Raw genomic sequence first — 115,343 nt, 5'->3', positions numbered from 1 at the left:
TTGGAGTGTTAATAGATGATTTAATTACGAAAGGGACAAAAGAGCCTTATAGAATGTTTACTTCAAGAGCCGAGTATAGAATGTTATTACGGCAAGATAATGCAGATATTAGACTCACTCCCATGGGATATAATATTGGATTAATTTCAGAAGAAAACATGAATATATTAAATAACAAAAAATTGAAAGTAAAAAAATGTATTTCTTTATTTAAGAACGAAAGTTTAAAACCAGAAGTTATAAATCCTGTTTTAGAAAAAAATAAATCTCCTATAATATATTCTAATAAAAAAATAAAATCTATTCTATCCCGATCTGAAATTGATATAAAAGATATTATATCGATACCATTTTTAGAAAAAGAAATTAAAAAAAATAATTTTAATCAAGAAATATTGGAACAAGTTTCTATTAATATAAAGTATAAAGGATATATAGATAAAGAAAAAGAAAATGCAAAAAAATTATTAAAATTAGAAAACTTAAAAATTCCAAATAATTTTGATTATAAAAAAATAAAATCTCTTTCTTTAGAAGCAAGAGAGAAATTGGATTATTATCGTCCAATATCGTTAGCACAAGCATCAAGAATTAGTGGAATATCTCCTTCTGATTTAAGTATTATACTCATTTATATGAGACGTTAAGATTAAGATGACGATATAACAAATAAATCTTCATCTTCTTTTTTCATATAAAATTTTTCTCTTGCTAATCTTTCTAGATATTTAGAATTTTTTTTCAATTTTTGAATTTTCTTTTTTTCTAAAATAATTTGCTTTTTTAAATAATCTCTATCTGATTTCATTTTTTGAATGTTTTTAATAAATTTATAATGTAATAAAAAAGAGTTAGAATCAAAAAAGGACATCCAGATAAAGAAAAAAAAAACGATCCAAAAATATTTTTTTCTGAAAATTTTATATTTTCTTTTCTCCACTTTTTAGCTTAGTTTTAAAAGTAACAAAAATATTAACAAATATGCTTAAAATAAGCCAATAAATACTGAAAAAAGATAGAAAAATAACACACCAAAAACCAGATATTATTGCTAATAAAAAAAGTAAAAATCCTATAAATTTGATTATCATTAATTTCTATTATATCTATGTTACTTATATACATACATTAAGTAAAAATATAAAATTTATTTTTAATTTCGCAAAAAATGTAATAATGATTTATAGAATTGAAAAAGATACACTTGGAGAAGTAAAAGTTCCAATAGATAAATATTGGGGAGCTCAAACGGAAAGATCTAGGAAAAATTTTAAAATAGGTTTAGAATCTTCTATGCCTATAGAGATTATTCATTCTTTTGCTATTTTAAAAAAAGCTGCGGCTCATGCAAATTTTGAATTTGGACTTTTATCTAAAAAAAAAAGAGATATCATTTCTTTAGTTTGTGATGAGATTATAACAGGAAAACTAAACAAACAGTTTCCTCTTGTTATATGGCAAACGGGGTCTGGAACTCATACTAATATGAATGTCAATGAAGTAATTTCCAATAGAGGACATGTTTTAATGGGGGGGGTTTTAGGAGAAAGGAAAAAAAATTTTTTCATACATCCAAACGATGATGTCAATATGTCTCAATCATCTAATGACACTTTTCCTACAGCGATGCATATAGCTTCCTATAAAAAATTGATAGAATATACTATTCCTTCTATTAAAAAATTAAGAGGAGTTTTAGAAGAAAAATCTCGTTCATTTAAAAATGTAATTAAAATAGGTAGAACACATTTAATGGATGCTATTCCTATTACTTTAGGACAAGAATTTTCTGGTTATGTTTCTCAAATAGATCATGGATTAAAATCCATTGAAAAGACTTTATATAATCTTTCTGAATTAGCTATAGGAGGAACTGCAGTTGGAACAGGATTAAATGCACCCAAAGGATATGATAAAAAAGTAACCAAATATATATGCGAATATACAGGTTATCCTTTTAAAATTGCAAAAAATAAATTTGAATCCCTAGCATCACATGATGCTATAGTTGAGGCTCATGGAGCGTTAAAACAAATATCCGTTTCTTTAATTAAAATATCAAATGACATTCGTTTTTTATCTTCTGGTCCCCGTTCAGGAATTGGAGAAATTCATATTCCTGAAAATGAACCAGGATCTTCTATTATGCCTGGAAAAGTAAATCCAACTCAATGTGAAGCCCTTCTTATGGTTTGTACACAGATCATAGGAAATGATGTAACCATTTCTATAGCGGGTTCTTCTGGAAATTATGAGCTAAATGTTTCTAAACCATTAATAATTTATAATTTTTTACAATCTTCACAACTTCTTGCAGATGCATGCACATCTTTTTCTTATTTTTGTGTGAAAGGGATTAAACCAAATTATAAAAGGATCCAAGAATTTTTAGACAAATCTCTAATGCTTGTAACAGCACTTAATACTCATATCGGATATGAAAAATCCGCAGAAATAGCAAAATTTGCTTATCAAAATGACAGTACTTTAAAAGAAGAAGCTATTCGATTAGGATATTTAACTGGAGATCAGTTTGAAAGACTAGTTAATCCATCAAAAATGGTATAAATTAATTTAGTTCCGACGAAAAAATAGATTTTCTACATTCATGTGAATAATATCTGCTATTTTTTCTTCTGAAAAAGAATAAATTTGAGATAATTTTTTTAAAATTATTCTTAAATTCTTTGGTTCATTTCTTTTTCCTCTAAAAGGATGTGGAGAAAGATAAGGAGAGTCTGTTTCTAACACTAAATGTTTTAAACATATCTTATGTAAAAATTGACTAACATGATTTTTTTTAAAAGTAATCATTCCACCAATTCCTAATTTGATTTCCAAATCAATAATTTTTTTTGCTTGCTCTAAAGTTCCTGAAAAACAATGGAATACTCCATTAAGAGAAGAATCTTTTTCATTTGATAAGATTTTAAAAATATAATTAAAAGCATTTCTACAGTGTATGACTATAGGAAGTCTTTTTTTTTTTGCCCATTTTATTTGAGTTTTGAAAACATATTCTTGTTCTGAAATAAGTTCATTTTTTAAGTAGAGATCCATTCCAATTTCTCCTACAGAAATAGGAGAATATTTCCAAAGATATTTTTTAATAATATTTAATTTTTTTTCTAAATTATTTATAGAAATTTTATTAGGATGTAATCCTATCATAGGATAGCATATATTAGGATATTTTTTCTCTAACTTTAAAATGTTAGGAATATCAGAAGTATCTGTGGAAGGTAGTAAAAATCTGTTTACTTTTTGATTTAAAGCATTTTCTATTACAATATCAACATCCTTATTAAATTCTTTCATATATAAATGGGCATGTGTGTCAGTAATTTTCATGTAATTATTAATTTTAAAAAGTTTTTACTTATGAAAGCTTATTTATTTCCTGGACAAGGATCACAATTTTTAGGAATGGGAAAAAATCTATATAAAAATTCTCATTTTGCGAAACAATTATTTCAATTAGCTGATGATGTTTTAAAATTTAGAATCACATCTATTATGTTTGATGGAACTATGAATATTTTAAAAAAAACAAAATATACACAACTTTCTATTTATATTTATTCAGTTATAAAAGCAAAAATATTAAATAATTTTGAACCTGATATGGTGGCTGGAAACTCTCTTGGAGAATTTTCTGCTTTAGCTGCAATAAATGTTTTTTCTTTTGAAGATGGATTAATATTAGTTAATCAAAGAGCTTCAGTTATGCAAGAAATTTGTGAATCTACCAATGGAGGAATGGCTGCAGTATTAGGTTTAGAGGATTCTATTATAGAAGATATTTGTAATAAAGATAGAGGAATTATTGTTCCTTCTAATTATAATGGACCTAAACAATTAGTTATTTCAGGAGAAAAGGAAGCCTTGAAAAGAGTTTGTTTTTCTTTAGAAAAAAAGGGGGCTAAAAAAATATTTATTCTTCCTGTTCATGGAGCATTTCATTCTCCAATTATGGATCCAGCAGTAAAAAAATTCGAAAATTTTATAAATAAAATTCCTTTTAAAGATTCTAAATGTCCAATTTATCAAAATGTAACTGCTAAACCAGTAATGAAATCTAATGATATAAAAAAAAATCTTGTAAAACAATTGACTTCACCTGTAAGGTGGAAACAATCTATAGAAAATATGATTTATAATGGAGCTACTTCATTTATAGAAATAGGTCCCAGAAATATTTTAAAAGGTTTAGTAAAAAAAATTATAGAAAATTTTTCAAAAAAAATATAAAAATATGCAATCATGTATCAACATGATAATTTCTTTTATAGTCATGGAAAACTGTTATTAACGGGAGAATATTTTATTTTAAATGGAGCTTGTGGATTAGCTTTACCGACAATAAAAGGACAGTCATTAACTATATTAAAAAAAAATAACAACAATTTATCATCTTCTTCTTTTTTACATTGGAAAAGTTATGATGAATTAAATACTCCATGGTTTGAAGCGAGTTTTAAACTTCCATCTTTAGAAATTTTTTATGAAACAGAAAAAAAAATAGCTCAAAAATTGAGATATTTATTATTAAAGTCTAGAAAAATCCAAAAGAATTTTCTTTCTAAAGAATTAGGAATTTTTGTAAAAACAAAATTAGATTTTCCTATTAACTGGGGATTGGGGAGTAGTTCCACATTAATTCATAACATATCAAAATGGGCTAAAATCAATCCTTATATGTTATTAGGAGATAATTTTCCAGGAAGTGGTTATGACATTGCTTGTGTTTTAAATATGAAGCCTATAATTTATAAATTGAATGATAAAAAAAATCCATCTGTTATTCCTATTAATTTTAATCCTCCATTTAAGAATAAACTTTTTTTTCTTCATCTCAATAAGAAAAAAAATACTTGTGATGGAATAAAATTTTTTCTTTCTAAAAAAAAAGTATCTAATCATAGTATTGAATCTATATCTTCTATTACTAATAAAATTCCTTATTCTAAAACATTAAAAGAGTTTGAAGAATTGCTATTTAAACATGAATTAATTGTGTCTAAAGAATTAAATATACCTACAATTAAAGAACTGTATTTTCCAGATTATTTAGGATTAATTAAAAGTTTAGGAGCTTGGGGTGGGGATTTTGTCTTGATAAGTTATAGAAAAGGAATGAGGAATTATTTTTATAATAAAGGATTTCATACATTAATTTCATTTGATAAAATGATTTATTAAATTGATTTTAATAATATTTTTTATATAAAACAGTTTAACAAATAATAAAAAAAAATGAATACTATAAGTACGGGCGAAGGGATTCGAACCCTTATACCTAATCGGCATCAGATCCTAAGTCTGACGTGTCTACCGTTTCCACCACGCCCGCCATACTAGTTACTATAGTAAATTAGTAATAATTTATCTTTATATTATTATATAAATGAAATAAAAATATTAAAAATAGAAAATTTATTTATTGAAAATAAGAGGATAGAATTTTATGGTTATTATTAATAATTTGATATTCTGTATATCCAAATGAATCTTTCGGAATTATTTTAATCCACTTTCTATATTTTAGAAACCATTTTTGTTGAATGGAAGGAAATCCTTTTTTTAAGTAAGCGGAGACAAAAGAATTTATATATAATTGTATTCCATGATTTTTTTTATTTTTTATAATAGATTCTATGATAAATTCTAATCTATGAACATAATTTATAGGAGTATATTTATACTTTACATGATTATTATCATTCATGATATTTAGTTCAGGTCTTACTCGATGACGCGTAAATTGAACCAATCCAAATTTATTTGGGGGTAAAATTTCATGTTTTGCTCTATCGTTTTTCATTTTTTCTTTTAAATGTTCATATAACTGTTTTTTCTGAATAGGATCAGACATGTCTATAAAATCTACTACAATAATCCCCCCCATATCTCTTAATCTAAGTTGTCTTACTATTTCTGTAGCTGCTAGTAAATTAATTTTCAGAACATTATTAACTCTATCCGATTCTGTACAATTTTTTTTCATATGGTTGTTAACTCCACTATTAACATCTATAACATGCAAAGCTTCAGTATGTTCTATAATCAAATAAGCTCCATTTTCGAGAGGTACATTTTTTCCTAAAAAAATTTTTATTTGTTTTTCTATTCCATATTTTTCAAATATTGGAATATCATCCTTATAATATTTAATAATATTGATTTTTTCTGGAGCGATTAAAGATAAATATGAACGAATTTCTTGAAAAAGAAGATTATTATTGCAATATATTGATTTTAAATCATCATTGAAAGTATCTCTTAATAAAGAAAAAGTTTTTCTAATTTCACTTAGAACCCTAACTGGAGGTAATTTTATTAAATTTTTTAATATTTTTTTCCATTTTTTAATTAAAAAAATTAGTTCTTCATTTAAAACATTTTCTATCCTATTATAGGAAGCTGTACGAATAATTACACCAAAATTATTTGGTTTTATCTTTTTCATATAAGAAATTAATCTAAATTTTTCTAATGGATTTAAATTCTTTATTTTTTTAGAAATAAAAATTTCTTCTGAAAAAGGAATAAGTACTAAATATCTTCCTGGTATACAAATTTTGGAAGTTAATTTTAAACCTTTATTAGATATTGGTTCTTTTGAAATTTGAACTAAAATTTTTTGTCCAGGGCTTAATATATCACTTATAGAATTACTGTTCTCTTTTTTTTCAATTTTTTTAAATAAAAAATTCTGATCCATTATAGAAATGAATTCTAACATTTTACTTCCTTGAATTCCAAGATCATTGTAATGTAAAAAACCTCCTTTTGAGTGTCCTATATCAACAATAGCAGCATTTAATGCATACAAAATTTTTTTCACTACTCCTAGATAAATATCTCCCACAGAGAATTTTTTATTAGAAATGTCTCGATGAAATTCTAGCAATTTTCCTTCTTCTAAAAGAGCTATTTTTATTTCTTGTTCTTCTGCACTTATAATTAATTTTTTATTCATAACATACACAAAAACAAGTAAAAACGTTTAAATTTTGTAAAAATTAATAAGCCAATTTTATTTTTTCTTATGCCTATTTTTTCTGCTTCTTTTCTTTCTTTTGTGAGTTGCTATTTTACGTCTTTTTCTTTTCTTTCCGTTAGGCATAACTTTCAATTGTTATTAACTTATTATTATTCATAAATATATAATTGATTTATTTTTGTTATATTACCAAATAAATAATTCTATAATATAGATCCTTAAATTTATTGAATATAAATGTTTATTATATTATATATTATTTTTTTATAGGAACATTTTTTTTTATTAAATTGGTAAAAGATTTTGCAGGTTTAAATGCTGGAATATTATGTTCGGGAATTACAATAGATTCATCTTTAGATATATGTCTTCCAAGTTTCCTTGCTCTGTATTTAACAATAAATGAACCAAATCCTCTTAAATAAACATTTTCTCCAGACGTGAGACTTTGTTTTATTTTTTTCATAAATGTTTCTATAACCCTTTGTGTATCAGTTCTTTCAGATCCAGTTTCTGATATGATTTCTGTTATTATATCTGCTTTTGTCATGTTAAATCCATTAATATCGAATAACAAAATTCGGTTTCCTAAATATACCTATTTTTTATAAAATTGCTATAAAATTAAATGTATATGAATTTTTCCAGAAAAATAATAAATTGGTACAGAAAAAACCATAGGAAACTTCCTTGGAGAAGGACTAAAAATCCGTATCATATATTAGTTTCAGAATTTATGTTACAACAAACAAAAGTTTCAAATACAATAAAATACTATTTAAACTTTATACAAAAATTTCCAACTTTGGAAAAGTTATCTCAAGCAGAGGAAAAAAATGTATTAAAAGAATGGGAAGGACTAGGTTACTATTCTAGAGCAAGGTATTTACATTCTTTTTCTAAAAAATTAGAAGGTAATGATAATTTATTTCCAAAAACATATAAAGAATTAATAAAACATAAAGGGATAGGTCCATATACGGGGGCTGCTATTGCATCTATATGTTTTAATGAAGTTATTCCTGCTATTGATGGAAATGCTTATAGAGTATTTTCTAGATATTTGGGAATTAAATATGATATAACTTCTTTTATAACAAAAAATTTATTTAAGACTATTGTTTTAAAAATGATAGATTGGAAAACTCCTGGTATTTTTAATCAAGCAATTATGGATATCGGGGCAATTTTTTGCACTCCAAAAAATGCAAAATGTTTATTATGTCCAATTAAAAATTCTTGTTTTTCTATTAAAAATAATTCTGTATATAAATTTCCTGTAAAAAGAATAGAAAAATATACAATAAAGCATAGATTTTTTTATTATGTTTTTATTCATGATCAAAATAATAATTTTTGTATTGTAAAAAGATCTAAAGATATATGGAAAGGACTTTATGAGTTTCCTTTAATTGAGTCAAGAAAAAATCTTACTATTGATGAAATTAACAATAAACTTCGAAAGTTATTTAGATTAGTTGTTTCTAATATTGTATTAACTTATAAAATGAAACATAAAATTACTCGTCAGATTTTGTATATCAAGTTTTTGAATTGTAAATGTTTACAATTCAAAAACTTGATATCACCTAGTGACATTTTTTTCATTTCACATAATGAAATAAAAAAATATCCTTTTCCTAAACCTATTATTTTATTTCTAAAACATGAAAAAATAATTTAGTAATAAACCACAAAAAATTATATATGTAAATAAAAATATTATAATATTATGGATTATCTAATTCTTTATTAAAATTATTATCAAAATTTAACCTCTTGGAAAAAGAATCTTCGACGAATTTTTTTTTAGAAAACACTTTATACTTTATTTTTTATTTATTATTAATAATAATATTATTATTATTTTCTGCATTGATATCTGGATCCGAAACCGCTTTCTTTTGTCTTGAAAAAAAAACTCTTGATAAAGAAAGAAAAAAAAATCTTCGACAAGGAAATATTATATTAGAAATTCTTAGAGAGAAAAAAAAACTTTTAGCAACAATATTAATATCCAATAATTTTTCCAATATTGGAATAGTAATACTGAGCTCTTACTTAATAAGTAAATTTTTAGAAAATAAATGTTTAGTATTTTACAATAAATTTTATATACCTATCAATTTTCTTTTAGAAGTTTGTTTTCTCACTTTTATTTTATTATTATTCGGGGAAATAATTCCAAAAATATATGCTAGCAAAAATAATTTTCGTTTTGCTTTTTTTATGTCAACAACATTGATTTTTCTTAGTAAAATTTTGAATCCTATTAGTAGAATAATAATTATTATTTCAAAATTCATAGAAAAAAAATTAATAAAAAAAAAGAATTCAATTTCTGTAGATCAACTATCAAAAGCGTTAAAAATTGCATCTCCAAATCAAAAAAATGTTAAAGAGTGTCAATTCCTACAAAGAATTATTGATTTTGGAAATACAGAAACGCATCAAATTATGACTCCTAGAATAGATATGTTTTCTTTAAATAAAAATATTATTTTTTCTGATGTATTAGAATTAGTTCGTTATCAAGGGTATTCTCGAATACCTATTTATAAAGATAGTATCGATGATATAGAAGGTGTTCTTTTTGCTAAAGATCTTCTTCCATTTATTTCTAGTAAAAATTTTGAATGGACTAATCTTATTCATCCTCCTTTTTTTGTTCCAGAAAAAAAAAAGATAGACGATCTTTTAAACGATTTTAAAAAAAGGAAAATTCATTTAGCTATTGTAGTGGATGAGTATGGAGGAACTTGTGGATTAGTTACTCTTGAAGACGTAATTGAAGAAATAGTTGGAGATATTATTGATGAATTCGATGAAGAAGATATGTCTTATTCAAAATTAAATCAAAATAATTACTTATTTGATGGAAAAACTTCTTTAATTAATTTTTATCGTATTATGGAAATAAAAGAAGAATTTATTTTTGAAAAAAAAAAAGGAAATGCAGACACTTTAGGTGGATTTATTATGGAAATAAATAAAGAGTTTCCTAAAAAAAAACAGAGAATAAATTTTTCAAATTATTCTTTTATTATAAGAAGTATTGATAATAAAAGAATAAAAGCTGTAGAAGTAATAAGAAAAAAAAATTACAATTAATTAAATTTATTAATTAATCTTTATAATTTAATTATATATTTTGTTATATTATGAGAAAGTTTTTTATAAAAAAAAATATCATTTTCTTTTCTTTCATTTTATTATTCACAATATCAATTTCTATATATTTTTTTTTAAAAAAATCCTTTTCTTCTAAGGAGGAAAAAAAAGCTATGAAAGAATTGGATTATGCTCAACAATATCTTTATAACGGTCATATAGATAAAGCTTTAAATTTAAAAAAAAATAAAATTGATTATTTAGGATTCTCGGGAATATCCTATAAATATCCTTTTACAAAAGCAGGAAATATTTCAAAATTTTATGCAGGAATTTGTTATTATAAATTAGGTTATTACAAAAAATCAATTGAAATAATGAAAGAATTTTCCGCAAAAGATGAAATTTTACCTTCTATAAAATTTGGAATAATAGGAGATGCTTACACTCAAATAAAAAATAAAAACGAAGCATTAAAAAATTATATTATTGCAGCAAGTATTAGAGATAATGAAATAACAACCCCTCTTTATTATTATAAAGCTGCATTATTAAATTTTTCTATGAAAAAATATAAAAATTCGAAATTTTTTTTCGAAAAAATTGAAAAAAAATATCCATTTTTTATGTATAGAAAAAATGTGGAAAAATATCTAACGTTTATTAACAATAAATTATAAAATCATTTTTTATGAAAACGGATCCTGTTTATTCATTGGATAAAAAAAAAATAAGAAATGCAAATTTAAAATTTGCAATTATTGTTTCTTTATGGAATGAAGAAATTACTAATAGATTATACCAAGGTGCTTATAATACTTTAATTCAATCAGAAATTTTTAGAGAAAACATTCAAACCTGGAAAGTTCCTGGAAGTTATGAATTAATTTATTCTGCTAAGAAAATAGCACATTACTATAATTTTGATTCAATTATTACAATTGGATCTATAATAGAAGGAGAAACTTCTCATTATAAATATATAAGTCAATCTATTTCACAAGGAATTAAAGATATCAATATAAAATATGATGTTCCTGTTATATTTTGTGTTCTTACTGATAAAAATAAACAACAATCTATTGATAGATCAGGTGGAAAAAAGGGTAATAAAGGAGTAGAATGTGCTAAAACAGCCATATATATGTCTTTGTTTAGAAGGTCCATAAAATGAAAAAAGATGTTATTAATTTCTTACCTATTAAGGTGATTAATCAAATAGCCGCAGGAGAAGTCATACAACGTCCTTCTTCTATTTTAAAAGAACTTTTAGAAAATTCAATAGATGCAAATGCAAGAGTTATTGACGTTTTTATAAAAGATTCAGGAAAGACATTAATTCAATTAATAGATGATGGAGATGGAATGAGTAAAAATGATGCAAGAATGAGTATTGAAAGATATACTACTTCAAAAATTAAAAAACATGATGATATTTTCAAAATTAGTACAAAAGGATTCAGAGGAGAAGCTTTAGCTTCTATAGCTCTCATTTCTCAATTAGAAATACAGACTAAAAATGAAAAAGATTCAGTAGGAATTCATCTTTTCATAGAGGAAGGAAAAATAAAAAATGAAATTCCTATAAATATGCTTAAGGGAACAAGAATCTCTGTAAAAAATATTTTTTATAAACTTCCTGTTAGGAGAAGGTTTTTAAAATCTTCACGGATAGAATTTCAAAATATAGTTTATGAATTTTATAAAATAATTTTAGCACATAGAAATATTTTATATCGTTTTTATCATAATAATAAAATTATTTTTTCTTTTCAAGAAGTTTCTTTAATAGAAAGAATTAAAGAAATTTTTAATAATAAAAAAAAGGTATTAAAACCTATTTTAATAAATAAAAATGAAATTTTTATTGAAGGATTTGTTAGTGTTCCTGATTCTTCCATCAAAAAAGGAAATCATTTAATACTAGTTAATCAACGTTGTGTTAAATATTTATTTTTACATAGAAAAATTATTCATTCTTATAATGGGTTTTTGAAAAATTTTGAAACAATTTCTTACTTCATTTTTATTTATGTTCCTCCAAGTCTTGTGAATTGTAATATTCACCCTTCAAAAAAAGAGGTTAAATTAAAAGGTGAAGAGATAGTTGGTTCGATAATTCAACAAGAAATTAAAAATGTTTTATTTCGTCAATATAATGTAAAAAAAAAAGAATTAAAAAATTATAATATTTTTTTAGATCCTAATTTAGAAAATTCATTTTTGAATAATTCTTGTTTTAAAAATCCTTCTTATAAAAAAGAAAAACAGTCAATAAATTGGTTTGAATTAAATGATTATTCTTTAAATGAAGGTTTAAATAAAAATTCTGATTTGATAATAAAATTATCAAATTATGTTTCCAACAAGGAAAAAATAAAAGTTTTTCAAATAAATAAAAAATATATAATATTTAAATTTGATAATGAATCTACTATTCTAGTAGATCAATATAGAGCTCATAAGAATATATTAGTTGAATTTTTTTCAGGAAGAAAAAAATTAATGAGTCAACTATTTTTTTTCCCTATAAAAATAAAACTTTTTGGAAAAGAATTTCTTTCTTTAAAGAATATAAAAAATGATTTAATAGATTTGGGGTTCCATTTGTATTTTTTCAATGAATCAGTTTATTTATATTCCATTCCTGAAATGATACATCAAAATACATTAATTGAAATTTTTAAAAATATTTTAAAATATAATTTTATTAAAGGAGAAAAAAATAATAAAATAATACTTATTAAATTAATATCGGAATCTGCATCTATAAAATATGGAACGAGATTACTTTCTAATGAAATGGTGTGTCTAATTAAAAATTTATTTTCTTGTAATAATCCAAGTTATACGGATTCGGGTGATCCTATAATTTTTTTCTTAAAAACAAATTTTTCAAAAAGTGAATTTTCATACAAATCTTAACTCGGATGCTGTAAAACATTTAATCAGTATTAATATACTTGTGTATACGGCTATTTTCGTTTTTTCACAATATAAAATAGAAAATATGTTTTCTTTATATCATCCTATAGATGACCGTTTTGAATTGTATCAAATTTTAACACATATGTTTATTCATTCTAAAAGTTTTTTCTTACATATAATTTTTAATATGTTAGCATTGTTAATGTTTGGAGGACAAATAGAGACTTTATTGGGAATTAAAAGATTTTTAATAATATATTTTTTATCAGGTTTTTTTGCTGCATTATTTCAAATCATTTTCAATACTAGTATTATATATTATTATTTACAAACCTTGAATTTTTCGGAAATTAGAAAAACATTGGATTATTTAATAATGGATGAAGAACAAAAAATGAATCTTTATAATTACATATATTCTCCTATGATAGGTTCTTCTGGAGCTATAAGTGGAATAGTAGGAGCTTTTGCTAAATTTTTTCCAGAACATAGAATTTTTATTCTCCCTTTTCCTTTTCCAATTGCTGTTAGAAAAGCTATTATAATTTTTATTTTTGGAAGTTTAATATCATCTATTTTCGATTTAGCACCCGGGGTAGCTCATTTTGCCCATATTGGAGGAATTATTTCTGGTTATCTTATAGGAAGTGTTATAAAAAAAACTTTTTAGAATTTCATTCTATTGTTTTCATAATTCGATTCCAACGAAATTTCCAACTAAATAAATTCCAAGGATGCTTTCTATCCCAATCGATACTTGTCCATATAAATATTGGTTTTCCTACTATATGGTCTTCTGGAACTAACCCCCAATAACGAGAGTCATATGAATTATGTCTATTATCTCCCATCATGAAGTAGTAATTTTTTTTTATTCTATATCCCTTTGAGGATAATAAAACTTTTTCTCCTTTTTCGTAAAAAATAATTTCTTTATAAAGATGAATATTTTTTTTGTTAGGTTTGAGAAATTCTCCTTTTTTTGGTACATATAATGGTCCAAAAAAGTCTCTATTCCAAGAATAACTGTTAGGGAATATAAATTTTTCTTTAAAATTCGATGGAAAGATATCCTTTTTTATAAAAACTATATTACCAAAAATATTTTTTATTTGAATCGCTTCTTTTTCGGTTAACATTATTTTGTAATAATATCCGTTATTAATTTCTCCAATAAACTCAAGATCTTTAATATCCATTTTATTTTTAATATATTCTATATTTAAAGGGATATTTTCAGTTTTAATAAAGTAAGCTTGTTGTTTTTTTGAAAAAAATTTTTCTTTTTTATTATTAACAAATAAAATTCCATTTTTAATAAATATTAAATCACCTGGAAGTCCTACACAACGTTTAACATAATGATCTTTTTTATCTATAATTTCATGATTAGGATCTTTAGGAAAATTGAAAACAACTATATCATTTCTTTTTATAGATTGAAAAGGAGGAAAACGAAAATAAGGCCATTTAAAAATAGGAATATAAAATTTTATTTTTCCGATAGTCTTATTGTGTATAAAAGGAATTGAAATAGGTGACATAGGCATTCTCAAACCATAATGAATTTTACTAACCAGTATAAAATCTCCTACTAATAATGTTTTCTCCATAGAAGAAGTAGGAATCACAAAAGGTTGTATTATATAAGTATGTATAATAAAAGCTAAAATAGTTGCTAATAAAATTCCTCTATTATCTTCTTTTTCTTTTTTTGTTTTAAATTTTGAAAAATAAACTTTTTCAAAAAAACTAATGTAATAAATATATGTTCCTAAAGATAGGAAAAGAAATAAAATATCTTTTTTCTTGTTCTTTCCAAAAGAATGAATTAAATCCATCCAAAAAATAAAAAGTAAAATAATACTTGTTAATGGATTTACTAAAAAAAGTATATACCATTTAGATAGATTATTTTTTTTTAAAAGAATATAAAAATTATATATAGGGATAATGATTTCCCACAATTTCATTCCAGCTTTTTGATAAAGCCTCCATGTTCCTAGAACATGAAAAATATACTCAAAAAGTAAAAAAATACCACTTAAAACAAAGTATTTATGCACGAAATTAATTATTATAGTACTCCTTTACTTATAAGAAAATCTTTCATAGAAAAAATTCCTTTTTTATTTTTAATCCATTCTGCAGCAATTACGGCTCCAACAGAAAATCCTTCTCTATTATGAGCTTTGTGCTTTATTTCTATATTTTCTATTTTAGATTCATATTTAACAATATGTGTTCCTGATACATCTCCAAATCTTTTAGAAACAATTAAAATTTGATCTTTTGTTTTTTTATTGTTATCTAGAATCCATGTTTTTTTTATTTTATTTTTTATGATATCCTCTGCCAATGAAATAGAGGTTCCACTAGGTTTATCTATTTTTTTTATATGGTGAATTTCCTCAATTCTTATTTCATAATCCTTAGAATAAGGAAATAAAAGTCCTGACAATTTTTTATTGATTTCAAAGAAAATATTCATTCCAATACTAAAATTGGAAGAATATAAAAAAGATCCATTTTTTTTTCTACAAATTTTTTTAATTAGTTCTATTTTTTCTAACCAACCAGTAGTTCCGCATACTGTTGGTATATTATTTTCTATACAAATTTTTACATTATTGAATGCTGAATCAGGTTGACTAAACTCAATTGCTACATCTGAATCTTTTAATAAAGATGGAGAAGGAGTTTCATCATAACATAATGAAATTTTATGATTTCTTTTTTTTGCTATTTTTTCTATGGATTTCCCCATTTTTCCATATCCTATTATTGCTATATTCATATGAATTTTTTTGAAAATCTTTTCAAAGATAGATTATATTTTTTTTAAAAATTATAAATAAATTATCTATATTAGAACATATAACTCAATATTTATAAATTGAGATAAAAAAATTTTGATTTATAAATAATTTTGAATAATCATACTATTTTTTCATTATTATTTATTCCATAAATTTTTATTTTACCCACGTGGTGAAAATGGTAGACACGCCACTTTGAGGGAGTGGTATCCAAATTAAGGATGTGCTGGTTCAAATCCAGTCGTGGGTACAATTATTTAATAATCAATGTTATTCCTATATTAGGAAACGGAATAAATCAGGATTTTGATTTAAATATTGAAAATGTACCTTGTGCTTTTTCATTTTTCCTAATAATGAAGAAAATTCATTTTTATCTGCCAATTCTATACCTATAACAGCAGGACCTTCTTCTTTAGAAGTTTTTTTGGAATATTCAAAGTAAGCAATATCATCTTTTGGCCCTAAAATATTATTAACAAATTCTTTTAAAGCTCCGGCCCTTTGTGGAAATTTAACAATAAAATAATGTTTTTTATTTTCGTATAAAAGAGATCTTTCTCGTATTTCTTCTGTTCTAGTAATATCATTATTTCCTCCACTTAAAATACAAACAATATTTTTTCTTTCTATTTGTTCAGAATAAAAATCTAAAGCAGCTATTGAAAGAGCTCCAGCAGGTTCTGCAACTATAGCTTCTAAATTATATAAATCTAAAATGGTTGTACAAACTTTTCCTTCTGGAACCGTTTTTACATCGTACAATACTTTATTACAAATTTCAAAATTTAACTTTCCTACTTTTTTTACTGAAGCTCCATCAATAAATCTATCTATCTTTTTTAATTCTACAATTTTTCCTTCTTTCAAAGAATAACTCATAGATGGAGCTCCTTTAGGTTCTACTCCTATAATTTTAGTTTTTGGACTAAATTCTTTAAAATGACTTCCAACTCCAGAAGCCAATCCACCTCCTCCAATGGGAATAAAAACATAATCTATTTTCGAAATAGATTGTTGCAAGATTTCTAATCCAACAGTAGCTTGTCCTTCAATAATTTTATTATCATCAAAAGGATGGATAAAAATTTTTGAATTTTTTTTACAATCCTTCATAGCTTCAAAGCTAACTGAATCAAACGTATCTCCATTTAAAATAATTTCAACATATTTTTTACCAAACATTTTTACTCTTTCTACTTTTTGTTTTGGAGTAGTAGTGGGCATATAAATTTTTCCTGGAATTTTTAATATATGACAAGAGTGAGCAACACCTTGTGCATGATTACCAGCACTAGCACATACAATCCCTTTTTTTAATTCTGTTTTAGATAAACTTTTTATTTTATTGTAAGCTCCTCTAATTTTATATGAACGTATGATTTGTAAATCTTCTCTTTTTAAGAAAACATTCGCTTTATATTTTTCCGAAAGGAGAAAATTTTTTTGTAGTGGAGTTTCATAAATAATATTTTTTAGGATTTTTTTTGCTTTTACTACTTCTTTATAAGAAGGAAAATAACCTTTAAATTGATTTTTCAATATTTTAGAAATACTTTAATTAAGTGTGAAAAAAACTTTACACAAATGATGATTAACTAATTATAATAATTTTTATTTTTTATTAAAACTTAAGAATTATTTTTATTTCGTTTTTTTTCTGGTCTAAGATTTCTAATAATAGATCCAACTTTCCATAATTCACTTTTTCCAAGATTTTTCAATTCATTTTTTAATTTTACTCTATAATTAATATCGCTATTAGATTTTATAACTCTTTTTGCTTCGTTTCCAGAAGAAACCTCATTGTACAATTCTCTAAATATTGGTAATGTAGCATCTCTAAATTTACTCCACCAGTCTAAAGCACCTCTTTGTGCTGTTGTGGAACAATTTTCATACATCCAATCCATTCCATTTTCTGCTACTAACGGCATCAGACTTTGAGTTAGTTCTTCTACAGTTTCATTAAAAGATTCTGAAGGGGAATGTCCTTTTTCTCTTAATATTTGATATTGAGCAGAAAAAATTCCTTGTATAGCTCCCATTAAAGTTCCTCTTTCTCCTACTAAATCCGAATAAACTTCATTTTTAAAATTAGTTTTAAATAAATATCCAGATCCAATTCCTATTCCAATAGACAAAGCTTTTTCTAAACTTTTTCCACTATAATCTTGATAAATTGCATAACTTGAATTAATTCCTTTTCCTTGTAAAAATAATCTTCTTAAACTAGTTCCCGATCCTTTAGGAGCTACCAGAAAAATATCTATATTTTTAGAAGGACATATTTTTGTTTGATCTAAAAAAGTTAATCCAAATCCATGAGAGAAATATAAAGATTTTCCTTTAGTGAGATATTTAGAAAGAGTAGGCCAAAAATCAATTTGTCCAGCATCTGATAATAGATACATAATAATGGTCCCCTTTTTGGAAGCATCTTCTAATGAAAAAAGATTTTTTCCTTCAATCCAACCATCTTCCTTTGCTTTATTCCATGAATGAGAATCCTTTCTTTGTCCGATAATAACTTTAAATCCATTATCTCTTAAATTGAGAGATTGACCAGGACCCTGAACTCCGTATCCTAATACGGAAATAGTTTCTTTCTTTAATATTTCCTTAGCTTTTGATAATGGAAATTCTTCTCTTGTTACAATAGTTTCTTCTACAGATCCAAATTTAATTTTCATGATTTTTTAATTAATTTAATTTTAAGATGTTGCTAGTGGTAAATCTACTTTTTTCCATGAATTTTTCCTGGAATTTTTGTCTTCTATTTTAGAATAGTAAACATGAATAATTCCAATTAATTTTTCAATTAATTTTTTTATTTTTATTAACTGTTCTTCTCGACATTCTAAATCTAGAATATATTGAAATTGAATATTTTCAATATTTTTACTTTCATTTCTAGAAACATTTATATGATTAATTTTTAAATTTATTCTATTTAATATAATAAGTATTCTGCTTAATAACCTTGTTTCTTTTTCTCCTAGAATTATTATTCTGAATTGATATTGATGCCTCATATAATAAATATTTTTAATTATTTTAAACGAATTTCATCTACAGATGACCCTGATGGAATCATAGGAAAAACATTATCCTCTCTCTCTATCAAAACTTCCAATAAAAAAGCTTTTTCACTATCTAGTGCTATTTTTACTGAATTCTCTAATTCTTCTCTTTTTATTACTTTTTTTGCTTTTATATTATAAGCATTTGCTATCCTTATAAAATCTGGATTAATTAATTCTGTACATGAGTAACGTTTATCAAAAAAAAGTTGTTGCCATTGACGTACCATTCCTAAAAAATTATTATTCAGTAATATGATTTTTATAGGAATATTATTTTGTAAAATTGTTCCCATTTCTTGTATTGTCATTTGAATTCCTCCATCTCCAACAACACAGATAACTTGTCTATTTTTTGATCCTAATTTAGCTCCTATTGAAGCTGGTAAAGCGAACCCCATAGTTCCTAATCCCCCAGAAGTTATTTGGCTTTTTTTATAAGTGAAATTAAAATATCTAGAAGCAATCATTTGATGTTGTCCTACATCAGTTACAAGAACTGCATTTTTTTGTTTATATTTATTGATCCACTTAATTACTTCTCCCATAGTCATTCCTTTTTTTTTCGGATTTAGATCACGTTGTATAATTATCGTTTTTTCTTTTTCTTTAAGATGAAAGAACTTTTTTTCCCATTCTTTGTGAGTAGATTTATTAACATAGTTCTTTAATTTTATTAAAGAAGATTTACAATCTCCTAATATTGGAACATGGCATAATATATTTTTGCTTATTTCCGAAGAATCAATCTCTAAATGAATTATTTTTGCTTGTTTTGCATATTTTTTTACGTCTCCTGTTACACGATCGTCAAAACGCATTCCTATTGCAATGAGAATATCGCATTGATTAGTTAAAATATTTGGAGCATAATTTCCATGCATTCCTAACATTCCTACATACAAATAGTGATCTGTATCTAAAACACCTAAGCCTAATAAAGTACTAGCCACAGGAATTCCTGTTTTTTCAACAAACTCTTTAAATTCTTCTTCTGCTTCTGCTAAAATGACTCCTTGTCCTACAACAATTAAAGGTTTTTTGGCTGAATTTATTAAATTTGCTGCTTCTATTATTTTATCCTCTTTTATACGAGGATATGGATGGAAATTTTTTATATATTTACATCGTTCATAACGAAATTCAGTTTTTTGAACTTGTGCATCTTTAGTAATATCTATTAGAACTGGACCAGGTCTTCCTTTTTTAGCTATGAAAAATCCTTTTTGAATAGATTTACAAATATCTTCAGCCTTTAATACTTGAGTATTCCATTTAGTTACAGGAATAGAAATATCTATAATATTTGTTTCTTGAAATGCATCGGTCCCCAATAAATGAGAAGATACTTGTCCAGTAATACAAACAATAGGTGTACTGTCTATTAAAGCATCAGCTAATCCAGTAATTAAATTAGTAGCCCCTGGACCTGAAGTTGTAAAACAAACACCTATTTTTCCACTAACTCTAGCGTATCCTTGTGCTGCATGTATAGATCCTTGTTCATGACGCATTAAAATATGAGAAATAAAATTTACATAATCATGTAAAGAATCATAAATAGGCATAATAGCTCCACCTGGATAACCAAATATGTATTTTACCCCTTCATGTAAGAGCGCTTTTATTACTATTTCCGATCCTGGAAATAATTTGTTTTTTCCCATATAGTTAAAACTGATCTGTAATGCAACCTTCAGAAGCTGAAGAAACTATTTTAGTATATTTATATAAATATCCTTTATTGACTTTCAATGAAGGAGGATTCCATAATTTTTTTCTTCTTTGAATTTCTTCATCATTTACTTCAAGAGTAATGGTATTTTTTTCTGTATCTATTTTTATGAAATCTTTATTTTTTATTAAAGCTATTAATCCTCCAGATTGAGCTTCTGGAGTAATATGACCTACAACAAATCCATGCGATCCTCCTGAAAATCTTCCATCTGTAATAAGAGCTACTTTTTTACCTAATCCAGATCCCATAATATATGATGTTGGTTTTAACATTTCTGGCATTCCTGGGCCTCCTATTGGACCTACATATCTAATCACAATTACAACTCCAGGTAATATTTGGTTGTTTAAAATTGCTTGGTTTGCTTCTTCTTCTGAATTGAAAACATTAGCTTCTCCTCTGAAAATTGTTCCTTCTTTTCCTGTAATTTTAGCTACACATCCATCAGGAGAAATATTTCCATATAATATTTTGATATGTCCATTTTTTTTAATTGGTTTATCTAAAGGATAAATAATTTTTTGGTTAAAAATTATGTTAGGAACATTTTTCATATTTTCAAATAATGTTTTTCCAGTTACGGTTAAACAATCTCCTGACAATACTCCTTCATTTAATAAATATTTTATAATAATAGGCATTCCTCCTATATGCATATGAATATCTTCCATTAAAAAGGAACCACTTGGTTTTAAATTTCCAATAACAGGAGTTTGATTGCTAATTCTTTGAATATCTTTTAGTGAAAAATTAATATTTGCAGATTTAGCAATTGCTAAAAAATGTAAAACTAGATTTGTTGAACCTCCTAAAGAAATAGCTAATTTTATTCCATTTTCTATAGAAGATTTAGTGACTATATCTTTAGGTTTTATTCCTATTTCTAATAATTTTTTAATATATATGGAAACTTTTTTGCATTCTATTTGTTTATGTTTACTTGTTGAAGGAGATGACGAAGAATAGGGAAGCATCATTCCCATAGCTTCTAAAGCAGAAGCCATGGTATTTGCGGTATACATTCCTCCACAAGCTCCTGGTCCTGGACAAGAATTCTTAATAATATTTTTATATTCTTCTTCTGTTATTTTAGAAGTATTTTTTTTCCCCAAAGCTTCAAAAGATGAGACAATATCTAGTTTATTACCATTATAATAACCTGAAGAAATACTTCCTCCATATACTATAATAGATGGACGGTTTAATCTTAGTAAAGCAATCATAACTCCTGGCATATTTTTATCACATCCTGGAATAGCAATTACACCATCATAATGATGAGAATCAATTACTGATTCTATACTATCAGCTATTAATTCTCGTGAAGGTAAAGAATATCTCATTCCTGAAGTTCCCATAGTAATTCCATCACTGATCCCAATTGTAGTAAATTGAAATCCCATTAAATCTTTAGTTATAATAGATAATTTTATTTTTTTAGCTAATTTATCTAAATGCATATTGCAAGGATTCCCTTCATACCAATTACTTACTATTCCTATTTGGGCTTTGCAAAAATCATATTCTTTCATTCCTGTAGCATACAACATAGCATGTGCAGCTGGTAAATCTGATCTTTTTGTTATTCCTCTACTAAAATTATTAATTTTTTTTTTCATGAAACATTTTATAAATCAAAAAGCCCTACCGGTTAGTAGGGGTAAAAACAAACCAATTATTGGATAAATTCTCTATAATAATCTAATTCAGATTAGATGAATTATATAATATGCAAAAATATAAAAAAAATAAATTATATAAAAGCAATTATTATTGATTTATTTTAAAATAATATTGTTTTTTTGATTTATTTATGAATATATTATAAAATATAAATAAGTTATATCTTAATTATACTAGTTTAGTAAACTAATAAATTATTCCTGATCCTATTAATTCTAATCCGAGATACCAAGCCGCAAATTGTCCTTCCGTTATAGCAAATTGCATTTTTTCAAATTCAACAAACATTCCTTTTTTAACCTTGTATAATTTTGATTTTTGTAATGGTTGTCTGTAACGAATTCTACAAAATACATCTAAATCTTCTCCATTTTTTAGGCTTATGTCATCTCTTATCCAATGTATATTTTCTTCTTGAATGAATAAATATTTTCTATATAATCCTGGATGATTTCTGCCTATTCCGGTATAAATAATGTTTTTTTTTACATCAGTATCAATTACAAATAAAGGTTCTTGATATCCTCCCAAAGATATTCCTTTACGTTGTCCTTTAGTAAAACAATAAGCTCCTTGATGATAGCCAATTATTTTTCCATCTGATTTTTTATACTTTTTTTTTTAGATAAAAAAAATAATTCTTCTTCTTTAGAAGAAAAAGATTTATTATTAAATTTGTATTTTAAAGAATTAGAATCAATACAAATTATTTTTCCTTTTTTTGGAAGAATTTTTTTTTTCAAAAATTGAGGTAATCTAATTTTTCCTACAAAGCAAAGACCTTGTGATTCTTTTTTATAAGCATTGTGTAGTCCATTTTTTTCTGCTATTTTTCTAACTTGGTTTTTAGTTAATGATCCTAATGGAAAAAGAGATTTTTTTAACTGATATTGATTTAGTTGACATAAAAAATACGATTGATCTTTATTAGTATCTTTCCCTATTAAAAGACGGTAAATTATTTTTTTATTTTTTAAGATTGTTGTTTTTTTAACATAATGTCCTGTAGCAATAAAATCTGCTCCTAAACCAATGGCTTTTTTTAAAAAAAAATTGAATTTAATTTTTTTATTACATAAAATATCTGGATTAGGTGTTTTTCCTAGTTTATATTCATTGAACATATAATTAATAACATATTTTTTATATTCTTTTTTCATTTCAATTCCTTGGAAAGGAATATTTAATTTTTGAGCTACTAACATAGCGTCCGTTTTATCCATTTTCCAGGCATTACATGAATCTTCATTTTCATCTTCCCAATTATTCATAAATAAACCAATAACTTGATATCCTTTTTTTTTAAGAATTAATGCAGATACACTGGAATCCACCCCTCCTGAAAGTCCAACTACTACTATTTTTTTCATATTAATTTAATATTGTTAATCATTGTTGATTTTCTAGTTTTAGTTACTGACTCAATCTCAAGAATATTTAAAAGTAAAAAATTGAAGAATTAAAAAATTAAATACCTTTTAAGAAAACATTTCTCTTACACGATCAAAAAAAGATTTTTCTGAATTATCCGGATGGGGGAGAAAATTTTCATTTTTTCTCATTTTTTCGAAAAATTTTTTTTGTTCATCATTAACTTTTCTTGGAGTCCAAACATTAACATGAATTAAAAGACTTCCATGTCCATATCCTTCTAAATTAGGTAATCCTTTATTTTTCAATCTAAGAGTTTTTCCTGATTGTGTTCCAGGATCTATTTTTATTCTTGCTTTCCCATTAACGGTTGGAACTTCTTTAGAAGCTCCTAATATTGCATCTGGAAAAGATATGTATAAATCATAATGGAGATTATTTCCCTCTCTTTTTAATTGAGGATGAGGAATCTCTTCAATTAAGACAATTAAATCTCCAGGGATACCTCCAAAAGGAGCTTCATTTCCTTTTTCAGAAACTTTTAACTGAATTCCTTCTGTAAGTCCTGCAGGTATTTTTATATTAACCATTTCTTCCTCTTTAATTAGTCCATATTTGTTAGCTCCATAAGGAATATTTTCAACATTTTTTCCTGTTCCTGAGCAAACATAACATTGAGAAGTTGTTTGCATTTTTCCCAAAATTGTATTTGTAATACGTACAGTTTGTCCGGTTCCATTACAAGATGAACAATTTTTAAATTTTATACCCTTAGCTATTTTTTGTCTTTTTACTTTGACCTTTTTTTCTATTCCACTAGCTATTTCTTCTAATGAGAGTTTAACTCTTATTCTTAAATCACTTCCTTTAATAGTTTTATTTCTTCTGTTAGACCTTCCAAATCCAAAACTGGAAAATCCTTCTCCAAATGCATCAGCAAAAATATCTCCGAAATTTGTAAAAATATCTTCCATATTCATTCCAGATTCAGATCCATTTCCTTTAACTCCAGAATGTCCAAATTTATCGTAACGTTGTCTTTTTTCTGAATTACTCAAAACTTCATAAGCCTCAGCTGCTTCTTTAAACTTTTCTTCTGCTTTTTTTTTATTATCCAAATTTTTATCTGGATGATATTTTATTGCTAATTTTCGATAAGCTTTTTTAATTTCTTCTGAAGAAGCATTTCTAGAAACTCCTAATACGTCGTAATAATCTTTTTTCATTATGAAGATAAAATTTACTTTCCGGTTATAACTTTAGCATGTCGTATGACCTTTTCATTGAGAGAATATCCAGATTCTATTATTTCTATAATTTTTCCTTTTAAATCTTCTGTAACAGCTGGAATTTGTGAAATAGCATCATGAAAATCTGTGTTAAAATCATCTCCCTTTTTTATTTTAATTTTGTTTAGTCCTTTTTCTTTTAAAATATTAATTAATTTTTCTTGTATTAAAAAAATTCCTTTTACAAGATGTTCATTTTTATATTTTTTTAATTCTTTGAGTCCTCGTTCAAAATCATCTAAAATTGGAATTAAATCTATAAAAATACGCTCATGAATTGTTCTAAAAATATCGAATCTTTCTTTCTGAATACGTTTTTTAGAATTTTCAAATTCAGCAAAAATACGTAAAAACTTGTCTTTCTCTTTTTCTAACTCTTCTTTTAGAAATTTTATTTCCTCTTTTAATACGTCATCTTGTCCTTTTTTTTGAGAAGAAGAAGATTTAATATTTGAAATTTTTTCAGATGAAGAAGATTCTTTTTCAATATTTTTCGGATTAGTATTCATAAATCATAAAAATAACTAGAATTCTTTAACTCTATAAAGAGCAAAATATTTGCCATAATTTAATTGTGTCATTATGACATTAACTTTTTACAAGTTTATTGGATTGAAATTTAAGCATTTTCTAATTTCATTTAACCTATTTATAGCTATACTTTTTATTTTTTTAGAACCGGAATAGAGAATACCGTCCAAAAAAGATTTTTTTTTCATGAGAGAAAAAAATCTTTTTCTTTCTGTTGAAAATTTACGAATTATAAGATTATATAATTCTATTTTCGCATCATAATATCCATATCCTCCTTTTATGTATTTCTCTTTCATTTCATTTACTTTTTCTGAAGAAGCTATCAATTTATATAAATACATTATGTAATCCTTTTCAGGATTTTTTCTCTCCTCTAGGGATTTACTATCTGTACGAATACTCATAATTTGTTTTTTTAAAATATCGTCTGAAGAAAAAATATTAATCCAATTATTTTTAGATTTGCTCATTTTTTCTCCATCTGTTCCTGATATAGACATAGTTTCTTTTTGTAAGAATGCATTAGGTAATTTAAATAATTGTTTTCCTATTTTTTTATTAAAAAAAGAAGCTATCCGCCTGGCTATTTCTATATGTTGTAATTGATCTTTCCCTACAGGGATAATTTCTGCATTATAAAGCAATATGTCAGCGGCCATTAGAATGGGATAAGAAAATAATCCTAAGCTAATTTCTTTTTTACTTTTTTTTTTCTCGTTTTGTTTTTTTTTAAATGAATGAGCTAATGTAAGTCTTTTATAAGGGAAAAAACAACTTAAATACCAAGCTAATTCAGTAACTTCTGAAACATCAGATTGTCTATAAAAAAAACAGTTTTCTGTATTTAAACCAAAAGCTAACCATGCTGCCGCAATTTGATAGGTATTATTTTTTATTGATTTCATATTGCTTAATTTAACCATAGAATGTAAATCCGCTATAAATATAAATGAAGAGTTTTTTTTATTCATGTTAGAAATTTTAATAGACGGAATCATAACACCTAAAATGTTTCCTAAATGCGGAACTCCTGTACTTCTAATTCCTGTTAATATTTTTCCCATAAAAATTAATAAAAAAACATATTTATGAATATTTAAATTTTTTTAACTTAAAGATTCTAATCCACTGATAATTTCAAGTATTTCTTTAGTTATTATATTTTGTCTTTCTTTATTGTAATTTAGTATTAAATCATTTTTAATATCATTCGCATTTTCCGTAGACTTATGCATGGCAATCATACGTGATGTATGTTCTGATACAGAAGATATTAAAAATGTTTTCAATAGTTTTGAATGTAAAAATTTCGGAACTAAATAATCAAATATTTCTTTTTTAGAAGGTTCTGCAATATAGTTAATTTTTTTTTTTTCTTTTTTTAAATTTGGAGTAATGCTTAATGGAAGTAATTTTTCTACAATCACTTTTTGGAAAAAAGATTTTTTTAAGTTATTATATATTAAATAAACATAAGAAATTTTTTTATCAGAAAAATTTAAAATTAATTTTTTTATAAAAATTTTTATATTTTCACTAATCTTTTCAAGATTATTGTCATTCTCTTTATTTGTCCAATTATTATTTTTTTCATACATATTATATTTTTTTTCTAAAAAATCGGTTCCTTTTTTTCCAATTGAAAAAAATATACATTCATTATATAAATAGTCTCTTTTTAAGAATAGAGAATGAACTTTTTCAAAAATTAAAGAGTTAAAAGCTCCACATAAACCACGATTGGAAGTGAATATAATAAACAATTTTTTATTTCCTGTTTCTATAAAAAAATTATGTTTTCCAAATATTTTTTTTTTATCAAAAGATAAAAAATCTGATATAATACATTCCATATAATCTGAATATATATTCACATTTTTTAGAAAATTTTTAATTTTTCGTAATTTTACAATAGAAATCATTTTCATAGCTTCTGTTGTTTTGCTAACTGATTCTATGGATAATATTCTTCTTTTTATCTCTTTTGGATTAGACATGGAAAAAAATTTATAGGTACTTTTTGCTTAATTCTAATGCTACTTTTTCTAAAGTATCAGATATTTTATCATCAAATATTCCATTTTTCAACGATTTTAGTAAGGTTTTATGTTTTTCTTTCAAATAAAAAAGATATTCTTTTTCAAAATTTGAAATCTTGTCTAGAGGAACATTTTTTAAAATGTTCTTTGTTCCAATATAAATAATGGCTATTTGTTCTTCTATTTCATATGGATTATGAGGTGTTTGTTTTAATATTTCTATGTTTATTTTTCCTTTTTTAATAATTTCTATGGTAGAAGGATCTAATTCGGAGCCAAATTTTGAAAAAGATTCCAATTCCCGAAATTGAGCTTGATCTAATTTTAGAGTTCCAGATATTTTTCTCATAGATTTAATTTGAGCAGACCCTCCTACACGAGAAACAGATATACTTTCATTAATTGCAGGACGAACTCCAGAATTAAACAAATCTTTTTCCAAAAAAATTTGTCCATCAGTTATAGATATTACATTAGTAGGAATGTAAGAAGATATATCCCCAGATTGGGTTTCTATAATTGGTAAAGCAGTTAATGATCCTCCTCCCTTAATTTCTTTTCTAATAGATTCTGGAATGTCATTCATTTTTTCTGCTATTTTCTGATCTTTAATAATTTTAGAAGCTCTTTCTAAAAGACGAGAATGTAAATAAAAAACATCTCCTGGATAAGCCTCTCTACCAGGAGGACGTCGTAATAATAAAGAAATTTCTCTGTAAGAAACAGCTTGTTTTGATAGATCATCATATACAACTAAAGAAGAACGTCCAGTATCTCGAAAATATTCTCCAATAGAAGTTCCTGAAAAAGGAGCAAATACTTGTATAGAAGCTGGTTCAGAGGATTTAGCTGAAATAATTACAGTATAAGACATTGCACCTTTTTCTTGTAAAAGATTTGCAATTCTTGCTATTGTAGAGCCTTTTTGACTAATAGCTACATAAATACAATAGACAGGATTATTTTGTTCATAAAATTTTTTTTGATTAATAATAGTGTCAATAGCTATTGTAGTTTTTCCTGTTTGTCTATCTCCAATAATCAATTCTCTTTGTCCTCTTCCTATTGGAATCATTGAATCTATAAATTTAATTCCAGTTTGAAGAGGTTCTTTAACAGGTTCTCTATAAATAATTCCTGGAGCTTTTCTTTCTAGAGGCATGTCGAATAATTTTCCTCTTATAGGTCCTTTTCCATCAATAGGGTCTCCTAATACATTTATAACTCTTCCCAACATTCCTTCTCCTACTTTTATAGAAAAAGGTTTTCCTGTTCTTTTGACTATGTCTCCTTCTTTTATATCTTTTAATGAATTAAGCAAAACAATACCAACATGATTTTCTTCTAAATTTAGAACAATACCTTTAACTTCTGTATTATTAAATTCTACCAACTCTCCATAAAAAGCGGAATTTAATCCAAATGATCTAGCTACACCATCTCCTACTTGAATAACAATTCCATATTCAGATAATTTTGATTCAAATTGAAAATCTGATAATTGTTCTTTTAGAATTGATGATATTTCAGAATATTTTAAATCTGACATGAAAATAAAATATTTATTTTTTTAATAATTTTTAAAATTCTTTTTAAGATAAATTAATTTACTTTTAATACTAAAATCCCATTCTGTATATCCTATACGAAGCAAAAATCCTCCAATAATAGATTTATCTATTTTATTTATGATGTAGAATTTATTTTTTCGATATTTAAAATTTATTTTCTTGATTTTATGAAAAATTATTTTTTGTAATTCCATACTTAATGGGAAGGCAGAAATAATAATACATTTTATAAATCCTTTTTTTTCTTCCTCATATATTTTCTGATATTCTAAAATAATTTTCTCTAAAAAATGTTCTCTTTTTCTCGTGATTAAAAGTTTTATGAATTGAAAAATGAAAACATCATAAGAATAAATAATTTTTCTGAAAATTTCTATTTTTTTTGTTGAACTTAATAATGATGTATGAATGATTTTTTTTAAATAAAAATTTTTGTGTAGTAAAGAAGAGAATTTTTTGACTTTATGATAAAAAAAATCGTTGCAATTATTATTATTCGCAATAGAATATTCAAAAAAAATTCCGGCATAATGTTGGACTATTTTTTTATTCAAGAACATTTATATTCATTATAATTTATCTATCAAATTTCTGATGAACTTATCTTGCTTTTGTATTTTATCCAATTCTCTAGTTAATATTTTTTCAGCTATTTTCACAGAAAAATCGCTTATTTTATTTTTTAATTCATGAATAGCTACTTCTTTTTCTGTTTGAATAACTTTTTTTGTTTCTTCAATAATTCTTTTTTTTTCTATTAAACTTTCCTCTTTTGCTTTTGATTTTATTTCTTTTTTAATCTGAATAGCTTCTTCTAAAATTAGATCTCTTTTTCTACAGGCTTCTTTTAATATTTTATTCTTATGGTTGTCTATTTTTTTCAACTCTTCTTTTAATTTATCTGCTTCTTCAAGAGATTTACTAATTTTTTTTTCTCTTTGATCAATAAAATTCATTATAGGTTTCCAAGCAAACTTAGAAAGAAATAATATCAAAGTTACAAATATAATTGTATGCCAAAAAATTAACCCAATAGAAGGGGTAACTAAATCCATTCTTGTCTTATTTAAATACAGCTAGTAATGTGGTCACTATACCAAAAAGTGCAGCTCCCTCAATCAATGCTGAAGCAATAATCATTGCATTTTGTATCTTTTCTGAAGCTTCAGGCTGCCTAGCAATAGCATCCATTGCAGAACTTCCGATTTTGCCAATTCCTAATCCAGCTCCTGCTACGGCAATCCCCGCTCCTAGAGCTGCTAATCCAGAGTAAGTTAAATCTATATCCATATAATTTATAATTAATTTTTTTAATTTATTTTTATTTATTAATGTGTTTCATTTGTTTTTACAGAAATTCCTATAAGTAAGGAAGATAAACTTGTAAAGATAAAAGCTTGTAAAAAAGATACCATAATTTCCAAAACAGAAATAAAAAAACCAAAAATTACAGAAAATCCAGCTATGAATAAATTTTTAAAAATAAAAATAAGACAAATAAAACTTAATATAATTATGTGACCAGCAGTAATATTCGCAAATAAACGAATACATAAAGTTAAAGGACGGATAAAAATTCCTATAAATTCTATAGGGGCTAATAAAAATCTAATTCCCACTGGAACACCAGGCATCCAAAAAATATGTTTCCAATAATTTTTATTTGCATTTATATTAGTTATTACAAATGTAATAAAAGCTAAAACAAATGTAACATTTATATTTCCTGTTATATTTGGAAATCCTGGAATAATGCCCATTAAATTGTTAATTAATATAAAAAAGAATGAAGTTAGTAAGAAAGGAAAGTACATTCTGTATTTATTATTTCCGATATTTGGAATTGCTATTTTATCACGTATAAACAAAATTAAAAACTCCAAAAAAATTCCTAGACTCCATTTAATTTGATTGTTTTTGTAACTATATCTCATTCGAATAAAAAAATAACATAACAGAAAAAAAGAAGTTAAAACAGAAAATACATTTTTTGTAATAGAAAAATCCCAAGGTTTATCATTAATTGGTACTCCTTTTTTGTTCATATCAAATTTTCCTATAGAATTAGTGTTATATATTTTTCCATGAAAAATTTTGTAATATCCATATTTCCCTTTAACAATTTTTTGACATGAAAATTTAGATGAAGAAAAAATTTCTAAACCATGATTCCATAAAATAATTGGTAAATACAATGTGATACCATGATTATGAGATCCTAAAAAATTCCATTCATAAGAATCATTGATATGATCAAAAATTGTATCAGATATATTTATTTTTGCATTTTCTTTCTTTTTGAGAACATAATTTCCATCTTTTTTCATTTTTACATTAGCAATATGATTGCTATTAACATCATAGATATTGGTATCAGAATCAGAGCATAAAAATAAAAAGCAACAAAATAATAATAATTTTTTTAAAACCATGGTTTGTTGTAAAAAAATAATAAGCAAATTTAGTTTTTTTTTCTAAAAAAAAGTGCTGTTTTTACTTAAATAATTTTTGGAAAAAAATTGTATTTTCATTTTTTGAATTGGAAAGAGTACATTTGTAATAGAATGAAATTTTATTTATTTAAACAATGAAGCTAATGAAGGAAGAAACAAAACTAATTCAAAATATTTTATCAGATCCTCTTACAGGCGCTATTTCTACACCAATATATCAAACGTCAACTTATGTACAAGAATCTCCTGGGGTTCATAAAGGATTTGACTATACAAGAACAAATAATCCTACAAGAAAAATATTAGAACGTTTAGTTACTGATTTAGAATATGGATACGATAGTTTGGCATTTTCTTCAGGATTAGCATCTGTAGATGCTGTTTTAAAATTGTTAAAATATAAAGATGAAATAGTAGCTGTAGATGATATTTATGGAGGAACTTTTCGTTTACTAAATTTATATAAAAAATTAGGAATTAAAACTAAATTTGTGGATACAACTGATGCAGAAAAAACAATATCAGAAATATCTGACAATACAAAATTAGTTTGGCTGGAAAGTCCCACAAATCCTACATTAAAGATATCTGACATAGAATACATCAGCAAAAAATCTAAAGATATAAATCCAAAAATATTGGTTGTGGTGGATAACACTTTTGCATCTCCTGCTATTCAAAACCCTCTTAATCTAGGAGCGGATATAATTATTCATAGTGCCACAAAATATTTAGCAGGACATTCAGATGTTTTAGCTGGATTAATTACAGTAAAAAATCCAGATTTATATGATGAGTTGAAGTATATACAAAACGCAAGTGGAGGTGTTTTATCTCCTATTGATTGTTGGTTGACAATTAGAGGGATTCAAACTTTATATCTACGTGTTAAAAAACAATCTCAAAACGCATACGATGTTGCTTCTTTTTTAGAAAAGAAAAGAAATACTTGTATAGATAAAGTTTATTATCCTGGATTATCACATCATAAAAATCATTTGATAGCAATTAAACAACAAAGATATTTTGGAGGAATTATTTCTTTTAGTTTAAAAGATGATACAATAGAATCAGCAAAAAAAGTTGTTACTTCAACAAAGTTGTTTAAATTAGCAGAAAGTCTAGGAGGAACAAAAAGTTTAATTTGTCATCCATCTACTATGACTCATAAGTCTACTCCTTTGGAGGTGAGGATTAATGCCGGAATACAGAATTCTCTTATTCGTTTATCTCTTGGGATAGAAAATGTAGAAGATCTTATAGAAGATATCGATCAATCTTTAAAATAATTTTTCATCATGAAGTTTAACTCCTATGTGGGAAAGTTCTTTTCTAATTCTATCTGATAGAATCCAATTTTTTTGTTTTCTTGCTTCCATACGGAATTTTATCAATCTTTCAATAAGTATTGATAATCTATTATCAGATAATGATGATGACTTTGTTTTTTGTTCTTCTTCTTTTTTAAGCCCTAATATATCAAAAACAAAATGAGTCATATATTTTTTTAATAAATTTATATGACATTTTTCTATTTCATTTATATTATGGCGAATAATATGAGAAACTTTAAATAAATTTGAAATTAACAAAGGCGTATTAAAGTCGTCATTTATAGATTCATAACATTTCTTAATCCAAAAAAATATTTTAAAAAAATTATCATTATTTTTTTCTTTTAATGTTTTGGAATTAAAATTTTCTAATATATTTATGGATTCTATAATTTTTGTGTATTCTTTTTCTGCATGTATAAGCCCTTTTTTTGTAAAATTCATAACACTTCGGTAGTGAGATTTCAAAATAAAAAATCTAAAAATATTAGGAGAAAAGGATTTTTTTTCACAAAAAGAATAAATGTCGTTTATTCCTAATGAATTTCCTGTAGATTTACTCATTTTTTTACCATTCAAGGTTAACATATTAGTATGCATCCAATAATGTGCAAGACTTTTTCTATTGTAAGCCCCTATGGATTGTGCTAATTCACATTCATGATGAGGAAATTTGAGATCTATTCCACCTCCATGAATATCAAACGTCTCTCCTAAATATTTTGTACTCATAACAGTACATTCTATGTGCCAACCTGGAAATCCTTTTCCCCATGGGGAATTCCAACTCATAATATGATTAGAAGATGCTTTTTTCCAAAGTGAGAAATCCTGAGGATTTTTTTTTTCCACTATAGTGATTTTAAACTTTTTATTTACTAGTTGATTAGTTTTATTTTTACTAAGAATTCCATAAGGATAAAATTTTTCATATTCTTTTAAATTAAAATAAACGGAACCATTCATTTCATAGGCTAATTTTTTTTTTATTAGTTTTTGAATCATATCTATTTGTTCTATTATATGTCCTGTTGCTCTTGGTTCTATACTTGGAGGTTGTACATTTAAAATACTTAATAAATTGTGAAAGGAAAGAGTATATTTTTGAACAATTTCCATAGGTTCAAGTCCTTCTAAACGAGATTTTTTAAAAATTTTATCTTCTAAGTCACTTTCTAAGTGTCCAACATCAGTGATGTTTCTAACATAACGAACTTTATAACCTAAATGTTTTAAATATCGAAAAACAAGATCAAATGATATAAAAGTTCGACAATTTCCTAAATGTAAATGGTTGTAAACTGTTGGCCCACAGACATAAATTCCCACATAGTCTTTATTAATTGGAATAAATAATTCTTTTTTTCCTGTTAAAGAGTTATATATTTTTAAATTTTTTTTTATGTCACTTATTTTATCCATTTTTTTAAATTCCAATATGACGAAGAAATTCTTTTCGAATTTCTATATCCTTTTTGAAAGATCCTAAGAATTCAGTTGTTATAGTACTACTCTCCGTATCTTGAATTCCACGAGAATTCACACATAAATGTTTCGCTTTTATAACACAGGCTACATCTTTTGTTTCCAACATTTTTTTCAAATAATTTACAATTTGTATAGTCAAACGTTCTTGAACTTGAGGTCTTTTTGCATAAAAATTTACAATTCTATTAATTTTAGAAAGTCCCACAACTTTTCCATTAGAAATATAACCAACATGAGCTTTTCCCACAATAGGAAGAAAATGATGTTCACAGGTAGAATAAACTGTAATATTTTTTTCTATCAACATTTGGTTATACTTATATTTATTTTCGAAAATAGAAGATCTAGGAATATTTTTTAGATTAAGTCCACTAAATATTTCTTGAATAAACATTTTTGCTACTCTTTTTGGAGTTTGACGTAAACTGTCGTCATTCATATCTAAACCCAATATTTTCATAATTTGAAAAAAATGATTTTCTATTTTTTCAATTTTTTCTTCATCATTCATAAAAAATATTTTTATGCGAATAATTATTATAAGAATTATTTGAAATTTTTTCTTTTTTTCCTTTTATATCCATATTTTTTAAGGCAAAATAATATTGATACATAAATCAACAAATTTACAAAAAGGATTCTGTATTTATGAGAAAGATATTATCAAACTTTATTTAAACTATGATCTTTATCTAAAAAAATGAGGAATTTTACATATAGGAATAGATTTTATTTTATGTTTATTTTTTTGATTTAATATTTTGTATTTTTTAAAAATTTCATATTCTTTTTCTTTATAAATATTTTTATTTTTTTTCTTTTCTATTTTCATGGCCCACTCCAATTCCTCATAACTAATTCCTAATTGATCCTCATCTAGTCGTTCATCTTCCCAAAGACCATCTGTTGGTTTGGATTTTTGTATTTCATCTAAAATGTTTAATTCTTTTGCAAGAAAACGAACTTCACTTTTATTTAAATCAGCTATGGGGTGTAAATCTACTCCTCCATCTCCATATTTTGTAAAAAATCCTACACCAAAATCCTCCACTTTATTTCCGGTTCCAACAACAAGATAATTTTTTGTATTAGCGTAATAATATAAAGTTAACATTCTAAGACGGGATTGGACATTTGCCAGCTCTAAAGAAGATTTTATATTTTTTTTATTCACTATATCACAAAAAGAATTAAATAAGGTAGATAAATTTTTCTTTAAATAAGAAACGTTTGAAAATTTTTCAGTTAAAAATTTTGCATGTTTTATGGATAAAAAATTTTTTGTTTTTTCTAAAATAGGCATCTCTAAAATTAGAGTAGGAAATTTTGTCATAGAAACTAATAGAGAGGTTACAGAAGAATCTATTCCTCCGGATATTCCAATTACAAATCCATTTGATTGAGATCTATGAATATATTTTTTTAACCAGCAAACAATATATTTTATTACCTTTTTTGTTTTCATAAAATAAAAAATAAAATTTATATGTCTTTAATTTTAAATTTAGAAACTTCTACTAAAAATTGTTCAGTGAGTTTTGCTGAAAATGGAATATGTATTACTCTTTTAGAGGAATGTTATAAACAATATAATCATTCAGAAAAATTGCATACATTTATAGAATATGCCGCAGAAATTTCTAAAATAAACCTTAAAGATTTAAAATCTATTTGTATAAGTAAAGGACCGGGATCTTATACTTCTTTGAGAATAGGATCATCATCGGCTAAAGGATTATGTTACACTTTAGGAATTCCTTTATTATCTTTAGATTCTTTAACTATTATGACTTATAATTATAAGGTGAATATAGAAAAAGGATTTTTAATTCCAATAATATATGCAAAATCTGATTTATTTTATACTTCATTATTTAATGAATCAAAAAAAAGATTAAGTTCTATATGTGTAAAAAAAGTTAATGATAGTTTTTTTACAGATTTTACAAAAAATGAAAAAGTATATTTTATAGGAGATGTTGATATTTTTAAGAATATACTTTTTTCTGATAAAAAAAGAATTTTTTCTAAAAAAAGATTTTTTATTAAAATTAATCCATCTGCTATGGATATGTCATTTATTTCTTATTTAAAATTCTGTAATAATGAATTCAATAATATTGAAAAATTTATTCCTTTCTACTTATAAAAAATTAAAAAAAATAAAAAGTAAGCTAATAAGAAAATGTGATAATAATACTTTAAAAAATTTTATAAAGTCATGATTCAAATCAGAATCCAAAATATTTTAGGAATTTTTACACCAATTATATTTTTTTATATAATTATATCTTTAGGATGGAAAAATTTTAGATTTTTTAGTAGTGAAATTATGCTAGGAATAGTACTTATTTTAAGTATTTTACACCTCTTTATTCTTCTTAGGAGAAAAAAGAATATAAAAAATGATTATAAATCTATGATTTTTCTTTCTTTTTTTATATTAATGATTTTTATTTTTTTTTCTATTGGAAAAATATTTTTTTATAACAATGGAAAAATTACGAATGATATAAAAATATCTTTATTAATTAGTTTAATTTTATACTTACTTGTTCGTATTACATATTTTATGCGAATGGTATACATGAAAATAAATAATCCAGCTTTTATATTTATTATTAGTTTTATCTTTTTATCTTTTTTAGGATCATTTTTATTAATGCTTCCAGAATCTACAGTAAAAAAAATATCGTTTATAGACGCTCTATTCACTTCTACTAGTGCGGTATGTGTAACTGGATTAGTTGTGTTAGATACTTCTAAAGATTTCACTTATTTAGGAAAGCTTATTATACTTAGTTTAATTGAACTTGGAGGATTAGGAATTTTAACTATAACTTCTTTTTTTAGTTATTTTTTTAGAGATGGATTTTCTTTTAAAGAAGCTATTTTTGTTAGTAATTTTCTGAATACTAAAACAACAAGTAATGTTTTGAGTTTAGCAGTGAGGGTAGTAATGTTTAGTTTAACCGTTGAGATTATAGGAGCATTATTAATATATTTTTCCGTTAGAAATAAAAATATAATAGAATTCGATAGCCCATTATTTTTTTCCATTTTTCATTCTATATCTGCTTTTTGCAACAGTGGTTTTTCTACTTTGAGTCAAGGATTATATTCTAAATCTGTAAGACTTAATTATTTATTACAAATAATTGTTTCTTTTATTTTGATATTAGGAGGAATAGGATTTAATATTTTATTTAATTTCTTTACATATATATGGTTAACTATAAAAAAATTTTTTTATAAAATTTTTAGAGACGAATATTTCCATTATCCAGCTAATATAGTTACTTTAAATACAAAAGTTGTTGTGATAACAACTTTTTATTTACTTTTATTTGGAACTATTTTTTATTACATTAATGAATATAATTTTGCTCTTTTGGAGCATTCTTCTTTTCATGGAAAATTGGTAGCTTCATTTTTTTCTTCTGCAACATCTAGAACTGCTGGATTTCATGTTATAAACATAAATAATTTAACTACAGTTACTATTCTTTTTACTATTTTTTTAATGTGGATAGGTGCTTCTCCAGCTTCTACTGGTGGTGGAATTAAAACAAGTACATTTGCGTTAGCTTTAATGAATATTATTTCTTTATCTAGAGGAAAAAATAGATTGGAAATACAAAAAAAAGAAATCTCTTCAGAGTCTATTAGATTAGCTTTTTCAATTGTTATGTTATCACTAATTGTGATATATATTGGAGTTTTGATGATTGTTTTTTTAGATCCTAAACAAAATATTTTATCTATTATTTTTGAAGTTTTTTCTGCTTTTTCAACAGTAGGGTTATCTTTGGGAATTACTTCTAGTTTGTCTAATGGAAGTAAATTGGTTTTAATATTCTTAATGTTATTAGGAAGAATAGGTATATTCAATGTAATGATTGGATTATTGAAAAAAAATAAAATTAGTTCTCATTATTATTACAGATTTCCCAAAGGGGAAATTCTTATTAACTAAATAAGTAATAATATTTATATAGGTAAGGTAACATGAAGATTATAATTATTGGTTTAGGAAATTTTGGAAGATCTCTAGCGATTAATCTAACAGATAATGGACATGAAGTATTTGGAATAGATCAAAAAATGGAAAAAGTAGATTTATTAAAAGATCATATAGCAAATGTGGTATGTATGGATGCAAATAATGAATCTGCTTATAAAGTATTACCCATTCAACAAGCAGATTTAGGAATTGTAGCTATTGGAGAAAATGAGGGATCATCAATAGTAACTACAGCTATACTTAAAAAGTATAAAAATCTTAGAATAGTTAGTAGATCTTTGTCAAAGATACATGACACGATATTAGAAGCAATGGGAATTAACGATGTTATACATCCGGAACAGGATGCAGCTTTTAGGTTAACTAAACAAATATCCTTCAATTATGCTTTAGATTATTTTAGAGTAGACAACAAGCATTCTATAGCAGAAGTTTTTTCTCCATTTTCTTTTAATGGAAAATCTGTTAAAAGTTTGAAATTAACACAAAAATACTCTGTTTCTTTAATTACCGTGATACGAGATTTAAAAAATCCTATGTCCTCAAAAGGAAATTCCACAAGAAAAGTTATTGGATTGGTTACAGGAGATACTATTTTAAAAAAAGGAGATATATTAACTCTTTTTGGATCTAATAAGTCTATAATGAACTTTTTGAAAGATAAAAATAACTGAAAAAAATGATTAATAATATTCAACTTTTTTATTATATATAAAAATGTAAATAAAATAGGAATTTTAATCCATTATATATTAATTATTATAATAATTTTCACATATAAGGGTATTTATATTTTTTGCTTTCTTTAAAGAAAGGATTTCCTACATGATGTTTTAATTTTTTGTTATTAAAAAATAAATTATAAAATAAAACATATATAAAAATTCCTCCTACTAATAATAGGGATCCTAAATCAGAAATTCCAAAATTTATTTTTCTTTCTTGATAAATTTCTGGAACTATTAAGTAATATGTATTAATATAATGTCCAATAAGCAAAACAAAAGAAACTGTGCCTACAATTATAGGATTAGATTTATTTTTACTTTTTATTAATCCAAAAAAAGGAATAATAAAATTTGGTATTAAAATCCAAAAATGTATAGAATTATATATTTCTTCCCTTTTTAAGAAATAGTAAATTTCTTCTGGAACATTTCCATACCAATAAAGTAAAAATTGTGAAAACCAAAAATATGTCCATAATAAACTACTAGAAAATAAATATTTGCTTAAATCATGTAAATGATCTTTTCTGAACAATGGAAATATTCCCGTTTTATTTAAATAAATAGATATTATTGTAATAAGTCCTATTCCTGTTACTAAGTAACTACTTAAAACGTACCATCCAAACAGAGTACTAAACCAATGTGGATTTAAAGACATAATCCAATCCCAAGCTATAAATGTAGAAATAAAGGAAAAAAATATGATAAAAATGACAGATATGGAGTATAATTTTTTATAATCACTTAAAGATGAAGTTTTGTCTAATTTACAAGAAAGTTTTTTTATTTTTGAATAAAAAAAAATACATCCTAATGTATAAACAACACTTCTTATCAAGAAAAAAGGAATATTTAAAAATAATTTTTTATTTGCAATAATATTATCATATTTATTGGAGTTTATATCATACAGATTATAATCCATCCAATGAAACATATGGATAAAACCCATTGAATTTAATAATAAAATTATAAATATCATGAAAAATCCATATGGGAGAAAAGAAGTTATTTTTTCCATAACAGGATAAATAATAATAGACCATCCCGATTTTGATACATTTTGTATTCCTAAAAATAGTAATGAACCTAAAGAAATAGAAGTGAAATAAAAAATAGGAACATATAATCCTATGAAAAGATTATTTTTTTCTAATTTATCCAAAAAAATAAAAATAACACCTATTATCATTATAAGAATGATGATTTTTTTAATTATTGTAAATTGATATTTCATATTTGTATTTATCTTTTATTATTTTTTAGATACATAACATATTCTGCTATTTTCCATCTATCAATTTTATTTAATTGAGAAGAATAAGAATTCATATTATTTTTTCCATATGTAATTACATAATAAACACTACCAATAGTAAGATCTCTATCTTTATAATCAGGAATACCTAAAATTTTTTCATTTTTTACTAATTGACCTTGTCCATCTCCGTTATTACCATGACATATAGAACAATTAATGTTATATAGTTTTTTTCCTTTTTTCAAGTACTCTTCTTTTTTTTCTTTGTTTTTATAAATGAAATATTTTATGACTTTTTTAGAATGATCAAATCCTTTATTTTCAATTTCATCAGAAATTGGATCATAAGAATTGTTTCTATTAATAGTTCCTTTTACTGGTAAAAGTGAAGAAGTTTTTCCGTTTATAAAAAACGGTATTTTAATTTTTTTTATTTTTTTATTGTAGTAAAAATAAGGATCTGAATAGGGTTCATATGCATCGGAATAATACATATCCGGCATATAAACTGTGTTCGTCTTTTCTTTATCAAACCAACAAGATTCTAATAAAAACATCATCTTTAATAAGATGATACTAATTATAATTCTGTATGAAATTTTCATAATTATTCACTATAAAAATTAATAGTTAAATATTAAACAAATTCACTTTTTTATAATAACTTCTTTTGCTCCATTTTCTTTTAATAAGTTCACCAATTTTTCAGAATTATTTTTAATGGAAAGTTCTATTAGAAACATATTATCGGTTGTCCTAGGATCTGGATTTTTTGGAGAAAATCCAGGAAAAAGTTTGCATTGAATTAGGTAACTAATGCACATAAGATGTGCAGAGAAAAAAATAGATATTTCAAATATTACAGGAATAAAAGAAGGAATGTTCTTGATCCAAGAAAAAGAAGGTTTTCCCCCAATATTTTGAGGCCAATCAAAAATCATAATGTACCAAGTTAATAAACTTGCAAGACAAAAACCAAATGATCCATATACGAAAGATAAAAAAGATAAATTAGTTTTCTTTAATTTAAGAATTTTATCCAAATTATGAATTGGAAAAGGGGAATAAACTTCATTTATGCTACAAAAATTATGACATTGGATAATTTTAATACCATTCAATAATATACGATCATCATCATATAAAACGTGTAAACATATATCTTTATTATTATTCATATTATTTATTATTCAATTCATCTTCCTTTTTAGGTTTTAATATCGTTTTTAATTCCGATTGTGAAATTACTGGGAATGTACGTATGTAAAGTAGATAAAGAATGAAAAATAATCCAATAGTTCCTATAAATATTCCAACATCTACAAATGATGGAATGAATCCAGTCCAAGAAGAAGGAAGATAGTCATGGCTAAGATTTAAAACAATAATGTCAAATCTTTCAAACCACATCCCTATATTTATAATTATCGCTATTACATATGACCAAAAAAAACTTCTCCGTATAGATCTAATCCATAAAAATTGGGGGATAATAATATTACAAATAATCAAAGCCCAAAAAGCCCACCAAAATGGTCCTTTTGCTGCTTCTTTAGAAAAATAAATAAATTTTTCAAAAGGGCTTCCTGAATACCAAGCAAGAATAAATTCTGAAATATAAGCCAGAAAAACAATACCTCCTGTTAATAGGATAATCATATTCATATATTCTATATGATTTCTAGTTATATAACTTTCTAAAGAAAGAACTTTTCTTGCTACGCCAAGTAAAGTTTGGACCATTGCAAAACCGGAGAATATGGCTCCTGCTACAAAATAAGGGGGAAATATAGTGCTATGCCAACCTTTTATAACAGAAGTTGAAAAATCAAATGAAACTATAGTATGAACAGAAAAAACTAATGGAGTACACAATCCAGCTAATATCAAAGATATTTCTTCAAATCTTTTCCACTCTTTAGAAGTTCCTCCCCATCCAAAACTTAGAATGCTATAAATTTTTTTTTGAAAAGGATTCGATATTCTATCTCGTATCATAGCAAAATCTGGAATTAATCCCATAAACCAGAAAACAGTAGAAACAGAAAAGTAAGTACTAATTGCGAAAACATCCCATAATAATGGAGAATTAAAATTGGGCCACAAGGTTCCAAATTGATTTGGAATTGGTAAAACCCAATGAGCATTCCATGGTCTTCCCATGTGAATAATAGGAAACAATCCAGCTTGGATAACTGCAAAAATAGTCATTGCTTCTGCTGATCGATTGATAGATAAACGCCATTTTTGACGAAATAATAATAAAACAGCGGAAATTAAAGTTCCAGCATGTCCAATACCAACCCACCATACAAAATTAGTTATATCCCAAGCCCAGTTTATTGTTTTGTTTAATCCCCATACTCCAATTCCCGTTCCTATTGTATAAAATATACACATTATTCCCCATAGAAAAGCTAAAACAGAAATGAATAAAGCAATCCACCATAAGTTTCCAGCTTTATTTTTGATGGGCTTTAATATATCATTAGTAATATTTTTGAATGTTTTTTTCCCTAAAATTAATGGATTTCTAATAGGAGATTCATAGTGATTTGACATAATTTTTCTATTTCATTTTTATTATTTTTTGTTTCTTATTTTTACTTGATAAGATACATTAGGTTGTATTCCTATAAAATCAAGAAGCTTATAAGATCTTGGATTCTTTATTTTTTTATAAATAAGGCTATTTTTATCATTGATATCTCCAAAAGTAATAGCTTTTGTAGGACAAGAAATACTACAAGCTGTTTCAAATTCTTTGTCTTCTATTGTTCTATTTTCTTTTTTCGCTGTTCCAATCACATATTGTGTTCTTTGAATACATAAAGAACATTTTTCCATAACTCCCCTAGTTCTAACAACTACATCTGGATTTAAAACCATTTTTCCTAAAGAATTGTTCATATTGAAATCAAATTTTTTGTTGTTAGCGTAATCAAACCAATTAAAACGTCTTACTTTATAGGGACAATTATTTGCACAATATCGAGTTCCAACACATCTATTATACGCCATCATATTTTGACCTTGTTTTCCATGAACAGTAGCACCTACTGGACATACTGTTTCACAGGGAGCATACTCACAATGTTGACACATAATAGGTTGAAAAGAAACTTTTACATTATTATTTAATAAATCTTCCTCATTGTTATTACTATTATTAGTATCATTGAGTTTTTTTTGATTTTCATTATTTGAATAATATCTATCTATACGAATCCAATGCATGTCTCTAAATTTTCTAACTTCTTCTTTTCCAACAACAGGAACGTTGTTTTCTGAATGGCATGCTATTACACAAGATCCGCATCCAATACATGCATTTAAATCTATGGACAAATTAAAATGATGTCCACTTTTTTTATTTTCTTCTTTTTTGCTTTGATTTTGATTCCAAATAGAAGATATTTCTTTTAGAGAAATTTTTCCTTTATAAGTGGAAATTTTTTCATCTTCATTCCATACTTCTTTAGGTTTATTTAAGAAAATATTTAAATCTGTTTCTTTAACAATGTTTCTATCTACAGTTGTATTTTGTAATTGAACACAAGCAAATTTATGAGTTTTATCAACTTTTTTTAATTCTATATTTTTTTGTATTATGCAAAATTTTTCGTATATCCTATAAGCATTTTTCCCATTACATAAGGAAGATAGTTTTCCTATTTTTTGCCCATAACCAAAAGCTAATCCTATAGAGCCTATGGCTTGTCCAGGTTGGATTAATACAGGAATATCCTGAATTAAAATTTTATTTTTTCTGATTAAATTAACACAGTTTCCATTTAGAGATCCATCTCCTGTATTCCAGTTTTTTAAATCCATTTTATTTGCGTCAAAATATGACATAGTCAAATAATTATCCCAAGTTGTTCGTGTTATAGGATCTGGAAATTCTTGTAACCAAGGATTATTATATTGAAATCCATCACCTATACCTAATTTTGTATATAATCTTAACTCAAAATTATTTTTGACTTTTCTTTGATTTCGATTAGTTGATATATTAATGTCATTAATATCTTTTTGTATTTCATATGTTTTTTTAAAAATATTTAAATGATTTTTATTAGTAGAAATAGATTCTTTTTTTTTTATTTCTACAAATCCATGAAATAACGCTTCATTGAAAGAAGAAATATTAGATTTAGGAAGAATATTTTTTTCCCAAGTATTTTTCAAAAAATTGTAATAATTATTATATTTCATTTTCCCCCAAATAATTAAAGAATCTTGTAATTGTCTTGTGTCAAAAATTTTTTGAATAGAAGGTTGAATTAATGTAAAAACATTAGTAATTGGATTTGTATCTCCCCAAGATTCTAACCAATGAGGAGTAGGAATTAACACATCCACCATTTGACTAGTATCATCTTTACTCATAGAAAATGAAACTGTCAATGGAACTGTTTTTATGAATTTTTTTATTTTTTTTAAAATGGATAATGGAAAACTATATATGGGATTAGTATTATGGAAAAATAAACATTCTATATTTCCTTTTTCTAAATCTTTTAAAAATCCTTTTAATTCTTGATCATTGCTTTCTTTTGATAAAATATATCTTTCTTTTTGAAAAGAATGGCTATTAATTTTTTGATTAATTAGAAAAGAAAATTCATAAGATTCTTGATCTCCATCTGCAAGAATTACACTTTTAGAACCTACTTCTTTAATTAAAGAAGCTATTTTTTTAACATTTTTATCTTTAGGTTCCTTTTCGAAAAGAATTTTTTGATAAAGTTCAAATAACATTCTTTTAATTTCAGAAGGTTTTTTAGAAATTCTAATATCAGCATTTGCTCCAGAAATACTCATATTACTTTCTATCTGGATATGTTTCATCATTAATTTTCCAGGATTTTTATTTGAAATATAATATTTGCTCATGTTTTCTGGACTCCAGTCTCCTAAAAAATCAGCATCAAAAGATATTATTAGTTTAGATTTTTTTAGATTAAAAAAAGGAAATGCCCGTACTCCAAATATTTTTTCAGATGCATTTAATGCCCCAGAGTATGATATGGCATCATAAACAATCCACTTAGTACTGGGATAAGTTTTTTTAAAATTTTGGATTAATTTTTTAGTAGAAAAACTTGGGAAAGAGGAAGATAGAAAAATAATTTTTTTATTTTTGTTAGAAGAATTTTTTAAATGTCTGATAATATAATCGTCTATTTTTTTCCAAAAAGTTCTCTTACCTTTTAAAAAAGGATACCTTAATCTTTCTTCATCGTAGAGAGATAATAAAGAAGATTGTATTCTAACTGAGGTCGTATTAAAAAATTTTGAGGTAGGATTAGGTTCTATTTTTATAGGACGACCTTCTCTTGTTTTTACTAAAACATTTCCTATATCGAAAGAATCAATCATAGTAGACGCATAATAATTTGGAATACCAAGATTTATAGACTCTGGTTTAACCACGTAAGGAATAGATTGAATAACTGGACCTTTGCAAGCTGCTAAGGTTACTGACGCTGTACTAAATCCTATCCATTTTAGAAAATCTCTTCTAGAAGTTTTTTCTTTAAAAAGATCTTTAATTATATTACTTTTTTTAATAAACTTTTTATTTGATTTCATAATAATTTTAATATAAGATAAGCACTTGTCTTATGTCTTAGTTCTAGTTCTTAGTTAAGTTTATTTTATTTCATTTTTAATAATGGCATTTAGCGCATTCTGTTCCTCCAACCATATCAACGGTTATTTTTTTCTCTTTTTTTATGTTATTTGAAAAATAATTTTTATAGTATTGATTATTAGTATCAATTTCTACATTTCGATGACAAGAAATACACCATTCCATGGTAAAATCATTAGACATTTCTACCTGATCCATTTTTTGAACATCTCCATGGCAAGCCTTACAAACTAAATCAACTTTTTTAAACTTTTTTATCATTTTTTCTCCTGAAACGATGTGTTGAGAATGATCAAAATAGACAAAATCTGGCATATTATGTATTCTAATCCATTGAACTGGATGAGTATTTCCCGAATATTTTCTATTTTCTGGATCCCACCCTACAACATGATAAATTTTTTTTATTTCCTTATCATATTCATCTCTACTTTTTCCTTCTTCCAAATAATCTCCTTGATATTTATCAATGGTGATATGGCAATTCATGCAAACATTTGCTGATGGAATTCCAGATACTTTGCTATATTTTGCGGAAGAATGACAGTATTGACAATCGATTTTATTAATGTCAGAATGAATTTTATGGGAAAAATGAATAGGCTGCTTAGGTTTATATCCTTTATTTACATCTATTTTCATTAAAAAATTCCAAGTTCCATAAACTGTTAGAAATAGTAAAAAACTTACGAAATAAAATAGCAACCTCCATCTTATTTTTTTATTTTTTAGAATTTTCTTGTACAAAAAAAATATTGCAAAATCTCGTTTCTTAAAAACTGGACTTTTAGTTTCACTTAATAAAGAAGTTAAAATTTGGATTCTATATAATATCCAAAGTAATATCAAAGATAAAATAACAAAACAAAAAATAATTAGTTTAATTAAAAATTTTTTTAATTGTTTTTCTTCTGTTATTTCATTTTCATTTTTTTTATTGTGATTATTTTTATTTTTTTCTATTTTTGGATTTTGAATAAAAAATAAGATATCATCTACTTGTTTTTCTGATAATTTAGGAAACAGATTCATTTCTATATTTCCATATTCTTTGTAAATAGCTATAGCATCTTTATCTCCGCTTTCTCGTAAAGATTTATTATTTATAATCCATTTATGTAACCATTCACGACTTCTCTTTTTAGTTATTCCAGACAAAGCAGGTCCTATCATTTTTTTTTCTAATTCCATAGAATGACATGCTGTGCAATTCTTTTTGAAAAGATCTGCTCCAACATTTGCATCTCCTTTTATATTTTCAGATTTGATAGAAAAAATTAAAGAACAGTAAAAAATGGAAATAAAAAATAAAATTTTTTTCATATTAAATAAAAAAATTTGCAATTTTGTGATATTACGATTTTCTAACAGAACAAAATTAGAATAAAAGAGAAAAATTCCATTTTGTTTAGATAAAAAAATTCGTAAATTTCTTTGTGTTAATTTGTTAATCTTTAACTTTGTGACCTATATGTTTAGGGTTTATTTTTCTTTATTGGTTTTTTTTTCATTTTTAACGTTTAATTATTTAAATTCTAAAGAGTTGTATAATATAAAATTTTTAGAAGAGGAACTTTCTAATGGATTACATGTAATCTTTCATCAAGATAACACAAATCCTTTAGTTTCAGTTTCTGTTTTATATCATGTTGGAAGTAAAAATGAAGAACCAGGAAAATCCGGTTTTGCACATTTTTTTGAACATCTTATGTTCGAGGGGTCTAAGAATCTCAAAAAGGGGGAATATTTTAAATATATAGCCTCCAATGGAGGTAAAAATAATGCCTATACAAATAATGATGAAACTTGTTATTATGAAGTTTTACCATCTGATAAACTTCCATTAGCTTTGTGGTTAGAATCTGAGAGAATGCTCCATGCAAAAGTGGATCAAGAAAGCATCAATATACAAAGAGAAGTAATTAAAGAAGAAAGGAAAATGCGAATAGATAATCAACCGTATGTAACAGCTATTTCAGAAATAATTCCTTCTTTATTATTCAAAAAACATCCGTATAAAAACCCTATTATTGGTTTTAACGAAGATTTGGATAGAGCTACAGAAGAAGATTATAAAAATTTTTATAAAAAATATTATGTTCCAAACAATGCTATTTTAGTTATATCAGGAGATTTTGATATGGATGAAGCAAGGAGTTTAGTAAAAAAGTATTTTTCTTCTATTCCAAAAGGGGAAAAAAATTTTGAAATGGAAACAATAATAGAAGATCCTATCCAAAAAGAAATATTATATACACATGTGGATAAAAATACTGAAGTTCCTGGAGTATTTTTGTCATATAGAGTTCCTAAAATGACAAATAAAGATTCTTATATATTACAAATTATAGATCATGTATTATCATCCGGAGAAAGTTCTCGTATTATGAAAAATGTAGTTACTTTAAAACAAGAAGCTTCTTATGCAGGTTCTTTTTTTGAAACAATGGAGGATTATGGAATATTCATTATATATGGAATTGTTAATCCTGGAGTTACTTTAGATCAACTAACTAAAACTATAGATCATGAAATTGAAATGCTAAAAGAAAAAGGTATAACAAAATATGAATTGGAGAAACAAAGAAATTTTTTTGAAAAAAAATTTCTATCTGATAATTATTACATGAGTGGAATAGCAGAAAATTTATCTCATTATCATTTATATTTCAAGGATACAAATTTAATTAATACTGATATAAATAAATATTATGAAATAACTGAAAATGATATAAAAAGAGTTGCTAATAAATATTTAAACAAAAATAATAGAGTTCGTTTATACAATGTTCCGGATAAAAAATAAATTTTTAAGAAAAATCATTTTTACTATAATAATTTTTTTTCAAACAACAGTTATGTTTTCTGACAATGTTAATCGTAATAAGCCGCCAAAATCTTTAAATAGAAAAATTTCTATAAATATTAAAAATCCTGAATTTTTTCAGATGAAAAATGGATTAAAAGTTTTGGTTTCAGAAAATCATAAACTACCTTTGGTTAGAGTTACTCTGGAATTGGATTGTGATCCTTTTTTAGAGAAGGATAAAGCTGGAATAAAGAAAGTTTTTGGACAAATGTTACGTTCAGGAACAAAAAATTATTCTAAGAAAAAATTAGACGAAATAATTGATTATCTAGGAATTAGTTTATATACTTCTTTTTTTGAAACATCTATTTCTACTTTGAAAAAAAATTTAGATAAATCTATTTTTATAGTAAGTGATATTTTAATGAATAGCAAATTTGATAATTCCAAAGAATTAGAAAAAATAATTAAGCAAAGAATTGTAGATATTGATCTTTCGGAAAAGGATCCTAGTGCTATTTTACAAAGAGTAAGAAATGTTCTATATTTTGGAAAGGATCATCCTTATGGTGAGTATGAAACATATGATACAATAAAAAACATAACTCTTAATGATTTAAAAAAATTGTACAATAAATATTATGTTCCAAATATGTTTTATCTTTCATTTGTAGGTGATATTTCCAAAAAAGAAGCAAAAAAATTGTGTGATTTATATTTTTCTAAATGGGAAAAAAAATCAGACATTTCTGATAGTTTTGATACTCCACCAATTAAGAAAGAATTTGTTGTTCCTACTGAAACAGAAATTGATATAGTGGACGTTCCATCTTTAACGCAATCTACTATTTGTTTTGGAGGACCTGTTTGTTTAAGGAAAAATGATCCGATATATTTTTCTTCTGTTATAGCAAATGGAATATTAGGTGGTGGAGCTCAAAGTCGATTATTTTTAAATCTTAGAGAAAGAAAAGCATATACATATGGGGCTTATTCCGTTTTAAAACATGACAAAAATATTGGATATTTTTCAGTTTATACTCAAGTTAGAAATAACGTTACAGAAAAAGCTATTAGAGATATTTTGAAAGAAATTGTAGAAATAAAGAATCATAAAGTTTCTTATGACGAATTAAATATTAAAAAAAATGAGATAATTGGACAATTTATTCTTGATTTAGAAGATCCAAGTAGGATTGGTGATCTTTTTATATGTGAATTGAAAAATAATTTACCAAATGGATTTTATAAAGATTATTTAAATAAGATACAATCTGTATCTGTAGAAGATGTATATCAGTCATGTAAAAAATTTTTTTCTATTAGAAATGGTAGAATTATAATTATTGGAAAAGCTGATGATATACTACCTAAAATAAAAGAATTAGGATATCCTATTCGTTATTTTGATCAATTTGGATCGTTTTTAAAAGATGAAAAATGAATGAAAAATTTTCTTTAGAGGAAAAGATTATTTCCGTATTGAAAAATATATATGATCCAGAAATTCCGGTAGATATTTATGAATTGGGACTTATTTATGATATTCAAATTTCTAGTGAAAAAGAAGTTAAAATAGTTATGACTTTAACCACACCGAATTGTCCAGTAGTAGATAGTTTACCTTTAGAAATAAAAAATAAAGTAAAATCCTTAAAAGAAATAAAAAATGTAGATGTGATTTTAACATTTGATCCTCCTTGGAGTAGAGAATTTATGAGTGAAGAAGCTCGTTTGGAACTAGGTTTATTATAATAAATTTTTTAAAGTATGAATATTTTTAGTTTATTGTTTTATGGGATATTAATTCTTTTAGTTTTATCTCTTCTTTCCAGTTTTGTTTTTATAGTTAATCAAGAAACTGCTGTGATTATTGAAAGAATGGGAAAATTTCATAGCATTCGTTATGCTGGATTAAATTTCAAGATTCCAATTTTAGATAGTATAGTAGGAAAACTAACTTTGAAAATTCAACAATTAGATATTTTAGTGGATACAAAAACCAAAGATAACGTTTTTGTAAAGGTTAAAATATCGGTTCAATTTAAAGTAATTAAAGATAAAGTTTATGAAGCTTTTTATAAGTTAGATAATTCCCATGCTCAAATTACCTCTTATATTTTTGATGTTGTTAGGGCAGAAGTACCTAAAATGCGTTTAGATGATGTTTTTGAAAGGAAAGATCATATTGCTCTTGTAGTAAAAGGAGAGTTAAAAGGATCTATGTTAAATTATGGATATTCCATTATAAAAGCATTAGTAACGGATCTTGATCCAGATGAACAAGTTAAACAAGCAATGAATCGTATTAATACAGCTGAAAGAGAAAAAGTAGCAGCTGAATATCAAGCAGAAGCTGAAAGGATCAAAATTGTTGCTAAGGCAAAAGCGGAAGCTGAAAGTAAAAAATTGCAAGGAATAGGAACTGCTGATCAACGTAGAGAGATTGCTAGAGGTATATTAGAATCTGTTGAAGTATTAAATAATGTAGGAATAAATTCACAAGAAGCTTCTGCTTTAATAGTGGTTACACAACATTATGATACTCTTCAAGCTATGGGAGAAGGAAGTAATACTAATTTAATTTTATTACCTAATTCACCGGGATCAGCTAGTGAAATGTTGAATAATATGATCACTTCATTTAACATTTCTAATCAAATTGGAGAAACACTTAAAAAAAAGAATAATAATAGCAAAAAAAATAAATAGTAAAATTCCATGGAAATTATAGGAAGAGTGAAAAAAATATTCAAATCTCAGAAATTTGATAGTGGATTTAGAAAAAGGGAAATTGTTCTTACCACTGAAGAGCCATACCCTCAAAATATATTAATTGAATTTATTCAAGACAAAGTAGATTTACTAGAAAATATAAATATAAAAGATAAAATAAAAGTTTTTATAAATATTAGGGGGCGGGAGTGGACTAATCCTGAAGGACTAATTAAATATTTTAATTCTATCCAAGGATGGAAAATAGAAGATTTTTCTTCACCAAGTTCTTCTAGAAAAACATCTTCTGTATCTTCATCTTTATCATCTGATGATTTTGATGATTTACCTTTCTAATCTAAATTTATTAGGATAACAAATTATTTTTTAATAATTTTTGGTAGATTATATCTTCATTTACCTTCCAATTTTTGGAAGGAGAATATCGTTTTGCGTAAGATATAATTTGGAGATGTAATTTTTTCCAATTTTTTTTATTGAAAATTTTTTTTGCATCTTTTTCCGTTTTTTCTACATTTTTTCCATCACTTAATTTCCAACGAATCATCATTCTACGAATATGAGTATCTATAGGAAATACAGGTTTTTTTGATACAAAAGATAAAAAAACAGATGCTGTCTTTCTCCCTACTCCAGGTAAATATTTTAACTTTGAGAAATCTTTAGGAATTATACAATTATACTTATTTATTAAAATGATAGATAAGTCATAAATATTTTTCGATTTTTTATTATGGAGACCTATATTTTTTATAATATTTTTTAATCTATCAACAGATATTTTAAAAATATCCTTAGGATGGTTTATTATTTTAAATAAATATTTTGTTGTTCTATTTACCGTTTTTTCTTTACTTCTCGCGGTAAGTATTATGGCTATTAATAAAGTATATTCATTGGTGTAATATAAGGTACTGATTGGATTTGGGTATAAAGAATCTAGTATAGATTCAATTATTTTTCTTTTTATTAAAAAAAAACTCATTTATTATTTATTATGAATAAATGTTTCCACTTTATTGTTTTCTTTGTTCATTCTTAATGAGATTATATCACCTTTTTTTAATTTTTCATTTATTATGCATTCTGATATAGGATTCTTAATAAATTTTTCTATTACCTTTTTTAAAGGACGAGCTCCATATTCATGATCGAATCCTTTTTCTTGAACAAATTTCTGTACTTCAGGATACAAATTTAATTGATATCCTAAATTAGATACATGGATTATTATTTTTTCTAATTCTATAGAAGTTATTTTAGAAATATCTTTTCGTGTTAAAGAGTTAAAAATGATAACGTCGTCTATTCTATTTAAAAATTCCGGAGAAAAAGTCTTTTTTAAAGATTGCTCAAGAATATTTTTAACATAATCATTTGATTTTCTTGATTTAGTGTAAAATCCAATTCCTCTACCAAATTCTTTTAGTTGTTGTGTTCCTGCATTTGAAGTAAAGATAATTATAGTATTTTTAAAATTTATTTTCCTTCCAACACTGTCTGTTATACTTCCGTAATCTAATATTTGCAATAATATATTAAATACTTCATGATGTGCTTTTTCAATTTCATCCAATAATATTACAGAATAAGGTTTACGCCGTATAATTTCTGTTAATTGACCTCCTTCTTCATAACCTACATAACCTGGAGGAGCTCCTATTAATCTAGAAACAGAAAATTTTTCCATATATTCACTCATATCTATACGAACTAATGACTCTTCTGAGTCAAATAATTCTTTAGAAAAAACTTTAGCTAAATAAGTTTTTCCAACTCCTGTTTGTCCTAAAAAAATAAAGGAACCTATGGGAGAGTTAGGATCTTTTAATCCAGTTCTATTTCTTTGAACTGCTTTTACTATTTTTTCTACTGCTTCATTTTGTCCTATTATTTTTTCTTTTAGTATATTTACCATTTTATTTAACTTCCTCATTTCAGCTTGAGCTATTCTTTTTACTGGGACTTCACTCATCATGGAGACTACTTCTTCAATATTTTCTTCGGATACAATTTCTTTATTTTCTTTAGAAGATTTTTCCCAGTTTTTTTGAGCTTTTATTAATTGTTTTTCTATACGTTTTTCTGTATCACGAAAACGTGCAGCTTCTTCATACTTTTGACTTTTTACAACTTTAGATTTTTCTTTACGTACATTTTCTAATTCTTTTTCTAAAATTATTATTTCTTGAGGAACTTTTATGTTTTTTATGTGTACACGAGATCCTGCTTCATCTAAAGCATCAATAGCTTTGTCTGGTAAATATCGATCTACAATATATCGTACAGTAAGGTTTACACAAGCCTTTATAGCTTCTTCTGTGTAAAGAACATTATGATGATTCTCATATTTTCCTTTTATTTCTTTCAAAATTTCTATAGTTTCTTCTTCAGAAGAGGGATGTACTATAATTTTTTGAAATCTTCTTTCTAAAGCTCCGTCTTTCTCTATATATTGTCGATACTCATTAAGTGTAGTAGCCCCAATACATTGAATATATCCTCTTGCTAAAGCAGGTTTGAATATGTTAGAAGCATCTAATGACCCTGTCGTTCCTCCAGCTCCAATCATTGTATGAATCTCGTCTATAAAAAGTATTAATCCAGTATTTTTTTCTGATTCGTTTATAATTGCTTTCATTCTTTCTTCGAATTGTCCTCTATATTTAGTTCCGGCAACTAAGCTTGCTAAATCTAATACAATTACTCTTTTATTATACAAAGCCCTAGAAACTTTTTTTTGAACAATACGAAGAGCAAGTCCTTCAGCAATAGCTGATTTTCCAACTCCTGGTTCTCCTACTAATAAAGGATTATTTTTTTTTCTTCTACTCAAAATTTGAGAAACTCGTTCTACTTCTTTATCCCTTCCGACTAAAGGATCTAACTTCCCTTCCATTGCTATAGCATTTAAATCTCTTCCAAAATTATCTAAAATAGGAGTTTTGCTTCTTATTGAAGTTCCTCCATAGTATCCACCACCAGAACTAGTTCCACTACCTTCAGAAGATCCAGGTCCGTAAGAAGAAGTAGAAGAACTATTATCATTTTCGATATCTTCATCTGCTGAATAAGCAGAAAACGAAAAGAATTTTTTTCTACTGTTTGATGAGTAATAATGAATCATAAATTAAAATTTATAAAAAAGATAAAAAATCTTGTGAATTTTATTGAAAAATATATAAGTTTTCATATAAAAATTTTAACACAACTCATAAAAACATAATATTATGAATATATAAATAGTTGAGTTAATTATAATAATTATCATTATTATTATGACCGGAAAAAGGTATTTTTAAATCTAATCGCTTTATTAATGTCTCTATTAATTTATTTTTCTGATACAAAAAATTATATTTTTCTATTTGGGATTCTTTAATATTTTTCTTTATGATTTTAAATCCAAAATTTGGATTATTTAGTTTTTTCTGAAAAAATTTCTCAAAATTTTTTTGAATTAAAAAAAAAATTTTATCATTTAATTTGCAAGGAATTATTATTAATATTTCATTTTTTATAATTTGAAATTGTGTTTCCTTTTTTAGGAAATCTAAATAAATAGAACTTATTTTTTCAGTGTTCATATTTTCTGAAAATTCTTGAATAAACTTGATCCAATTTTTTTTCAAAAAATGAATTTTTTCATTTTCTTGAACAGTGCTAAATTTTTTTTCTTGATTTATTTCTTCTATTTTCCTAGTTTTATTATTAGGATTATTTTGTTTTTTATTAATAGAAAAGAAATATGATAATTGAATTAAGTTTATTTCTATTGTTAATCTAAAATTTTCTTTATAAAACCTGTATTCGTTTTCTAAATGATGACAAACATTTAAAGCATGAATTAAAAAAAATAAGGGAATTTTTTTAGACTGATTAATATAAGATTGGATTATTTCTTTTTTAAATTTTAAAATAGAAATTGTTTCATAATTTTTAGATAAAAATAAATCTCTAAAATGTTTAGTTAATCCAAATAAAAAATTTGAATAATTATTCTTTTGATGTAATATTTTATTTAATAGAATTAATATTTTGCTAATATTTTCATTTAAAATATGATTTACTATTTCAAAATAGTATTTTATATTAAAAATATTTAGTTTATTTATTATAAACTCTTTGGATATTTCTTTTCCATTAATTGATATTAGTTTATCAAATAGATTAATTCCTTTTTTGAGTGATCCTTTAGCTTGTTGAGAAAGAATTAATAAAGATTCATTTTCTATTTTTATGTTTTCCTTTTCCGAAATCATTTTTAGATGAAAAAAAATTTTTTTTACAGAAATATTTTCAAACTCAAAAATTTGACAATATGGAAGAATAAATTCTGGAACTATTTTTTCTTCTACTACACAAAAAATAAATAATATATGTGGATTTTTTTCTTCTATAAAATGGAAAAATAAATTCAAAATTTCTTGATTGAAATTTTGTAGATTATTAATAATAAATATATTATATTTTCCATTTTTTGGAAGTAATCTAGATTGATTAATTATTTTATAAATCCATTTTAAAGAAAAATTAAATACTCCATTAATTTCAAATATGTTAGAAGAAAAATCTTTTTTTTCATCATAAAAAGAATTTAATTCATTTGCTAAAATATGTGCACACACATTTTTCCCTACCCCTTTTGGTCCTAGAAAAAGAATAACTTGAGATAACAAATTATTTTCTATTGCATTTTTTAAAGAAATAGAAATTTTTTCTTGTCCTATTAATTCATTCCATTTAATTGGTTTATATTTATTAGATAAAGCAATTTTTTCATAAAAAAATTTTTTCATAAATAAATATCCATATTATCTTTTTACTACCTTCAAAAGGTCTTTAATTTTATTAGAAGCATCTTCTAAAGTCTCAGTAAAATAAATAGGAAGTAGGCTTTCCTGAAGAATTTTTTTCGCTGTTTTTTCATTTGTTCCTTGTAAACGAATAATTACCGGAATATTTTTAATATTGTCCTTATTAATTTTATAATATGAATTAATAATTCCTTTTGCTACTGTATCACAACGGACTATTCCTCCAAATATATTAACCAATATTATTTTAACATATTTATCTTTTAAAAGAATGGAAAAAGCTTTTTCTACACGTTTTTTATCAGCAGATCCTCCTATATCTAGGAAATTTGCTGGATCTCCCCCACAAAATTTAATCATATCCATAGTAGCCATAGCTAATCCTGCACCATTTACCATACATCCTACATTTCCTTCTAATTTTAGAAAGTTTAAATTAGCTTCATTAGCTTCTTTTTCAAGAGATAAACCTTTTTGTTCTTGATTATTATTAATATTATTAATGAAATATTTTTTCTGACGGAACAACGAATTATCGTCCAATACAACCTTTATGTCTACAGGAATTATTTTATTGTCAAATGTTTTTATTAAAGGATTTATTTCAAATAATAAAGCATCACAATTTTTATAAGCTGAATAAACGGAAATTAAAAAAGAACTAAAATTTTTTAATGAATTATTATCTATTCCCAAATTAAAAGCAATTTTTCTAGTTTGAAATAATTGTAATCCTAATATTGGATCTATTTTTTCTGTGTATACTTTTTCTGGACTATTTTTTGAAATATCTTCTATATTAACTCCTCCTTCTTTAGAATAAAGAATGATATTTTTTTCTATATCTCGATTAACAAATATTGATAAATAATACTCAACTGGATTTTTTTCGTAAAAATAAATATCTTCTGATAACAAAATTTTTTTAACTAATTCTCCTTTTTTTGAGGTTTGTGGAGTTACTAAAAATTTTCCTAGTATATTTTTTGATTTTTCATAAACTTCATCTAAACTTTTTGCAGATTGAATACCACCAGATTTACCACGTCCACCTGCATGTATTTGAGCTTTTATTATCAAAGATTTTTTTCCAGTTTTTTGAAAAATAATTTTTGCTGCTTCTACAGCCTCTTCTGGAGAAGAAGAAAGTATTCCATATGGAACTGAAATTGAAAAAGAGTTCAATATTTCTCTACCTTGGTATTCGTGTAAATTCATTGAAAATAATTTATTAAGTATAAATTTATACTTTTATACTAAAATTCATTTATTTTTGGAATTTTTATTTAATTTAAATTTTGATGTTGTGTTAATTTATCAGAAAAAAATAAATAATTGAAAAACTCAGAATATTAAGTTTGCAAAGGTAATGATTCAAGCTGAAAATATTTATAAATCCTTTGGGAAGGATGAAATTATTAAAGGAGTTAATCTTTTCATAAAAAAAGGAAATATAGTTTGCATTTTAGGGGAATCTGGATCGGGAAAAAGTACTCTTTTACAAATATTAGGAACTTTAGAAAAACCTACTATAAAAAAAAAAATAAAAACAATATTAAAAATTGATGGAAAAGAAATATTATCACTTTCAGATAGAAATCTTTCTATTTTAAGAAATCAAACAATAGGTTTTATTTTTCAAACACCCAATCTCCTTCCTGAATTTACTGCATTAGAAAATGTATGTTTACCAGGTTTTATTAGGAATAATAATAAAAAGTATGTCGTAAAAAAAGCAGAATTTTTATTGAAAAAATTAAATATTTCTAAATATAAAAATTCAAAACCAGAAGAGTTATCTGGTGGTCAACAACAGAGATTATCTGTAGCAAGATCTTTAATTAATAATCCTAAGGTTATTTTTGCAGATGAACCTTCTGGAAATTTAGATAAAAAAAACGCTGATAAGTTGCATAATTTGTTTGTTCTTTTAAATAAGGAATTAAAAAAGACTTTTTTAATTGTTACTCATAATTTACAATTAGCAAATATGGCTAATATAAAATTGAAAATAAAAAATGGAAAAGTCTATAAAATAAAAAAATAAAATATTTTATGTTTTTAAAAAATCAACTTTCTATCAAACATATTACAAATACTGATGAAATTAGTAGTAATAATGAAAATATTCTTTTTTTAATGATTCATGGCTATAGAAGTAATGAAAAAGATCTTTTTTTTTTCAAAAAGGATCTTCCTAAAAATTTTTTTATAATTAGTATTCAAGGAATTTATCCTCTTGGAAAAGAGGAATATTCTTGGTATGACATTGATTTTTCTAATGAAAAAAAATTTATTAATATTTCACAGGCAAAAAAAACTATTGATAAGATATCTTTTTTTATAAATGAAGCAATTAAAGAATATCAATTAAAAGAAGATCAAGTTTGGATATGTGGATTTAGTCAAGGAGCTATTTTAAGCTATTCTATTGCATTTAAACATCCTGATAAAATAAAAAAAATTATTTCTCTAAGTGGATATTTAGAAAAAAAACTTTTACCAGAAAAAATGAATTCCAATCATTATTCAAATTTAGAATTTTTCATATCTCATGGAAAGTATGATACAATAATTCCTGTAAATTGGATAAAAAAAGGATTAAAATTTCTTAAAGAAAATAAAATTATTGTAGAATATAAAGAATATGAATCTGGGCATACTTTAAATAGTACGAATTACCAAGATATTATAAATTGGATTAATAAAAAAATATATTAATTCTAACAAAAAAAATAATAATAATTTATGAGCAAATTTTCAAAAATAGTATTATTCTTATTGATTTTTTTTGCATCTTTTTTATTTTTTCTTAATAAAAATTATTTATTAGGAACTTTTTTACTTTTATTCAGTCTTATTCCTATTTTTTTCATTTTTAGAAATGAATTCTTATTATTAGCTTTTTTAAAAGTCAATAAAAAAGACATGAATGGATTAGAAAAATATTTAGGATATGTAAAAAATCCTAAATCACAACTTACTAAAAATCAAATGGCTTATTATTATTTTTTAAATGGAATTTTGCATTCAGAAAAAAATATTCTTAAATCAGAAAATTATATGCAAAAAGCCTTAGATTTTGGATTAAAATTTAAACAAAATATAGCTATCGCAAAATTAAATTTGGCAATAGCATCACTGTCAAAAGGAGATAAAAAAAAAGCCAATATTTTATTATTGGAAGCAAAAAAAATAGATACTTATGGGTTACTACATAATCAAATTAAAGTAATAAAAATACAAATGAAAAAAATGAATATGGGGAATAGAAATCAACAAAATCCCTATATTAGAAAGTCATAAATGTACAATCCATACTCTCTTATTGAAAAATCCTCCTTTTTTAGAAATTTTCTGATATTCATATTTTTTTATCAATCCAGAAAAAGGTTTATTATCAATTGTTTTAAATAAATTTTTATTTTTTTAGATTGATCTCCTCCTTAAAAAAAATTTGTTTTATTTGTTTGTTTTTCACAACGAAGTTTTATTTTTTTTAGAATAGGATGTACAAGGTAAATATCTTTTGTTTATGATTGAATAAAATTCGGATAAAGATTTAAATCATCGGAAGTTGTCAAAGGAGAAATAATTGGAATGTTTTTTTAATTTTAGCAATTTTTTCTAAAGAAGAATGAAAAAGAAAAAAAGATCCTATAATAGAATCTATTCTTAGATAGATTCTATGAATTCGTAAAGTTTATTATTCTTTCTTTTTCATTTTTAGTATCAAAAACTTGGACATTAATTTTCTTTATCTTTAAAAAAATCCAAAAAACTTTTAGTAAAAATAAAAAGTATTTTCACTTAGTTTTTTTTTCATAATTTGTTTTTTCTTCTTTATATGGAATTAAAAAACAAAGGTAACATAAACAATATGTTAATAGGATTCTCTGTATAATTATAATTTTTTTCTAAAAATCGGTTATTAACATAATAATTATTATTTGCTATTTTTGGAATAAATAAAGTAAAAACGAAAAAAATATAATAAAAATATATTTCATATAATTTTTTTATAATTCTAATATTTTTGGAATATTTTTTTCATTTCCTCCCATTAAAAATTTTATAGGATTTTCTATTGATTCTTTGATAGATACTAAAAATCCAACAGATTCTCTACCATCAATTATTCTATGATCATAAGACAAAGCTAAATACATAATAGGACGTATTTCAATAATTCTTCCATTAATTACCTTCGGTCTTTCCATAATTTTATGCATTCCTAATATTGCACTTTGTGGAGGATTTATAATTGGAGTCGATAACATAGATCCAAAAACTCCTCCATTAGTAATTGTAAAAGTTCCTCCTGTCATTTCATCTATTGATATTGTCCCATTTTGAACACGCATTGATAAATTGTTAATTATTTGTTCTATTCCACGAAATGAATAATTTTCTGCGTTTCTTATAACAGGGACCATTAAACCTTTAGGTCCAGATATTGCTATACTAATGTCACAATATTCAAAATTAATTTTTTCACTTCCGTCTTCACTAATCATGGCATTAATATCTGGATATATTTTCAGTGCTCTAACACAAGAAATAGTAAAAAAAGACATGAATCCCAAATTCACTCCATGTTTTTCTTTAAAAAGATCCTTATATTTTTTTCTTATAAGAAAGACCTCTTTCATATCAACTTCATTAAATGTAGTCAATGTAGCTGTTTTATTTTTTATAGATACTAATCTTTCAGAGATTTTTCTTCTTAAAGAAGAAAGTGGAGTTGTTGTTTTTGAACGATACATTGGAACAGATCTATTTACAGTAGTAGTAGAAAAAGGAAGAGAAATCTTTTTTTCTTCGAAAAGAAGACAATCTGATTTTGTAATCCTTCCATCTTTTCCTGTTCCTTTAATAGACTCTATAGGAATATTTTTTTCTTTTATAATTTTTTTAGAGGCTGGAGAAAAAATTTTTGTTTTTTCGTAAGAAAACTCTTTTTTATTATTTTGTTCATCATTTTTTTGATGAAGATTAATTTCTTTTTTATAGACTTTTTTAGAAGTATCAATAAGGCATAAAACATCTCCAACTTTAATTTTATCTCCTTTCTTTGCTATTAAAGTAATTATTCCATTTTCTTCAGCAGAAATTTCTAAAGTAGCTTTATCTGAATCTACTTCAGTTATTATTTGACCTTTATAAACATAATCTCCATCTTTAACAAGCCATGTGGAAATTTCCATTTCCGTGATTGATTCTCCTGGAGAAGGAGCTTTTACCTTTTTTATCATAATTAAAATGTTTTAATATTACAAAATCAAAAAAAAGCCTTTTCTAATATTTTATTTTGAATTTCTAAAAAATCTAGATAAGATCCTGTAGATGGGCTAGAGTTTTCAGAAGGAGAAACTAAATGGAATGATATTACATTTCCCAACTTTCTTAAAATGAAACTCCATAATCCCATATTTTCTGGTTCTTCTTGAACCCAAAAAATTTTTCTTTTATTTTTGTATTTATTAATTAATTCTTTAATCCTATCTATTTTTAACGGATAAATTTGTTCTATTCGAATTAATGCAGTTTTTTCATCTTTTATGGACTCTTTTTTATTAAGCAAATCGTAATATATTTTTCCGGAACAAAAAATTAATCTAGTTATATCATTAACATTTTTTACTAAAGGATCATCTAAAATTTCTTGAAACTTTCCTTCAGAAAGATCTTTTATTGGGGATAAACATTTTGGATTTCTAAGTAAACTTTTTGGAGTAAAAACTATAAGAGGTTTTCTATATTTTAATTTTATTTGTCTTCTTAAGAGATGATAAAAATTGGATGGAGTAGTACAATTTACTACGAATAAATTATTTTTAGCACAAAGTTGTAAATAACGTTCTATTCGTGCAGAAGAATGTTCTGGTCCTTGACCTTCATATCCATGAGGAAGAAGTAATACTATTCCATTTCTAATTTTCCATTTATTTTCTCCAGAAGAAATATATTGATCTATTATAATTTGACCTCCATTTCCAAAATCTCCAAACTGAGCTTCCCATAAAGTTAAAACATAAGGTGAACACATAGCGTATCCATAATCAAAACCCAATATTCCATATTCTGATAAAGGTGAATTATAAATTTGCATTTTTCCTTGTCCAATTTTTATGTTATTCAAAAGAATAAACTCTTCTTCCTCTTCTTCTGTTTTTATAACAGAATGTCGTTGAGAAAATGTTCCTCTTGCTACATCTTCTCCTGATAAACGAATGTTAATACCTTCATTTAAAATTGTTCCGTAAGCCAATAACTCAGCCATACTCCAATCAACTATTTGTTGATTAATCATTTTTAATCTATTTTGAAAAATAGACTCCGTTTTTTTGAAAAATCTTTTGTTTTTTGGAAGAGAAAATATTTTTTTAGATATTTCTATAATTTTTTTTATAGGAACTCTAGTATTTACTAAATGAAAAATTTCTTTATCGTTAGAAACTATTGGAAAATTTTTCCAATCTTCTTCCAAAAAAGAATTTAAAATATTCCATTTAATACTTTTTGTTTCAAGGTATCCTTTATTTATAATTTTTTCATATTCTCTTTCCATATTAGTTATATCGTCATTACTAATGATTTTTTCTCCTTTTAATTTCTTTTTGTATAATTCATAAGAATTGATGTGTTTAGAAATTATTTTATATAAAGAAGGTTGAGTGAATCTAGGTTCATCTCCTTCATTATGCCCATATTTTCTATATCCGAGACAATCTATAAAAACATCTTCATGATATTTCATTCTAAAATCTATAGCAAAATAAATAGCGTGGATAACAGATTCTATATCATCTGCATTGACATGTAATACTGGAGAAAGAATAACCTTTGCAATATCGGTGCAATAAATACTAGATCGAGCTTCATTATAATTTGTAGTAAATCCTATTTGATTATTAAGAACAATATGAATCGTACCTCCAGTTGTATATCCTTTTAATTTAGAAAATTGAATAACTTCATAAACTATTCCCTGTCCTGCTAGTGCTGCATCACCATGAATTAAAATAGGAACAATCTGATTTGAATTACTTTTTTGGTTATAGATGATATCTATTTTTGCACGTGTAATTCCTTCTACAATGGCATTTATAGATTCTAAATGTGAAGGATTGGGAACTAAATTCAATTTAATATATTGTCCTTTACGAGTTTTTATAGTATTGGAAAATCCAAGATGATATTTCACATCGCTAGAAAAATTTTTTTCTTTATATCCTTTTCCTTGAAATTCGTTAAATATTTGATAGTAAGGTTTTTTAAAGAAATTTGCAAGAATATTTAAACGACCTCTATGTGACATACCAATCACAAATTCTTTTGTCAAATATTTTCTAGAAGCATATTCTGCCATTTCTTCTAATCCAGGTAATATTGATTCATTTCCTTCTATAGAAAATCTCTTATGTCCCACAAATTTAGTATGAATAAAATTTTCAAATGCAACTGCTTGGTTTAATTTTTTCAAAAAAAATTTTTTTTCTTTAGAAGCAAATTTCATTTTTTCTTTTTGAAACCATTTTTCAACCCATTGAATCTTTTCAGGATTATCCATATGCATATATTCTATTCCTATGGAACCGCAATAAATTTTTTTTAGATAATTAATTATATTTCTTAATGAATTATTTCCAATACCTATTAGTTTCCCAGAATCAAAAAATGTATCAAGTTCTTTATCAGACAATCCAAAATTTTCTAAATCTAAAGAAGGATAATATTTTCTTCTTTCTCGTATAGGATTTGTATTAGCAAATAAATGACCTCTATTTCTATAGGCTTGAATTAAATTAAATACTAAAAATTCTTTAGAAAAATCGTTTTTTCCATTAATAGCAAAACTTTTTTTATAATTATTCTTTGATTTATCAACGTTATCATAGTTTTCTTTTCCAAAATCAAAACCTTTAAAAAAAGCGCTCCAACTAGACTCTATTGAGTTAGGATCTTTTTTATACTTATTGTATAATAATTCTAATTCTTTAGAATGAATAGTATTTAGAAAAGAATATCTATCATTCATAAATTGTTTTTTATTTTAAATTTAAACATTTTAAATATCTGTCAAAGTTTATCTGATTTTTTATATTTTTTACATCTTTTAAAATCAAATTCAACCCATTTTTATCAGATCCTATAGCTGTAGCAAAAGAAGAATTTCCCCAATATTTTCCATGTATAAAAGATGAAATTTTACATATTATTTTATGAGCATGAATATTGTATTTTTGAATTAAAGAATTTGAAATAGATATAAAAATAACTGGTTTTTCTTTTTCTATAAATCCAATAATCATAAATAAATTAGATACTTCGTTTCTTAAACCTAAAACTGTTCTTTTAATAAGATTTATATCTAATTTATTTTCCTGAAAAGGATCAATATCATATATATAATTAATTGAAGACAATTCAATTATATTTGATAAATATTTTTTTTTTAAAATTCTCATTTGTTGAGAGTGGACTTCTGATATTTTTTTCTTTAATTCTTTATTATAATTTTGCAAAATTATAAAACTTTTCAAAGGAGATTCTGGATATTTTATAATTTTTTTCAAAGATTGATATTGTTCATGAATTGATTTTAAATATCGTATTGCTCTTTCTGAAGTAACAGCTTTAATTCTTCGTATACCATAAGAAACAGAAGATTCTGATAATATTTTGAAAACATGGATTAATCCAGTATGTTTGACATGAGTTCCAATACATAATTCGGATGATTTTCCAAAAGTTATTACTCGTATTTCTTGTTTCGATTTATTTTCGAATGTTTCGCTTTTATAAAAAGAAATATTTTTTTCAGCTTCTTGTAATGAAGAAAATCTTCTTTCCTTTAAAAAAAGATTAGAAAAAATTAATTCTTGAACAAGGTTTTCTATTTGGTTTAATTCTTTAATAGTTATTTTTTGATAATGAGAAAAATCAAATCTTAAATATTCATTTCCTACATAGGACCCTTTTTGTTGAATATGACTTCCTAAAATTTTTTTCAAAGAAAAGTGTAACAAATGAGTAGAAGTATGGTTTTTTTCAATTTCTAATCTTCTCTTTTTATCAATTATAGCCACAAAAGGAGAATAAACATTTAAAGGTAATTTTTCAGCATAATGAATAATAATAGAATTTTCTTTTTTTGTATTAAAAATACAAACCTCATCAGTTTCATTTTTTATAATCCCAACATCTCCTAATTGTCCACCTCCTTCTGGATAAAAAGGAGTTTTTGAAAAAATTAATTCGTAATAATGATTTTTTTTTAATTTATTTTCTACTTTTCTATATTTTACAATTAATATATCACATTTTATGACATCATATCCTACAAAATTTGCATTATCTTGAAAAAATTGATGATTATGAACCTTTATCCAATCTTTTTTTTCTATAGTCTCATTTTCTTTTTTAGATCTGTTTCTTTGTTCTAATAATTTTTTTAAAAAAAGTTTTTCATCAATTAATAAATTATTTTTTTCGATTAACATTTTAGACAATTTTATAGGAAATCCATAAGTATCATATAATTTAAAAATAGTTTTTCCATCAACAATATTTTCATTTTTTTCTTTAGCTTTTCTTATGATATGTTGAATTTTACGATTACCTTTTTCAATAACTCTTAAAAAAGAAAGTTCTTCTTCATGGATTACATTTTTTATGTATTCTTTTTTTTCCCATAATTCTGGAAAAGAACTTTTCATATTTTTTACCAGTATATTTACAAATTGGTAAATGAAAGGTTCTTTTTTACTCAAGAAAGAGTTTGCATAAATTATAGCTCTTCTAAGAATTTTTCTTATAACATAACCGGCACCGTTATTTGATGGCAAAAGTCCATCTGAAATAGAAAATGTTAAAGATCTTAAATGATCTGCTATTATATGTATAGATACCTTATGGTGAAAATCTTTTTTATAATTTTTCCCTAAAGATTCTTTTATATTTTGAATAATTGGATAGAAGATATCAGTCTCATAACTAGAAATTTTTCCCTGTAATACTATACATAATCTTTCTAATCCCATTCCTGTATCAATATGTTTTGTTGGAAGTATTTCTAATGATCCGTCAGATTTACGCAAAAATTCTATAAAAACAAGATTCCAGATTTCTATGACTTTTGGATGATTTTTATTAATAAGATTTTTTCCATGTAACGTTTTTTTTTCTTTTTCAGTACGTAAATCTATGTGTATTTCTGAACTTGGACCACAAGGCCCTGTCAACCCCATTTCCCAAAAATTTTCTTTTTTTCCAAAAAAAAGAATATGATCTTCATTTATTAACGTTTTCCAACATTGAAAAGTTTCATTATCCATAGACAATTCTTCTTTTTTATCTCCAATGAAAACGGATACATAGATATTTTCCTTAGGAATTTTGTAAACTTTAATTAATAATTCCCAAGCCCATTCTATTGCTTCTTTTCTTGAATAATCTCCAAAAGACCAATTTCCCAACATTTCAAACATAGTGTGATGATAATTATCATATCCTACATTTTCTAGATCATTGTGTTTTCCAGTTACTCTTAAACATTTTTGAATATTTACTATTCTTGAATAATCTGGTTGGATATGCCCTAAAAAATAATCCTTAAAAGGATTCATTCCTGCATTAATAAAAAAGAGTGTAGGATCGTTTTTTGAATGGATAGGAAATGAAGGAACCACTTTATGTTTTTTTTCTTTAAAAAAACTGAGAAAAGAATCTCTTATTGATTTATACTTCATAATATACTATATTTATGAATTATTTTTATAATAATATTTAGGAGATTGTTCTATAGCATCCATAATTTTTTCCATTATTTTCTCAGTAGTATCTTTTTTTAAATCTAATTGAATGGGTTTTTTAAATTCCATTTTTTGTAATACACCTTTTTTTTTAATTTTAATTCTTTTTTTATCATAAGCTTTTTGAAATCCATCTATTACAATAGGAACAACAATAGGATTATATTTTCTAATAACATGAACAATTCCTCTTCTTCCTGGAGCGAATGCTTGGGTTGTTCCTTGTGGAAAAGTAATTAACCATCCATCATTAAGGGCTATTCCCATGCGAGTGATTTCAGATATATTATTTACAGAACTATCTCCTTTTTTTTCTCCTTTTTTCCATGTTCTTTTAACAGTAATTCCTCCGGAATAAGTAAATAATTTTGTCAAAAAACTTTTTTCCATAGTTTCTTGAGCTGCTACATAATACAAATTAACTTTTGGATTTAATAAATAAATAGGATTTTTTATAATACTATTTATGAATCCGTTTTTTACACTGCAAAAAACATGAAACATAGCAAAAACATCCGCAAAATAAGTTTGATGGTTCGAAACAAAAAGAACTTTTTTATCTGGTAAATCCTTAATATATTCTGTGCCTATTAGTTGTAATTGATTAAATCCATCATAACGATTATAAGAAATGCATCCGAAAGTAAAAATTAAAAATCGTTTTATAAAATGAAAATTTCCAAACGCATCTCTAAACAGATTACTTTTTTTTTCGTCAACTTTTTTTTTTTTTCTTAGAAAGAATGAGTAAAGATTCACTATTTAATTTATTTTTTTATTATGTATTTTTTTAACCTATGATTTCTTTCAGAATAATCAAAATAATAAGCAAAACTTGCAACAAAAAACAAAATTAATAAACTATAATATATCCAGCAAGGAATTGAAATAGGATCACCTTTAGCATAAGAATGCAATCCTGATAAATAATAATTCACTCCAAAATAAGTCATGATAATAGAACTTATTGATAATATACTAAAAAAATTAAAAGTTAATATGTTTCTCATATTCGGTATTAAACGGATATGCAATAAAAAAGCATAAATCATAATACTAACCAAAGCCCATGTTTCTTTAGGATCCCAACTCCAATACCTTCCCCAACTATTATTGGCCCAAACAGAACCTAAAAACGTTCCTATTGTTAATAAAAAAAGTCCTATAATGAGACACATTTCATTAATGATAGTTAATTTTTCAATATGATTTTGAATTTTTCTTTTATAAGATTTAACATATGCTTTTAATATATATAAAAGTAATACAAAAAATCCTAAAAAAGATCCTGTAAAAAAGAAACCATAACTACTTGTTATTATAGCAACATGTATAATTAACCAATGGGATTTTAAAACTGGAACCAAATTTGTTATTTCTGGATCCATTATATTTCCATGTGCTATTATTAATAGGATAGACGCTATTAAAAGATTTATTCCTAATACAAATCTATTTTTATAAAATAAGAATCCTATTCCTACCAAGCAAAAACTAATAAAAACAGCCGATTCATATCCATTAGTCCACGGAGCATGACCTGAAATATACCATCTAAAAATCAATCCTATAAAATTTAATATATGTAGAAACAATGAAATAATAAAAAATACTTTAGAAAAAAAAAGTAAATATTTTTTTTGAAAAAATATTACAAGAAAAAAATTAATAATAATTATTATTCCAAAAATAGCATATAAAAAAGATAAAATATAAAATATATTAAGTTTATTATAAATAATTTCTATGGATATTTTTTTATTAGAAGGTAAAATAGATTTAGAATATTTTATCTGATAAGATCGTATTTTTTCTATTTCATTATCTGCAATGCTCCAATCTTTTTCATTTTGAGCATATAATAAGGATTTTAAATAATTATTATACATAGAAAAACCAAAAAGATTTAATTTATCAGAATCTGATATAATCCAACTAGACCAAGTTTTTTTAACGTCGTTTGGTATGGGAAAAATACGAATATATTTTCCACGAAAAATTTCATGAATGATCCCCACACGTTCACTGAGGCTTAATACAGCTTTATCATATTCATTCCTTTGCATTGGATTTTTAGAAAAAGCTGTTTCATAATCCTCTTTAAGGAGATATTTTATAGTGGACGTTTTTGGATCTAAAAAATAGAGATCCATTAAAGATACGCAATAATTTTGGTTCGCTTTTACTTTTTTTAAAAACTTATATCCTCCTTTTTTGTTGACTCTGATAAAAGGAATTCTTGTCCAAAAAATATTATCCTGATGTATAGAAATAAACCATTGATTGGCATCTATATCTCCTATAGAATTTTTTTTATGTATCTTTCTAAGAAGTTCAATAGCCATTGTATTAATTGGTTTTATTCTTCCTTTATAATCTTGTACTAATAAACGACCAAAATTTTCACTATGTTTCTTGGGAATATAGATACAATCAGAAACATTTTCTAATGGAATTTTTGTGGACTTATGTGTTGTTATTATTGAATTATTCGCTTTAGCAAAAAAAAAAGAATAATCATTTCCTCCTAGAACTAGGAGGAGAAATAAAAATATTATTATTGAATAATTTTTAATAGTTAAATTTTTTAATTTATTTATTAAATAATTAAATCTAGTTCCTTTCCAAAATAATGTAATTAACATTCCTACACTCATCAAAAAATATCCTGTATAAGAAAAATAGGTTCCTAAATAATCATTATTAACAGATAAACGAGTTCCTTTTTTATCAGAATCATATCCAGACTGGAAAAATCTGTATCCTTTATAATTTAGGACATTATTCATATAAATTAAATAATTTTTTATTTTTTTCTTATCTATAATCGTGATATAACTCATAAAAGATGAAGGGAATTCAGATCCTGGATAATTTTCTAATTTAAAATTATCTAATCGTAAATAAAAAGGAAGATATAAGAATATAGATCCATATCCAATAGATATTTTGTAATCTCTAAATTGTAGAGAATCACTCATGTTTATTGTATTTGCCCCTCCTAAAAATGTTACTAATTTAGATTCATTTAGAAAAGTTATTTTTGCTGTAATTGCATTTAAAGAATTATTATTGTTTTTTTCTTCTTTTTCACATGATTGAATATACTCTAATTTTCCTGTTACAATTTCATTTGGAATAACCCATTGTATCATTCCAGAACTTGTTTTCATTCTATATAGATTTTTTATTTTTAGTGTATTAATGGTATTTTTAGATATTAAATAAGTTTTTTTATTGATCATGTCAAAATGATCACCTGAATAAGAGGATTTAAAATAAAGTTTATTTTTTTTTTCAAAAATTTGTATTCCGTATGGAATTTTTTTATTTAGAGAAAATATTACTCCATTTATTTTCGTTATATTTTTATCTTCAATAAAATGTTCTGTTCTTCCTTTTTGGTCATTTGAAATGATTTTCAAAATTTTTTCTCCTGTTTTTTTTTTTGAAAGAAAAATTTTAGCACATGGAATATAATCTATAATATTGATTTTCAAAGGATTATTATTAAATAATAAAGTTTTTTTATATTTTTTGTTATAAGACGAGAGATTATAAGGATAATTGTAAAATTTGGTATTGTTTCTTTGAAAAACTTTTAATTTAATATAATTTTTGCTGGAAATAATTTTTTTGCTTGTTTCTCCTTCTCTTAAAGGCATAATTCCTTCAAAGCTATAATATCTAGAAAAAATTCCTCCTATGAAAATAAATACAAATGATAAATGAAAAATAAGAATAGGAATTTTTCTGTAACTCCATAATTTATATTTCCATATATTTCCTATCAAATTAATTATAATTAATAACATTATAATTTCAAACCAAGTAGATTCATAAACAAATATTTTTGCAAATTCAGTAGAATATTTTTGTTCTAAAAAAGTAGCTATAGCCATAGATATAGCAAACAATAAAAACAATAGAGAAGTTATTTTAGTGGAAAAAAAAATTTTTTTTAATATTTTTTGCATATCAATTATCTGTATTATCTAAATTAAGAATGAAAAATGTGATGAAATAAATGCAATAATAATTTTAAAAATTATACATTTATAATCAATCCATCATAAGCTAAATAAATATTTTTTGGAAAGTTTTTTTCAATTTCTTCGTGAAATCCAAGTATATGTCCAACATGTGTTAAATAAGCTTTTTTAGGAGATATTTTTTGAATCATTTTTAATGATTCTAAAATAGTTATACGAGAAGTATGTTTTGGAAATTTTCTTAATACGTTTAAAACTAAAATATCTAGTCCTTTCAACTGTTGAATAGTTTGAATGGGAATATCGCTTGCATCCGTTATATAAGCAAAGTTTTCTATACGAAAACCTAAAATAGGAAGGATTCCATGCCATATGAATAAAGGAATGATTTTAAGATGTTCCATAAAACAAATTTTTTTATAATTATCTAATTCATGAAAAGATATTTTTGATGCAATTGATTTATAATTATTTAAAAAAATATAAAAAAATCTTTCTTTTATATTTTTTATAGTTCTACGTAATCCATATACAGGAATTTCCTTATTCATTTTTAAACAAATAGATCGTATATCATCTAATCCACCTATATGATCATGATGTTCATGAGTAATAAAAATAGCATCTAGTTTATTATGATTGCTTCTTAACATTTGATAACGAAAATCTGGTCCACAATCTATTAATAAATAAATTTTATTTTGTTCAATTAAAATTGAGCTTCTAAGTCTCTTATCTTTTGGATTTTTAGATAAACAAACTGGATGTCTAGACCCAATAATAGGAATTCCTTGAGACGGTCCAGTTCCTAAAAAGGTAATTTTCATAAAATTCTTTATCTCTGAATATACTGATTTATTATATTTGTTTGTATTTCATTGATAATGTTTTTTTTACCTTTTAAAAATTCTCTTACAGAATCTCTTCCTTGGCCTAATTTTGTGTTTCCATAACTAAACCAAGATGCATTTCTTTTAATAATTCCTAAATCAACTCCTAAATCCAAAATCTCTCCAATTTTTGAAATACCTTCACCGTACATTATATCAAACTCCGCAATTTTAAAAGGAGGAGAAAGTTTATTTTTAACTACTTTTACTTTTGTCCTATTTCCCAATATTTTTTCTCCATTTTTAATTTGATGTCCTTTTCGTATATCTAATCGTATTGAAGAATAAAATTTCAAAGCATTTCCACCTGTAGTTACTTCCGGATTTCCATAAACACCTATTTTTTCTCTTAGTTGATTAATAAATATGAGTATACTTTTTGATTTTCCTATACTAGAAGTCAGCTTTCTCAAAGCTTGCGACATTAATCTAGCTTGTAACCCTATTTTAGAATCACCCATCTCTCCCTCTATTTCACTTTTAGGAGTTAAAGCTGCTACAGAATCAACGACAATCATGTCAATAACACCGGATCTTATTAAATTATCTACTATTTCAAGTGCTTGTTCTCCATTATCTGGTTGAGATATTATTAAATCTTTAATATTAACTCCTATTTTTTTAGCATAAAAACAATCAAAAGCATGTTCTGCATCAATAAAACTAGCAAAACCTCCTAATTTTTGAGATTGAGTTATTGCATGTAATGCTAAAGTTGTTTTTCCAGAAGATTCTGGGCCAAATATTTCGATAATACGACCTTTCGGAAATCCTTTTATTCCTAAAGCTATATCTAATCCTAAAGATCCAGAAGAAATAGTTTCTAAATTTTCTATATGAGAATCTCCCATTCGCATGACGGTTCCTTTCCCATATATTTTATCCATTTTTTCTAAAACAAGCTCTAATGATTTTCTTTTTTTTTCAATTTTTTCGTTCATAATTTATGAGAACATATTAAGAAATCCAGTAAATATAGATGAACTTTAGTCCATGAAAAGAATTTTTTACTTTCTTTAAACAAAAAACTTTATTTTTTCTAATCTTAAAAAGAAAAAGTAAAATTTTTTGTTTACACACTGTAAACAAAAATAATAAAACTTCTATGTAATATTTAACAGTCAAGAATACAGGAATACAGATAAAAATCTGAACAAGTTTTTTCTTTAATACGAAAGTTAAAGTTTTTTTAATTTATTATTAGAGTATATAGTTTAAAAAGTATTATTAAAATTTTGCATTTATCAATTATCAATGATGTAAATAATGTTATGATAATAAGTTTTGTAACATAATTTGAAATTTTTTTAATATTGACAAAAAATTCGAAAAAAATATTTCATTTTTAGTTCCTTAACTGGATTATCTGTTGGTTTAATATAATATTGATTCTATATTAAAATTAATTTTCAATATCACAAAACTTCAAATAATAGAATTATTTTTCTATTGATTTTATAATATTTAAATATTAACTATGACGTATGACGTCTCAATTTAAATATTTAAAATTTATTTTAATTTCTTTTTAGTTTAGTAAGGAACAAATTGAAATAATATTCATATAGAATAGAAACAAAACAAAAGGGGTGAAAAATAATATAAATTATTGTTTCAACATAAACACATAAACAATTAATATATCATCAAATATCAACGTTATTTACATTACTAATAATGAATATTTATTCCTCCTTAGATTCAGAATCTTTTCCTTCAGAAGCTTTTTTGAACTCTTTTAATCCTGTTCCTAATCCTCTCATTAATTCAGGTATTTTTTTACCTCCAAAAAGTAAAAGTGCAAGAATAACAATAACTACAATTTCTGTTGTTCCAAAAGTTCCAAGAATCACTAATATAAAAATTGAATCCATTTATATTTAATGAATTTTTATTAAATATAAATAAAAATTGTTAATTTTCTTGAGTCAATTATAAACAGAATAATCTCCTAAACTAACTTTTTTTGCTTTTTCAGTATAAACAGTTTGACTTCCTATCATAGAATTATAAAAATTAGCATATTGAATTTTTACATAATTTTGAATTAAAGATGTTTTTATATTACTATTTTTGATTTTTGTATTATTCCCAATTGAAACATGAGGACCTATTACACTATTTTCAATTATTGTATTTTTTTCAATTGAACAAGGTTGTATAATTACACTATTTTTTATGATTGCTTGATCATGAATTAATTTTGATATTTTATATTCGAAAGATAATATTTTCGAATTAGAAGAAATGGTTCTTTTTTTATTTCCGAAATCCATCCATTCTTTCACTTGTTTACTAGTAAATTTTTCTCCTTTTTTTCTCATTTTTTCCAGAACAGACGTTAATTGATATTCTTGTTCATTTTTTTTATCATTATTTGATGATTGTAGTTCTTTTTTTAATAAAAGACTATTTTTAAAATAATAAAGCCCAATAATTGCTAAATTAGAAATATAATTATTTGGTTTTTCCACAAAATGAGTAATAATTCCGGAAGAATCACATTTGACAACGCCAAATAAATGGGGGGTTTTAACTTGTTTTGTCCATACGATATTATCAATTTCATCATTGATTTCTTTTTCTAAAGATTTACTTTTAAATAAAGTATCAGAAAAAGCAACAATTATCGATTCTCCATTCAATGAATCTTTAGCTTTTAACAGTGCATCTGCTGTTCCAAGTGGAAAATTTTGATGGTAGATAATAGGATTAGTATTTACTTTATTAGCTAGCTTTATTAATTTGTTCTTAATAATATTTTTCTCATAATTTCCTATAATAAAAATTATTTCTTTAATATGAAAAGTTTTTATTATTGTAGATAAACTTTCTATCAATCTTTCTAAAATTGTTTTTCCTGCAATATTGATTAATGGTTTCGGGGTATTTAAAGTATGTGGATTTAGACGTAATCCTTTCCCAGCCATAGGAATTATAATTTTCATATCGCCTTATTAAAATTAAGAATAAATATATTCATGTATTTCATTATATTCCAGTACTTCCAAAACCATTGCTCCCTCTTTTGCTTATGTTTAAAGTGGAACATTTTTCCCATTTTATTCTATTTCCTAAAAATATGTTTAACATAATTAATTTTTCATTGGATTCAATAATCATAGTTTTAAAAAAAACGTTTATTAAAATAATTTTAATTTCTTTATATAAGGTTAAATCATTTTTTTTTCTTTCAAAATGAATAATGGAAATAGATTTTTTAAAGTTCTTTTTTAAGAAAAAATAATATTTCAATTCTTGTTGTAATTTTAAAAATAAACCTGTTTTTATCAATTTTCTTTTCATAAAAGGGATAGAAATAGATTTTTTGATATTAGCAATTAAAATTAACTGATATTTACTTTTTTGTATCATCAATTTATTACCATATGTTTTATTGTTTAATTAAATTAATCAATCTTTTTTTCTCCAGTAAAAAAATAATTATAAAATAAAGTAATTGAAAGAAAAATCTAAGTATCATTTCTTTTTTATCATTGATTGAAAATTTGTTGTTGATTACAAAAACTAGAAAAATAGCAAATAAAAAATGAGTTATAATATTTCTTTTCTTTTTGAAAAATTTAAAAAATTTTTTTCCTATCCAAATAGATAAAATAACTAACATACATCCATATGATGTCAAAGTTCCCCATGCGGGGATCATGAAACTACTATTAGGAATTAAAATAAAAATAATATTAAATAAAAAAGTAATGAACACTCCTACTAATGATATATAAGTTCCAACGATAGGCTTATCTACTACTTTATAAAAAATAGATAGATTTGTATAAATACCTAAAAATAAATTTCCCATCATTATTACTGGAATAATAGACATAGCAAAATGGTATTTCTTATCAAGAAAGAAGTTCATAAAAATAGGGATATTTCCACATATTAATACATAAAAAATTAATCCTAATAGAATAAATATATAATTTATTTCTTCATAATAATATTCCGCATCAGCATCCTCAGATTTTTTGAAAAAAAAGGGTTCGATGCCTAATCGGAACATTCGAATATATAAAGTCATAAAAGCAGCTATTTTGTAGCAAGCAGAATAAGATCCGTTAATTTCGTCAGATCCCCATCTTTTAATTAAAATCTTATCAAGATTCTCGTTTATTGAAAAAGCAATAGTTCCTAACATAATAGGAATTCCATAACCTAACATTTTTTTTGCAAGATTTTTGTCAAATTTTTTGATAATTACTTTTTTAAGAATAATAGGAAGAACTAATAATAAATTAGTTAATGATGATATTGTATTTGCAAAAAATATATATCCTGTTTTATCTGTGAAAGAATTAATCCATTCAAAAATAGAAAAAAAGTAAGTTTTCCTAAAAAAAAAATTATTAGAACAAAAAAATAAATATATAGTTATAAATGATTGTACAAAAATATTTATTACATTTATAATAGTGAATTCTAACGGTTTTTCATTTGCACGAAACCAAGCCATAGGAAGAATACAAATTGTATCAAAAAATATAATTAGAAAAAACATAAAAAAATATTCTGGATGGTTTTGGTATCCGGTAAAATAAATTATATGTTTGATAAGATTAACGGAAATAATTAAAAAAAAAGAAGTAATCAATAATTGTATTATGAACCCAGTCGAAAATACAGTTTCTCGATGAGAATTTTTTTTATATAAAAATCTAAAATAAGTATTTTCCAACCCAAAAGAAAGAAATCCTATAACAAAAAAAGATAAAGCATACATATCTGTGTAAAGAGAAAATTCCTCTCTTTTTAAAGAAATAGTAAAGAATTTTAAAAAAGAATAATTAATAATCCTTGGTAAAATTGATCCAATAGAATAAATGATTGTTTGTTTTGCTAATCTTTTGTACAAATCTGATTTTTTTTGAATTAAAATCTTTCTAATTTCTATAATTTTTATTCATATGTTAACTTTATCGAAAAAAATTTTTTCTAAAAAAAGATAATTAATTATAAGTAGTAACTTTACTAAAATTTAAAGTAATAATGGATTACAAAAAAAAATCAGAAGAATTTTTTCTGTACGCTACCAAACATAAAAAAATTAACAGCTTGCTAATGAACGAATATATTATTCGATCAATGACACCATATATTGTTGAGGAGAGAAAATTAAATGTTGCTCAAATGGATGTTTTTTCTCGTTTAATGATGGATAGAGTTATTTTTTTAGGAACCCCCATAGAAGATCAAGTAGCTAACATAGTTCAAGCACAGTTATTATTTTTACAATCAGTAGATTCTGTTAAAGAAATACAAATATATATTAATTCTCCAGGAGGAGATGTTTATGCTGGACTAGGAATATATGACACAATGCAAATTGTAGAGCCTGATGTTGCTACTATTTGTACTGGAATGGCTGCATCTATGGCTGCCGTTTTGCTTTGTGCAGGAGTTAAAAATAAAAGGTCTGCGTTAAAACATTCAAGAATTATGATTCATCAACCTATGGGAGGAACACAAGGGCAAGCTTCAGATATTGAAATAACAGTTCGTGAAATTTTAAGACTTAAAAAAGATCTTTACAATATTATATCGAAACATACCGGAGTATCTCTTGAAAAAATAGAAAGGGATTCAGATAGAGACTACTGGATGACTTCTAAAGAAGCAAAAGAATATGGAATGATAGATGAAGTTCTAGAAGGAAAAAAGTGATCACGACAGGATTCGAACCTGTAACCTACTGCTTAGAAGGCAGTTGCTCTATCCATTTGAGCTACGTGATCTTAGAAAGAAAGATAATTTTGATTTTATTAATTACTACTTAATCTATTTTTTATTAAAAATAAATATTTATGTAATTTAAATTTAAATGTATAAAAAAATTATTGTAAAATCGGGGTAGCAGGATTTGAACCTACGATCTCCTGGTCCCAAACCAGGCGCGATAACCAAACTACGCTATACCCCGTTTGTGCGGAGAATGTGGGATTCGAACCCACGAGGTATGTGTTTTATACCGACAGTTTAGCAAACTGTTCCGTTAACCACTCCGGCAACTCTCCAATAATACAAATCTAAAATAGATCTCTCAAATAAACAAATAATTATATTTTAGGATATTCTATTCTAGTATGATAAATATTTATCAATTTTTTTTGAACAACTTTTTTTATTTTTTCTATTTCTTTAAAAGTAATATCTGCATTAGAAAATTGATTTTCTTTTTTTTGTTTATTAATAATATTTTCTACCAATTCCTCTAATATTTTAGAAGATGGATTTTTAATGCTTTTAGAAGCAGCTTCTACAGAATCTGCTATCATAACAATAGATGTTTCTCTTGAAAAAGGTTTTGGACCAGAATATTGAAATTGTTTTTTATTTATTTGTCTATCAGGATGTTTTTTTTTTTCTTTTTCGTAAAAAAAATGAATAATACCGTTTCCATGATGTGTTCGTATAAAATCAGTGACAGAATCAGGTAAATGGTACTTTTTTGCTAATTCGATTCCAATTGGAACATGTTCTAAAATAATTTTAGCACTCTCTTTTGGGTTTAATTTCTCATGTGGATTATCTATATTGTACTGATTTTCAGTAAAAAAATTTGAATTTTTTATTTTTCCTATATCATGATAAATAGCTCCTATTTTTACCAATAATGAATGAGCTCCAATAGCAACAGCAGCTTCTTCCGCAATATTTGCTACTGTTAAAACGTGTTGTAATGTTCCTGGAGCTTTTTGAGCCAATAATCTTAATACTGGGGTATTTGTATCAGATAGTTCTAATAACGAAATATCAGAAGTTAGATTTAATAATTTTTCAAAAAAAAATATTAATGGATGAACAAATAAAGTTAAAATTCCACTGAAAAGAAACAAATAAAAATTATAAAAATAAATTTTTTTAAATGAACCTTCTCTAATTAAGATAAGTAAACTAAAAATAATTATATAGGTGATGGTTATTTTTACTACAGCTGTAAAAAGATTGGCCATCTTGTATATATTCTGTTTTGTTAACATTGCTGAAAAACCTGTAGTGATTTGAATGAAAGCAAATTCGAAACTATTTGGTGCAATTAAAGATAATAATAAAATAGTTGTTAAATGAATAATGATACTTAAATGAAAGTTAAAAAAAACTCGAATACTTATGGGAAGTATACAGAAAGGAATTATATATAATATTTTAGAATGATATTTTAAGATTAAAATAGTAATTAGTGATATTAATAATATATTACTGATTAGGAAATTAACTTTTCTATTGTTATGAAATGTTTTATTTTGAAAGTAAAAAAGATATAATATAAATAGAGTGAATATCATACTAATGATAAAAAAATATCCTATAACAAGACAATAATATTTTTTTTTGTTCCATATTTTATCTTCATATTTTTTTTTAAAAGAAGATAAAATTTGAAATTTATTTTCATCTACCATTTCCTTATTTTTAATAATTTTATCTCCTTTTGCAAAAGAATATTTAATATTATTAATAGATTTAATTTTTTCGTGAAAAAAGAATTCTGTATAATTTTTACTGTAAAAAAAATTGGGAATGAGAGTTCTAATTAAAAAATTTTTTAAAATTTTAATACGATAATTTTTTGTATATAAATTTTTATTAATAATCTTAATTACTTTTTTTCGAGTATAAATTTTTTTGAATAAAATGGGGGTCCATATTTTCCTATTTTGGAAAAAAATTGTATCATTTTTTTCCGGAAAAAATGGAATATTGTCCACATAACCATATTTATATACAAAATTGACTATTTTATGAACTTTTTTATAATCTTCCAAAGAATAGAATTTTTTTCTGTAAAAAAAATTTTTTATTTTTTTCTTTATATTTTTAACTATTTTTTTGTTTCGAATAAAAAATATCTTTTTTTTATTACTTAATTCACTAAATTCTAGATATATATCTTTTTTACTTTTTGGAACAGTAAAATCAAATGGAGAAAACAAATCTTTGTGGTCCCAATTTTTTCCTTTTGAAAATACAAATTGATAATTTTCTTTTTTTGAGAAAAAAAATGTTAATAATAAGATTGCAATAATTGTAACCCAAATCTTATTTAGAATACTTTTATATATATAAATTTTTAAGAGGTTAGCCATTGCCTAAAATAAAAAATTGAAGACATGCAATTTTCTTTTGGAAGGATAAAATTTTTCTTTATTAAGAAGAAATATCAAACAAATATTAATTTTAATAAATGGATTAAGATAATATTATCATATTTTTTTTTTATAAGATGATTTTTTTTTTTGTAAAATATTAGATAATAACCTATTCTCATCATTGATACTTTCTTCTAAACAAATAGTAGATTCAGTTCTAAGAACTCCTTTTATTTCTCCAATCTTAGAAATAACGTCTCTAGCATCTGAAGGATCTCTGGCAATAATCCTACAAAAAAGGTTGTACTTACCTGAAGTAATATATAATTGTACTATATTAGGAATTTTTTTTAATTCTTCTTTAACTAATTTAGATTCTCTAGAATCTGATAAAATACCTACAAAAGCTATTAAATGAAATCCTAGAGATTCATATCCAATTATTAAAGTGCTCCCTTTTATAATTCCTGCCTCTTCTAATTTCTTTACTCTAACATGAACAGTTCCAACGGATAATGCCTTTATTTCCTTGCTAATCTGTTTACTGATTTCAGTGTATGGAGTTCTAGCATTTATGTTTAATTTTTTGACAATAGAGTTGTCTATTTCATCTGTATTATATCTTAAAATCATTATTTTATATTTTTATTTTTTTTAATAAAGGTATTAAAAACACCAAGATACAAAACTTTCTTTTGAAGAAATAGATTATTGTTAGGTAATCTATTGGTATGATGGTTTCTGTTTAAACTTAATTTTTTAAAAGAAATAAATTTTTTTTCATTAATGTTATTTAAAATTTAAATAATTTCGTAAAAGAAAGTATATGATATAATTGTAAATTATATTTCTTTTTGTAGAAAATTTTTTTGAAAATAAAATGGATATAAATTGAATTTTTTTCTCCTTAAAAGAGTTTAATTTTTCAAGTAATTTTTGTTGAATCTTTTTGTCACTTTTAGGAAAGGAAATTTCTATATCAACATTAGGTTTTTTTATTTTTCCATAAACGAAAAGTTTTAATTTTGTAAAAATTATATTTTTATCAACTTTTAAATTTTTATTGTTAATATAGTCATTCACTTTGGAAACATACATGGTTTTATACGCAACTAAATTTATAGTAGATTTACTCAAATCTTTTTTCCAACAAATTACTCCTCCTGGTTCTACCAGAAAATGTCTTTTTAACTGAAAATTTAATAATGGTAATTTTGATATTTTCTTTTTAAATAATAAATGAACTAAACCATTAAATACAAAATATTTTACGTTCATTTCAACATTTTGATTATGTTTTTTTATTAATGATAATGATCCTCCTCCATTTAACTCAAAAAAATTTTTTAAATCATCTTTTATAAAAATTGATATTTTTGTATTTTTGTTTATAACTGTTTTTATATCTATAGATAAAAAATCTTCATTTTCTTTATCTTTTTTGTAACTACTACTATTGTCTAATATTTTTTGATTACTTTTATATTCTCTTGGATTAAAGTATAAATGAGAAGAATTCAGGATTTCTCCGTCTTTTATGGAAAGATTAATTTTTTTATCTTCTTTTGTTATTTTAATTTTTCCTTTAGCAAATATTTTTCCAAATAAAAAATGATTTTGTTTTTCATTGATATCCAAAAATAGTAGATTATTTGTTTTAATAAATAATTGGGAATTCCATTCCATAAAGTTCTTGTGTAAGAAATATCCGTTTATGCATCCCCTAGTATCGGATTTTGTATCCCTAAATGAAGAAGGAGATAACAATATATATGGTGATTCGGAAGAAATCTTTAAATAGGAACGATTTGTTATTTCATAATCTAAATGAGTGGAATTTACTCGTATTCCAAATTTCTTGAGTTCTATTTTACCATCATAATGAAGATCATTTGCATTTCCAAATATTTTTACTTTTCCCTCTAAATATCCTCTTGCTTTGACATTCATCTTATCCCAAAAAGAAAAATTGTCCATTGTTAAATTTTTAACATTGATATTAATATTAATTTTTGAATGATCTTTTAATTCATTATTAATATTTCCATATATTTTTATAATTTCTTCTTTGTGATTATTTTTAAAAAATCCATTAATTTCGTAACATTTTTTCTCTTTTTGGAAAGAGTGTATATGAAAATCTCCTAAAATTTTATTATCTATTGATAAATTGGTAATTTTTATATGTATATCAGGTTCGATTTTTTTATAATTACAGGTACTTATATATGATAATGATCCGTTTATAAGTCCATCAATATTTTTATTATTGAATTTTTTTAACTGAACATTTTTAAAATATAATTGAATTTTTCTTTTATTATTTTCAATAAAATCCGCATTTATAATAATTTTTTGTTTTTCTGAAGAAAAAACCATATTATCAATGGTGTATCTCTTTTTAAGAAAATTTATTTTTATTGTTCCTAAACGATTTTTATTAATAATATTCCAATCATATCCATTGATATTTAATTTATAAAGGACAGGATAAAAAATAAAAGTATTATTTTCTATTTTGTGTAAAAATTTAAATATTTTTTCTTTATATTCTTGTCCTTTTAATTTCGATAAAAATTTAGAATTAATTATCCAAAAATTCTTCAATTCAAAAATAAATGTATTTATTTCTTTGAAAAAAATATTTCCATAGATAAACTTTTTTACGTTAATGTTGACTGATGTTTTTTTTATTAAGTTCATTAAAGAATGACTTATTGTTACAAATAGGTCATCAAAAAGAAACTTATTATTAAATTGTATTTTCCTTGTAAGGAAAGTTGTTTTTAATGTATTATGAAATAATTTTCCAGAAATAATAATATCAGAAAAAACATTTTTATTTTTTTTTTCTAAGTCTAGTAGAAAATAAAAAAATGATTTTTTAATTGTAAAATTAAAATCTATATATTTTGTTTTTTTTTCATTTTTAAAAACAAAAATATTTTTTGGAATAAAAAACAAATCTTTCCATTTAAAATTTCCATGAATTTTACTAATAATCATATTATATGTATTTATATTAATTTTTTTGAATTGATGATTATTAGTTAACATTATTTTTATTTCCTTATTTTTATCTTTGTTTTTATTGATTATTAAATAAACTTTCTGAAAGTTGGAATTAATTTTTCCTTTAAAATGAATTTTACACTCTGGATGAGAGAAAAATTTATTCTTGAGTAGATTCAAAAATTTTTTTTCTATATTACCGATTTTCCATATATGGAATAAAAATAAATTTTTAGGGATTATTTTTTTAAATAAAATAGATAAAGAGTTTTTATCTTTATTATCGGGTTTGAATAAATAATTTTTTTTAATTAAAATTATTCCTTCTCCTTCACATTGAATATTATTATCTGAAAATTTAATAATAGTTGATATTTTATTATTCAAATAATGATTCCGAATATATCCATTTATTTGTAAAGTTTTATATTTTTGATTTTTTTTTCTTATAAAAATTAGATCTCCCTTATATATCCATTTATTTTTATCATTGGATATCCACTGTTTGAAATATTTATTTTTGTTAAAAAAATAAAATTTAGAATAAAAATTATATGGAATTATCTGATTTATTTTTTTTGGATAAAATTGAACAATAGATTTATGTAATTGAATTTTTTTATGTCTTTTATCCAAAAAAATATAAATTTTTTTTGCAGATAAATTATTATTTTGTAGATCTTTTATAAGAGTATCATATAAATATAATTTTTTTTCGATACCATTGAATTCTATCTTTGCACTTCCCTGGATAGAAAATACAAAATTTTTATTCCACTTTTTAAAGAAAAAAATTCCTAAATCAGGACCTAATTTTGATCCTTCAAAAATTTTACATTTAACACTTTTTTTAGAGGGAAAATTATCTGTTTCCCAAAACAGAAAAAAATTACCTTTTAAAAAACTATTAGATGTTTTTATAGAACAATCACGAAATGTTAATTTTTTAGAAAAAAAATATTCAATATCACCAGAGAATTTTTTTATAAAAAATTTTTTATTGTTATTTATAAATCCCATAGATCGAAAAGAATAAATAGAAGCTTTTATTCTTCTATTTTTTATTAAAATATTGTTCACGTTAATAGAAAAAAAATGATTCAATTTTTTATTGGAATTCTTATCATCATATGTGAAATATGATTTATTTATTTTTAATTTTGAACAAGTAATTATTTTTATTTTATTTGTTTTTATGTTCAAAATATTTCTGAAAAAAAGGAGCATATTATTTTCTTTTTCTTTAAAATATTTTTTTATAAAAAAAGAAGAATTTTCAATAATCATACTTCTTAGATTTAAATGATTATTAGAATTAATAAAAATTAAAGAAAATAAATTGTTAAAAGATATTTTACATTTAGATAAATGAATAAAATGGAAATAATGATGATCCTTAATTTTAACATCATATAAAACAAACTCTCTTTTTAAAAAATTAAATGAAACGTATTTAATGGAAATATTATCACCAAATCGATTTTTTATCTTTTGTAAAAAAAACGTCGATATTTTTTCTTGTACTTTTCCTTTATAAATATCTCTTATTATAAAAAGTCCTATTAAGGAAAATAAAAGAAAAATAATTACTTTTTTTCTGTTAAAAAAATTATACAAAATAAAAATTATTCATTTTCAAAGATATTGTTATTTATGAAAAAAAAAATTATTATTCTTGGCATAGAATCATCATGTGATGAAACAGCTGCCTCTATTATTAAGAATAGAGATGTATTATCAGATATTATCATTCATCAAAATATCCATAAAAAATATGGAGGAGTTGTTCCCGAATTTGCGTCAAGATTACACGAAAAAAATATTATAAAAGCTGTTAATTTATCTATTAATTCTGCAAGAATTCAAAAAAATGAAATTAATGCCGTATCTTTCACCTTAGGTCCAGGATTAATAGGTTCTTTATTAGTAGGAGCATCATTTGCAAAATCATTTTCAATGGGATTAAAAATCCCTTTACTAACCGTGAATCATATACAAGCTCATATATTAACTCATTTCATAAATGATTCTAACATTAACAATTCTTATCCAAAATTTCCATTTTTGGGATTGGTTATAAGTGGAGGACATACTCAAATAGTAAAGGTAAATGACTTTTTTAAAATGGAAATATTAGGATCTACTTTAGATGACTCCATTGGAGATACCTTAGATAAAATAGCCAGGAAATTAGGTTTTTATTATCCTGGAGGACCTATGATAGAACTATTTTCAAAAAACGGAAATTGTAAAAAGTTTATTTTTTCAAAACCACTATCTAGTGGATTAAATTTTAGTTTCAGCGGATTTAAAAGTCATATTTTACAATTCATTAAAAAAAAATCAAAAGATAATCCATTGTTTATAAAACAAAACTTGCCTGATATTTGTGCTTCTATTCAAAGAACAATAGGAGAAATTTTGTTAGAAAAAATGAAAAAAGCGGCTATTAAAACTAATATTTTTAGAATTGCTTTAGCAGGTGGAGTTTCTTCTAATTATGAAATTAGACGTATGTTTCTTTCTCTCGAAAAAAGAAAAAATTGGGAAATATTTATCCCTAAAAAGAAATATACCACAGATAATGGAGCTATGATTGCTATTACAGGATTATTGAAATATGAAAAAAATTTGTTTGATTCTATCTATGTATCTCCATACTCAAAATTTAATAAATTTTAAAAATGTTAAAATAAAACAATAAACTTTTTTAAGTACATGTACATATAAAATTTCTGTCACCATATCCGTCATCAACACGGTTTACTGATGGCCAAAATTTTCTTTCTCTAACCCAATGTAATGGATATGCAGCTTTTTCTCTACTATAAGGATATTTCCAATTGTGATTAGTTAATAAATCTATACTATGTGGAGCATTTTTTAGTACATTTTCTTTTTTAGAAAATTTTCCATGTTCAATTTCTTGAATTTCTTTACGTATATTAATAAGCATTTCAATAAAACGATCTAATTCTTCTTTAGATTCACTCTCTGTAGGTTCTATCATCATGCATCCTTCTACTGGAAAAGATATAGTAGGAGCATGATATCCATAATCCATCATTCTTTTTGCTATGTCTATAACTTCTATTCCTAAAGAATTATTAAATATTCTACAATCTATAATTAATTCATGTGCTACTGAATTATTTTTCCCTACATATAATATTTTGTAATAATTTTTTAATTTTTCTTTTATGTAATTGGCATTTAATATAGATATTTCTGTACACTTTTTTAGTCCATCTGGACCCAATAAACGAATGTAAGCATAAGGAATTGTTAAAATTAAAGAAGATCCATATGGAGAAGAAGATATTGTTAATTGATTATCTTCATTTTTTTTTATATTTTCAAGAAATGGATGGCTAGGAAGAAAAGGTTTTAAGTGAGAAGCTACACATATAGGTCCCATTCCAGGACCACCACCTCCATGTGGAATAGAAAAAGTTTTATGAAGATTTAGATGACAGACATCAACACCTAAATCCGATGGTTTGATCAACCCAACTTGAGCATTCATATTTGCTCCATCCATGTATACTTGACCTCCATTCTCATGAATAATATCTATTATTTCTTGAATGTTTTCTTCATAAATACCATGAGTAGAAGGATAAGTAATCATTAATACAGATAATGAATCTTTATATTCTTTTACTTTCTTAAATAAATCATCTATATCAATAGATCCATCATTCTTTTTTGTAGTTATTAAGACAACTTTCATTCCTGCCATATTTGCAGAAGCAGGATTAGTTCCATGAGAAGATAAAGGAATTAATGCTATATTTCTTTTAAATTCTTTTCGTGAATAATAATAAGATTTAATAACCATTAATCCAGCATATTCTCCTTGAGCACCTGAATTTGGTTGTAAAGAAACCCCACAAAATCCAGTTATTTCTTTAAAGTAATTTTTTAAATTATTAATGATATAACGATATCCCATTGCTTGTTTATCGGGAACAAAAGGATGAATATTTCTCCATTCATATTGACTTAAAGAAAATAACCCTGTAGAAGCATTTAATTTCATAGTACATGAACCAAGAGGAATCATAGAATGATTCAAGGAAAGATCTTTCCTTTCTAATCTTTTGATATAACGCATTAATTCATTTTCTGAATGAAATTTATGAAAGATTTTATTTTTTAAAAAATCAGAAGTTCTTTTTAAAGAACTAGGAATTTTACATTTATATTCTTTATTAATCTTTTTTTTATAATAAATTTTTTTTATTTCTTTTAAATTTTCTACTTCTTGGAAAATAGACATGATATGGTTTATATCTTTTTCACATGTAGTTTCATCTAAAGTAATAGATAAATGATTTTTATCTAAAAATCTAAAGTTTGTTTTTTTTCTTTCTGAAACTTTTTTTAATTTTTCTATAAAATCAGTTTTATTATTTTTGATTCTAATAGTATCAAAATAAAATGAATTCATTTGATAAACATCATTAATATTATGAACTAATAAAAACTCTAATTTTTTAGTATACTCGTGAATACGATTAGCAATTTCTACTAATCCTTCTTTTCCATGAAACAAAGCATACATAGAAGCCATAATTGCAGGAAATACTTGTGATGTACAAATATTTGAAGTGGCTTTTTCTCTTCTAATATGTTGTTCTCTAGTCTGTAAAGCCATTCGAAATACTTTTTTGTTTTCTTTATCTACAGATATTCCAATAATCCTACCAGGAATAAAACGTTTATATTTTTCATGAGTAGAAAAAAAAGCAGCATGTGGACCTCCATATCCCATAGGAATCCCAAAAGATTGACTAGATCCTATAACAACATCAGCACCCCATTCTCCAGGAGGTTTTAGTAAAGATAAAGAGAGAATATCTGTAGAAACAATAACTGATATATTATTTTTTTTTGCATATTCAATTGTTTCGTTATAATTATATATTTCACCTAAAGATGAAGGATAAGATATTATCAATCCAAATATTTTTATTCCAACATATTTTTTTGTAAATAAATTTTTATGGGAATCTTTTATAATTCGTATTTTTAATCCAAAACATCTTGTTTTTAAAACAGCTATAGTCTGTGGATATATTTCGTCTGAAATGAAAAAATAATAATTGCTATCAATTTGTTTTTTTTTTATTTTTTCTTGATAAATCATAAACATTGCATCTGCTGCAGCACTGGATTCATCTAGCATAGATGCATTGCTTATTTTCATTCCAGTAAGATCCGAAATCATAGTTTGAAAATTAATTAGGGATTCTAAACGTCCTTGAGAAATTTCCGATTGATATGGAGTATAAGGCGTATACCAATTTGGATTTTCTAAAATATTTCTCTGAATAACACTTGGAGTAATAGTATTTTTATATCCCAATCCTATATAAGAACGATATATTTTATTTTTTTTACTAATTTTATAAAGATGGTTTAAATATTGATATTCGGAGATAGAACTTGGAAGATTCAATTTTTTTTTTAATCTTATTTTTTTAGGTATAATTTTTTTTATGAAATCCTTAATAGAGGAACATTTCAGATCTTTTAACATATTGCTTCTTTCATCATAAGATGGTCCTATGTGTCTGTGGGAAAATTTTTTTCTTCTGATATTGTGATCCTCTTTCATAAAATATAGAAATTGTGTTTATCTTTAAGAGATTACAAATTTAGATAAATATTTTACCTAAAAAATTAAAAATTTTGATAAAATGATGATGAAAAATATAATAATATGAAAATTACTGTTATTGGAGCAGGAAATGTGGGGGCATCTTGTGCAAGTTTATTAGCTCAAAAAAATATAGTAAAAGAAATAGTTTTATTAGATATTAAGGATAAGTTTTCCGAAGGAAAAAGTTTAGATATTGCTCAAATGCTTCCTCTTTTAAGATCAGACACTAAAATAACTGGAACTACCAACGATTATTCAAAATCAAAAGATTCTGAAATAATTATTATCACTTGTGGTATCGCTAGAAAGCCAGGGATGAATCGTGATGATCTTGTTAAAGTTAACGCAGATATTATTCGTAATGTAACAAAAGAATCTATTTCGTTTTCGCCAAAAGCTAAACTAATCATCGTATCAAATCCACTAGATGTCATGGCGTATGTTAGTTATATTACTGCTGATATCGATTCTTCTAGAGTTATCGGAATGGCTGGATTATTAGATTCTACGAGATATCGTTTTTTTTTATCAGAAAAACTTAAATTATCACCTAATGATATTCAATCCATGCTATTGGGTGGACATGGAGACACAATGGTTCCTTTGTATAGATATACGTCTATATCCGGAATACCAATAAAAGAATTTATATCAGAAGAAGATAATGATGATATTATTGATAAAACAAAAAAAGGAGGAGAAGAAATAGTTTCTTTATTAGGAACATCTGCTTGGATGGCTCCTAGTGCTTCTGTTGTTCAGATGATAGAGGCTATTTTAAAAGATTCTAAACGTATTTTTTCATGTTCAGCATTTTTAAATGGAGAATATGATTTTAAAAATATATATATGGGAGTTCCAGTAATTTTAGGAAAATCAGGAATAGAAAAAATTATAGAGTTGAAATTGAATGATAAAGAAAGATTTCTTTTGGTTCAGTCATATAATCATATAAAAAAAATGGTAGAAAAATTAAATTTTTAAAAAATTATCATTTTTCTACAAAAATCAACAATTCTCCTTTTTTATAATTTATTTCAATTTTTTTACCATTTGATTCGTTTCTTATTCCTATATTTTTACCGATTTTTAAAAATCCGTTTTTAATAGGATATTTCAGGCCATTAGTGTATAATTCCGTTACTTCTGGAAACGGAAGTAAAGATATTTTTTTACCTTTTTTTTGATAAAAAAAAGTTTTTTTTTCGGAGAAAAAATAAGAATGATACTTATCATGAAATATAATTGATAATTTTTTTTTATATTTCAATGCTGTAGATAAGTTTCCTATAAAATGATCCTGTTCTTTTCCACTTGCTCCCCAAACATTAACATTTAGAAATCCTTTTTTATGAATTATATTTAATGCTTTATCAAAATCAGTATATTTTTGGTCATATGTAATAAAAAATTTTCTTTTGAAACGGATTTTTTTAATAGGAATAGAATCAAAATCTCCTATTAGATAGTCTACTGAGATCCCTGATTTGTTCAAATAATAAAAAGCTCCATCTACAGCAAAAATTTTCTTATAATAAGAAAATTTTTGCTTTTCTTCTTGTAATAAGAAAAAAGAAGGAGGTTCTCCATTAAGAAATAAACCTATTTCAGAACATTTAAAACGATGATTCATAATGAAATAATTACATGTATAATTAAATTAATAAAATTAAAAATGATTTCCTAAATAAACTTCCCTTACTAAAATATCTTGCATTATTTCCATAGAAGATCCTTGTTTTAAAATTCTTCCTTCAAACATCATGTAAATTTTGTCTGTTATTGTAAAGACCTTTTTTACATTATGATCTGTAATTAATATTCCTACATTTTTTTTCTTAAGAGCAAGAATAATTTCTTGTAGTTCTTCTAAAGCTATTGGATCTATTCCAGAAAACGGTTCATCTAAAAGAATAAATTTAGGATTTGTAGCTAAACATCTAGCTATCTCTGTACGTTTTCTTTCACCTCCAGAAAGAAGATCCCCTCTTCGATTTCGGATATTTTTTAATCTTAATTCTTCAAGTAATTTTTCTGTTATTTCTTTTCTTTTTTTATATAAAAATTTTTTTTGCATTTCCAATATGCATAAAATATTATCTTCCACAGATAGTTTTCTAAATATAGACGGTTCTTGCGATAAGTATCCGATTCCTTCTTTTGAACGTTGATACATTGGAATTTTCGTTATATCTTTTTTTTTAAGGAAAATCTTTCCTTGATTTGGCTTAATAATTCCAACAACTGTATAAAAAAATGTTGTTTTTCCAGATCCATTAGGACCAATTAATCCAACTATTTCTCCTGGATTTAAATCTAAAGAAATATTTTTAACTATATATTTATTTTTATATTTTTTATATAAATTTTTAATTATTAAAGTCATGAATATTATAATATTATATTTTTTTTGTAATATTAAGTTGTGAAATTAAATATTATATATGGTCAATATTGAAAAAAAAATTTTTTTCTTTACTTTATTGCTATTGATAAGTGTTTTTTCTTTTTCATTTGAAAAACTAGGCGGAATTTATGCTATAATAGGAAACGAAATTATTCTAAACTCAGAAATAAAATCAAGTGATAAAAAAAAAGATTGTTTCAATGAAGAAATTTTCACTAAAAAGTTAATACTTTATCATGCAAAAAAAAATTTTAATATACAAATAAGCGATAAAGAATTAGAATTGAAAATCCAAGAATTTTTATCAAAAATGAGTAAAAAGTACTCTAAAGATGAATTTTTAATGCAATTTAAAAATAAAGAATCTATTGAAAAATTAAAAGAAGAAATTAAAGACCATGAATATATAGAAAAGTATTATCAATACTTAACCAGAGATATAGAAACTTCACCTAAGGAAATAAAAAATTTTTTAATAAACAATAAAGATAAAATTCCTTTTATACCTAAGAAAATGTGTATTTCCTACATAACATTTTATCCAAAAGTAAATCAAATAAATCGGAAAAAAAACATTGAATTATTAAAAAATGTAAAAAAAAGAATCCATTCTGACGTAGATTTTTCTATTCAAGCAATATTAATGTCTGAAGATATTAATTCAGCATTGAATGGTGGATTAATTCGAGGAATTAAAATAAATAGTCTCTCAGAAAAATTTAAACGTGTAATTCTTTCATTATCAGAAAAAGAAATATCAGAACCTTTTGAAACGGAAATAGGATTTCATTTAATTAAATTAGAAAAAAAAGTAAAAAACGAAGTTGATATAAGGCATATTTTAATTAAACATAAATATACAAAAAGTGAATTAGAAACAGTGAAATCTTTTATACATTCAATTAAAAAAAATTGGTCTTTCAATAAAGATTTTAAAGATTTAATGAGTCAATATAAAAATAATAATATAGTGAACTATTCTATAAAGAATAAAGTTTGGGTTGGAGAAAATGAAATATCCGAAAATATGAAATATAAATTAAATTCTTTAAAAAAAGGAAGTATTTCCGATCTTTTCCAAGAAATTATAAATGAAAAAGAGACTTTTTTTATAGTTAAATTATTAGATAGTATTCCTTCTCGTCCTGTTTCATTTGAAGAAGATTATACAATTTTAAAAAATTTTGTAAAAGATGTAAAAAAGAATGAATTTATAAAAAATTGGGAAAAAGAAGTATTAAAAAAAACTTATATAAAATGTTATTAATTTATTAGCTTTTTTTTTGAAAAGATTCTTTATATAGTCCAGCGTAATATCCATTTAATCGAATCAACTCTTGATGAGTACCTTTTTCTACAATAAATCCCTTATTTATAGCTAATATTTTATCTACATTTTTCAATGTGGAAAGACGATGTGTAATAATAATAGAAGTTTTTTGTTTAATTAAAAAATCTACAGTAGAATAAATCATTTTTTCTAATTCTTTATTTAAAGAAGTTGTTGCTTCATCTAATATAAGTATTGAATAAGGATGCATTTGAACTCTTAAAAAAGAAATTAACTGTTTTTCTCCTAATGAAAGCAATCCTCCTTTTTCTTTTACAATAAATTGATACCCATTGGGTAATGATGTTATAAAGCTATGAACCCCTATTTTTTTTGCCATAATTTTTATTTTATTTAAACTAATAGAAGGATCACCCAATGTAATATTATTTATGATTGAATCGTTAAATAAAAATGTATCTTGTGTTACTACTCTTATATGAGATCGTAAATTACTTAAATCAACATCTTTAATAGAATGCCCATCTATCCAGATAGATCCTTTATTTATATCATAAAACCTAGATATTAAATGAGTAATTGTCGATTTTCCAGATCCTGTAGATCCTACTATAGCTACTTTTTCACCAGGAAGAATTTCAAAAGAAATTCCATTTAGAACCATTTCATTTTTAACATATGAAAAATAAACATTATTAAATACAATATGTCCTTTAAATTTTTTGAAACGAATATTTCCATGATTCACAATAGTTTCATTATTATAATTTAGTATAGAAAATATCCTCTCTATCCCAGAAATTCCTCTTTGTATAATATTAAACCGATCAGCTATCTGTCGCATAGGACGAAAAAGAAGATATATAAAAAAAATAAAAGCAATAATTTGTCCAGGTTTAATATTTCCTTTTTCAGTTGCATAAAATCCTCCATAAAGAATAACAATACTTATTGTTATTGTAGAAAGTAATTCTACTACAGGAAAGAAAATAGAAAAATAAAAAATAGTTTTGAAATGAGAATTCATCAACTTTCGGTTTATAGATTCAAATTTTGAGTATTTTTCTTTTTCTTTATTGAAAAGTTGAATTATGGACATTCCTATAATGTTTTCTTGCAAAAAACTGTTTAAACGTGAAGTTTGTACTCGTTCTTCGTAAAATGTTTTCTTTATAATTTTTTGAAAAAAACGAGTCATTATATACATAAAAGGAATAGAAAAAAAAACGATGAGGGACAATTTTTTGTGTACAGTAAACATCATCACCATAATAATGATAATTCTTAAAACATCTCCAAAAATAAGTAATATTCCGTCATTAAATATTACAGTAATGGTTTCTATATCTGAAACTGAATAAGTTACCAATTTTCCTATTGGAGTTTTACTAAAAAAAGAGCTTTTGAAATACAGTAATTTTTCAAACAAAAGAATTCTAATTTTTTCAATTACATTTTGAGCTAACAAATTAGAAAAATATAATAAAATAAAATGAAATATGCTTTCTAAAAAAGTAAGTACAATAATTAATATCAGTATATTTTTCAATCCAAAAAAATCTTTATAAAGGATATGAATATCTATAGATTTTTGTATTAATTTAGGACGATAAGCTGAAATGAAGGACATTAATATTGAAGTAAAAATCGTTATTATTAATGTTAATTTGTAATTGAAACTAATCTTAATAATTTGTTTTAAAAAAGATTTTTTCATTTTAAAATTTACTTCTGTAAAAAAATTTCATTTGGATAAATGATTTTTGTAAGAAATAAACCATGAGCAGGAACTATTGATTTACAAATATTAGAATTTTTAGATTCTACAATTTTTATAAAATCGTTAATACCAATTTTGTTTCTTCCAACATCAATAAGTGTTCCAACAATAAATCTAACCATAGATCTTAAAAATCTGTTAGATTCAATAGAAAAACATAAAATATTATTATTTATTATAGACCAACTAACATGAGTTAGTTTACATATGTTATTTCCTTTATCATAAATATTTTTTTTACAAAAAGAACTAAAATCTTGATAATTAATCAATTTTTTAGAAGCTAAGTTCATATTCTGAATATTTAATTCATAAAAACAATACCAAGAAAAATCTTGATAAAATGGATTTTTTTCACGTATTAAATAATATTTGTATGTTCTTTTTATAGCATTAAATCTTGCATGAACATTTTTTTTTACTGGAAAAATATTTAAAATTCTGATAGATTTTGGTAGAAAAATATTCAATTTTTTTATTAGATTATTAACATTAATTTGATCTTCATAATCAAAATGTGCAAACATTTGTTTAGCATGTACTCCTTTATCTGTTCTTCCAGCACCTATCACATTAATAGATTTTTTTAATAATTTAGATAAACAGTATTCTAAATTTCCCTCTACTGTACTGACTTTTTTTTGAATTTGCCATCCATAAAAATATTTTCCGTTATAAGATAATTCAATAAAATACCTCAATTAAATTATTTTTTTTTAAGTTGATTTAGACTATCTATAATAATAGAGCATCCTTTTTTGATTTCTTTTTCTGTAATGGTTAATGGAGGAGAAATACGTAAAGAATGACTATTAAATAAAAATCTGAATAAAATTAATCCTTTATCAATACAATTCTTTAATAATTGTTCCGTTAAACTTTTGTCTTTTAACTCAAAAGATAGAATAAGACCTTTTCCACTAATGTTTTTTATTTCTTCATGAACTAAATATTTTCTAAATATATTTTCTTTTATAGGAACTTGTTCCATTATATAAGAATTGTTTATTAATTGATTTAAAGTTGCTAAAGAAGCAGAAGCTGAAACAGCATTTCCTCCAAAAGTCGTTAAATGTCCTAAAGGAAAAAAATTACAAAAAGCATTCATAATTTTGTTAGATGAACAAAATCCACTAATAGGCATACCGCCTCCCATTCCTTTTCCCATAATTAAAATATCAGGAACTATTCCATAATGTTCAAAAGCAAAAAGCTTTCCTGTTCTTCCAAATCCAGTTTGTACTTCGTCAAGTATCATCAAAGCCTTTTTTTTATAACATTCTTCTCTAACTTTTTTTAGAAAAAGATTATTAGGAAGAACAACTCCATTAGAACATTGAATTGTTTCTAAAATTACACAAGATGTTTTTTTTGAAATAGAAGAAACTAATTCATCTATATGATTATATTTTATAAATTTAATTAATGGAAGTAATGGCCTAAAAGGCCTTTTGTTTTTTTCATTCCCCATTACACTCATAGATCCATGAGTACTTCCATGATAAGACCATTGACATGAAATAATTTCTTCTCTACCAGTATAGCATTTAGCTAATTTTAAAGCTCCTTCTACTGCTTCTGTTCCGGAATTTACTAAATATGTACTAGTAAGTGGATAAGGGATATTTTCCGCTATTTTTTTACAAAGAATTACACATGGATTTTGTATAAATTCTCCATAAACCATAGTATGTAAATATTTATCCACCTGTTTTTTTATAGCATTTTTTATAATTTTATTATTATGTCCCAAAATATTGACAGAAACACCTGCTACAAAGTCCAAATATTTTTTACCATTTTTTCCATAAATATAATTTCCATCAGCATAATCAACTATAATTTTCATTGGAAATGGATTAATTTGAGCTTGATATTGAAAAAAATACTTTTCTAAAGTTAATTCTTTCATAAAAATTTAATTTTAGATTTTTTATAATATTTTTAATTTTTTTTCTAAAAAAAACTTTGTTTTTTATATTATTTATGATGTTTATTTTTCATGAAATAATAAAAATTTATTAATTAACTTGTTTTTTAATTCATTAAAAAAAATGATGTTGTTAATATTTTCTTTCAATTAAATGTTTTTAATTTATTATAATAAAAATTATTTTCATTAAATTTTTTTTCGATGAATTCATTGATTGTGTTTTGATAATTATTAAATAAAAAAATATTAGAATAGGGATTCCAAAATTGGATGAATATAATATTGCATTTTATTTTGAATTAAATTATTTAATAAATAAACTTCAAAAGAAAAATATTGGAGAATAAATTATGTTTTTTACGAATTGTATTTTTAACATACTATAAGTTAATAGTTAATAACAATAGATAATTATTTTATTAAATATTCTAATTATCTATTTTTTTATTAAAAAATATTCTGTTTTTTATGATTTTTCTATTATTTTGATTATCTAATGAATATTAACTAACTAGTTTTTATCTTAAGAACATAATGTATTCTATATTTTTTTAAAAAACCAATTTTTGTAATACCTAAAAAAACTAGGCAGTTAATTTTCATTTATATATAAAATTGGTTAAACTTATTTTTGTTCCATAAAAAATTAAAATACTAAACTAGTACATTAATATAACTACAACATAGTTCTTACCAAAATGTAATTTAATTTTTTAATTATAAGAGACAGACACTTTATTAAGGTTTTTTTATATAATTATAAAAAAGAATATAACATAGAAAATAATAATTAGTCATAATTAGTTAAAAACCTTAATGGTTTAAAAAATAATAATTCATGATTCTATATTTCTATCAATTTTTAAAAACAAAAACTCCATAATAATAAAATTTTTAATGAGAAAAGTTACTTACCAAGTAAGTGTATATATTTTTTTATTTAGAAGAAATTTTTTTATAAAAAATATGATCATTTTTTGTTAAATCAATATGATTTATAATCATAAATTTTCAGTATTTATCAATATTAATTACAGAAAAAATAAAAAACATATTCTCCATTTTTTTTTAATTTTTATATGCAATTAAAGATATTTCTATATTAGCGTTTTTTGGTAGTCCAGAAACTTGTATAGTTTCTCTAGCTGGATAACTTTTTTCATGAAAAAAAGTAGAGTATACGTTATTTATTTTGGAAAAATGATTCATCTCTTTCACAAAGAGAGAAGTTTTTATAACATTTTGAAATCCTATTTTATTTTCTGAAAGAATAATTTCTAAATTTTCCATCACTTTCTTTGTTTCTATTTCTATAGAATTGGAAATTAATATTCCAGTTTTTTTATCAATAGCTATTTGCCCAGAAACAAATAAAAAGTTATCTACTAAAACATATGTACTATATGGTCCATAAGATGGTATTTTTTTTGAAAAACACTTTTTAATTATCATGTTTATATTGTATTAATTTTTTTATTACATTTATTTACTATTTTTCTATGAAAAATCTATAGATAATCCGAAATACATCATTATTTATTTCATATAAATTTTTTTTGATAATATCATGTTATCACATTTATATACGCTTTCTTCTTAAAAATTTATATATTTAGTTATTAGTCTTAATTAAGTTAATTAAGAATATACTTTAATTTTTAAATTTTATATTTTCATTTTTAATAAAAAAATTACAAAAGAAATATACAATGAATAATACAATAATTATAAAGACTGTTTTAGTCTATATTTTCTATAAGAAAAAAACTTTTAATTTCGTAATTTCTTGACATTTAGTTTATCTAAACAAACTCCTAATATTTCTAATAAAGTTAAATTAAAAATAGGATGATTTTTATTTGGACTGATTTCACACATAGGTTCTAATGCAAATTTTCTTTTGTGCAATAAGGGATGAGGAATAGTTAAAATAGAACTGTATATAATAATATGATCATAAAATAAAATATCTATATCTATTTCTCTATCCTTATATTTCTTAAAATTTTTTTTCATTTTTTTTCTTCTCCCTATAATAAATTCTATATTGTAAATTTTTTCTAGAAGATTAAATGGAGAATGATATGTTTTTACATGTAGAGCCCTATTATAGAATAGGGGAGAATTCTTCATATTCCAAGCTTCACTTTCAAAAAGTGAAGATTTATTAATAATTCTCCCAATTTTTTGAGAAATTAAAGTCAAAGATTTATCCAAATAATTTTTGCGATCACCTTTATTACTTCCTTGTAGCAAAAAAACATGATGTTCTTTCAAAAAAATGTGTCTGTATCTAAATATATTTTAATGTAATATACAAAAAAACTGTAATTTTTATTTAAATTTAAAACAGCATTTTCATAAAAAAATATTAATGCGATTAATAATGGATTTTATGAAGAATCTTTTTAGTCAAGAAATAGCTATAGATTTAGGGACGGCAAATACTCTTATTATGCATGATAATAAGGTGATAGTCGATTTACCTTCAATAATAGCTATAGACGTAAGAACAAAAAAGGTACTAGCAGTGGGTGAAGATGCAAAACAAATGCAAGGGAAAACACATGAAAATATTAAAATATATAAACCATTAAAAGACGGTGTAATTGCAGATTACCAAGTAGCTGAACTTATGATAAGAGAATTTATCAAAAAAGTACCAGGTATAAACAATAAATTTTTTACTCCATCATTAACAATGGTTATTTGCATACCATCCGGAATTACAGAAGTAGAAAAAAGAGCAGTTAAAGACTCGGCTCAAAATCTTAATGCTAAAGAAGTTTATTTAATTGAAGAACCAATGGCCGCTGCTATAGGATCTGGAATTTCAGTTACAAAAGCAGAAGGTAACATGATTGTTGATATAGGAGGGGGAACTACAGAATGTGGTGTTATAGCTTTAGGAGGGATAGTTTGTCAAAAATCTATAAAAATAGCTGGAGATGTTTTTACTAATGACATAGCTTATTTTCTTCGTACAAAATATAATTTATATATCGGAGAAAGAACCGCAGAAAAAATAAAAATAGATATAGGAGCAGCAATGGAAGCTATTGATCCTCCTCCTGAGGATATTCATATACAAGGTAGAGATTTACCTACAGGTAAACCAAAAGAAATGAATCTTTCTTATAAAGAAACAATTCCTGCTCTTGATAAATCAATATTGCGGATTGAAGATGCAGTAATGGAAACTCTTTCAAGAACGCCTCCAGAATTAGCTGCCGATATTTACAAAACAGGAATATATATGGCTGGGGGGGGATCCCTTTTAAGAGGATTAGATAAAAGAATATCTAAAAAAACAGGGCTTTCTGTTTTTTTAGTAGATGATCCTTTAAGATCTGTTGTAAAAGGAACAGGTGTAGCATTGAAGAATATTGATAAATTTACATTTTTGATGAAATAGGGGAAACAAACTTTATGCGTGAATTTTTTGTATTTTTTTTAAAATGGCGTTTTTTTATTTTCTTTTTTTTATTAGAATCAATAGCTATTTTTTTTTCTTTTTCAAATTCAAAGTTTCATCAGTATATTTATCATGGACCTTCCAATTTTTTAATTGGAAATATTTATAAAACTATTTATAAATTACGTAGTTATCTTCTATTAGAAATTGAAAATAAAAAATTATTAGATGAAAATAAAAGATTAAGAAACGAACATATCTCTTCTAAAATAGAAAAGATATCCCAAGATTTTAAAAAAGAAAATATTGATTATTTACAACAATATACTTTTACTCCCGTAAAAATTATAAATAATAGTATTCATGAAAAAGAAAATTTTATAACAATAAATAAAGGAAATATAGATGGAATAAAAACTGGAATGGGGATTGTATTATCTAATGGAATTGCGGGAATTATTATAAAAACGTCTCCGCATTTTAGTGTGGCTATTTCTCTTTTAAATCCAAAAATTAAAGTAAATGCTCGTTTGAAAAAAAATAAATGCTTTGGTATTCTAAGTTGGGATGGAGCAGATTATGAATATGTATTTTTATATGATATCCCTAGACATTCAGAAATAGAAATAGGAGATAAAGTAGAAACTGACGGAAAATCTTTCACCTTTCCTGAAGGAATTGAAATTGGAAAAATATCTTCTTATAGATTTGATGAAGAACATTCTAATTATATTTTAAAAGTAAAGTTAACTGCTAATTTTTCTACTATAGAAAATGCTTATGTTGTAAAAAATCTATTTAAAAAAGAGTGGAATAATATTCAACTTTATAAGTAAGTAATGAATTTTATTAAAAATTTTATTTTTTCTATTTTTTTCATTTTTTTACTTTGTTTGATTCAAATATTGATGATTAATCCATTATTAATAGGATATTATGGATATTATTCTTATATATATGTGCTTTTTATATTAGTCTATCCTTATAATAGAAATAAATTTTTATTTTTGTTATTATCATTTTTAATTGGATGGATTATAGATAACTGTATGAATTCTGGAGGTATTCATGCCTTTTCTTCTACTTTATCTGCTTTTTTAAGAGTTAATTTTTTACGTTTTCTAGATGGTAAAAGATTTCTAACAAATAGAAATCGTTTTTCTATTTATAAATTATCTTTCATTAAAACAGTTCTTTACATATTTTTACTAGTTATTACTCATAATTTTTCATTATTGATATTAGAAACATTTAAAGAAACTTCTTTTAATAAAATTATTTTATTTAGAACAATATTCAGCAGTATTTTTACAACAATTTTATGTATTATATATTTTTTTTTCAGAAAAATTAGAAGTTGAAAAAATTATACAAATTTTATATTTTATTAGGTTTTATAGGTTTCGTTTTTGCGATTAGATTATTTTTCATACAGATATATACGAAAAAATATATTTTGAATGCTTTTAATACCTCCATTAAACAAGAAATAATTATTCCTGAAAGAGGATCTATTTTTGACAGAAATGACAACTTATTGGTTTTTAATCAATCTATTTATGAACTTATTGTTATTCCATTTCTTATGGATGAAAATTTTAATGTTATAGAATTTTGTAATCTTGTGGGAATTGAAAAAGAAACTTTTTTTAAAAATTTAGAAAAAGCAAAATCTTACTCTAAATATTTACCATCTGTTTTTCTTCCTTTTATTTCAAAAGAAAAATTTGCAGCAATACAAGAAAAACTTTATAAGTATAAAGGATTTGACTGGACAAAACGATCTCTTAGAAATTACAAAGTAGAAAGTTCAGCTAATGTTTTAGGATATATAGGAAAAGTAACTAATCAAAATCTTAAAAATGAGTCTAATTATTATCAAATGGGAGACCTTGTAGGTTTAGCTGGAGTAGAAAAATATTATGAAAAAATTTTGAGAGGAAAAAAAGGAATTAAATATTGGATGAGAAATAGAAATGGATGCATAATAGGGAGTTATAATAATAAAAAAAATGATGTTAAAGCGGTTATTGGAGATGATATTTCTCTAACTTTAGATTGGGATCTTCAAAAATATGCAGAAAAACTTATGTTTCAAAAAAAAGGAGGAATAGTTGCCATCAATCCTAAGAATGGAGAAATTTTATCATTAGTATCAAGTCCTATTAATAATCCTAATTTATTTGTAGAAATAAATCATTCTAATGATGAATTAGAAAAATTAATGAAAAATACCATAGACAATCCTCTATTTGATAGAACTACACAGGCTCGTTATCCTCCAGCGTCTCCATTTAAATTACTAACTGAATTAGCTGGTCTTCAAATGGGAGTAGTAAATAAGAATACGACTTTTATATGTTACAAAGGATTTAGATATGGAAAAAAAATAATTCATTGTCATTCTGGAATTCATGGATTACCTATAGGAATAGAAACAGCAGTTGCTGTTTCTTGTAATAATTATTTTGCACAAGTTTATAAACGTGTTATTGAAAAATATCCCAAAGATTTATCAAGAGGATTAAATGAGTGGAGAGATATTATTAAAAGTTTTGGATTTGGAAATTATTTATATAATGATTTAGCTACAGGAGAAAAAGGAATTATTCCTTCGGGAGAATATTATGATAAAAAATATGGGATTATGAAATGGAATGCTATTACTATTATTTCCAATAGTATTGGGCAAGGAGAAATAAATGTTACTCCTATACAATTAGCAAATATGGTTTGTGCTATAGCAAATAAAGGATATTTTTATACTCCACATATTGTAAAAAGAATAAATCATAAGCCAATATCTAATCCAAACTATACAGTAGCTAAACATACTAAAGTGAAAAGTGAGTATTTTGACTTAATTATTCATGGTATGGAAAAAGTTTTCATGATTGGAACTGGAAGAAGTTTTAGATCATTTGATATTAGAATGGCTGGAAAAACAGGAACTTCTCAGAATTATCTTAGAGTTAATAATCATAAAATAATTTCTTTACCCGACCATTCTATTTTTATATTATTTGCTCCTGTAGAGGATCCTAAAATTGCTATTTCCGTTATCATAGAAAATGGAGGATTTGGATCTCATTGGGCAGGTCCTATCGCTAGTCTTATTGCAGAAAAATATATAAATCATAATGTAAATAGAAAAGGATTAGAAAAAAAAATTATGACTTCAGGCTTGAAAAAAATATATAATTATATAGCTAGAATGAAACAATTAAATAATTCTTGTAAAAAGAACTTCATTGATAAAAAGAAATAAAATATTATTAAATATAGATTGGTGGATTGTTACAATTTATATTTTCATGACTTTTTTTGGATTAATGAATTTGTATTCCGTTTCTTCTGAAAAAGCGGAAAAACAATTAATATGGATTTTATTAAGTTTTTTTTTAATATTTTTTATCTTTTTATTCAAACCGATTCACTATAAATATTTTACACCATTTTTATTTTTGTTAACGTTATTTCTTTTGATTGGTGTATTTTTTTTTGGAAAAAACATAAATGGATCAAAGTCTTGGTATGTTTTTGGTCCTATTAGTTTTCAACCTTCTGAATTAGCTAAGATATCTACATCTTTAATGATAGCTCATTTAATAAGTCGTGATAACAACTTAAAAGATAAAAAAACACTTTTATATGCATTTATTATATTAATATTTCCATCTGTATTAATATTTATTCAACCTGACCCCGGTTCTTCTATAATCTTTTCCTCTTTTTTTTTAACTCTATATAGAGAAGGATTATCTATTTCTTTTATACTTTATTTTTTATTTTCGATTTTTCTATTTATTATTTCTTTTAATATTTCTCCTTGGAAAATAGTTTTAGTTTTATTTATATTATTTGTTTTTTTTTCTTTTTTGAAAATAAAAGACAAAAGGAATAAATCAATAAATGATTTATTTTTTTATATATTTTTATTTCTAAGTTTTTCTTTTGTTTCTATTTTTTCTTCATTTTTCTCTCAAAATTTTTTAAAACAACATCATAGAGATAGAATTAATATTCTATTTCAGAACGAATTTGATAGAAAATATCGAGATAATGTAGGATATAATTTGTTATATTCAAAAACAGCTATTGGTTCTGGACAATTGTTTGGTAAAGGATATAAAAAAGGGACTGTTACAAAAGGAAAATTTGTTCCTGAACAACACACTGATTATATTTTTTGCACAGTAGGAGAAGAATGGGGTTTTTTAGGATGTATTATATTAATAATATTTTATTTATTTTTTATTAGTCGTATTTATTTTTTATCTGAAAGACAAAAAGATGTTTTCGGAAGAGTATTTGGATATTCAGTGGGAAATATTATTTTAATTCATTTTATTATTAATTTGGGGATGGTTATGGGAATTTTTCCTACAATAGGAATTGTTTTGCCTTTTTTTAGTTATGGAGGATCATCTCTTTGGTCTTTTACTGTTTTATTATTTATATTTGTAAGAATAGATGCATCAAATCAGAATAGTTTTATATAAAATAAAGGGGCTGATTTTGGATTTGACAGCAAGATTAGTGGTAAAAGTAAGCATATCGTGTTATGTAAGGTATTACACGTAAATCAACCCTTGCAAAATAAACGGCGAACAAGAATACGCTTTTGCTGCTTAACGTTTTTATAAAAAACTTGGGCTTGGTCTGCTAATAATGCGGAAGCAAAATATCTCTCCAGAAATTTTTCCTTATAATTTCTGAATTAGAGATACAAGAATTTTTTAAGGATAGGAAAATAGATGATTCTTAAGTTTTCTGAAGATTTTTGAATCTTAGTTTTTATTCTAGATCCAGAACTTGAATAAATACGGAAAAAATATTATTTTGGATAAGTATGTAGAAAACTTTTAAGCTACTTGTTTGGACGCGGGTTCAAATCCCGCCAGCTCCATTTATAAATTTTATGTAAAATAACAAAAATTAACTTTTTTTTATATAGTATTTTTTCAGGACTTTTATTGAGTTTAGGATGGCCTACCTATGGAAATCCTATTTATTTATTTATAGCTTTTGTTCCTTTATTATATGTAGAAGATCATTTAAAAAAAGTTTCTTATATCTTTTTTTTTTCTTTTATTTCTTTTTTAATATGGAATTCAATTTCTACATGGTGGTTATCATTTTCAAAAAGAACTAATGGGACTTTTGCAATAGAAGCTTATTTAGCTCCTGTTTTATTAAATTCTTTTTTTATGTCGATTGTTTTTACATTTTTTTCATTGATCAAAAAAAATGTAGAAAATAAAAAAGTAGGATATGTATTTTTAGTTTGCTTATGGATCCTATTTGAAAAAATGCATTTAGAATGGGAGTTATCATGGCCATGGTTAAATCTAGGAAATGGATTTTCTAACCATATTAAATGGATTCAATGGTATGAATATACTGGAACTTTAGGAGGGGCTTTATGGATATGGACTGTAAACATTGGGTTTACAGAATCCATTTTCCAATATGAAAAAAATAGGAATATATCTCTTTTTTACAGAAAAATATTCCTCAATATAAGTAAAATTATTTTAATGATTTTAATATCGAATTTAATATATATTAAATATGAAAATAGAAAATATGAAAAATTTGTAAATACATTAATTTTACAACCTAATATTGATCCATATTATCAAAAATATAATATGTCAAGGAAAAAAATTATTTTCAAATTTAAAAAATTAATGGATCAAAAAATATTTATTAATCCTATGATAATATTAGCTCCAGAAACTACATTTCCTAAAAAAATTTCAATAAAAAATCTTGGAAAAAGCGAAATTGCCTATTTAATTAGAAATTACTTAATAAATAAATTTCCAAATTCTGTATTTATAGCAGGTATAGAATTATTTTCTTTGCATAAAGAAAAAAAAAGAGAAACTTCTATTCCTGTTATTTCAAATAATTTTAGAAACATTCAATGGATGGACGTGTTTAATTCAGTTATACAAATAAGCATGGATGATTATATAAAATATCATCATAAATCTAAATTAGTTCCTGCAGTGGAAACTTTCCCTTATAAAAAATTATTTTATCCTATATTAGGAAATATATTGCTAAATTTTGGAGGAACTGTAACAGAGTTAGGAAAAGAAAACAATCCTTCGATTTTTAAACATCCTCATTTAGGAGTAAAAGTAGCACCTATTATTTGTTATGAATCTGTATTTGGCGAGTATGTTTCTAGTTTTTTTAAAAAAAAAAATGCAGATATGATGATTATTATTACTAATGATGGTTGGTGGGGAAGGTCAGAAGGACATAGGCAACACATGTCTTATGCACGTATTAGAGCTATTGAAAATAGAAAATATATAGCTAGATCTTCTAATACAGGAATTTCTTGTTTTATTAACGAAAGAGGAGATATAGTATCTCGTCTTCCATATGGGAAAGAAGGAATTTTATATGAAAAAGTTTATATAAATAATAAAAAAACATTTTATATAAAATATGGAGATTATATTTATAAAATAAGTTTGTATATAACAATAATAATTTTATTATACTTTGTATTTTTCACTGTTTATAGAAAAATGTTTAGATTATAATTTTTTGATAAGCTTCTCCTATGTTATTAATAATATCACTAGATATCATTGATTCTTCACTTAATTTTTTTGAAGCGATATCTCCTGACAATCCATGTAAATATACTCCCATTATGCATGATTCTTTAGGAGTGTATCCTTGAGATAAAAAACTCATTATCATTCCAGTTAAAACATCTCCACTTCCTGCTGTTGCCATTCCTGGATTTCCCGTACTATTAAAATATAGATGTCCACATGGAGTAGAAATAATAGAATGACCTCCTTTTAGGACAATAAATATTTTATATTTTAAAGATTTTTTTCTTAGAATAGAAAGTTTTTGGTAGTCGTTTTTCCATTTTCCAAATAATCTACAAAATTCTTTTGGGTGTGGAGTAATTATGGTAATATTTTTTGGAACAATATTTAATAATTCCAATCGATTTGATAACATATTTAAAGCATCAGCATCAATAACTATTGGTATTTTTTTTTGTTTTATTTTTAGTAAAAAAGATTCTAAAGCATATTCAGTTTTAGGATTTTTTCCCATTCCTATTCCTATTCCTATTGCATTTATATTAGAAGATGATATAGTGATATCACTTATATAATCTTTTTTTTTATCTGTTTTCACAATTACTTCTGGAAAAGAACTTTGAATTATTTCATATCCACAATAAGGAACATATACACTTAATTTTCCTATTCCAGTTCTTAAACTTGATTTTGCAGAAAGTACAACTGAACCTATCATTCCATAACTACCACCTATAATTATTCCATTCCCATAATTTCCTTTATGAGAAAATTTTTTTCTTTTTCTATAAATAGAACTGACACATTGGTTATCAATATAAAATTTTTTTGTGTGAATATTTTTAATAAAATCTTTTTTCCAACCAATGTCTAATATTGTCCATTTTCCAACATAATATTCATAATCTGGAAGGAGAAAGGGTAATTTTGGAGTTTGAAAAGTCAAAGTATGAGTGGCCTTTATTATTCCGGTAAAATTTTGGCTTTTTTCCATGAAAAGACCAGAAGGAATATCTATAGATAAAACATTTTGGAAATTATTTTCATTGATATAATGAAAAAATGATTTCCAATATTTATTAATTGAACGATTAAATCCTATTCCGAATATAGCATCAATTAAATGGCTTTTTTTATTTAAAAATGGAAATTTTTCACCTTCATGAATAATTCTTAAAGGAATATTGTATCTTAATATCTTTTTTTTTGCGATTAGAAATTCGTTTGAAAAATGGTTAGAAGTACTTAATATATATACAGAAATTTTTGCTCCAAAAAAATATAACATCTGAGCTAAAAAAAGTCCATCTCCTCCATTATTTCCAACTCCAGATAATACTATAAATGGAATTTCTTTGATTTTAAAAAAAGATTTATTTCTTATTATCCAATTAAAACAGCTTTTAGCAGCTTTTTCCATTAATTCTATAGAAGAAATTGATTCGTAATCAATACAATATTGATCAACTTTTTTAATTTGGCTTGAAGAAAGAATTTTCATTTTTTAAAATGAATTTATTATTTTTTATATTTATATATATAATCTAGATAATCTAGGTAGTATTTATCTTCAAATATAAAACGATTAATCTAATATTAGATGCCAGAATATAATTTACCACTTCCATCGATGGGGGAAAGTATAACTGAAGCTACCATTATTCGTTGGTTAAAAGAAGAAGGAGACTTTATAAAAAAAGAAGAGCTTTTGGTAGAAATTTCCACAGATAAAGTGGATTCCGAAATTTTTTCTCCAGTTAATGGTATCTTAAAAAAAAAATTATTTTTTCCTAATGAGATTGCTAAAGTAGGAACTTCAATAGCAATTTTGGAAGTAAAAGAAAAAGAAAAAATATTTCCTTTCATAGAAAATGACAAAACGATAATAGTAAGGAAAAATAAAAAACGTTTTTACTCCCCTCTCGTACGTACTATTGCTCATAAAGAAGGTATTAGTTTTTACGAACTAGAAACAATACAAGGAACTGGAGAAAAAGAACGTGTAACTAAGAATGATATACTAAAATATATTCAAAAAAAAGTTATCTCTTATAATAAGAAAAAAAAGGATATATTTTTATCATATCAATGTAATAATAAAAAAAATGATGTTATCATTAATAATGATGATGAAGAAATTATAGAAATGGATAGAATCCGTAAAGTTACTTCAGAACATATGATAAGAAGTAAAAATATATCTGTTCATGTTACTTCTTTTGTAGAAGCAGATGTCACAAATATTGTAGAATGGAGAGAAAAAATTAAAGATAATTTTCAAAAGGAAACAGGAGAAAAATTAACATTAATGTCTATTTTTGTAGAATGTGTAGTTAAAGCTATTAAAGATTTTCCTATGATCAATATTTCCGTTAGTGGAAAAAATATAATAAAAAAGAAAAAAATTCATATAGGATTTGCTACAGCATTACCTAATGGTAATCTAATTGTACCTGTTATAAAAAACGCAGATTCTTATAACTTAAGAGGACTAATTAAAATTATAAATGATTTAATAAAAAGAACTAAATCTAATCAATTGGAACCTGAAGAAACTCAAGGAGGAACGTATACAATTAGTAATATTGGTAGTTTTGGTAATATTTTTGGAACTCCAATTATACATCAACCACAGGTTGCTATTATGGCTATAGGATTAATACAAAAAAAATTATCTATTATAGAAACTCCAAAAGGAAATTTAATAGGAATTAGACATAAGATTTATTTGTCACATTCTTATGATCATCGTGTAATAGATGGATTTTTAGGAGGTAAGTTTGCTAAAAAAGTTGCTTTATATCTGGAAAAATTTAATTGTTATACAAAAATATAAAAATTTTTAAAAAAATGATAATAAATTTTGATGTACTTGTTGAAATCCCAAAAGGAAGTAGAAATAAATATGAATTTGATAAAAAAAATAATTTTATCAGATTAAATAGAGTTTTATATTCTCCTATGAGTTATCCTACAGACTATGGTTTTATTCCAAAAACGCTTTCTATGGATGGAGATCCATTAGATGCATTAGTTTTCTTAACAGAACCTACAATTCCGGGATGTTTAATTAAAGTAAAACCTATTGGAATTTTTTTTATGATAGATGAAAAAGGAGAAGATGAAAAAATTATTTGTGTTCCTATTTCGGATCCTAATTATAATACAATGAATAATATTAATGATGTTTCTATGCACCTAAAAAAAGAAATAGAACATTTCTTTTCAGTTTATAAAGATTTAGAAAATAAAAAAGTAGAAATAGGAAGTTGGAAAACTAGGGATGATGCTATTTTTGTGTACGAACAATCTTGTTCACGATATAGAAATAGTTTAAAGAAAATTTGAATATTTTTTTATTTTTTCTTACTCCAAATAAGATGGAGCCTTGGTCATCATATCTTTTCCATAATTGTTTTTTGGAAAAGCTATAAAATTTTTTATATCATTGTTACCTTCTAAAATACTAATAAGTCTATCTAATCCAAAAGCTATTCCACCATGAGGTGGTGTCCCGTATTCAAGAGCTTCTATAAAAAATCCAAATTTGGATTCTATTTCATTTTTAGAAAGTCCTAAATGTTTAAAGATTAAATTTTGTATACTTTTTTTATGAATTCGTATAGATCCACTTCCAATTTCTACTCCATTTATAATTAAATCATAAGATTTAGATTTTATTTTTTCTGGATATTTTTCCAAAAAATGAATATCCTCTTCTTTAGGACATGTGAATGGATGATGTACTGATTTATATTTTTTATATTTTGTATCCCATTCGAAAAGTGGTAGATCTTTAATCCAAATAGGTTTAAAAATTTTTGTATTTTCTGAATTTAAAAAATTAATTATTTCTGAACGTATTTTTTTTAATTTTTCTCTTGATTCTTGTTCTTCTCCATAAGAAATAAATAAACAATCTCCAGGATTAGTTTGGAAAAAAGATATAAAAATTTTCACAATTTTATTATTAAATAAATCTGGATTAGAAGAAAATAACATTTTATTTAATGAGTTTTTTATCCAAAAAACATTTCCACATTTTATTTCTTTTAGTTTACTAATATTAATTTGATTGTGACATTTCATTCCTATCACTGATTTTTGTTCTTTTAAGAAAGAAATATTTTTTTTTTGAACCAGATCAGTTAACTCTATAAATGGCATTCCAAAACGGATATCAGGACTATCTGTCCCGTATATTTTTATCGAATCATCATAAGAAATGCAAGGAAAAGATTCCAATTGAATATTTTTTATTTTTTTAAATAGATGTTTTATAAAATTCTCAAAAAAAAATAATATATCATTTACCTCTACAAAAGACATTTCACAGTCTATTTGTGTAAACTCAATTTGTCTATTAGAACGAGAATCTTCATCTCTAAAACATTTTGCAATTTGAAAATATTTATCTATTCCACCTATCATTAATAACTGTTTAAATAATTGAGGAGATTGCGCTAGTGCATAATATTTTCTAATATTTTTTCTATATGGAACAATAAAACTTCTAGCTCCTTCTGGAGTAGGATTTATCAAAATAGGAGTTTCTATTTCTAAAAATCCATTTTTAGAAAGGAAATTTCGTGTTTCTAAAGAAATAAGATGACGAATAATTAAATTATTTTTCATAGGATTTCTTCTTATATCAAGATATCTATATATCATTCTAATTTTCTCATTTCCATCTGTTTTATTTTCAATAGTAAAAGGAATAGGAAGAGAAGAGTTTAAAATTTCTAATTTAGATACTAAAACTTCTATTTTTCCTGTAGGAATATTATAATTAACGGATGATCTTTCAACCACTTTTCCTTTAATTTTAATTAGAAACTCTTTTTCCACTAAAGGAAATTTTTCATTTACTAATTTTTTGGAGAAAATAAGTTGAGTGATTCCAAAATAATCTCTAATGTCTATAAAACATAGAGATCCTAAATTCCTTTTTTTTTGGATCCATCCAGATAATATAACTTCTTTTCCAAGATCCTTTTTACACAATTCTCCACAATTATGTGTTCTATACATTTTTACTTATTAATTTGTTTTTTTGTAGGATAATACTTCATATGCTTCTATAGTATCACCTACTTTTAGATTATTATAATTTTTAATTCCTAATCCACATTCATATCCTTTAGTAACTTCTTTTACGTCTTCTTTAAAACGTTTTAGAGAAGTAAATTCTCCATCATGAATAACAATTCCTTCTCTAATTAATCTCATTTTTGATTGACGTAATAATTTTCCTTCTACCACCATACAACCCGCTATAGTTCCTATTTTTGGAATTTTGAAAACTTCTCTTACTTCAGCACTTCCTAATATTTTCTCTCTTGTTTCAGGAGAAAGCATTCCATCCATAGCTTCTTGAAGATCATTGGTAATATCATATATTATTGAATAAGTTCGTATTTCTATATTTTCTTTTTTTGCTATATTACTAGATCCAATATTAGGTCTAACATTAAAACCTATTATAATTGCATCTGAAGCACTTGCTAATAATACATCCGATTCAGTTATTTGTCCGATCCCTTTATAAATAATATTTACCATAATAGTATTAGTAGATAATTTTTGAAGTGCATCGGAAATAGCTTCTACTGAACCATCTACATCACCTTTGAGAATTATTTTTATTTCTTTGAAATCGCCTAATGCAATACGTCTTCCTATTTCATCTAATGTAAGATGTTTTTGAGATCGTATGTTCTGTTCTCTTTGTAGTTGTTCTCTTCTAGAAGCAAGATGTTTTGCTTCTTTTTCATCTTTAAAAACTTTAAATTTATCTCCGGCTGTTGGAGCTCCGTTTAGTCCCAAAATAGTAATAGGTTTGGATGGTCCCGCAGAAGAAATAGATTTTCCTCTTTCATCTAAAATAATTTTTACTTTTCCATGAAGACTCCCTGCAAGAACATAATCCCCAATTTTTAGTGTTCCTCCTTGTAAAAGCAAACTTGTAACATATCCTCTTCCTTTGTCTAAAGAAGCTTCTATTACTGTTCCTACTGCAGGTTTGTTAGGATTAGCTTTTAAAGTCAATAATTTGGATACTAAGATAACTTTTTCTAATAATTTATCTATTCCAGTTCCCAATTTTGCTGATATTTCTTGAGAAGGATATCTTCCCCCCCATTCCTCTACTAATAAATTTAAATTTGCTAATTCTTCTCTGATTCTATCAGGGTTTGCATTAGGCTTATCCATTTTATTAAATACAAAAATAATTGGAACATTTGCTGCTTGAGCATGACTAATAGCCTCTTTAGTTTGAGGCATAACTTTGTCATCTGCTGCTATAACTATAATCGCAATATCTGTTATTTGAGCACCTCTTGCACGCATTGCGGTAAAAGCTTCATGTCCCGGAGTATCTAAAAAAGTAATACTTTCATTATCGTTATATTTTACACTATAAGCAGAAATATGTTGAGTGATTCCACCAGCTTCTCCAGATATAACATTAGTATTTCTAATATAATCTAATAAAGATGTTTTTCCATGATCTACATGCCCCATTACAGTAATAATAGGAGGTCTTGGTTTTAAATCTTTTTCTAAATCTTTATCATCTTTAACTGATTCTTCTAGGTCTAATCCAACAAATTCTACGTTGTAACCAAATTCATCTGCAACTAAGGTTAGTATTTCTGCATCTAGTCTTTGATTCAAAGTAACCATTATACCTAAGGACATACAAGATACAATTACATCTGTCACATTAACTTTCATCATATATGCCAACTCATTAACTGTTGTGAATTCAGCTATTTTTAGTATTTTTTCTTTTTTTTCTTTTTCAATTTCATTCTGTAAAATTTTTTTTTCTTTTTTATACTGACGTTTTTCTTTTCTAATTTTTGAAGATTTTGACTTTATTCCTTTAGATGATAACTTTTCTAAAGTTTCTTTAATTTGTTTTTCTATTTGTTCATCTGAAATTCCTGATTTTTGATTATTTTTTTTATTCTTATAGTTTTTTTCATATCCTTTTTTAGGGATAAATTTTCGTTCTTTATTATGTTTTTTTCTAACAGAAATATTTTTAATTTCATCAACAAAAATTTCTTTTTTAATTCTTTTCCGTTTTTTTTTAATTTCTGGTTTTGTTCTTTTTTTTTCAAATTGGGATAAATCAATTCTATCTCCTGTTAATATAACTCCATCTAACTTTTGATAAATAGTATCAATGTGTTCTGGTTTATTATTTTTTAATTTTTTTTCTATTTTTTTATTATGCAAATCGTTATTTTTTTCTTTTTCTTCTTTTTTATTATAAAATTTATTTAATGAATCAATATTTATTTTTCCTACTTTTTTAAATTCAATAAAATTTTTTGATTTAGCACGTATAATTTGAGTATGATGATCATTTTTTGATTTTGATAATTCTTCTTTTATTTTTTCTTTTTCGAGTTTTTTTTGCAAAGAAATTTTTTCAGACTTATCTCTAATTTCCTTATAACCTTGAAATTCTTGCACAAGAAATTTATAAATCTTATTTTCTATTTTTGTGTTAGGATTATGTTCTATTTCAATTCCTTTTTTTTGTAAAAAATTAACTACTCTTTGTAAAGAAATATTAAATTGAGTTAATACTGTTTTCAATCTGATTTTATCAGTCATATTATAATTTGTAATAATGTATTTATTAAGAAAAAAATAAAAACTTAATCTATCTATTATATATGATTTATGTTTATGTATTTATATTTAATTCTTCTTCAAATTCTTTTCTTAATATAGAAACTACTTTATTTATTATCTTTTCTTCAAGATTTGTCCGTTTACTTAAATCATTTTTTCTGTAATTTAAAATAGATTTTGCAGTGGTTAATCCAACCTTGTGAAATTTTTCTAAAACTTCTTGATCTATTTCATCAGAAAATTCGGTTAATTCTACATCATCCTCATAAGGAGAATCTCTGAATATATGTATTTTGTATCCAGTTAATTGACTAGCTAATCTTATATTTTGTCCACCTCTTCCAATTGCTTTTGATATTTCTTCAATTTTTACGTAAACATTTACGTATTTATGTTCTTCATTAATTTCCATCATAGAAATTCTAGCGGGACTCAAAGCTCTTGTGATATATAATTGTTTATTAGAAGTATAATTTATAACGTCTATGTTTTCATTTTTTAGTTCTCTAACTATGGGATGAATTCTAGATCCTTTCATTCCTACACAAGCTCCTACTGGATCTATACGGTCATCATAAGATTCTACAGATATTTTTGCTTTTTCACCTGGTATACGCGCTACTTTTTTTATTGTAATTAAACCATCGGATACTTCTGGTATTTCTAACTTAAAAAGTTCTTCTAAAAAGGATTCATCTTTTCTTGTAAGAATAGCAAAAGGTTTATTGTCTTTCCAGTCTACACGTTTAACCAAAACTTTAACTGGATCTCCTTTTCTAAAAAAGTCATTAGGAATTTGTTCTTGTTTAGGTAAAACCATTTCATTTTGTTCTTCATCTCTCATTATGATCTGCTTAGATAAAATATGGTAAACTTCAACATTAATAATTTCTCCTACTTTATTTTTAAATTTTTTATAAATATTTGTATTATTATATTCATTAATTTTTGATAGTAAATTTTGTCTTAAAGATAAAATAGATCTTCTTCCTAAAGATTGTAATTCTACTTTTTCTGTTACTTCTTCTCCTATTTCGAAATCTGGTTCTATTTTTCGTGCTATAGATAGTTCTATTTCTTTATTTGCATCTTTAACTTCTCCATCTTTTACAACTATACGATTTCTCCATATTTCCAAATCTCCTTGATCTGGATTAACAATGATATCATAATTTTTAGATGAATCATATTTTTTTCTTAAAACACATCGAATAGATTCTTCTAAAATAGCCATAAGACTTATTCTATCTATATTCTTTTCATATTTAAAATCTGAAAAAGAACCTATTAAAGCTTCATTATCCAT

93 protein-coding genes, 5 tRNA genes, 1 other RNA gene and 1 pseudogene (1 of these 100 running past the window's edge) are annotated in these 115,343 nt (G+C 24.3%); 36 read left to right on the top strand and 64 right to left on the bottom strand.

Annotated elements, in window-relative coordinates:
- On the top strand, positions 1–647 hold the final stretch of the coding sequence (mnmG, locus tag H0H51_RS00500; protein ID WP_185876923.1) for a tRNA uridine-5-carboxymethylaminomethyl(34) synthesis enzyme MnmG. Its footprint begins 1,228 nt before the window's first position; the window shows 647 of its 1,875 coding nt (coding positions 1,229–1,875); its start codon lies off the left edge, out of view; the stop codon is at positions 645–647.
- Between the two features lie 2 nt (positions 648–649).
- On the opposite strand, the gene H0H51_RS00495 is transcribed toward mnmG, so the two are convergent.
- On the bottom strand, positions 650–871 hold the full coding sequence (locus tag H0H51_RS00495) for a septum formation initiator family protein (protein WP_238784232.1): 222 nt from the start codon (positions 869–871) through the stop codon (positions 650–652).
- A gap of 305 nt (positions 872–1,176) precedes the next feature.
- On the opposite strand from H0H51_RS00495, the gene fumC reads away from it, so the two are divergent.
- Positions 1,177–2,568 (top strand): class II fumarate hydratase, encoded by a 1,392-nt coding sequence (fumC, locus tag H0H51_RS00490; protein WP_185876921.1) that lies wholly within the window; start codon positions 1,177–1,179, stop codon positions 2,566–2,568.
- Between the two features lie 6 nt (positions 2,569–2,574).
- On the opposite strand, the gene H0H51_RS00485 is transcribed toward fumC, so the two are convergent.
- Positions 2,575–3,318: a TatD family hydrolase gene (locus H0H51_RS00485; protein WP_317168666.1), complete on the bottom strand. Its 744-nt coding sequence runs from the start codon at positions 3,316–3,318 to the stop codon at positions 2,575–2,577.
- 63 nt (positions 3,319–3,381) lie between these two features.
- On the opposite strand from H0H51_RS00485, the gene fabD reads away from it, so the two are divergent.
- Positions 3,382–4,251: an ACP S-malonyltransferase gene (gene fabD / locus H0H51_RS00480; RefSeq protein ID WP_185877098.1), complete on the top strand. Its 870-nt coding sequence runs from the start codon at positions 3,382–3,384 to the stop codon at positions 4,249–4,251.
- Positions 4,252–4,263: 12 nt separating this feature from the next.
- On the top strand, positions 4,264–5,202 hold the full coding sequence (locus H0H51_RS00475; RefSeq protein WP_185876919.1) for a GYDIA family GHMP kinase: 939 nt from the start codon (positions 4,264–4,266) through the stop codon (positions 5,200–5,202).
- A gap of 68 nt (positions 5,203–5,270) precedes the next feature.
- Here H0H51_RS00475 and H0H51_RS00470 read toward each other — a convergent pair.
- The 3 genes from H0H51_RS00470 to H0H51_RS00460 all read right to left on the bottom strand — a co-directional run bounded on the left by H0H51_RS00470 (position 5,271) and on the right by H0H51_RS00460 (position 7,556).
- Positions 5,271–5,353: transfer RNA gene (locus tag H0H51_RS00470), tRNA-Leu, on the bottom strand.
- Positions 5,354–5,440: 87 nt separating this feature from the next.
- On the bottom strand, positions 5,441–6,982 hold the full coding sequence (locus H0H51_RS00465) for an Rne/Rng family ribonuclease (protein WP_185876918.1): 1,542 nt from the start codon (positions 6,980–6,982) through the stop codon (positions 5,441–5,443).
- A gap of 280 nt (positions 6,983–7,262) precedes the next feature.
- Positions 7,263–7,556 (bottom strand): HU family DNA-binding protein, encoded by a 294-nt coding sequence (locus H0H51_RS00460; protein WP_185876917.1) that lies wholly within the window; start codon positions 7,554–7,556, stop codon positions 7,263–7,265.
- An 84-nt stretch (positions 7,557–7,640) separates the two neighbouring features.
- On the opposite strand from H0H51_RS00460, the gene H0H51_RS00455 reads away from it, so the two are divergent.
- The 6 genes from H0H51_RS00455 to H0H51_RS00430 all read left to right on the top strand — a co-directional run bounded on the left by H0H51_RS00455 (position 7,641) and on the right by H0H51_RS00430 (position 13,715).
- Positions 7,641–8,690 carry an A/G-specific adenine glycosylase gene (locus tag H0H51_RS00455; protein ID WP_185876916.1) on the top strand — a complete coding sequence of 350 codons (1,050 nt, stop codon included), beginning with the start codon at positions 7,641–7,643 and terminating at the stop codon, positions 8,688–8,690.
- 95 nt (positions 8,691–8,785) lie between these two features.
- A complete protein-coding gene (gene gldE / locus H0H51_RS00450) occupies positions 8,786–10,117 on the top strand; it encodes a gliding motility-associated protein GldE (RefSeq protein ID WP_185876915.1) in 1,332 nt (443 codons plus the stop codon).
- A gap of 50 nt (positions 10,118–10,167) precedes the next feature.
- Entirely contained in the window at positions 10,168–10,797 is a 630-nt protein-coding gene (locus tag H0H51_RS00445; RefSeq protein WP_185876914.1) for a tetratricopeptide repeat protein, read from the top strand.
- Positions 10,798–10,808: 11 nt separating this feature from the next.
- A complete protein-coding gene (gene ribH, locus H0H51_RS00440) occupies positions 10,809–11,291 on the top strand; it encodes a 6,7-dimethyl-8-ribityllumazine synthase (protein ID WP_185876913.1) in 483 nt (160 codons plus the stop codon).
- Positions 11,288–13,042 (top strand): DNA mismatch repair endonuclease MutL, encoded by a 1,755-nt coding sequence (gene mutL, locus H0H51_RS00435; RefSeq protein ID WP_185876912.1) that lies wholly within the window; start codon positions 11,288–11,290, stop codon positions 13,040–13,042. The genes ribH and mutL overlap by 4 nt, the downstream gene beginning before the upstream one ends.
- An 85-nt stretch (positions 13,043–13,127) precedes the next feature.
- The gene (locus tag H0H51_RS00430) at positions 13,128–13,715 is read left to right on the top strand and encodes a rhomboid family intramembrane serine protease (RefSeq protein ID WP_238784231.1); all 588 of its coding nucleotides are present in this window, start codon (positions 13,128–13,130) and stop codon (positions 13,713–13,715) included.
- Positions 13,716–13,719: 4 nt separating this feature from the next.
- Here H0H51_RS00430 and lepB read toward each other — a convergent pair whose 3' ends face one another.
- Positions 13,720–15,111 carry a signal peptidase I gene (lepB, locus tag H0H51_RS00425; RefSeq protein ID WP_185876910.1) on the bottom strand — a complete coding sequence of 464 codons (1,392 nt, stop codon included), beginning with the start codon at positions 15,109–15,111 and terminating at the stop codon, positions 13,720–13,722.
- A gap of 11 nt (positions 15,112–15,122) precedes the next feature.
- Positions 15,123–15,842: a 4-hydroxy-tetrahydrodipicolinate reductase gene (dapB, locus tag H0H51_RS00420; protein WP_185876909.1), complete on the bottom strand. Its 720-nt coding sequence runs from the start codon at positions 15,840–15,842 to the stop codon at positions 15,123–15,125.
- Between the two features lie 185 nt (positions 15,843–16,027).
- Here dapB and H0H51_RS00415 point away from each other — a divergent pair.
- A tRNA-Leu gene (locus H0H51_RS00415) sits at positions 16,028–16,114 on the top strand.
- Positions 16,115–16,140: 26 nt separating this feature from the next.
- Here H0H51_RS00415 and ilvA read toward each other — a convergent pair.
- The 15 genes and pseudogenes from ilvA to atpB all read right to left on the bottom strand — a co-directional run bounded on the left by ilvA (position 16,141) and on the right by atpB (position 31,604).
- Positions 16,141–17,406, bottom strand: coding sequence for a threonine ammonia-lyase (gene ilvA, locus H0H51_RS00410; RefSeq protein WP_185876908.1), 1,266 nt, complete (start codon positions 17,404–17,406; stop codon positions 16,141–16,143).
- 89 nt (positions 17,407–17,495) lie between these two features.
- Positions 17,496–18,557 (bottom strand): ketol-acid reductoisomerase, encoded by a 1,062-nt coding sequence (gene ilvC, locus H0H51_RS00405; protein ID WP_185876907.1) that lies wholly within the window; start codon positions 18,555–18,557, stop codon positions 17,496–17,498.
- 21 nt (positions 18,558–18,578) lie between these two features.
- Positions 18,579–18,899 carry an acetolactate synthase gene (locus H0H51_RS00400; RefSeq protein ID WP_185876906.1) on the bottom strand — a complete coding sequence of 107 codons (321 nt, stop codon included), beginning with the start codon at positions 18,897–18,899 and terminating at the stop codon, positions 18,579–18,581.
- Between the two features lie 17 nt (positions 18,900–18,916).
- Positions 18,917–20,614, bottom strand: a complete 1,698-nt coding sequence (ilvB, locus tag H0H51_RS00395) for a biosynthetic-type acetolactate synthase large subunit (protein ID WP_185876905.1) — start codon at positions 20,612–20,614, stop codon at positions 18,917–18,919.
- 4 nt (positions 20,615–20,618) lie between these two features.
- On the bottom strand, positions 20,619–22,304 hold the full coding sequence (gene ilvD / locus H0H51_RS00390; RefSeq protein WP_185876904.1) for a dihydroxy-acid dehydratase: 1,686 nt from the start codon (positions 22,302–22,304) through the stop codon (positions 20,619–20,621).
- A gap of 250 nt (positions 22,305–22,554) precedes the next feature.
- Positions 22,555–23,738 (bottom strand): annotated as a pseudogene (mnmA, locus tag H0H51_RS00385) (tRNA 2-thiouridine(34) synthase MnmA).
- Positions 23,739–23,846: 108 nt separating this feature from the next.
- Positions 23,847–24,968 (bottom strand): molecular chaperone DnaJ, encoded by a 1,122-nt coding sequence (gene dnaJ, locus H0H51_RS00380; RefSeq protein ID WP_185877097.1) that lies wholly within the window; start codon positions 24,966–24,968, stop codon positions 23,847–23,849.
- An 11-nt stretch (positions 24,969–24,979) separates the two neighbouring features.
- Positions 24,980–25,537 (bottom strand): nucleotide exchange factor GrpE, encoded by a 558-nt coding sequence (locus H0H51_RS00375; protein WP_185876903.1) that lies wholly within the window; start codon positions 25,535–25,537, stop codon positions 24,980–24,982.
- Positions 25,538–25,624: 87 nt separating this feature from the next.
- On the bottom strand, positions 25,625–26,626 hold the full coding sequence (gene trpS / locus H0H51_RS00370; protein ID WP_185876902.1) for a tryptophan--tRNA ligase: 1,002 nt from the start codon (positions 26,624–26,626) through the stop codon (positions 25,625–25,627).
- Between the two features lie 42 nt (positions 26,627–26,668).
- Positions 26,669–27,559 carry an ATP synthase F1 subunit gamma gene (atpG, locus tag H0H51_RS00365; RefSeq protein WP_185876901.1) on the bottom strand — a complete coding sequence of 297 codons (891 nt, stop codon included), beginning with the start codon at positions 27,557–27,559 and terminating at the stop codon, positions 26,669–26,671.
- 10 nt (positions 27,560–27,569) lie between these two features.
- Positions 27,570–29,150: a F0F1 ATP synthase subunit alpha gene (gene atpA / locus H0H51_RS00360; protein ID WP_185876900.1), complete on the bottom strand. Its 1,581-nt coding sequence runs from the start codon at positions 29,148–29,150 to the stop codon at positions 27,570–27,572.
- Between the two features lie 21 nt (positions 29,151–29,171).
- Complete coding sequence (gene atpH / locus H0H51_RS00355) at positions 29,172–29,732, bottom strand: ATP synthase F1 subunit delta (protein WP_185876899.1); 561 nt, start codon at positions 29,730–29,732, stop codon at positions 29,172–29,174.
- 9 nt (positions 29,733–29,741) lie between these two features.
- Positions 29,742–30,227: a F0F1 ATP synthase subunit B gene (gene atpF, locus H0H51_RS00350; protein WP_185876898.1), complete on the bottom strand. Its 486-nt coding sequence runs from the start codon at positions 30,225–30,227 to the stop codon at positions 29,742–29,744.
- A gap of 7 nt (positions 30,228–30,234) precedes the next feature.
- Entirely contained in the window at positions 30,235–30,462 is a 228-nt protein-coding gene (locus tag H0H51_RS00345; protein ID WP_185876897.1) for an ATP synthase F0 subunit C, read from the bottom strand.
- 38 nt (positions 30,463–30,500) lie between these two features.
- Positions 30,501–31,604, bottom strand: a complete 1,104-nt coding sequence (gene atpB / locus H0H51_RS00340; protein ID WP_317168665.1) for a F0F1 ATP synthase subunit A — start codon at positions 31,602–31,604, stop codon at positions 30,501–30,503.
- Positions 31,605–31,768: 164 nt separating this feature from the next.
- On the opposite strand from atpB, the gene H0H51_RS00335 reads away from it, so the two are divergent.
- Complete coding sequence (locus H0H51_RS00335; RefSeq protein WP_185876896.1) at positions 31,769–32,914, top strand: trans-sulfuration enzyme family protein; 1,146 nt, start codon at positions 31,769–31,771, stop codon at positions 32,912–32,914.
- On the opposite strand, the gene cysS is transcribed toward H0H51_RS00335, so the two are convergent.
- From cysS to nadE, 3 genes are all read right to left on the bottom strand, one after another.
- Positions 32,906–34,381: a cysteine--tRNA ligase gene (cysS, locus tag H0H51_RS00330; protein ID WP_185876895.1), complete on the bottom strand. Its 1,476-nt coding sequence runs from the start codon at positions 34,379–34,381 to the stop codon at positions 32,906–32,908. The two genes, H0H51_RS00335 and cysS, sit on opposite strands and share 9 nt — an antisense overlap.
- 4 nt (positions 34,382–34,385) lie before the next feature.
- Positions 34,386–34,958: a GTP cyclohydrolase I FolE gene (folE, locus tag H0H51_RS00325; RefSeq protein ID WP_185876894.1), complete on the bottom strand. Its 573-nt coding sequence runs from the start codon at positions 34,956–34,958 to the stop codon at positions 34,386–34,388.
- A 177-nt stretch (positions 34,959–35,135) separates the two neighbouring features.
- A complete protein-coding gene (nadE, locus tag H0H51_RS00320) occupies positions 35,136–35,912 on the bottom strand; it encodes an NAD(+) synthase (protein WP_185876893.1) in 777 nt (258 codons plus the stop codon).
- A gap of 21 nt (positions 35,913–35,933) precedes the next feature.
- Here nadE and tsaB point away from each other — a divergent pair, with 21 nt between their 5' ends.
- The 3 genes from tsaB (at position 35,934) to H0H51_RS00305 (ending at position 39,145) form a co-directional block, all read left to right on the top strand.
- Positions 35,934–36,596 (top strand): tRNA (adenosine(37)-N6)-threonylcarbamoyltransferase complex dimerization subunit type 1 TsaB, encoded by a 663-nt coding sequence (gene tsaB, locus H0H51_RS00315; protein ID WP_185876892.1) that lies wholly within the window; start codon positions 35,934–35,936, stop codon positions 36,594–36,596.
- Positions 36,597–36,668: 72 nt separating this feature from the next.
- Complete coding sequence (locus H0H51_RS00310; protein WP_185876891.1) at positions 36,669–38,423, top strand: TrkH family potassium uptake protein; 1,755 nt, start codon at positions 36,669–36,671, stop codon at positions 38,421–38,423.
- Positions 38,424–38,455: 32 nt separating this feature from the next.
- Positions 38,456–39,145, top strand: coding sequence for a potassium channel family protein (locus tag H0H51_RS00305; RefSeq protein ID WP_185876890.1), 690 nt, complete (start codon positions 38,456–38,458; stop codon positions 39,143–39,145).
- Positions 39,146–39,242: 97 nt separating this feature from the next.
- Here the strand turns inward: H0H51_RS00305 and H0H51_RS00300 are convergent, their stop codons facing one another.
- The 6 genes from H0H51_RS00300 to H0H51_RS00275 form a co-directional block, all read right to left on the bottom strand.
- Positions 39,243–40,439, bottom strand: coding sequence for a hypothetical protein (locus H0H51_RS00300; RefSeq protein ID WP_185876889.1), 1,197 nt, complete (start codon positions 40,437–40,439; stop codon positions 39,243–39,245).
- 8 nt (positions 40,440–40,447) lie between these two features.
- Entirely contained in the window at positions 40,448–41,068 is a 621-nt protein-coding gene (locus H0H51_RS00295; RefSeq protein WP_185876888.1) for a c-type cytochrome, read from the bottom strand.
- Between the two features lie 42 nt (positions 41,069–41,110).
- Positions 41,111–41,641 (bottom strand): DUF3341 domain-containing protein, encoded by a 531-nt coding sequence (locus H0H51_RS00290; RefSeq protein ID WP_185876887.1) that lies wholly within the window; start codon positions 41,639–41,641, stop codon positions 41,111–41,113.
- A gap of 1 nt (position 41,642) precedes the next feature.
- Positions 41,643–43,025 carry an NrfD/PsrC family molybdoenzyme membrane anchor subunit gene (gene nrfD, locus H0H51_RS00285; protein WP_185876886.1) on the bottom strand — a complete coding sequence of 461 codons (1,383 nt, stop codon included), beginning with the start codon at positions 43,023–43,025 and terminating at the stop codon, positions 41,643–41,645.
- 21 nt (positions 43,026–43,046) lie between these two features.
- On the bottom strand, positions 43,047–46,061 hold the full coding sequence (locus H0H51_RS00280) for a 4Fe-4S dicluster domain-containing protein (protein ID WP_185876885.1): 3,015 nt from the start codon (positions 46,059–46,061) through the stop codon (positions 43,047–43,049).
- A 76-nt stretch (positions 46,062–46,137) separates the two neighbouring features.
- Positions 46,138–47,445 (bottom strand): c-type cytochrome, encoded by a 1,308-nt coding sequence (locus tag H0H51_RS00275; RefSeq protein ID WP_185876884.1) that lies wholly within the window; start codon positions 47,443–47,445, stop codon positions 46,138–46,140.
- A gap of 148 nt (positions 47,446–47,593) precedes the next feature.
- Here H0H51_RS00275 and H0H51_RS00270 point away from each other — a divergent pair, with 148 nt between their 5' ends.
- The 5 genes from H0H51_RS00270 to H0H51_RS00250 are packed head-to-tail and all read left to right on the top strand — an operon-like array spanning position 47,594 to position 52,003.
- Positions 47,594–48,928, top strand: a complete 1,335-nt coding sequence (locus H0H51_RS00270; RefSeq protein ID WP_185876883.1) for a M16 family metallopeptidase — start codon at positions 47,594–47,596, stop codon at positions 48,926–48,928.
- Between the two features lie 52 nt (positions 48,929–48,980).
- On the top strand, positions 48,981–50,375 hold the full coding sequence (locus tag H0H51_RS00265) for a M16 family metallopeptidase (protein ID WP_317168664.1): 1,395 nt from the start codon (positions 48,981–48,983) through the stop codon (positions 50,373–50,375).
- Positions 50,372–50,686: an iron-sulfur cluster assembly protein gene (locus H0H51_RS00260; RefSeq protein ID WP_185876881.1), complete on the top strand. Its 315-nt coding sequence runs from the start codon at positions 50,372–50,374 to the stop codon at positions 50,684–50,686. The genes H0H51_RS00265 and H0H51_RS00260 overlap by 4 nt, the downstream gene beginning before the upstream one ends.
- A gap of 15 nt (positions 50,687–50,701) precedes the next feature.
- The gene (locus H0H51_RS00255) at positions 50,702–51,643 is read left to right on the top strand and encodes an SPFH domain-containing protein (RefSeq protein WP_185876880.1); all 942 of its coding nucleotides are present in this window, start codon (positions 50,702–50,704) and stop codon (positions 51,641–51,643) included.
- Positions 51,644–51,652: 9 nt separating this feature from the next.
- Positions 51,653–52,003, top strand: a complete 351-nt coding sequence (locus H0H51_RS00250; protein WP_185876879.1) for a DUF3127 domain-containing protein — start codon at positions 51,653–51,655, stop codon at positions 52,001–52,003.
- 10 nt (positions 52,004–52,013) lie between these two features.
- Here the strand turns inward: H0H51_RS00250 and H0H51_RS00245 are convergent, their stop codons facing one another.
- The 4 genes from H0H51_RS00245 to sucC form a co-directional block, all read right to left on the bottom strand.
- Complete coding sequence (locus H0H51_RS00245) at positions 52,014–52,652, bottom strand: endonuclease III domain-containing protein (RefSeq protein WP_185876878.1); 639 nt, start codon at positions 52,650–52,652, stop codon at positions 52,014–52,016.
- Between the two features lie 3 nt (positions 52,653–52,655).
- The gene (locus H0H51_RS00240) at positions 52,656–54,794 is read right to left on the bottom strand and encodes an ATP-dependent Clp protease ATP-binding subunit (protein WP_185876877.1); all 2,139 of its coding nucleotides are present in this window, start codon (positions 54,792–54,794) and stop codon (positions 52,656–52,658) included.
- Positions 54,795–54,918: 124 nt separating this feature from the next.
- Entirely contained in the window at positions 54,919–56,466 is a 1,548-nt protein-coding gene (locus H0H51_RS00235) for a hypothetical protein (RefSeq protein WP_185876876.1), read from the bottom strand.
- A gap of 15 nt (positions 56,467–56,481) precedes the next feature.
- Complete coding sequence (gene sucC / locus H0H51_RS00230) at positions 56,482–57,702, bottom strand: ADP-forming succinate--CoA ligase subunit beta (protein WP_185876875.1); 1,221 nt, start codon at positions 57,700–57,702, stop codon at positions 56,482–56,484.
- Positions 57,703–57,853: 151 nt separating this feature from the next.
- On the opposite strand from sucC, the gene H0H51_RS00225 reads away from it, so the two are divergent.
- The 3 genes from H0H51_RS00225 to H0H51_RS00215 are packed head-to-tail and all read left to right on the top strand — an operon-like array spanning position 57,854 to position 59,790.
- Positions 57,854–58,531: an ABC transporter ATP-binding protein gene (locus H0H51_RS00225; RefSeq protein WP_185876874.1), complete on the top strand. Its 678-nt coding sequence runs from the start codon at positions 57,854–57,856 to the stop codon at positions 58,529–58,531.
- A gap of 8 nt (positions 58,532–58,539) precedes the next feature.
- Positions 58,540–59,205, top strand: a complete 666-nt coding sequence (locus tag H0H51_RS00220; RefSeq protein WP_185876873.1) for an alpha/beta hydrolase — start codon at positions 58,540–58,542, stop codon at positions 59,203–59,205.
- A 27-nt stretch (positions 59,206–59,232) separates the two neighbouring features.
- Positions 59,233–59,790, top strand: coding sequence for a hypothetical protein (locus H0H51_RS00215; protein WP_185876872.1), 558 nt, complete (start codon positions 59,233–59,235; stop codon positions 59,788–59,790).
- 713 nt (positions 59,791–60,503) lie between these two features.
- On the opposite strand, the gene odhB is transcribed toward H0H51_RS00215, so the two are convergent.
- The 11 genes from odhB to H0H51_RS00160 all read right to left on the bottom strand — a co-directional run bounded on the left by odhB (position 60,504) and on the right by H0H51_RS00160 (position 77,056).
- Positions 60,504–61,739 (bottom strand): 2-oxoglutarate dehydrogenase complex dihydrolipoyllysine-residue succinyltransferase, encoded by a 1,236-nt coding sequence (odhB, locus tag H0H51_RS00210; protein ID WP_185876871.1) that lies wholly within the window; start codon positions 61,737–61,739, stop codon positions 60,504–60,506.
- A gap of 26 nt (positions 61,740–61,765) precedes the next feature.
- Positions 61,766–64,525 (bottom strand): 2-oxoglutarate dehydrogenase E1 component, encoded by a 2,760-nt coding sequence (locus H0H51_RS00205; RefSeq protein WP_185876870.1) that lies wholly within the window; start codon positions 64,523–64,525, stop codon positions 61,766–61,768.
- A 10-nt stretch (positions 64,526–64,535) separates the two neighbouring features.
- On the bottom strand, positions 64,536–67,238 hold the full coding sequence (alaS, locus tag H0H51_RS00200) for an alanine--tRNA ligase (protein WP_185876869.1): 2,703 nt from the start codon (positions 67,236–67,238) through the stop codon (positions 64,536–64,538).
- A 12-nt stretch (positions 67,239–67,250) separates the two neighbouring features.
- Positions 67,251–68,060, bottom strand: coding sequence for a lysophospholipid acyltransferase family protein (locus H0H51_RS00195; RefSeq protein WP_185876868.1), 810 nt, complete (start codon positions 68,058–68,060; stop codon positions 67,251–67,253).
- Between the two features lie 8 nt (positions 68,061–68,068).
- Positions 68,069–71,278 carry a cytochrome c biogenesis protein gene (ccsA, locus tag H0H51_RS00190; protein ID WP_185876867.1) on the bottom strand — a complete coding sequence of 1,070 codons (3,210 nt, stop codon included), beginning with the start codon at positions 71,276–71,278 and terminating at the stop codon, positions 68,069–68,071.
- Positions 71,279–71,349: 71 nt separating this feature from the next.
- On the bottom strand, positions 71,350–72,120 hold the full coding sequence (locus tag H0H51_RS00185; RefSeq protein WP_185876866.1) for an MBL fold metallo-hydrolase: 771 nt from the start codon (positions 72,118–72,120) through the stop codon (positions 71,350–71,352).
- 8 nt (positions 72,121–72,128) lie between these two features.
- The gene (gene recA / locus H0H51_RS00180; protein ID WP_185876865.1) at positions 72,129–73,124 is read right to left on the bottom strand and encodes a recombinase RecA; all 996 of its coding nucleotides are present in this window, start codon (positions 73,122–73,124) and stop codon (positions 72,129–72,131) included.
- Between the two features lie 744 nt (positions 73,125–73,868).
- Complete coding sequence (locus H0H51_RS00175; RefSeq protein WP_185876864.1) at positions 73,869–74,057, bottom strand: Sec-independent protein translocase subunit TatA/TatB; 189 nt, start codon at positions 74,055–74,057, stop codon at positions 73,869–73,871.
- Between the two features lie 54 nt (positions 74,058–74,111).
- Entirely contained in the window at positions 74,112–75,131 is a 1,020-nt protein-coding gene (locus H0H51_RS00170; RefSeq protein WP_185876863.1) for a sugar phosphate nucleotidyltransferase, read from the bottom strand.
- Positions 75,132–75,174: 43 nt separating this feature from the next.
- A complete protein-coding gene (locus H0H51_RS00165; protein ID WP_238784230.1) occupies positions 75,175–75,558 on the bottom strand; it encodes a dCTP deaminase/dUTPase family protein in 384 nt (127 codons plus the stop codon).
- A gap of 19 nt (positions 75,559–75,577) precedes the next feature.
- Positions 75,578–77,056 (bottom strand): lipopolysaccharide biosynthesis protein, encoded by a 1,479-nt coding sequence (locus H0H51_RS00160; RefSeq protein ID WP_185876862.1) that lies wholly within the window; start codon positions 77,054–77,056, stop codon positions 75,578–75,580.
- A 134-nt stretch (positions 77,057–77,190) separates the two neighbouring features.
- Here H0H51_RS00160 and clpP point away from each other — a divergent pair, with 134 nt between their 5' ends.
- Positions 77,191–77,865, top strand: coding sequence for an ATP-dependent Clp endopeptidase proteolytic subunit ClpP (gene clpP / locus H0H51_RS00155; RefSeq protein ID WP_185876861.1), 675 nt, complete (start codon positions 77,191–77,193; stop codon positions 77,863–77,865).
- Here clpP and H0H51_RS00150 read toward each other — a convergent pair.
- The 6 genes from H0H51_RS00150 to H0H51_RS00125 all read right to left on the bottom strand — a co-directional run bounded on the left by H0H51_RS00150 (position 77,863) and on the right by H0H51_RS00125 (position 84,920).
- Positions 77,863–77,936 (bottom strand) — tRNA-Arg (locus tag H0H51_RS00150). The two genes, clpP and H0H51_RS00150, sit on opposite strands and share 3 nt — an antisense overlap.
- A gap of 110 nt (positions 77,937–78,046) precedes the next feature.
- Positions 78,047–78,121: transfer RNA gene (locus H0H51_RS00145), tRNA-Pro, on the bottom strand.
- A 6-nt stretch (positions 78,122–78,127) separates the two neighbouring features.
- Positions 78,128–78,215: transfer RNA gene (locus H0H51_RS00140), tRNA-Ser, on the bottom strand.
- 42 nt (positions 78,216–78,257) lie between these two features.
- On the bottom strand, positions 78,258–80,288 hold the full coding sequence (locus tag H0H51_RS00135) for an HD family phosphohydrolase (RefSeq protein ID WP_185876860.1): 2,031 nt from the start codon (positions 80,286–80,288) through the stop codon (positions 78,258–78,260).
- A 117-nt stretch (positions 80,289–80,405) separates the two neighbouring features.
- Positions 80,406–80,924 carry an Lrp/AsnC family transcriptional regulator gene (locus H0H51_RS00130; RefSeq protein ID WP_185876859.1) on the bottom strand — a complete coding sequence of 173 codons (519 nt, stop codon included), beginning with the start codon at positions 80,922–80,924 and terminating at the stop codon, positions 80,406–80,408.
- Between the two features lie 156 nt (positions 80,925–81,080).
- Positions 81,081–84,920 (bottom strand): translocation/assembly module TamB domain-containing protein, encoded by a 3,840-nt coding sequence (locus tag H0H51_RS00125; protein WP_185876858.1) that lies wholly within the window; start codon positions 84,918–84,920, stop codon positions 81,081–81,083.
- Between the two features lie 36 nt (positions 84,921–84,956).
- Here H0H51_RS00125 and tsaD point away from each other — a divergent pair, with 36 nt between their 5' ends.
- The gene (gene tsaD / locus H0H51_RS00120; RefSeq protein WP_185876857.1) at positions 84,957–85,985 is read left to right on the top strand and encodes a tRNA (adenosine(37)-N6)-threonylcarbamoyltransferase complex transferase subunit TsaD; all 1,029 of its coding nucleotides are present in this window, start codon (positions 84,957–84,959) and stop codon (positions 85,983–85,985) included.
- Positions 85,986–86,013: 28 nt separating this feature from the next.
- Here the strand turns inward: tsaD and gcvP are convergent, their stop codons facing one another.
- Positions 86,014–88,926: an aminomethyl-transferring glycine dehydrogenase gene (gcvP, locus tag H0H51_RS00115; protein WP_185876856.1), complete on the bottom strand. Its 2,913-nt coding sequence runs from the start codon at positions 88,924–88,926 to the stop codon at positions 86,014–86,016.
- 105 nt (positions 88,927–89,031) lie between these two features.
- Between gcvP and mdh the strand changes: the two genes are divergently transcribed.
- Positions 89,032–89,955, top strand: coding sequence for a malate dehydrogenase (gene mdh, locus H0H51_RS00110; protein WP_185876855.1), 924 nt, complete (start codon positions 89,032–89,034; stop codon positions 89,953–89,955).
- 7 nt (positions 89,956–89,962) lie between these two features.
- On the opposite strand, the gene H0H51_RS00105 is transcribed toward mdh, so the two are convergent.
- Both H0H51_RS00105 and lptB read right to left on the bottom strand, forming a co-directional pair.
- Positions 89,963–90,604 carry a thiamine diphosphokinase gene (locus H0H51_RS00105; RefSeq protein ID WP_185876854.1) on the bottom strand — a complete coding sequence of 214 codons (642 nt, stop codon included), beginning with the start codon at positions 90,602–90,604 and terminating at the stop codon, positions 89,963–89,965.
- A gap of 36 nt (positions 90,605–90,640) precedes the next feature.
- Positions 90,641–91,357: an LPS export ABC transporter ATP-binding protein gene (gene lptB, locus H0H51_RS00100; protein WP_185876853.1), complete on the bottom strand. Its 717-nt coding sequence runs from the start codon at positions 91,355–91,357 to the stop codon at positions 90,641–90,643.
- A 58-nt stretch (positions 91,358–91,415) separates the two neighbouring features.
- Here lptB and H0H51_RS00095 point away from each other — a divergent pair, with 58 nt between their 5' ends.
- The gene (locus tag H0H51_RS00095; RefSeq protein WP_185876852.1) at positions 91,416–92,645 is read left to right on the top strand and encodes a peptidylprolyl isomerase; all 1,230 of its coding nucleotides are present in this window, start codon (positions 91,416–91,418) and stop codon (positions 92,643–92,645) included.
- Positions 92,646–92,649: 4 nt separating this feature from the next.
- On the opposite strand, the gene H0H51_RS00090 is transcribed toward H0H51_RS00095, so the two are convergent.
- From H0H51_RS00090 to folK, 5 genes are all read right to left on the bottom strand, one after another.
- The gene (locus H0H51_RS00090; RefSeq protein ID WP_238784229.1) at positions 92,650–94,299 is read right to left on the bottom strand and encodes an ABC transporter ATP-binding protein; all 1,650 of its coding nucleotides are present in this window, start codon (positions 94,297–94,299) and stop codon (positions 92,650–92,652) included.
- A gap of 95 nt (positions 94,300–94,394) precedes the next feature.
- On the bottom strand, positions 94,395–95,150 hold the full coding sequence (gene truA / locus H0H51_RS00085) for a tRNA pseudouridine(38-40) synthase TruA (protein ID WP_185876850.1): 756 nt from the start codon (positions 95,148–95,150) through the stop codon (positions 94,395–94,397).
- Positions 95,151–95,155: 5 nt separating this feature from the next.
- A complete protein-coding gene (locus H0H51_RS00080; RefSeq protein WP_185876849.1) occupies positions 95,156–96,361 on the bottom strand; it encodes an aspartate aminotransferase family protein in 1,206 nt (401 codons plus the stop codon).
- Positions 96,362–97,450: 1,089 nt separating this feature from the next.
- Complete coding sequence (locus H0H51_RS00075) at positions 97,451–97,834, bottom strand: Rid family detoxifying hydrolase (RefSeq protein WP_185876848.1); 384 nt, start codon at positions 97,832–97,834, stop codon at positions 97,451–97,453.
- A gap of 318 nt (positions 97,835–98,152) precedes the next feature.
- Complete coding sequence (gene folK / locus H0H51_RS00070) at positions 98,153–98,659, bottom strand: 2-amino-4-hydroxy-6-hydroxymethyldihydropteridine diphosphokinase (RefSeq protein WP_185876847.1); 507 nt, start codon at positions 98,657–98,659, stop codon at positions 98,153–98,155.
- A 97-nt stretch (positions 98,660–98,756) separates the two neighbouring features.
- On the opposite strand from folK, the gene H0H51_RS00065 reads away from it, so the two are divergent.
- From H0H51_RS00065 to lnt, 7 genes are all read left to right on the top strand, one after another.
- A complete protein-coding gene (locus H0H51_RS00065) occupies positions 98,757–99,797 on the top strand; it encodes a rod shape-determining protein (RefSeq protein ID WP_185876846.1) in 1,041 nt (346 codons plus the stop codon).
- A gap of 14 nt (positions 99,798–99,811) precedes the next feature.
- The gene (mreC, locus tag H0H51_RS00060; protein ID WP_185876845.1) at positions 99,812–100,633 is read left to right on the top strand and encodes a rod shape-determining protein MreC; all 822 of its coding nucleotides are present in this window, start codon (positions 99,812–99,814) and stop codon (positions 100,631–100,633) included.
- A 3-nt stretch (positions 100,634–100,636) separates the two neighbouring features.
- Entirely contained in the window at positions 100,637–101,158 is a 522-nt protein-coding gene (locus H0H51_RS00055; protein ID WP_185876844.1) for a hypothetical protein, read from the top strand.
- Positions 101,155–103,065 (top strand): penicillin-binding protein 2, encoded by a 1,911-nt coding sequence (mrdA, locus tag H0H51_RS00050; RefSeq protein WP_185876843.1) that lies wholly within the window; start codon positions 101,155–101,157, stop codon positions 103,063–103,065. The genes H0H51_RS00055 and mrdA overlap by 4 nt, the downstream gene beginning before the upstream one ends.
- Positions 103,049–104,299 (top strand): rod shape-determining protein RodA, encoded by a 1,251-nt coding sequence (gene rodA, locus H0H51_RS00045; protein WP_185876842.1) that lies wholly within the window; start codon positions 103,049–103,051, stop codon positions 104,297–104,299. The genes mrdA and rodA overlap by 17 nt, the downstream gene beginning before the upstream one ends.
- 6 nt (positions 104,300–104,305) lie before the next feature.
- Positions 104,306–104,709, top strand: a transfer-messenger RNA (tmRNA) gene (gene ssrA, locus H0H51_RS00040).
- Positions 104,710–104,773: 64 nt separating this feature from the next.
- Positions 104,774–106,363, top strand: a complete 1,590-nt coding sequence (gene lnt / locus H0H51_RS00035; protein WP_238784228.1) for an apolipoprotein N-acyltransferase — start codon at positions 104,774–104,776, stop codon at positions 106,361–106,363.
- Here the strand turns inward: lnt and H0H51_RS00030 are convergent.
- The gene (locus H0H51_RS00030) at positions 106,353–107,885 is read right to left on the bottom strand and encodes an NAD(P)H-hydrate dehydratase (RefSeq protein WP_185876841.1); all 1,533 of its coding nucleotides are present in this window, start codon (positions 107,883–107,885) and stop codon (positions 106,353–106,355) included. The two genes, lnt and H0H51_RS00030, sit on opposite strands and share 11 nt — an antisense overlap.
- A 99-nt stretch (positions 107,886–107,984) precedes the next feature.
- Between H0H51_RS00030 and H0H51_RS00025 the strand changes: the two genes are divergently transcribed.
- Both H0H51_RS00025 and H0H51_RS00020 read left to right on the top strand, forming a co-directional pair.
- Positions 107,985–109,220: a dihydrolipoamide acetyltransferase family protein gene (locus tag H0H51_RS00025; protein ID WP_185876840.1), complete on the top strand. Its 1,236-nt coding sequence runs from the start codon at positions 107,985–107,987 to the stop codon at positions 109,218–109,220.
- A gap of 14 nt (positions 109,221–109,234) precedes the next feature.
- On the top strand, positions 109,235–109,732 hold the full coding sequence (locus tag H0H51_RS00020) for an inorganic diphosphatase (RefSeq protein WP_185876839.1): 498 nt from the start codon (positions 109,235–109,237) through the stop codon (positions 109,730–109,732).
- Positions 109,733–109,750: 18 nt separating this feature from the next.
- On the opposite strand, the gene aspS is transcribed toward H0H51_RS00020, so the two are convergent.
- The 3 genes from aspS to nusA form a co-directional block, all read right to left on the bottom strand.
- Positions 109,751–111,415 carry an aspartate--tRNA ligase gene (aspS, locus tag H0H51_RS00015; protein WP_185876838.1) on the bottom strand — a complete coding sequence of 555 codons (1,665 nt, stop codon included), beginning with the start codon at positions 111,413–111,415 and terminating at the stop codon, positions 109,751–109,753.
- A 9-nt stretch (positions 111,416–111,424) separates the two neighbouring features.
- Positions 111,425–114,016, bottom strand: coding sequence for a translation initiation factor IF-2 (infB, locus tag H0H51_RS00010; protein ID WP_185876837.1), 2,592 nt, complete (start codon positions 114,014–114,016; stop codon positions 111,425–111,427).
- A gap of 73 nt (positions 114,017–114,089) precedes the next feature.
- The gene (gene nusA, locus H0H51_RS00005; protein WP_185876836.1) at positions 114,090–115,343 is read right to left on the bottom strand and encodes a transcription termination factor NusA; all 1,254 of its coding nucleotides are present in this window, start codon (positions 115,341–115,343) and stop codon (positions 114,090–114,092) included.

It is taken from the genome of Blattabacterium cuenoti, from assembly GCF_014251995.1.
Lineage (GTDB): Bacteria > Bacteroidota > Bacteroidia > Flavobacteriales > Blattabacteriaceae > Blattabacterium > Blattabacterium cuenoti_AE.
The sequence above is the reverse complement of the archived record's forward strand: the minus strand, read 5'-3'. Positions and strand labels throughout refer to the sequence as shown.

What these genes read in the sequence shown, in the direction of transcription:
- ilvB (WP_185876905.1), bottom strand. Translation starts at nt 20,614, where the DNA reads ATGGGAAAAAACAAATTATTTCCAGGATCGGAAATAGTAATAAAAGCG.
- ilvC (WP_185876907.1), bottom strand. Translation starts at nt 18,557, where the DNA reads ATGAAAATTAAATTTGGATCTGTAGAAGAAACTATTGTAACAAGAGAA.
- H0H51_RS00165 (WP_238784230.1), bottom strand. Translation starts at nt 75,558, where the DNA reads ATGATACAAAAAAGTAAATATCAGTTAATTTTAATTGCTAATATCAAA.
- atpF (WP_185876898.1), bottom strand. Translation starts at nt 30,227, where the DNA reads ATGGATTTAGTTACCCCTTCTATTGGGTTAATTTTTTGGCATACAATT.
- H0H51_RS00460 (WP_185876917.1), bottom strand. Translation starts at nt 7,556, where the DNA reads ATGACAAAAGCAGATATAATAACAGAAATCATATCAGAAACTGGATCT.
- H0H51_RS00135 (WP_185876860.1), bottom strand. Translation starts at nt 80,288, where the DNA reads ATGGCTAACCTCTTAAAAATTTATATATATAAAAGTATTCTAAATAAG.
- folE (WP_185876894.1), bottom strand. Translation starts at nt 34,958, where the DNA reads ATGAATGATGAAGAAAAAATTGAAAAAATAGAAAATCATTTTTTTCAA.
- mreC (WP_185876845.1), top strand. Translation starts at nt 99,812, where the DNA reads ATGCGTGAATTTTTTGTATTTTTTTTAAAATGGCGTTTTTTTATTTTC.
- H0H51_RS00465 (WP_185876918.1), bottom strand. Translation starts at nt 6,982, where the DNA reads ATGAATAAAAAATTAATTATAAGTGCAGAAGAACAAGAAATAAAAATA.
- H0H51_RS00245 (WP_185876878.1), bottom strand. Translation starts at nt 52,652, where the DNA reads ATGAGTTTTTTTTTAATAAAAAGAAAAATAATTGAATCTATACTAGAT.
- H0H51_RS00185 (WP_185876866.1), bottom strand. Translation starts at nt 72,120, where the DNA reads ATGAAAATTACCTTTTTAGGAACTGGACCGTCTCAAGGAATTCCTATT.
- trpS (WP_185876902.1), bottom strand. Translation starts at nt 26,626, where the DNA reads ATGGGAAAAATATTAACAGGAATTAGAAGTACAGGAGTTCCGCATTTA.
- ribH (WP_185876913.1), top strand. Translation starts at nt 10,809, where the DNA reads ATGAAAACGGATCCTGTTTATTCATTGGATAAAAAAAAAATAAGAAAT.
- H0H51_RS00225 (WP_185876874.1), top strand. Translation starts at nt 57,854, where the DNA reads ATGATTCAAGCTGAAAATATTTATAAATCCTTTGGGAAGGATGAAATT.
- H0H51_RS00020 (WP_185876839.1), top strand. Translation starts at nt 109,235, where the DNA reads ATGATAATAAATTTTGATGTACTTGTTGAAATCCCAAAAGGAAGTAGA.
- H0H51_RS00030 (WP_185876841.1), bottom strand. Translation starts at nt 107,885, where the DNA reads ATGAAAATTCTTTCTTCAAGCCAAATTAAAAAAGTTGATCAATATTGT.
- H0H51_RS00280 (WP_185876885.1), bottom strand. Translation starts at nt 46,061, where the DNA reads ATGAAATCAAATAAAAAGTTTATTAAAAAAAGTAATATAATTAAAGAT.
- recA (WP_185876865.1), bottom strand. Translation starts at nt 73,124, where the DNA reads ATGAACGAAAAAATTGAAAAAAAAAGAAAATCATTAGAGCTTGTTTTA.
- H0H51_RS00310 (WP_185876891.1), top strand. Translation starts at nt 36,669, where the DNA reads ATGATTCAAATCAGAATCCAAAATATTTTAGGAATTTTTACACCAATT.
- tsaB (WP_185876892.1), top strand. Translation starts at nt 35,934, where the DNA reads ATGTCTTTAATTTTAAATTTAGAAACTTCTACTAAAAATTGTTCAGTG.
- atpB (WP_317168665.1), bottom strand. Translation starts at nt 31,604, where the DNA reads ATGGTTTTAAAAAAATTATTATTATTTTGTTGCTTTTTATTTTTATGC.
- mdh (WP_185876855.1), top strand. Translation starts at nt 89,032, where the DNA reads ATGAAAATTACTGTTATTGGAGCAGGAAATGTGGGGGCATCTTGTGCA.
- H0H51_RS00250 (WP_185876879.1), top strand. Translation starts at nt 51,653, where the DNA reads ATGGAAATTATAGGAAGAGTGAAAAAAATATTCAAATCTCAGAAATTT.
- atpG (WP_185876901.1), bottom strand. Translation starts at nt 27,559, where the DNA reads ATGTCTAATCCAAAAGAGATAAAAAGAAGAATATTATCCATAGAATCA.
- lptB (WP_185876853.1), bottom strand. Translation starts at nt 91,357, where the DNA reads ATGACTTTAATAATTAAAAATTTATATAAAAAATATAAAAATAAATAT.
- H0H51_RS00335 (WP_185876896.1), top strand. Translation starts at nt 31,769, where the DNA reads ATGAAGGAAGAAACAAAACTAATTCAAAATATTTTATCAGATCCTCTT.
- H0H51_RS00235 (WP_185876876.1), bottom strand. Translation starts at nt 56,466, where the DNA reads ATGAAAAAATTTTTTTATGAAAAAATTGCTTTATCTAATAAATATAAA.
- alaS (WP_185876869.1), bottom strand. Translation starts at nt 67,238, where the DNA reads ATGAAGTATAAATCAATAAGAGATTCTTTTCTCAGTTTTTTTAAAGAA.
- H0H51_RS00445 (WP_185876914.1), top strand. Translation starts at nt 10,168, where the DNA reads ATGAGAAAGTTTTTTATAAAAAAAAATATCATTTTCTTTTCTTTCATT.
- H0H51_RS00075 (WP_185876848.1), bottom strand. Translation starts at nt 97,834, where the DNA reads ATGATAATTAAAAAGTGTTTTTCAAAAAAAATACCATCTTATGGACCA.
- H0H51_RS00400 (WP_185876906.1), bottom strand. Translation starts at nt 18,899, where the DNA reads ATGAGGCATCAATATCAATTCAGAATAATAATTCTAGGAGAAAAAGAA.
- H0H51_RS00240 (WP_185876877.1), bottom strand. Translation starts at nt 54,794, where the DNA reads ATGATTCATTATTACTCATCAAACAGTAGAAAAAAATTCTTTTCGTTT.
- fabD (WP_185877098.1), top strand. Translation starts at nt 3,382, where the DNA reads ATGAAAGCTTATTTATTTCCTGGACAAGGATCACAATTTTTAGGAATG.
- infB (WP_185876837.1), bottom strand. Translation starts at nt 114,016, where the DNA reads ATGACTGATAAAATCAGATTGAAAACAGTATTAACTCAATTTAATATT.
- H0H51_RS00375 (WP_185876903.1), bottom strand. Translation starts at nt 25,537, where the DNA reads ATGAATACTAATCCGAAAAATATTGAAAAAGAATCTTCTTCATCTGAA.
- H0H51_RS00455 (WP_185876916.1), top strand. Translation starts at nt 7,641, where the DNA reads ATGAATTTTTCCAGAAAAATAATAAATTGGTACAGAAAAAACCATAGG.
- H0H51_RS00065 (WP_185876846.1), top strand. Translation starts at nt 98,757, where the DNA reads ATGCGATTAATAATGGATTTTATGAAGAATCTTTTTAGTCAAGAAATA.
- nrfD (WP_185876886.1), bottom strand. Translation starts at nt 43,025, where the DNA reads ATGTCAAATCACTATGAATCTCCTATTAGAAATCCATTAATTTTAGGG.
- H0H51_RS00025 (WP_185876840.1), top strand. Translation starts at nt 107,985, where the DNA reads ATGCCAGAATATAATTTACCACTTCCATCGATGGGGGAAAGTATAACT.
- H0H51_RS00205 (WP_185876870.1), bottom strand. Translation starts at nt 64,525, where the DNA reads ATGAATGATAGATATTCTTTTCTAAATACTATTCATTCTAAAGAATTA.
- H0H51_RS00255 (WP_185876880.1), top strand. Translation starts at nt 50,702, where the DNA reads ATGAATATTTTTAGTTTATTGTTTTATGGGATATTAATTCTTTTAGTT.
- tsaD (WP_185876857.1), top strand. Translation starts at nt 84,957, where the DNA reads ATGAAAAAAAAAATTATTATTCTTGGCATAGAATCATCATGTGATGAA.
- nadE (WP_185876893.1), bottom strand. Translation starts at nt 35,912, where the DNA reads ATGAAAACAAAAAAGGTAATAAAATATATTGTTTGCTGGTTAAAAAAA.
- mutL (WP_185876912.1), top strand. Translation starts at nt 11,288, where the DNA reads ATGAAAAAAGATGTTATTAATTTCTTACCTATTAAGGTGATTAATCAA.
- sucC (WP_185876875.1), bottom strand. Translation starts at nt 57,702, where the DNA reads ATGAATTTACACGAATACCAAGGTAGAGAAATATTGAACTCTTTTTCA.
- H0H51_RS00300 (WP_185876889.1), bottom strand. Translation starts at nt 40,439, where the DNA reads ATGAAATATCAATTTACAATAATTAAAAAAATCATCATTCTTATAATG.
- fumC (WP_185876921.1), top strand. Translation starts at nt 1,177, where the DNA reads ATGATTTATAGAATTGAAAAAGATACACTTGGAGAAGTAAAAGTTCCA.
- H0H51_RS00080 (WP_185876849.1), bottom strand. Translation starts at nt 96,361, where the DNA reads ATGAAAGAATTAACTTTAGAAAAGTATTTTTTTCAATATCAAGCTCAA.
- nusA (WP_185876836.1), bottom strand. Translation starts at nt 115,343, where the DNA reads ATGGATAATGAAGCTTTAATAGGTTCTTTTTCAGATTTTAAATATGAA.
- H0H51_RS00485 (WP_317168666.1), bottom strand. Translation starts at nt 3,318, where the DNA reads ATGAAAGAATTTAATAAGGATGTTGATATTGTAATAGAAAATGCTTTA.
- H0H51_RS00270 (WP_185876883.1), top strand. Translation starts at nt 47,594, where the DNA reads ATGTTTAGGGTTTATTTTTCTTTATTGGTTTTTTTTTCATTTTTAACG.
- H0H51_RS00295 (WP_185876888.1), bottom strand. Translation starts at nt 41,068, where the DNA reads ATGAAAATTTCATACAGAATTATAATTAGTATCATCTTATTAAAGATG.
- H0H51_RS00215 (WP_185876872.1), top strand. Translation starts at nt 59,233, where the DNA reads ATGAGCAAATTTTCAAAAATAGTATTATTCTTATTGATTTTTTTTGCA.
- H0H51_RS00265 (WP_317168664.1), top strand. Translation starts at nt 48,981, where the DNA reads ATGTTTTCTGACAATGTTAATCGTAATAAGCCGCCAAAATCTTTAAAT.
- H0H51_RS00055 (WP_185876844.1), top strand. Translation starts at nt 100,637, where the DNA reads ATGAATTTTATTAAAAATTTTATTTTTTCTATTTTTTTCATTTTTTTA.
- H0H51_RS00220 (WP_185876873.1), top strand. Translation starts at nt 58,540, where the DNA reads ATGTTTTTAAAAAATCAACTTTCTATCAAACATATTACAAATACTGAT.
- ccsA (WP_185876867.1), bottom strand. Translation starts at nt 71,278, where the DNA reads ATGCAAAAAATATTAAAAAAAATTTTTTTTTCCACTAAAATAACTTCT.
- H0H51_RS00290 (WP_185876887.1), bottom strand. Translation starts at nt 41,641, where the DNA reads ATGAATAATAATAAAGATATATGTTTACACGTTTTATATGATGATGAT.
- dapB (WP_185876909.1), bottom strand. Translation starts at nt 15,842, where the DNA reads ATGAATATAGCAATAATAGGATATGGAAAAATGGGGAAATCCATAGAA.
- atpH (WP_185876899.1), bottom strand. Translation starts at nt 29,732, where the DNA reads ATGTTCTTGAATAAAAAAATAGTCCAACATTATGCCGGAATTTTTTTT.
- H0H51_RS00260 (WP_185876881.1), top strand. Translation starts at nt 50,372, where the DNA reads ATGAATGAAAAATTTTCTTTAGAGGAAAAGATTATTTCCGTATTGAAA.
- odhB (WP_185876871.1), bottom strand. Translation starts at nt 61,739, where the DNA reads ATGATAAAAAAGGTAAAAGCTCCTTCTCCAGGAGAATCAATCACGGAA.
- H0H51_RS00170 (WP_185876863.1), bottom strand. Translation starts at nt 75,131, where the DNA reads ATGAAAATTATAATTCCTATGGCTGGGAAAGGATTACGTCTAAATCCA.
- cysS (WP_185876895.1), bottom strand. Translation starts at nt 34,381, where the DNA reads ATGGATAAAATAAGTGACATAAAAAAAAATTTAAAAATATATAACTCT.
- H0H51_RS00430 (WP_238784231.1), top strand. Translation starts at nt 13,128, where the DNA reads ATGTTTTCTTTATATCATCCTATAGATGACCGTTTTGAATTGTATCAA.
- aspS (WP_185876838.1), bottom strand. Translation starts at nt 111,415, where the DNA reads ATGTATAGAACACATAATTGTGGAGAATTGTGTAAAAAGGATCTTGGA.
- ilvD (WP_185876904.1), bottom strand. Translation starts at nt 22,304, where the DNA reads ATGAAAAAAAAAATTAATAATTTTAGTAGAGGAATAACAAAAAGATCA.
- H0H51_RS00345 (WP_185876897.1), bottom strand. Translation starts at nt 30,462, where the DNA reads ATGGATATAGATTTAACTTACTCTGGATTAGCAGCTCTAGGAGCGGGG.
- clpP (WP_185876861.1), top strand. Translation starts at nt 77,191, where the DNA reads ATGGATTACAAAAAAAAATCAGAAGAATTTTTTCTGTACGCTACCAAA.
- H0H51_RS00495 (WP_238784232.1), bottom strand. Translation starts at nt 871, where the DNA reads ATGTCCTTTTTTGATTCTAACTCTTTTTTATTACATTATAAATTTATT.
- H0H51_RS00095 (WP_185876852.1), top strand. Translation starts at nt 91,416, where the DNA reads ATGGTCAATATTGAAAAAAAAATTTTTTTCTTTACTTTATTGCTATTG.
- H0H51_RS00130 (WP_185876859.1), bottom strand. Translation starts at nt 80,924, where the DNA reads ATGATTTTAAGATATAATACAGATGAAATAGACAACTCTATTGTCAAA.
- H0H51_RS00090 (WP_238784229.1), bottom strand. Translation starts at nt 94,299, where the DNA reads ATGTCCTTCATTTCAGCTTATCGTCCTAAATTAATACAAAAATCTATA.
- H0H51_RS00305 (WP_185876890.1), top strand. Translation starts at nt 38,456, where the DNA reads ATGAAGATTATAATTATTGGTTTAGGAAATTTTGGAAGATCTCTAGCG.
- H0H51_RS00475 (WP_185876919.1), top strand. Translation starts at nt 4,264, where the DNA reads ATGTATCAACATGATAATTTCTTTTATAGTCATGGAAAACTGTTATTA.
- gcvP (WP_185876856.1), bottom strand. Translation starts at nt 88,926, where the DNA reads ATGAAAGAGGATCACAATATCAGAAGAAAAAAATTTTCCCACAGACAC.
- H0H51_RS00175 (WP_185876864.1), bottom strand. Translation starts at nt 74,057, where the DNA reads ATGGATTCAATTTTTATATTAGTGATTCTTGGAACTTTTGGAACAACA.
- atpA (WP_185876900.1), bottom strand. Translation starts at nt 29,150, where the DNA reads ATGTCAGATTTAAAATATTCTGAAATATCATCAATTCTAAAAGAACAA.
- H0H51_RS00275 (WP_185876884.1), bottom strand. Translation starts at nt 47,445, where the DNA reads ATGAAAAAAATTTTATTTTTTATTTCCATTTTTTACTGTTCTTTAATT.
- H0H51_RS00105 (WP_185876854.1), bottom strand. Translation starts at nt 90,604, where the DNA reads ATGAATCATCGTTTTAAATGTTCTGAAATAGGTTTATTTCTTAATGGA.